The sequence below is a fragment of the Mycobacterium sp. 852002-10029_SCH5224772 genome (genome assembly GCF_001667315.1).
Classification (GTDB): Bacteria; Actinomycetota; Actinomycetes; order Mycobacteriales; family Mycobacteriaceae; genus Mycobacterium.
On the sequence record NZ_LZHT01000014.1, the window covers coordinates 1 to 102826 of the forward strand.

The following is a 102826-nucleotide window of genomic DNA, read 5'->3' on the forward strand; positions in this document are numbered from 1 at the left end:
ACAGCGTTGCCAGCTGGAGGCGGTTGGCCGCGATCTCGGGCGGCGGCACCACCGCCGCAAAAGCCGTCTCGAAGGCGATCGCCGCCACCGAGGCCGAATACGGGGAAATGTGGGCGCAGGACGCCGCCGCGATGTACGCCTACGCCAGCGCGTCCGCGGCCGCCACGCGGCTGGCACCGTTCACCGAGCCGCCCCCGACCACCAATGAAGCCGGGGTCGCCACCCAGGCGGCCGCGCTGGGCGAGGCCACCGGTGTGGCGAGCGCCACCGCCGCGGCTGGGGACGCCGCGGCCCCGCCGTCGGGCATCATCAGCGACTTGCTCGAGGCCATCGGCAACGCGTCCCGCGGTTACATGGAGTTCTGGGACCAGGTGCTCAATACCCTGACCGGGTCCCCCTTGGCGGGCACGACGTGGCAGAACACGTTCGGGATCCTGGCCGACATCGGCCGGTTCAACACGGTAGCCAGCGAAGCCCTGGCCCCGTTCAACCTTGCCATGACCGAGTTCAAATACTTCTACAACCTGCCGGTCGAGGGCCTGGAAATCCCGAAGTCCGCGCTGGGAGCCGGCCTCGGGATGCGGTCGGCCGCCGCGGGCCTGACCAGCGCGGTATCGGCGGACACGGGCACGGCGAACGTGGTGGGCAAGTTGTCGGTGCCACCGGCCTGGGCGTCGGCGACACCGGCGATCAGGTTGGCCAGCGGACTGGTGCCAACGGCCAGTCTGACCGCGGCCCCCGCGGCGGGCATCCCGGCAAGCCTGCTCGGTCACATGGCGTTGGGAAGCCTGACCGGAGGCGCCCTCGGCGCCGTGGCCCCTCAAGTCGTGAGCGGGAGGGGTATTCGGGCCCGCGCCGGCGGGGCGACGAAGACCGTCGCGCCCGTCAAACTCGACGACGTCATCGCGAAGCTGCAAAAGCAGCCCGAATCCGTGCAGCACTGGAATGTCGACAAGGCCGGGCTCGACGCTCTGCTCGACCAGTTGTCGACAAAGCCCGGCATCCACGCGGTGCACGTGTCCAGTGGAGACAAGCCCACGGTGACGTTGCCCGACGTTCGGCTCGGAAAGGCGGGAACGGCATGAAACCTCTCCTTGCGGTGCTCGCAGCCGTCAGCGTGATCAGCTTCGCGGCGTCCGCGCACGCCGAGCCGCAGGGCGACGATGCGGCGTTCCTGGCCAACCTCAGCAATTCCGGCATCACCTACAGCAACCCCAGCCAGGTCATCACGTCCGCCAAAGCCGTGTGCGGGTTGATGGGCAGGGGCGAAACGGGTTTGCAGGTCGTCAGCGACATCAAGAATCAAAACCCCGGCATGACGATGGACGCCGCCGCCAAATTCGCGGCACTCGCATCCAGCGTCTACTGCCCCCACCACATCACACCCAAAGCCGGTTAGCCTGGGTCTCGCCGCGCGCCGGGGGATACGCCCGACGTCAGCGGTTCGGTTGGGCTCCACTTGCGGTTAACCCGGATTTGGTTAGCTCCCTTCGCCGCCTTGCGACCGGGAAGGAGGGTGTCGTGGAAACGTTGAGCGCTGTCGAGTTCGCGCTGCGGTTGGGCGTCGGCGTGGGCTGTGGCGCCCTCATCGGCCTGGAACGGCAGTGGCGGGCCCGCCGCGCCGGGCTGCGCACCAACGCGCTGGTGGCCGGGGGCGCAACGCTGTTCGTCCTGTACGCGGCGGCCACCTCGGATTCCAGCCCCACCCGGGTCGCGTCCTATGTGGTGTCCGGTATCGGCTTCCTGGGCGGTGGGGTGATCCTGCGGGAGGGCGTCAACGTCCGGGGCCTCAACACCGCAGCCACCCTGTGGTGCTCGGCGGCGATCGGCGTGCTGGCCGCTTCCGGGCACCTGCTGTTCGCGTTGATCGGCACCGGCACGGTCATCGGCATCCATGTGCTGGGGCGCCCGCTCGGCCGGTTGATCGACCGCGACAACAGTGCCGACGAGGACGAAAGCCTCCTGCCGTATCTGGTGCAGGTGGTCTGCCGCCCCAAGCACGAGAAGTACGCGCGCGCCCAGATCGTCCAGCATGCCGGCGGCAACGACATCACCCTTCGCGGGATCCACACCGGGCACCCGGCCGACGACGAGATCACCTTGACCGCCCACCTGCTGATGAACGGTGACGCCCCGGCCCGGCTGGAGCGGCTGGTGGCAGAGCTGTCCCTGCTACCCGGAGTCCGCGCCGTCCAGTGGTATGCCGGGGAGGACATGCAGTCCGACGATCGTCGCTGAGCGTCCCAGCGTTCGTCGTAGTCTTACCTGTGTGAGTGCCCTTTCCGGCTTCCTGTCCGCGCTTCCCCCGCAGATGCGGGACCCGGTACTGCTCGCCATTCCGTTCTTCTTGTTGCTGTTGACCCTCGAATGGACAGCGGCGCGCAAGCTGGAACACCTCGCGACCGACGCCGCGCGCCCGGCCGCGGGGGCGCACCGCACCCGCGACTCGCTGACCAGCATCTCGATGGGGCTGGTTTCGGTGGCCACCACCGCCGGCTGGAAGACCCTGGCCCTGCTCGGCTACGCCGCAATCTATGCCTACCTGGCACCGTGGCACCTGTCGGCGACCCGCTGGTACACCTGGGTGATCGCCGTCCTCGGCGTCGACCTGCTGTACTACGCCTACCACCGGATCGCCCACCGAGTGCGGTTGATCTGGGCGACGCACCAGGCCCACCACTCCAGCGAGTACTACAACTTCGCCACCGCGCTGCGCCAGAAATGGAACAACAGCGGCGAGATATTGATGTGGATTCCGTTGCCGCTGTTGGGGATTCCGCCATGGATGGTGTTCTTCAGTTTCTCGGTGAACCTGATCTACCAGTTCTGGATCCACACCGAGCGGGTCGACAAGCTGCCACGGCCCTTCGAGTTCGTCTTCAACACGCCGTCGCACCACCGGGTGCACCACGGAATGGACAAGGTGTACCTCGACAAAAACTACGGCGGCATCTTCATCATCTGGGACCGGCTGTTCGGCACCTTCCAGCCCGAGCTGTTCCGCCCGCACTACGGCCTGACGAAGCAGGTCGACACCTTCAACATCTGGACGCTGCAGACCCGCGAATACCTCGCAATCGCCCGGGACTGGCGTACGGCGACCCGGCTCCGGGACCGGTTGGGCTACGTGTTCGGCCCGCCCGGGTGGGCGCCGCGCACCGCTGGTCAAACCGGCGCCCCCGCCCCGCTCGTGACCTCTCTGTAACATCGGCGCTCCCCGGCGCGAAAAGCTCAACGTGGAGGCCGGTTACGCCGTAACCTCGACCTCCCGTCAGTATCCGCCCGATGGATCGGAGTTGATGGTGCATCGCCTGGCAACGCGCGCCTTCGCCGCGTCGGCTACTGTCGCAGCGCTCACCTCCCCGCTGCCGACCGCGCCGGCAAAAGCCGACGTCATGGTGTATCCGGGCATGGAGATCCGCCAGGACAACCGCGTTTGCACGTTGGGATACGTCGACCCCAGCCTGAAAATCGCGTTCACCGCGGGGCATTGCCGGGGCGGGGGCGGAGTGGTCACGGATCGGGGCGGTACCGTCATCGGCCGCCTGGCGGCCTACCGGGACAACACCCCCAGCGGGACGACCGTGTCCACCAGCCAGGTGATCAGCGACTACGAAGCGATTGTGCTGGACGACGGCGTCACGGCGAACAACATCCTGCCGGGTGGCCGTCCCCTGGTCTCGGACCCCGCCCCGCCGCTCACCCCCGGCCAGCCGATCTGCCATTACGGCGTGATCACCGGGGAAACCTGCGGGACGGTGGAGAGCGTGAACAACGGCTGGTTCACCATGTCGCACGGCGTGCAGAGCCACAACGGGGACTCCGGCGGGCCGGTGTATCTGGCGCCCAGTGGCGGCCCGGGACAGCTCGTCGGCATCTTCAACAGCGTCTGGGGGGACTTTCCGGCGGCGGTGTCGTGGCGGGCCACCTCGGAGGAGGTTCGCCAGGACCTCGGGGCGGGCGACAACGCCCGCTAGCGGGCCCACTAGAGGCCCACTCGGTCCCCGTCAGGCCGTCTTGGTCAAGGCGAACACCGGAATCGTGGGCGCCGCGGCACGAAACTGCTCGTCACTGCTGTCCGGTGTCAGACCCGCAACGTAATCCTTGACCTGCCAGTACCACCGGGCCAGGTAACGCCTCAGCAGATCGGGTTTGGCCGCGTCGTCGACCTCGCTGGCCCGAACGCGTTGCCGGCGCCAACGTGGACCCACCTCCACGACGCCCGCGGCCCGGACGTTGCGCGCCCACTGGGTGTTGCCGCGCGGGGAGACCAGGTAATCCACGCCGTCGACGGTCAGGAGGTTGACCACGACCGCGCGCTGCTGGCCGGTCTTGCGGCCGCGGACGCGCAGCGCGCGGGTCCCGGCGATGCTGATCCCCGCGTCGGCAAGCCAACGGATCACCACGTTGGCGACGCGGGCGGCCCGGTTCGGTTCCTCATAGCGTGTGGACATGCTCGCGTCCTCTCGGCGAATCTAGTCAGAATCGTTGAGAGCGGTGCTCTCACTTTTAAACACGCTGCCACACCCCGGTGCAGAAAACAAGAGCAGTGTTCTCGGTTGTGTCAGACTGACCGCGTGGGCAAACGCCAGGAGTCACGGGAGCAGATCGAGGCGCGAATCGTCGAACTCGGGCGCCGCCAGCTCGCGGAGCGCGGCGCGGCCGGATTGTCGGTCCGGGCGATAGCCCGCGACCTGGGCATGGTGTCCTCCGCGGTGTACCGGTACGTCTCCAGCCGCGACGAGCTGCTGACCCTGCTGCTGGTCGACGCCTACTCCGACCTGGCCGACACGGTGGAGCGCGCCCGCGACACCGTGGGAGAACTGTGGAGTGACGACGTCATCGCCATTGCGCGGGCGACCCGACAGTGGGCCGTCGCGCACCCGGCGTGCTGGGCCCTGCTGTACGGCAGTCCCGTCCCCGGATATCACGCGCCGCCTGAACGCACGGTTGCCGTCGGCACCCGCGTGGTCGCGGCCCTGTTTGATGCCGTCGCGGCCGGAATTACCACCGGAGACATCCGGCTGACCAATGACCTTGCGCCGCAACCGATGTCATCCGACTTCGAACGGATTCGGCACGAATTTGGATTCCCCGGCGATGACCAGGTGCTTGCCAAGTGTTTTCTACTCTGGGCGGGGGTGCTCGGTGCCATCAGCCTCGAGGTGTTCGGGCAATACGGCGCGGAGACCCTCACCGATTCGGAGGCGATCTTCGACACCCAGCTGCGGCTGCTGGTGGACATGCTGAGCCAACATTGATGCCGCGGGCGCCGCGACGAACGCGCGAATTAGAACGTGTTCACCCGGAAGTTTCGGGCGCGGAGCGGGCCGGCATGGCAAAGTTGTGCGGACCCTTTCTGGCGGCCCGGCAACTGGACTATTCTGCGAGACGATGACGCTCCCCGTTGAATCGCCGACGCAGATCGCCTGGGTCACCGCCGACCTGGATGCCACCGAAACGGCTCTCACCGGCCTGTTAGGCGTGCGGAAGTGGGTGCGCATACCCGACGTGCACTTTGCTCCGGATACCTGTAGCTACCACGGCAGGCCCGCCGATTTCGTCGCCAGCATCTCCCTGAGCTACCTCGGCGACATGCAATTGGAGCTGATCCAACCGGTTCGCGGTGAGAACATCTATAGTGACTTTTTGCGGGATTGCGCGGCGGGTTTGCACCACGTCTGCATGGAGGCCGAAAGCCCCGAGCAATTCGACGCGGCGTTGGTGGAGGCCATCGAGCGAGGCGCGGCGGTCGTGCAGCAAGGCGTGATGCCCGGCGGAATCCAATTCGCCTATGTCTCGGCGCCGCAGGCGGGCGTGCCGTTTGTGGAGTTCGCGTACATCGCGCCCGAAATGAGGGCGTTTTACGACTACATCAAGCAGGAGCAACGGTGAGCCGCGCCAGCCACGACGCAGAGCGCAGCGATGAGAAGGAAAGGTGCCAATGAGCACGGAGATACCGGCAACAGTCAGTGCGAACGATGTGACGTCGTGGTCCGACGAGGTCGACGTGTTGGTGATCGGCTTCGGCATCGCCGGCGGCTGCGCCGCGGTCAGCGCGGCTGCCGAGGGGGCGCGGGTGCTGGTGCTCGAACGCGCGGCCGCGGCCGGCGGTACCACTTCGCTTGCCGGGGGCCACTTTTACCTCGGCGGCGGGACCGCGGTGCAGCAGGCGACCGGTCAGGACGACTCGGCGGAGGAGATGTACAAGTACCTCGTCGAGGTCTCGCGGGAGCCCGAACTCGACAAGATCCGGGCCTACTGCGACGGCAGCGTCGAGCATTTCAACTGGCTGGAAGACTTGGGCTTTCAGTTCGAGCGCAGCTACTACCCGGGCAAAGTCGTCGTGCCGCCGGGCACCGAGGGCCTGAGCTACACCGGCAATGAAAAGGTATGGCCCTTCTGTGAGCGGGCCACGCCGGCGCCGCGCGGGCACTCCGTGCCGGTGCCGGGGGAGTTGGGCGGCGCGGCCATGGTCATCGACCTGTTGGTCAAGCGCGCCGACGCCCTGGGTGTGCAGATCCGTTATGAGACAGGGGCAACCAACCTCGTCGTGGACGACGACGGCGCCGTCGTCGGTGTCGCCTGGAAACATTTCACCGACACGGGTGCCATCAAGGCCAGAGCCGTCATCATGGCGGCGGGTGGATTCGCGATGAATCCGGAGATGGTTGCCGAGCACACTCCCGCCTTGGGCCAGCCGCGGCGCACCAAGCATCACGGCCTGGCGGCGCCCTACATCCTGGGCAATCCGAACGACGACGGGCTGGCCATCAGGATGGGCGTCTCGGCGGGCGGGGCCACCAAGCACATGGACGAGTTGTTCATCACCGCGGCGGCCTATCCGCCGGAGGTCCTGCTGACCGGTGTGATCGTCAACAAGGAGGGCAAGCGCTTCGTCGCCGAGGACTCCTACCACTCGCGCACTTCGGCGTTCGTGCTCGAGCAACCGGAGCAGATCGCATATCTGGTCGTCGACGAAGCACACACCGAGATGCCCGCGATGCCACTGATCCGCTTCCTCGATGGTTACGAGTCGATCGCGGAAATGGAAGCCGCGCTTGGCATCCCGGCCGGCAACCTCGCAGCCACACTGGACCGCTACAACCAGTTCGCCGCCGCCGGCGAGGACGCCGATTTCCATAAGCAACCGGAATTCCTTGCGCCGCAAGACAACGGCCCGTGGGCGGTGTTCGATCTGTCGCTCGGGCGAGCGATGTACTCAGGCTTCACGATCGGCGGCCTCGCGGTGACCGTTGACGGCGAGGTGCAGCGGGCCGACGGCACCGTGGTGCCCGGCTTGTACGCCGCCGGTGCCTGCGCGTCCAACCTCGCCCAGGACGGCAAGGGTTACGCCAGCGGGACGCAGCTGGGTGAGGGTTCGTTCTTCGGACGCCGCGCCGGAGCGCACGCGGCCGGACGGGCCGGGGGAGCGTAGGCGCGCTAAGACCCGGCGCCGGAGCGCACGCGGCCGGACGGGCCGGGGGAGCGTAGGCGCTAGACCTGCGCGGGCTCCTTTTCGACCGGGCCCAGCTGCCACGCGCCGCCGCCAAGCAGGTGGAGCTGCTGCTCGTGGTGCTGCTCGACGGCGGGCCGATGGCTCACGCTGACCATGACGCACTCCGGCAGCTCCGCCCGAACCAGTTGGTACAGAGCGAATTCCAGGCCGGCGTCCAGCGCGGAGGTCGCCTCGTCGAGGAAGACCGCCTTCGGTCTGGTGAGCAGGACGCGCGCGAAAGCGACGCGCTGCTGCTCACCGGGGGACAGCACCTTGGCCCAATCCTGGTCCTCGTCCAGCCGATTGATCAGTGGCGCCAGCGCCACCTTGGTGAGCACGTCGCGCAGTTGCTCATCGGCGATGTCGTCCGGTGAATTCGGGTAGCACACGACGGTGCGCAACGTGCCGAGCGGCACGTACGGCAACTGCGACAAGAACATGGTCGCGTTGTCGCCGTCCGGGCGGCACAGCGTCCCCGAGGCGTACGGCCACAATTCGGCCAGACTGCGCAGCAGCGTGGTTTTTCCGGCTCCGGAACGTCCGGTGATCACCAGGGTGTCGCCGAGGTCGAGCTGGATGTCCAGCGAGTCGACCAACTGGTCGCCGTCGGGTGTGCGCACCTCGATGCCACGTAGCTCAACCGCGGTCTCTTCGCTGGGTTTGACGAGAATGGTTGGCAGCGCGCGGCCCTTGTCGTTGGCGTCGACGAGGCCGTGCAACCGGATGATCGCCGCCCGGAAGGCCGCGAACGCGTCATAGTTGTTGCGGAAGAACGACAGTGAGTCGTTGATGTTGCCGAAAGCCTGCGCGGTCTGGGTGACATCGCCGAAGGCGATCTCCCCGGAGAACAGGCGCGGCGCCTGAATCGCCAACGGCAGCGGAATGATGGCCTGCGTCGCCGACCAGTTCCATCCGTTGAAGATGATGGTCCGCCGGACGAACCTGCGGTAGTTGTCGATGATCGGCGTGAAGCGCCGCCACAATTGGGTACGTTCGACGCGCTCGCCCCGGTAGAAGCCCACTGCCTCCGCGGCGTCGCGCAACCGCACCAGGGCGTAACGGAACGCGGCGTTGAGTTTCTCGTTGTTGAAGCTCAGCCAAATCAGCGGGCGCCCAAGCCAAATCGCGACCACCGTCACGATCAAGACATAGATCAGGACGGTCCAGAACATCGCACGCGGCACGTTCACACCGAAGAGATCGAAGTCCCCGGACAAATTCCACAGGATCGCGGCGAACGAGATCACCGATGCCACCGCGTTGACGGCACCGAACAGCAGGGTGCTGGTCGTCCCGTTGGACGGGATGTTCGGGGTGCCGCCCACTCCCGCGGTGAAGATGTCGACATCCTGTTGGATGCGCTGGTCGGGGTTGTCAATGGTGTTGTCGATGAACAGATCCCGGTAATAGGCCCGGCCCGCGAGCCAGTCGTCCGTGAGATGGCCCGTCAGCCACATGCGCCAGGCGATGATGAACCGCTGCGTCAGGTAGATGTCGAGGATCACCCGGGCGATGAAGATGGCCGCCAGTAGGATGAAAATCCCGAGCGAGACCCAAAAGTTGTGGATCCCGGACTGTTTGACCTCGTCGTTACCCGTGGCGAGCCCTTTTAGTGCCACCTGCAAAGCCGTGTACATGTCGTTGCTCTGATAGCTGAACAGCACGTTGAGCCGGACCGAGAAGATCACCAGCAGCAGCAGCACGCCGAGGCCCAGCCACACTTTGACGCTGGCCCGGCCGAGGAAGTAGCCGCGGGTGATCCGCCAGAACTGCCGGCCCCAGGGCGTGAGGTAGCGGAACGCAAGCAGCACGCCGAACAGGCAGACGGCGCTGATCACCCACGCTATGGCGATCCATCGCAACGAATCCATGGGTGCCGCCGACCAGTTGATCGATGGCGTGAACGGCTTGGGGCCCATCGTCGCGTCTCCTTACGGTCGAGGGGACCGGACTCTCCTCAACTTCAAATCCTTCGGCGAAGGTACCCGAAGCATCTGGCTAGGCTGCGGTGATGACTACCGACGCCACCCCCGCACAAACATTGCATGCCGGACGCCTCGTCGCGCGGCGCCTGCGGGCCAGCGGAATCGATACCGTCTTCACGCTGTCGGGCGGTCACCTGTTTTCCATCTACGACGGCTGCCGCGACGAGGGTATCCGGCTGATCGACACCCGCCACGAACAGACCGCGACCTTCGCCGCCGAGGGCTGGTCGAAGGTGACCAGGCGGCCCGGCGTGGCCGCGCTGACCGCGGGGCCGGGCATCACCAATGGGATGAGCGCGATGGCGGCGGCGCAGCAGAACCAGTCGCCCCTGGTGGTGCTGGGCGGACGGGCGCCGGCCCAGCGCTGGGGCATGGGCTCGCTGCAAGAGATCGACCATGTGCCCTTCGTGGCGCCGTTGGCCCGTTTCGCCGCCACCGCGCAGTCGGCGGACGACGCCGCCCGGCTCGTCGATGACGCGTTGCTCGCCGCGGTCGGCGCACCGTCCGGCGTGGGTTTCGTCGACTTCCCGATGGACCACGTGTTCTCCATGTCCGACGATGACGGGCGCCCCGGGGCTCTCGTCGACCTGCCGCCGGGGCGCGCACCCAACGACCAGGCGCTGGCACGTGCCGCCGGTCTGCTGTCCGCGGCGAAGCGCCCGGTGATCATGGCCGGCACCAACGTGTGGTGGGGACACGGTGAGGCGGCCCTGCTGCGTCTTGCCGAGGAACTCCAGATCCCGGTGCTGATGAACGGAATGGCCCGCGGCGCCGTCCCGGCCGACCATCCGTTGGCGTTCTCCCGGGTTCGCGGAAAAGCGTTGGCGGAGGCCGACGTTGCGCTGATCGTCGGCGTGCCCATGGATTTCCGGCTCGGCTTCGGTGCGGTGTTCGGGCAACAAACCCAGCTCGTCGTGGTCGACCGTGTCCAACCCGAGCGCCGTCATCCGCGACCGGTGCAGGCCGAGCTCTACGGCGACCTGCTGACGATCCTGGCGGCGCTGGCCACCTCCGGTGGCGGCGGGCACCGCGACTGGATCGAGGAACTCCGCACGGCCGAGACCGCGGCGCGCGCCAAGGAGAAAACCGAGCTCGCCGACGACCGCGTCCCGCTGCATCCCATGCGGGTGTACGCGGAGCTGGCGCCCATGCTCGATCGCGACGCCATCGTGGTGATCGACGCCGGCGATTTCGGGTCCTACGCCGGCCGGGTGATCGACAGCTATCTGCCGGGGTGCTGGCTGGACAGCGGCCCGTACGGCTGCCTGGGTTCGGGCCCCGGCTACGCGCTGGCCGCCAAGCTGGCCCGGCCGGAGCGTCAGGTGGTGCTGCTGCAGGGCGACGGCGCGTTCGGTTTCAGCGGCATGGAGTGGGACACCCTGGTCCGGCACAACGTGCCCGTCGTGTCCGTGATCGGCAACAACGGCATCTGGGGCCTCGAAAAGCACCCCATGGAAGCGTTGTACGGCTACTCGGTGGTGGCCGAACTGCGCCCGGGAACGCGCTACGACGAGGTGGCGCGCGCGCTGGGCGCCCACGGCGAACTGGTCGCCGCACCCGGCGAGCTGCGGCCCGCCTTGGAACGGGCCTTCGCCAGCGGCCTGCCCGCCGTCGTCAATGTGCTCACCGACCCGAACATCGCCTATCCGCGCCGATCCAACCTCGCCTGACAGCCATCCGGGGCCGCGAGCGGTCGGCGTGTCGCGTACAAACACGCACGCTCGCGCCCGCTAGGGGGTCACGTACCGTTGACCTGTGCCTAAGACCACCCGCGCTCAACCCGGCCGGCTGAGCAGCCGCTTCTGGAAGCTGCTCGGCGCCAGCACCGAAAAGGACCGCAGCCGCTCGCTCACCCAGGTCGACGAGTCGTCGGAATACGACGACGAGGCGGCCGGGCTGACTGACGAGCAGCTGCGCAAAGCGGCCGGGCTGCTCAACCTCGAGGACCTCGCGGACTCCGAGGACATCCCGCAGTTTCTCGCCATCGCCCGGGAGGCGGCCGAGCGGGCGAGTGGGTTGCGGCCCTTTGACGTTCAGCTGCTGGGCGCGCTGCGCATGCTGGCCGGCGACGTGATCGAGATGGCCACCGGTGAGGGCAAAACCCTGGCCGGCGCGATCGCAGCCGCCGGGTACGCACTCGCCGGGCGGCATGTGCACGTCGTGACGATCAACGACTACCTGGCACGTCGTGACGCGGAATGGATGGGTCCGCTGATCGAAGCCATGGGGCTGACGGTCGGCTGGATCACCGCCGAGTCGTCCAGCGAACAGCGCAGGGCCGCCTATGGCTGCGATGTCACCTACGCCTCGGTCAACGAGATCGGCTTCGACGTGCTGCGCGATCAACTGGTGACCGACGTCGACGACCTGGTGTCACCCAACCCCGACGTGGCCCTCATCGACGAGGCCGACTCCGTGCTGGTCGACGAGGCGCTGGTGCCGCTGGTACTGGCGGGAACCACCCATCGGGAGACGCCAAGGCTCGAAATCATCAAGCTGGTCGGCGAACTGAACGCCGACGCCGATTTCGACACGGACTCCGACAGCCGCAACGTCCACCTGACCGAGGCCGGCGCACGCAAGGTCGAAAAGGCGCTCGGCGGCATCGATCTGTACTCCGAGGAGCACGTCGGCACCACGCTGACCGAGGTCAACGTCGCCCTGCACGCGCACGTGCTGCTGCAGCGCGACGTGCACTACATCGTGCGCGACGACGCCGTGCACCTGATCAATTCCTCGCGCGGGCGCATCGCGCAACTGCAGCGCTGGCCCGACGGACTGCAGGCCGCGGTCGAGGCCAAGGAGGGCATCGAGACCACCGAAACCGGCGAGGTGCTCGACACCATCACCGTGCAGGCGCTGATCAACCGCTACGCCACGGTGTGCGGCATGACCGGCACCGCGCTGGCCGCCGGTGAGCAGCTGCGCCAGTTCTACAAGCTCGGTGTGTCGCCAATTCCACCGAACAAGCCCAACATTCGTGAAGACGAGTCCGACCGCGTCTACATCACCGGCGCGGCCAAGAACGACGCGATCGTCACCCACATCGCCGACCTGCACGAGACCGGGCAGCCGGTGCTGGTCGGCACCCGCGATGTCGCCGAATCCGAGGATCTGCACGAACGGCTGCTGCGCCGCGGCGTGCCCGCGGTGGTGCTCAACGCGAAAAACGACGCCGAGGAAGCCCAGGTCATCGCCGAGGCCGGCCAGTTCGGGGTGGTCACCGTGTCGACGCAGATAGCCGGGCGGGGTACCGACATTCGGCTCGGTGGCTCCGACGAAGCCGACCACGACCGGGTCGCCGAATTGGGCGGCCTGCACGTCGTGGGCACCGGCCGCCACCACACCGAGCGGCTGGACAACCAACTGCGGGGGCGCGCCGGCCGGCAGGGCGACCCGGGGTCGTCGGTGTTCTTCTCCAGCTGGGAGGACGACGTCGTGGCGGCCAACCTCGACCAAAACAAGCTGCCGATGGAAACCGATGAGGACGGCAAGATCGTCAGCCCCAAGGCGGCCGGGCTGCTCGACCACGCGCAGCGCGTGGCGGAGGGGCGCATGCTCGACGTGCACGCGAACACCTGGCGCTACAACCAGCTGATCGCGCAGCAGCGCGCCATCATCGTCGATCGACGGGATACGTTGCTGCGCACCGCAACCGCGCGTGAAGAACTCGCCGAGCTAGCGCCGAAACGCTACGAGGAGCTGGCCGAGGAGATCTCCGAAGAACGCCTCGAAACGATCTGCCGGCAGATCATGCTCTATCACCTGGACCGCGGCTGGGCCGACCATCTGGCGTATCTGGCCGACATCCGCGAGAGCATCCACCTGCGGGCGCTGGGCCGGCAGAATCCGCTGGACGAGTTTCACCGCATGGCGGTCGACGCGTTCGCGTCGCTGGCCGCCGACGCGATCGAAGCGGCCCAGCAGACCTTCGAGACCGCGAACGTCCTCGAGGAGGAGCAGGGGCTGGATCTGTCCAAGCTGGCGCGACCGACGTCGACGTGGACGTACATGGTCAACGACAACCCGCTGTCGGATGACACGCTATCCACTCTGAGCCTGCCCGGCGTGTTCCGCTAGCGCGGCGCGTCGCCGAGTGTGCGGGCCGCCGCGCACTCGAGCTCGACAGTGCGGCCAGCCGCGCGTTCGGCGACGGTTTTGCCCGCCTCCCCAACGGTCCGCGCTGCGGACCGCGTCGCTTCCGCGTTAAGGTCACGGCTCATGGAGCCGGTGCTTCCGCCCAACCGGGTGCTGACGGTGCCCAACGCGCTGAGCGCTATCCGCTTGGCGCTCATTCCGGTGTTCGTCTACGTCTTGCTGGTCGCGCACGCCAACGGCTGGGCGGTGGCGATCCTGATGTTCAGCGGCGCCTCGGACTGGGCCGACGGCAAGATCGCCCGGGTGCTCAATCAGTCCTCCCGGCTGGGTGTGCTGCTCGACCCCGCCGTCGACCGCCTCTACATGGTCGCCGTTCCCCTGGTGTTGGCGTTCAGCGGGATCGTGCCGTGGTGGTTCGTCGTCGTCCTGCTCGCGCGGGACGGACTGCTGGCCGTGACGCTGCCGCTGCTGTGGAGCCGCGGGCTGTCGGCGCTGCCGGTGACCTACATCGGCAAGGCCGCCACATTCGCCCTCATGTCGGGCTTTCCGCTGGTGCTGCTGGGCAGCTGGGACGCGCTGTGGAGCCGGGTCGTGGGCGCCTGCGGGTGGGCCTTCCTGATCTGGGGCATGTACGGCTACCTGTGGGCGTTCGTGCAGTACGTGATTCAGATGACGCTGGTCCTGCGTCGCATGCCCAAGGTCGACCGGGGTTCGCGTCCGTCGGCCGCGGCGAAAGTGACTGACCATGGCTGACGCGGACCGCCTGCTCGGCGGCTACGACCCTAACGCCGGTCACAGCGCGCACGTAGCGGCGCGGCCACAACTGATTCCGGTGCCCTCGCTGCTGCGCGCGCTGCTGTCCGAACACCTGGATCCCGGCTATGCCGCGGCGGCGGCCAGGCGCGGCGCCGCCGCGAGCCCGCGGGGCGGACGCCAACGCGCGTTCGGTTGGCTGTGGCAGGCGCTGGCGGCGCTGCTCATCGCCACGGTCTTCGCCGCCGCGGTCGCGCAAGCCCGCTCGGTCGCCCCCGGGGTGCGCGACGCGCAGCAACTGCTGTTGGACAACGTGCGGTCGACGGAAGGCTCCGCGACCAAGTTGGCCCAGCGGCGCAACCAGCTCTCGACACAGGTCGATGACGTACAGCGCCACGCGTTGACGGAAGACGCCGAGGGGCGGCGCCTGCTGAAACGTCTCGACGCGCTCAGCCTGGCGGCGGGCGGCACGGCGATCATCGGGCCCGGACTGAAGATCACCGTGACCGATCCGGGCGCCAGCCCGAACCTTTCCGACGTGTCCAAGCAGCGGGTCAGCGGCAGCAGGCAGATCATCTTGGACCGCGACCTGCAGCTGGTGGTCAACTCCCTGTGGGCCAGCGGCGCCGAGGCCGTCTCGGTCGGCAGCGTGCGGATCGGGCCCAACGTGACCATCCGGCAAGCCGGCGGCGCGATCCTGGTGGACAACAACCCGACCAGCAGTCCGTACACGATTCTTGCGATCGGGCCGCCTCGGTCGATGCGCGATGTCTTCGACAACAGCTCGGGACTGCAGCGCCTGAGGCTGCTGGAGATCTCCTACGGCGTGGCGGTTACGGTGGATGTCGCCGACGGCCTCACGCTCCCTGCCGGATCGATCCGGGATGTCAAGTTCGCCAAGCAGATTGGGCCACAGTGAGAAAAGTCCCGAACGGACAGCGTCGCCTGGGCGAGACGGGAAAGCAAGCATGATCGGTATCGCAGCGCTGGCGATCGGCATCGTGCTGGGCCTGGTTTTTCACCCCGCGGTACCCGAAGTCGTCCAGCCCTATCTGCCGATCGCCGTGGTCGCGGCCCTCGATGCCGTGTTCGGTGGGCTGCGTGCCTATCTGGAACGGATCTTCGACCCCAAGGTCTTCGTGATTTCGTTCGTGTTCAACGTCTTCGTGGCCGCGCTGATCGTCTACGTGGGCGACCAACTGGGGGTGGGCACCCAGTTGTCCACGGCCATCATCGTCGTGCTGGGCATCCGCATCTTCGGCAATGCGGCGGCGTTGCGCCGCCGGCTGTTCGGGGCGTGACGCCATGACCGAATCGAGGTCAACGTGAGCCAGGATTCGACGGATCCCAGCGCCGGCCAAAGCGGTGACGGGCCAACCCGACCCGCTCACCCCGACGCCGAGGCGGCGCCGGATCAGGGTGCGCCGCGCGGGCGCCACGAACTGCCCGGGAAAAATCCCCGTCCCGCGATCGGGCCGGTCCGTCGTACCGGGTTGTCCGGGATGCTGCGCGGCGGTCGCTCCCGCCTGGGTTTCGGGACGCTGGCCGTCCTGTTGTGTCTGCTTCTCGGTATCGCCATCGTCACCCAGGTCCGCCAAACCGAATCGGGCGATTCGCTGGACACGGCGCGCCCCGCTGACCTGTTGGTGTTGCTGGATTCGTTGCGGCAGCGCGAAGGCACGCTCCGCAGCGAGGTGAACGAGCTGGAGAACACGCTGAATTCTTTGCAGGCGTCCGGCAACAACGACCAGGCCGCTATCCAGTCCGCCCAATCCAGGCTGGCGGCGCTGTCCATCCTGGTAGGCGCGGTGGGCGCCACCGGGCCCGGTGTCACCGTCACGATCGAGGACCCCGGGCCGGGGGTTTCCCCCGAGGCGATGCTCGACGTGATCAACGAGTTGCGCGCCGCCGGGGCCGAGGCGATCGAAGTCAACGACGCACACCAGTCCGTCCGGGTGGGTGTCGACACCTGGGTCGCGGGTATGCCCGGGTCGCTGACCGTCGACTCCAAGACGCTGTCGCCCGCGTATTCGATTCTGGCGATTGGTGATCCGCCCACCCTGGCCGCCGCGATGAACATTCCCGGTGGCGCACAGGACACGGTCAAGCGGGTCGGTGCGCGGATGTCGGTCCAGCAGGCCGATCGGGTGGACGTGACCACCTTGCGGCAACCAAAACCGCACCAATACGCTCAGCCCGTCAAGTGAGCAACTTCCGAACAGACAGGATCACTCGTGAGCGACATCCCGCCCGATCTGCACTACACCGCCGAACACGAATGGGTTCGTCGAAGTGGTGATGACACCGTGCGGGTGGGCATCACCGACTTTGCGCAGTCGGCGTTGGGCGATGTCGTGTTCGTTCAGCTGCCCGACGTGGGTGCCGAGCTGAGCGCGGGGGAGTCCTTCGGCGAAGTCGAATCCACGAAATCGGTGTCGGACTTGTACGCCCCGGTGTCGGGCAAGGTGTCGGCCGTCAACACCGATCTGGACGGCAGCCCGCAACTGGTCAACTCCGACCCATACGGGGCCGGATGGTTGCTGGATGTGCAGGTCTCCGACGTCGCCGAACTGGAGTCCGCCATTTCTTCGTTGCTCGACGCGGAGGCCTACCGCGGAACGCTGACCGAATGACGATTGCTAGTGTCCCTGCAGCCCCGCACGGCAAAGCCAGCGGTGCAGCCGGCACACGGGAAATCGAAGTTTCGGATCGTCAGGTGGTGGGCGCATTGCAGGCAGGTGCGCGGTACCGTCGACACATCGACCTTGTGAAGACCGGTATACCGGGCAACAAGACCTGGTGCGGAAGCCGGCCGACCGGCCCGGACAAACAACGCCACAGCGGCCAGTGAGGAGCAGCGCGTGACGGACATGGACTCAGGAAGTCCGCAAGAGCAGAATTCGGACGAAGTGACGGTAGAGACGACGTCTGTCTTCCGTGCCGACTTCCTCAACGAGCTCGACGCACCCGCGCAGGCGGGGACGGAAAGCGCGGTATCCGGGGTCGAAGGACTCCCGGCGGGTTCGGCGTTGCTGGTCGTCAAACGGGGCCCCAACGCGGGATCGCGGTTCCTGCTCGACCAGCCCACCACGTCGGCCGGCCGGCACCCCGACAGCGACATCTTCCTCGACGACGTGACCGTCAGCCGCCGGCACGCCGAATTCAGGTTGGAAAACAACGAATTCAGCGTGGTCGACGTTGGTAGTCTCAACGGCACTTACGTCAACCGGGAGCCCGTGGATTCCGCGGTGCTCGCCAACGGCGACGAAGTGCAGATCGGCAAGTTCCGCTTGGTGTTTCTGACCGGACCCAAGCAGGGTGAGGATGGAGGAGCTTCAGGCTAGTGAGCGCACCCGATAGCTCGGCACTGGCCGGGATGTCGATCGGGGCGGTCCTGGAACTGTTGAGGCCGGACTTCCCCGATGTCACCATCTCCAAGATTCGTTTCTTGGAGGCCGAGGGGCTGGTGACGCCGCAACGGGCCGCGTCGGGCTATCGAAGGTTCACCGCATACGACTGCGCGCGATTGCGATTCATCCTTACCGCGCAGCGCGATCACTACCTGCCGCTGAAGGTCATCCGGGCGCAGCTGGACGCCCAGCCCGACGGTGAGCTACCTCCTTTCACAACCTCCTACGCCGGCCCACGCCTGGTGTCGGTGACGGGAACCGGCGACGCCGGGGATACCGCGGGCGCGGGCTTCGCGACCGGCTCCGACAAATCGGCGGTGGCGCCCACGCACGTCCGGCTGAGCCGCGAAGACCTGCTGGCGCGCGCGGGCGTGGACGACGAGCTACTGACCTCGTTGCTCAAAGCCGGGGTCATCACCACCGGCCCGGCCGGTTTCTTCGACGAGCACGCGGTCGTCATCCTGCAATGCGCGCGGGCGTTGTCGGACTACGGCGTCGAGCCGCGGCATCTGCGCGCATTCCGATCGGCGGCCGACCGCCAGTCCGACCTGATCGCCCAAATCGCCGGGCCGATAGTCAAAGCCGGCAAGGCCGGCGCCCGCGATCGCGCCGACGATCTGGCGCGTGAAGTTGCGGCGCTGGCCATCACGTTGCACACGTCGTTGATCAAATCCGCCGTTCGCGACGTTCTGGATCGCTGAGGACTAGACTTCGGTCGACAACTTGGTTTCGGCGGTAGGGCGGATTTTTGACCTCGCCGTCGCTCCGAGTACCAATCCAACCGGCGCCACGAATGCGGAGGACAGACACAAATGGGTGAGGTTCGTGTTGTCGGCATTCGCGTAGAGCAGCCGCAAAACCAGCCGGTGTTGTTGCTGCGCGAAACCGACGGTGACCGTTACCTGCCAATCTGGATCGGCCAGTCGGAGGCCGCCGCCATCGCCCTAGAGCAGCAAGGCGTTGAACCGCCTCGCCCGTTGACACACGATCTGATCAGGGATGTCATTGCCGCGCTTGGACATTCGCTGAAAGAGGTGCGGATCGTCGATCTGCAGGAGGGGACTTTTTACGCTGACCTGGTGTTCGACCGCAACGTCACCGTGTCGGCTCGTCCCTCGGATTCGGTGGCGATAGCACTGCGCGTCGGCGTTCCCATCTATGTCGAGGAGCCGGTGCTTGCCCAGGCCGGGCTGTTGATCCCCGACGAGACCGACGAAGAGGGCGGCACCGCCGTCCGCGAGGACGAGGTGGAGAAGTTCAAAGAATTTCTCGACAGCGTGTCTCCCGACGATTTCAAAGCCACCTAGCGCCCGCAGCGGCCGGTTGCCGCTGGACTAGCCTGGTGGGGACATCACGGATGCGTCTCAACTGGCAACCTGATCTCGACACGCTGGCGGATAGCCCGCCCAGTTGGCCCCGAGGCGGCCATACTTTGATCACGACTTCAGGCGCGGCGGCTACGGGAAAGCGTAAGCTCACTAGCACTCGGGCCTGAGCAGACGTGGCTGCGATGCAGCCTTCAGACGCAGCTAACGACGAGAGCGCGATCGCGGAGAGGAACCACCGTGAGCGAGCAGCCACGCCAAGACCAGCTCAACCTCGAAGAGCAGGGAAACGCGGCGAGCAGTGACCGCAGCGTCACCGCCGCCAGCGCACCCGTGCAGCCCGGACTTTTCCCGGACGACTCCGTGCCCGACGAACTGGTCGGCTACCGCGGTCCGAGCGCGTGCCAGATCGCCGGCATCACCTACCGGCAACTGGACTACTGGGCCCGTACCTCGCTGGTGGTCCCGTCGATCCGCAGCGCGGCGGGCTCCGGAAGCCAGCGGCTCTACTCGTTCAAAGACATCCTCGTTCTCAAGATCGTCAAGCGGTTGCTCGACACCGGCATCTCGTTGCACAACATCCGCGTCGCGGTCGACCACCTGCGCCAGCGCGGCGTCCAGGATCTCGCCAACATCACCCTGTTCTCCGACGGCACCACCGTTTACGAGTGCACCTCGGCCGAAGAGGTCGTCGACCTGCTGCAGGGTGGACAGGGCGTGTTCGGCATCGCCGTGTCCGGCGCCATGCGCGAGCTGACCGGCGTCATCGCCGACTTCCCGGGCGAACGGGCCGACGGCGGCGAGTCGATCGCCGAGCCCGAGGACGAACTGGCGTCCCGGCGCAAGCACCGCGACCGCAAGATCGGCTAGTTCCTGCGCGCGAGGGTGCGCAAATGCCGCGCATCACGACGCGCCGGCGGACAAACACGCAGGCTCGCGGTGGGTTCAGACGGCCGAGTAAACTAGGCCGCGCATCGTATTCGTGCGGGAGAGTTCCGTGGCTGCCAGTCACGGACGCCGAAGGAGCAACACCTCTCCGTCAACCTCTCAGGCACCCGGACCGCGCGAAACAATGATGCCTCTGGAAAGCGGTGCAGACCTTGCCGGTCGACACCCGCCGATGGGGAAAGGCGTTCGGGAGAAGCATCCGGCGCCGAATCTCTCAGGCGCCCGGTGAATGGGTGAAGACAGAGGGAGAGGGCCGTTCGTCCTCTGCCCCGATATGTCTTTGACCGCCTACTCAGGAGTTTCCAGTGCCCGATCAATCCACGTTCGCCGCTCGGCACATCGGCCCGGACAGCCAGGCCGTCGCGGCCATGCTCGCCGTCATCGGTGTCGACTCCCTCGACGAGCTGGCGTCCAAAGCGGTCCCGGCGGGCATCCTGGACCGGCTCACCGACAGCGGCGCCGCCCCCGGTCTTGACCTGTTGCCGCCGCCCGCCAGCGAAACCGAGGCGCTGACCGAACTGCGCGTTTTGGCCGAGGCCAACACGGTGGCCGTGTCCATGATCGGTCAGGGTTACTACGACACGCTCACACCCCCGGTGTTGCTGCGCAACATCTTGGAAAACCCCGCCTGGTACACCGCTTACACGCCGTATCAGCCGGAGATCAGCCAAGGCCGGCTCGAGGCGCTGCTGAATTTTCAGACGATGGTGGCCGACCTGACCGGCCTCGAGGTCGCCAACGCCTCCATGCTCGACGAGGGCACCGCGGCCGCCGAGGCAATGACGCTGATGCACCGCGCGTCCCGCGGCAAGAGCAACCGGCTGGCCGTCGACGCCGACGTCTTCGTCCAGACCGCGGCCATCGTGGCCACCCGCGCCAAGCCGTTGGGCATCGAGGTCGTCACCGCCGACCTGCGTGACGGACTGCCCGACGGGGAGTTCTTCGGCGTCATCGCCCAGTTGCCCGGCGCCAGCGGCCGGGTCACCGACTGGGCGCCCCTGGTCGAGCAGGCACACGAGCGGGGCGCGCTGATCGCGATCGGTGCCGACCTGCTCGCCATGACCCTGATCACGCCGCCCGGCGAGATCGGCGCCGACGTCGCCTTCGGCAGCACCCAAAGATTCGGTGTGCCAATGGGATTCGGCGGCCCGCATGCCGGATACCTGGCGGTGCACGCCAACCACGCGCGTCAGCTGCCGGGCCGGCTGGTGGGTGTGTCGCTGGACGCCGACGGTTCGCCCGCCTACCGGCTGGCGCTGCAGACTCGCGAGCAGCACATCCGCCGCGACAAGGCGACCAGCAACATCTGCACCGCCCAGGTGCTGCTGGCGGTGATGGCCGCGATGTACGCCAGCTACCACGGCGCCGAGGGGCTGACCGCGATCGCGCGCCGCGTCCACGGTCACGCCGAGGCGATCGCCGCGGGGATCGGCGACGCACTGGTGCACGACAAGTACTTCGACACCATGCTGGCGCGGGTCCCGGGCCGCGCCGACGAGGTGATCGCCACGGCGAAAGCCCATGGCATCAACCTGTGGCGCGTCGACGACGATCACGTGTCGGTGGCGTGCGACGAGGCGACCACCGACGAGCATGTCGCCGCGGTGCTCGGGGCGTTCGGCGTGGCGGCGGCCGAGCCGAAATGTGCGGGCATCGTTACCCGAACCTCGGAGTTCCTGACCCATCCCGCCTTCACCCAGTACCGCACCGAGACGGCGATGATGCGCTACCTGCGCGCGCTGGCGGATAAAGATATCGCCTTGGACCGCAGCATGATTCCGCTCGGCTCGTGCACCATGAAGCTCAACGCCGCCGCCGAGATGGAACCGATCACCTGGCCGGAATTCGCCCGCCAGCATCCGTTCGCGCCGGCGTCCGACTCCCCGGGCCTACGGCGCCTCATCGCCGACCTGGAGACCTGGTTGGTACAGATCACCGGCTACGACGCCGTCTCGCTGCAACCCAACGCGGGGTCGCAAGGCGAGTACGCCGGCCTGCTGGCCATCCACGACTACCACGCCGGACGCGGCGAACCCCACCGCGACATCTGCCTCATTCCGTCCAGCGCGCACGGCACCAACGCCGCGTCGGCGGCACTGGCCGGGATGCGGGTCGTCGTGGTCGCTTGCCACGAGAACGGCGACGTGGACCTCGACGATCTGCGCGCCAAGATCGGCGAGCACGGTGACCGGCTGTCGACGCTGATGATCACCTACCCGTCCACGCACGGCGTCTACGAGCACGACATCGCCGACATCTGTGCAGCAACCCACGATGCGGGGGGCCAGGTGTATGTGGACGGCGCCAACCTCAACGCGCTGGTCGGCCTCGCACGGCCGGGGAAGTTCGGGGGTGACGTCAGCCACCTGAACCTGCACAAGACGTTCTGCATTCCGCACGGGGGCGGAGGACCGGGCGTGGGGCCGGTGGCGGTGCGGTCGCATCTGGCGCCGTTCCTGCCGGGGCACCCGCACGCCCCCGAGCTGCCCCAGGGGCATCCGGTGTCGTCGGCGCCGTACGGGTCCGCCTCGATCCTGCCGATCAGCTGGGCCTACATCCGGATGATGGGGGCCGAAGGCCTGCGCGCGGCGTCGCTGACCGCGATCACCTCGGCCAACTACATCGCCCGCCGCCTCGACGAATACTTCCCGGTGCTCTACACCGGCGAGAACGGCATGGTGGCTCACGAATGCATCCTGGACCTTCGGGGCATCACCAAGTCCACCGGAGTGACCGTGGATGACGTGGCAAAACGCTTGGCGGACTATGGGTTTCACGCGCCCACGATGAGTTTCCCGGTGGCCGGCACGCTGATGGTGGAGCCCACCGAGAGCGAGACCCTGACCGAAGTCGACGCGTTCTGCGACGCCATGATCGCCATCCGCGGCGAGATCGACCGGGTGGGCGCGGGGGAGTGGCCCGTTGATGACAACCCGCTGCGGGGCGCCCCACACACGGCCGAGTGCCTGGTGATCGGCGACTGGGACCACCCGTACACCCGGGAAGAGGCCGCCTACCCGCTGGGCAAGGACTTCCGGCCCAAGGTGTGGCCGCCGGTGCGCCGCATCGACGGCGCCTACGGCGACCGCAATCTGGTCTGCTCGTGCCCGCCGGTGGAGGCGTTTGCCTGACGGATCACCCGGGCGTTTGCGCCGGGGCCTGCAACGCCAGCGGCACCAGATACCGGCGGGCGAAATCGCGGGCCTTGTTCTGGTTGTAGATCGGGATGACGGAGTTGGGCGTCTTGATCAGCGAGATGATCAGCCGACCGATCATCTCGCCGACGACCTCGGTGTCAAGGTCGGCGGCCAGTTCGCCGCGCTCTTGCCATCGGCGCAGCCACGTCGCGATGTAGCTGCGGGATATGGCGATCAGGTTCTCGTCGGTCAGGTAGGCGGACAGTTCCCCGGCGGCGGGCGATTCCCGGATGCTCCGGGTCAGGAGCTTGGGCGCGGAGGCCTCGTGAACGAACGCGGCGAAGACTTCGGCGATGCCCTCTTGCGGTGTTGGGGCGCGGCCGGCGACCTCGGAGACCAGCGTGCTCAGCCGAAGTGATTCGTCCATGATGGTCAGCCGCACCAGGTTTCGCTTGTGCCGGAACCGGCGGTAGACGGTGGCGACGCCGACCCCGGCGGTGTCGGCGATGTCTTGCATGGTGGTGTTGGAGAAGCCGCGCTCGGTGAAGCAGGTGCGTGCCGCGGTGACGATCGTGCGGGCCGTCGGATCGAGGGTGGCCAGACCATCGGGCAGCAAGCCCAGCAGCATCGCGGGGTCTACCATCTGCCCTCCAGCCGATCGGGGTATCACGTCAATTCTGCGCTCCATCAGCGTATTCACCGGCATTAGCGGTGATCCGTTCCGGGTCCGACGTTGCCGGTGACGAAGGGCCGTCCTTGCGCTCGCGGTGCGGTCGCTTCACTGTGGTGCCGAATCAACTTTGGCTTGGCGCCGCGAACGAATCCAGCAATACCGAACGGTAACGGTCGCGGAGCCGCTCGTATTGGTAGCGGTTGTAGGCCAGGGGCTCCAGGGTGAGCCGGCGCGGCAACCATCGCCAGCCCATCTGCAACGCGGCGACGTAGACGGCGTACTCGACCTGCTCACGGGTGCCCCACCGGGCCCTAAGCAGCCGGCGCATCGTGGGGTGGGCGACCGCGGCCGAACACACGACCACCGGACGCGATACCAGCGTGGTCATCACCGGCCAGACCAATTGCAGCACGGGCCGCAGTTGCCGGGAGACCAACAACTTCGGGATTGGCGGGGCGACGAAGCTGCGATTGGCGAATTGCAGAAATTCGTTGTCGGCCAACTCGTTTGACGCGACGGCGTCGTAATACCGGAGCATGTCATGCAGGGTCGCCGGTAGCTTCCCCTGCTTGCTGGGCAGTTCCAGGAATTGCAGTTCCGAGCGTAGCGTCTGATAGACGACTTCCCTTTCGGCTGGGGTGAGATGACGCCCGCACACCCGCAGATAACCCTGATACAAAAGGTTGAGACCGCTGACGGCCACCCAGGTCCACACCTCGGGGTTCAGCGCGCTGTAGCGGGTGTCGCTGAACGAGTCCTTTCCGGTGCCGCGCACGTCGCGGTGCAATCGTTTGAGATCGGCCCGCGACACCTTCGCGTCCGAACTGTCGCCAAAGGCGGCCAGCGCCGTGAACGCGGCGCTGCGGATCCCACGGTCGGTGAAGTTGTCGGCGAAGCGCCCACTGCGATCCACTGCGGCCGCGATTTCCCGATGCGCCACCTGATCCAGGGCCAGGCGACCGAACGCCGCCGCCAGCGGTGACCCCGCGAACCACCTGACGTCGTCGGCCAATGCCCGATGCGCGGAATTCCCTTCCGGTTCGGGGGGCGGGAACGTCGCTCCGGATTTGTTGCCGCGCCGTCCGATTCGGCTTGTCGTCGTCATACCGCTCCTCCTTGCGCGCGTTGTTAGGCCGTCACACGACGGTCGCCCCGATTCGGTGACGCAATCGCATGTCCCACACCACCGCTTGCACACCGAGGCGCGTCAAGAACCGCGGGGTGAACAGGTCCAACACCCCGAAGACGCGCTGCCAGCGGTCGAATCGGCGTTGTTGCGCGTCCGACCAACCGAATCCGAGTTTCTCGCGCAGCTGCGGCGGCAGGTATCCCAGCGTCATGAAGAGATTCCATCCGCCGAACAGCGCCGAAACGGGGGCGGGCAGGAAATCCAGCCGCGCGATTCCGATCAGGTAGCTGCGCATGCGGTCGTCGAAGTCGAGCCGATCGAGTTGCTCCTGCCAGTACCGGTCGGCGGCTTCCCGGTCCGCGGGCCACATTTCGGGTGGCACCTGCAGTGTGGTGGCGAACACCGACGCGGCCTGGTGGACGGTCTCGGGATCGCGCCGGGATCGGCCGCCCCGCAGCCTGCGGGTGTCCTCGAAGACCGCGGCCATGCAGGACGCGACCCAGAGTTGGAGCGCGGGGTCGAACGCGTTGTAGCGCACCGGGCTTTGCGGGCCGGAGCGCACCTGGGCGTGTGCGGCGTTGACGGCTTCCCGGTACACCCGCCGATCCTGCGCGTTGCCGGCGATGGCCACCGCGATGTAGGTGAAGGTGGTGCGGGCCCGTTTGAAGGGATGTTTGTACAGATTGCCGCTGTCGACCTTGCTTTCCATCACGCCATAGGCCACACCTGAATTCGCCAGCTGCATCACGACATTCGCCGCACCATAGGCGGGGGACAGCCAGGGCGATATCTCCTCGGCCAGAAACGATGTGTCGGCCGAATCCGTGTCCGCTCGTTGGGCGTGTCGATCGAGCCGGGGCGGTGCGTCTTCCGGATCGGTGGGCAAGGGTTGGGCCATGGTGTGCCTTCCTGGGTTGGCCGACAGCTCAACGAGATTGGGTGCGATGCGCGGCGGAGTAACGGATCCGGTCTGGCAGTGCCCGATCGAGCGCACGTACCACGGTCACGGTGCGCTCACAGTGTTGCTGCCGTTCGGCCGACCATTCGATGCGAAGCCTGGACGGGACGGTGTCGGGCAGCAACCCCCGCCAGTCGATTCCGCACCGCCAGGTGGCCGACCCGGGGTCGATCGGATGAAACGCCGGCGTCGCTGCGGCATCCAGCTTTGTCGAGGGCATCTTTGCGGTGCGTCTTCCTAGATCAACGCTGATAGAAACAACGGTTCTTTCTATCAGGCAGTGTGGCACAGCCGAACGCGATTGGATAGATAGGGCCCGGAATTTCCGCGATGTTCCCTGGTCGGCACCGGGCATGGGGCGCTCGATAGCGCCGTGGATCGCGGTAGCTGCAGGCGGAGCCACCTATCACCCGGCCGGCCTGTTAGCTCAGGAAGGCGTTGACCGCCGTCGCGAGCTCGGGGGACGCCGATGAAGCGATGTTCTGGTAGCTGCCGCCACTGAGCTGGGCGACCGCTTCCCAGGTCGATCGGTCCGGATCGGCACCGAAATTGATGACGTTCACCGCGATCGGCTTGGCCGGATCAACGCTCTTACGGATGAAGTCCTGCAGCCCGGGGCCGTCCAAGCTCTGGTCGGTGTGCGGCCCGGAAGTGATTACCAACAGCGAATTGGTCTGGCCCGCACGGTAGTTCGCCTGCATGTCCTGGTAGATCATGCGCAAGGTGGTGAACGACACGGCACCGCCGCCCGACGAGTATTGCTTGTCCAGGGCGGCCGACAGTGCCGCCGAGCGCGGCTGACCGCTGACCGGATCGCCCAGCGGCCCGCTCGCCACCTCGGAGCGGCCCTCGTGACCGTCGAAGGTCCACAGGCCGACCACAGCGCTGGGGGGCAACGCTTTGATCCTGTCCTGAAGCGCCGCAACCACGTTGGCCAACCGGGACTTTGCGCCATCTTGGCCCGGCATCGACTGGTCAAGCATGATGGTCGTGGCCTGTCCGGTCGACGGGGCGGCCATGGCCTCGGCGAGGGTGGCGCGCACCGGGTCGTCGCCCACCGACAACGTCGACGGCACCGCCGGGAAGGTGGTCACCGGGCTGCTGGGGTTTTTGACCCCGTTGACCCGGAAGCCCGCCTTCGCCAGCATGGCGAGCTGGTCGGGCTTATGCATGAACCGGGAGAACTCGCTGGCCGCGGAGGCCTGTTCGCGGGTGAGCCACGAACCGCTGAGCAGCACGGTGGGGTAGTCGGCCACCGGCGCAGGACCCGGCGGAAGCCAGGAAGCCAAGGCGCTCTTGGCGTCCGGCAGCGATTGGCCGCGGGCGAACAGCTGCTGTTCGGTGGTGATTACCGCGTGCACCGGTGCGGTCGCCGCGTCACCGGGCTTCAGCAGCGTGTTCATCGCCTCGGTCAGCGAGTTGTCGGCCAGTTTGGGTTGGCCGTTCACCAGGGTGTGTACCGCGCCGGTGCCCTGCGTCACCGGGGCGCCCGGCGGTACCGACGCGGCCGCCACTGCCTCACCGGCCAGAAACGATGCGTCCCCGTTGCCGTTCATCGGTAGCGCCAGTCGCAGCGACCCCCAGGCGGGTAAATTCAGCCCCGCCAACGCATTCGGGTTGGTTTGCAGGCCGGGCAGTGCCGCCCAGTTCTGCTTGGCCAAGGCCGGCGCCAGGTCGGGGCGCACGGCAAGCACCACAGGTGAGCTGACCAGCGAATGGCTCTCGCTGATCGTCTTCTGGGCCGCGGCCCCCGCCAGGCGTGCGGCGGAGATCGAGCTGCCCGGGATCCACAGCGCCGGCTGGCCGCCCAGTTCGGCGGGCCACTTGCCGATGAAACCGTTGAGCACGGCGTCGGAGTCGGCCGGCTTGACGCTGACCACCATGCAGCGATCGCCGACCGGTCCGGCCGATTTGTTGTAGCTTTCCGCGAATTCCTGAACGGAACTGGCGATCGACGGGTCGGCGACGACGGCGACAGTCTCTTGGCCGCCCACGCAGCGGCCGGCCGCCTTGTGCGAGCGCTTGGACAGCGCGTCGCCGAAGAAGCTCCACAGGATCACCGACCCCACCACGACGACCACGGCGACCAGCGCCACGATCACGCCGATGCTGACGCCCCGTCGACCGCCCTCGCTGCGATGACCACCGCGCCAATCGGCGAGCCCCCGATGGCCGCCCCGGAACAGCGACGGTGAGGAGGCCGGTGGCTCCGCACTCGGCGGGCCGCCCTGCCGCGGCGGAAACTCCGGGTAATCGTCGGCAGTGCTGTCGGCGAATGCGTCGCCCGCGGCGTACGGCTCGTCGTCGGCGTAGGGCTCATCGTCGTCGGCGTAGTGACGTTCGTCCGAGTAGTAGTCCTCGTCCACGGAGTCATCGTCCGCGGAGTAATCGGCGTCCGCGGAGTGATCGGCCGCCTCGTCGGCGCCGGGGACCCGCTGCTGATGTCCTGCGTCATCACCCCGGGACGGCTCGTCGACCACGTCGTCGCGAGAGGGCTCGTCGAGGGAGTCGTCAGGGTCGGGCGCACTGTGCCTACCCATAGCAGTGCCCGCGGCCTTTCCGTCGATCCATCCGAATGAACTCGCCGCCGATTTTAGTCATCCGCGGCACTATTACACGTGCGAACCCGAATTGAGCGCAGGCTCAATTGGACTGCGCGGCGCGTGCCTTGAGCTCGCGCCGACGGCGATGCAGGATCGGCTCGGTGTAGCCGTTGGGCTGCTGCGTTCCGGTCAGGATCAGGTCCTGCGCCGCCAGGAAGGCCAGGTTGTCGTCGAAGTTGGGCGCCATCGGCAAATACGCCGCATCCTTGGCGTTCTGCTCGTCCACCAGCGGCGCCATCCGCTCCAGGCTTGCCCGCACGTCCTCCTCGGTGATCACACCGTGGCGCAGCCAGTTGGCCAGCAGCTGGCTCGAAATCCTCAGCGTCGCACGGTCTTCCATGAGCGCCACGTCGTGGATGTCGGGCACCTTCGAGCAGCCGACGCCTTGGGCGACCCAGCGCACCACGTAACCGAGGATGGACTGGCAGTTGTTGTCCACCTCCTCGCGGATCTCCTCGGAAGCCCAGGCCAGTTCCTTGGCCAACGGGATGGTCAGCAACTCGTCGATGTTGGTGCGCGTCTTGCCCGCCAGCTCCTCCTGCACGGCGCCCACGTCGACGTAGTGGTAGTGCATCGCGTGCAGGGTGGCCGCCGTCGGCGACGGCACCCACGCAGTCGTCGCGCCGGCCTTCGGCTGGCCGATCTTCTGCTCGACCATGTCGGCCATCAGTTCGGTCATCGCCCACATGCCCTTGCCGATCTGCGCCTTGCCCTTGAAGCCGGCGGCCAGGCCGATGTCGACATTGGCGTCCTCGTAGGCCTTGATCCACGTAGTGCCCTTCATCGCACCCTTGCGGATCATCGGGCCCGCCTCCATCGACGTGTGGATCTCATCGCCGGTGCGGTCCAGGAAGCCGGTGTTGATGAACACCACCCGGTCGGCCGCGGCCTTGATGCAGGCCTTGAGGTTGACGGTGGTGCGGCGCTCCTCGTCCATGATGCCGACCTTGAGGGTGCCCTGCGGCAGGCCGAGGACGTCTTCGACGCGGCTGAACAGCTCGCACGTGAACGCGACCTCGTCGGGCCCGTGCATCTTGGGCTTGACGATGTAGATGGACCCGGTACGGCTGTTGGCCAACGGCCCGTTCGCGTCGGTGGTCTTGAGCCCGTGGATCGCGGTGAGCCCGGTGAACAGCGCATCCATGATGCCCTCGAACACCTCTTTTTCTTCGTCACCCTCAGCAACGGTGACGATGGCGTCGTTGGTCATCAGGTGACCCACGTTGCGGACGAACATCAGGCTGCGCCCGGGCAGGGTCAGCTCGCCCTCGCCGTCCGGCGTCGTGTAGGTGCGGTCCTCGTTGAGCACCCGGCTGAACGTCTTGCCGTCCTTCTTCACGTCTTCGGACAGATCGCCCCTGTTCAGCCCGAGCCAGTTGCGGTAGCCGAGCACCTTGTCGTCGGCGTCGACGGCGGCCACCGAGTCCTCGAAGTCCATGATCGTGGTGATGGCCGATTCCAGGACCACGTCCTTGATGCCCGCGGAGTCGGTCTTGCCGACCGGCGATTCCGGATCGATGAGGACCTCGATGTGCAGGCCGTGATTGACCAGCAACACCGACCAGTTGGGAGAGCCGAGCTCGCCGGTGTAGCCGGCAAACTTCTCCGGGTCGGCCAGGCCGGCGGAGCCGTCGGCGGTCGCGACCTTCAGGTGGCCGTCCTCGACGGACAAGCCGGTCGCGTCGGCCCACGAGCCGGACTCCAGCGGCACGGCCTCGTCCAGGAACTTGCGCGCGTAGGCGATCACCTTGTCGCCACGAACCTTGTTGTAGCTCGACCCTTTCTCGGCGCCGTCGTCTTCCGGGATGACATCGGTGCCGTACAGGGCGTCGTAGAGGGAACCCCACCGGGCATTGGCGGCGTTCAGCGCGAACCGGGCGTTGAGCACGGGCACCACCAGCTGCGGGCCCGCGGTCGTGGTGATCTCGTCGTCGACCCCGGAGGTGGTGATCGTGAAATCCGCGGGTTCGGGCAGCAGGTAACCGATTTCGGTGAGGAACTCGCGGTACGCGTCGATGTCGAGCGGCTCGATCACGCGTTGTCGGTGCCACTTGTCGATCTGGGCCTGCAGCTCGTCGCGCCGGCGCAGCAGATCCTGGTTCTTGGGGGTGAGGTCGGTGACGACTTTGTCGACGCCCGCCCAAAAGCTGTCCGGGTCGATATCGGTGCCGGGCAGAGCCTCTTCGTTCACGAAGTCGTACAGCACCCGGGCGACGCGCAAATTCCCCGCCGACACGCGATCAGTCATGATTCTCCTCCGTCATAAGCCGCCCTGAACCACCCGTGGGCCGTCTATGGGCCAAAAAGGCCCCAATAAGCAATGCCATCAGCCTACCGAGCTCAGCCTGGCGAGCGTGATCCGCCGAACCGCCGCAGCAGGTCAAGGCGCACTGAGAGCCCCGAGAACGACGCTTGCGGCGGGCACCGGGATCGATTTCCAGCAACGCACATTTCGCGCGCAAGCCGTGCGGTGCGCTCTAGTGCCCTCTGATGCCCTCCAGCACTTTCTTAACTGGTAGCCGTGAAAGATCATACGGGCTGCCCGCGGTACGGCCCGCCGGCCAGTATCGCTAGGCGTCGCGCATCGTCCCGACGAAGTCTTCGACAAGGTCTTCCATCGCCACCATGGCCACCACGGCGCCGTTCTCGTCGGTCACCAATGCCAGGTGGCTGTTGTTGCGGCGCAGCCGCGACAGGGCATCGGCCAGCGGCAGCGTCCGCGGTAGCCCCGGCAGGGGCCGCACCTTCGCCAGATCGATCACCGTCTGCGGATCGTCATCGAGCGTCAGCACGTCCTTGATATGCAGATAACCGAGGAAGCTGCCGTCGACGTTTGCCACGGGGAATCGGGAGTAACCACTCTGGGCCAAGGCTTCCTCGACGGCGCCGATCGTCGGGCCCTTGCCCGCGGCGGCCACCGGCACCGCGTGCACCCCGGAGAGGGGCACCGCCACATCGCCGACCACCCGGTGGCGAATCTGCAGCGCGCGGGCCAGCCGGGTGCCTTCCTCCTGATCCAGCAACCCTTCCGATGCGGACTCGGCGATCATCTCGCTCAGCTCGACGGGGGAGACCGTGATCTCCAGCTCCTCCTTGCGTTCGACGCCGAGCGCGCGCACCACCACGCTGGCGCACTTGTCGTAGAACACGATGAACGGCCGGGCCACCCGCACGTAGGCCAGATACGCCGGGACGAGCAGCATCGCCGTGCGCTCGGGACCGGCCAGCGCGATGTTCTTGGGCACCATCTCGCCCAACAGCACGTGCAGCGTCACCACGATGGCCAGCGCGATCGCCAGCGACAACGTGTGCAGCAGCGCCGGGTGAATGGCGGTCAGCCCGAGCGCCGTGTGCAGCAGTTCGGAGACCGCCGACTCGCCGATCCGGCCGAGCAGCAGCGACGCGGCGGTCACGCCCAACTGCGCGCCGGCCAGCATGGACGGCAGCTGCTCCCCGGCGCGGATGACCGTGACGGCGGCGGCTTTGCCCTGCTCGGCCAGCGCTTCGAGGCGGTCCCGGCGCGCCGAGATCAGGGAGAACTCCGCCCCGACGAAGAACGCGTTCACGGCGATCAGCAGGAAGGCCAGCAGCACGCCCAAGGTGTCGCTCATCGGGGTCTGCCCGCCGCGGGGATTTCGCCGTGCCCACTGAGTTCGGTCAATTCGAGCAGGTCGATCCGGCGGCCATCCATCCGGATGATCCGGGCCTGCCAGCGCGTCACCGCGTCCAGCAGGCCGTCCGCGTCCAGGCCGGGCAGTTTCACCGTTTCCCCGGCCGCCGGGATGTGACCGATCTCGCGCAACACCAGCCCGCCGATCGTCTCGTAGGGGCCCTCGGGGGCGCGGAAGCCGGTGGCGGTGGCCACCTCGTCGATGCGTAACAGGCCCGACACCCGCCAGCCGGTGCCGGCGGGCACCACATCCGGGGTCGCGTCGTCGTGCTCGTCGCGGACATCACCCACGATCTCTTCGATCAAGTCCTCGAGGGTCACCATGCCCGCGGTGCCTCCGTATTCGTCGACGACCAGCGCGGTTTGCAGGCTGTTGGACCGGATCTCGGCCATCACCGCGTCACCGTCCAGCGTCGACGGCACCACCGCTACGGGTTGGGCCACCGTGGTCAGCAGCGTGCGGGCGCGCTCGGTCCGCGGAATCGCGAACACCTGTTTGACGTGCACGATCCCGACGGTCTCGTCGAGGTCGCCGTCGACGATGGGGAATCGGGAGAACCCGGACTCGGCGGCCGCTCTCACCAGATCGGCGACCGTGTCGTCGGTCTGCAGCGCCACGATCTTGGACCGGGGCGTCATCAGTTCCTCGGCGCTCAGGGTTCCGAACTGCAGCGACCGCCGCACCAGGCCCGCCGTCGCGGCGTCCAGGGCGCCGCTGCGCGCCGACGAACGCACCAGTGACAACAGCTCTTGCGGTGACCGGGCGGACCGCAGCTCCTCGGCCGGTTCGATGCCCAGCCGGCGCACGATCCAGTTCGCCGCGCCGTTGGTCAATCGGATCGCCGGCGTCAGCAGCAGCGAGAACAACAGCTGGGCAGGAACGACGGCGCGGGCGGTCGACAGAGGTCGCGCCACCGCCAGGTATTTGGGGACGAGCTCGCCGAACACCATCGACACCGACGTCACGATCACCAGCACCAGGACGGCCATGATCGCGTCGCCGACCTTGTCCGGGATGTCGAGCGCGTCCAGCCACGGGTGCGGCAGGTCCTCCACCATCGGATCGGTCAGGTAACCCGCCGCCAGCGTGGTGACCGAGATCCCGAGCTGGGCGCCCGACAATTGAAACGACAGCCGGTGGTGTGCGCGGCGGATCCAGCGGTCGCGGCGGGCACCGCCGCGGGCGTTTGCCTCGACGGCGCTGCGGTCCAGCGTGGTCAGCGAGAATTCGGCGGCGACGAACACGGCGTTGCCGAAGATCAGCACCGCGATCGCCCCAATGCTGATCACGGCGACGGTGACATTCATGAATTACGCCGCCCGCGGGTCGAAGGTGGCGGCCCGGCGACCGTGGAAGGCGCCGGGGGAGGCTCCGCATCGGGCGGCTCGTCCGACGGCCCGTGCGCCGGCAAGCCGATGGCCTGCGCGGGTGCCTGCGGCACGTCGATCCTTTCGCTGCCTGGTGGCCGAGCGGACGCGGTTGCTTCCGTCTTTGCTGCCTTATGCTAGCCCGGGTTGGGGCACTGCGGCGCCGACCATTCGGGGCCGCGCCGCCGCCGCGCGGGGACGACCGCCGGCCGGGGCCAACTACGGTATGCCTACCCTTACCCAGGTACGCTCTGCGCACTATGCCCGATGCCCCAACGGAAACGCCGTCAGTTCAGATCCTGCCGCGCGAACGGTTCGACATCGCCGACGAGGTCGCACAGATTCCCCGGCCACCCACGCCCTCCCTGGATCCGCCCTTCGGGCTGCGGGTCGCCCAGCTCGCGGATGCGGACATGGTGGCCGAGTGGATGAACCGTCCGCATCTGGCCGAGTCGTGGGAGTACGACTGGCCGACACCGCGCTGGCGGCAGCACCTGGGCGCCCAGCTCGAGGGCATCTACTCCCTGCCTCTGATCGGGAGCATTCGCGGTACAGATTGCGCCTACCTCGAACTGTATTGGGGCGCAAAGGATGTGATTTCACGCCATTATGACGCCCAGCCCTACGATCTGGGGCTGCACGCCGCCATCGCGGATGTGAAACTGGTGAACCGGGGATTGGGCCCGATGCTGTTGCCGCGGATAGTGGCCAGCGTCTTTTCGGTGGAACCGCGGTGCCGCCGGATCATGTTCGATCCCGACCACCGCAACACGGCCGCCCGAAGACTGGTCGAGTACGCCGGATGCACGTTCCTGGGCGAGCACGACACCGCGAATCGGCGGATGTCGCTCTACGCGCTGGAGGCCCCGACTACGGACGCATAACCGTGGCGGCGCCGATGTCGAACCCGAAGGGACGGCCAGCCTTACCCGCGCGTGTCACCAACCCAGCGGTAGCGGATGCCCCTCGGCGAACCCCGCTGTCGACTGCACCCCGACCACCACCCGCTCATACAGCTCCGCCAGGCTCGCGGCACCGACATAGGTGCAGGTGCTGCGCACCCCAGAGGTGATGTGATCCAGCAGATCCTCGACACCGCCGCGGACGGGGTCCAGCCCCATCCGGGACGTCGAAATGCCTTCCTCGAACAGCGCTTTGCGAGCGCGGTCGAACGCGGTGCCGGCGCCGCTGCGGGCGGCCACGGCCCGCTTGGACGCCATGCCGTAGCTCTCTTTGTATGGCTGGTCCTCGCGGTCGCGCATCAGGTCGCCGGGCGACTCGTAGGTGCCGGCGAACCACGACCCGATCATCACGTTCGACGCGCCGGCGGCCAGCGCCAGTGCCACGTCGCGCGGATGGCGAATGCCACCGTCGGCCCACACATGACCACCTAATTCCCTTGCCGCCGAAGCACATTCGACGACCGCGGAGAATTGCGGGCGCCCGACTCCGGTCATCATCCGGGTGGTGCACATCGCGCCCGGGCCGACGCCGACCTTGACGATGCTCGCCCCGGCGCCGAGCAGGTCGCGGGTGCCGTCGGCCGAGACCACGTTGCCCGCCGCCAGCGGCACGCCGAGACCGAGCGTTGCCACCGTCCGGATCGCCTCCAGCGTCTTGACCTGATGCCCATGGGCCGTGTCGATGACCAGGAGGTCGATCCCGGCCTCGACCAGGGACCGCGCCTTGGCCCCCACATCGCCGTTGATACCGACGGCCGCACCCACCCGCAGCCGGCCACGCGCGTCGACGGCCGGGGTGTACAGACCGGCGCGGATGGCGCCGGTGCGGGTCAGCACCCCGGCCAGCGTGCCGTCGGCATTCGTCACGACCGCGACGGCGACGGGCGACTGCTCGAGCAGGTCGAAGATCTTGCGCGGTTCGGTGCCCACCGGGGCGGTGACGAAGTCGGTCATCGCGACGTCGCGCACCCGGGTGAAGCGGTCCACGCCCAGGCAGCACGATTCGCTCACCAATCCCAGGGGCCGGCCCTCGAAGGTCACGACGGCGACACCGTGCGCCCGCTTGTGGATCAGCGCCGTCGCGTCGGACACCGAGTCGTCGGGCTCGAGCACCACCGGGGTGTCGAGAACCAGGTCGCGACCCTTGACGAACTCCACCGTCTGCTCGACCGCGGTGATCGGCAGATCCTGCGGCAGGATCACGAGGCCGCCGCGGCGCGCCACCGTCTCGGCCATCCGCTTGCCGGCCACCGCGGTCATGTTGGCGACGACAACGGGAATCGTGGTGCCCGAGCCGTCGCCGGTGGACAGGTCGACGTCAAACCGCGACGGAACCTCCGAGCGGTTCGGCATGATGAAGACGTCGTTGTAGGTCAGGTCGTATCCGGGTCGGTGCCCGTCGAGAAACCTCATCGCAGCTCAAGCCCCCTTACGCCCTCGAGTGTGGCCCGGCTACGCGGGCACTTCGGTGTGATCGCCGCTCCACAGCGTGTGGAAGCGCTTGTCGGGGTCGTCATCGATGCGGCCGTAGGTGTGTGCGCCGAAGAAGTCCCGCAACCCCTGGGTCAGCGCGGCCGGCAGCCGCTCGGTGCGCAGCGCGTCGTAGTAGGACAACGCCGAGGCGAAGCCGGGGATCGGGATGCCCAGCTGGGTGGCGGTGACCACGACCCGGCGCCAGCCGTCGATGGCGGCCTCGATCGCGCTGCGGAAGTAGGGCGCGACGATCAGCGTCGGCAGGTCGGCGTCTTCGTCGAACGCGTCCTTGATCCGGTTGAGGAATTTCGCGCGGATGATGCAGCCGCCGCGCCAGATGGTGGCCAGGTCGCCGGGGGTGATGCCCCAGTCGTGTTCGGCGCTGCCGGCCTGAATCTGGTTGAAGCCCTGCGCGTAGGCGATGATCTTCGATGCGTACAGCGCGCGGCGCACATCCTCGGTGAACTGTGTTGCGTCGGAAGGCTTTTCGCCGAGGTCGCCGGAGGCCAGCCCGGTGGTGGCCTTGCGCTGGGCCACCGACCCCGACAAGGCGCGCGCGAACACCGCCTCGGCGATGCCGGTGACCGGCACACCGAGGTCGAGGGCGGATTTCACCGTCCAGCGGCCGGTGCCCTTCTGCTCGGCCTCGTCGAGGATCAGGTCGACGAGCGGCTTGCCGGTCTTGGCGTCGGTCTGCTTGAGCACCTCGGCGGTGATCTCGATGAGGTAGCTGTCCAGGTCGCCGGAGTTCCACTCGGCGAACACGTCGGCGATCTCACCGGCGGTCTTGCCCAGGCCGTCGCGCAGCAGCTGGTAGGCCTCGCCGATCAGCTGCATGTCGGAGTACTCGATGCCGTTGTGCACCATCTTGACAAAGTGCCCGGCACCGTCGGGACCGATGTGGGTGCAGCACGGCACCCCGTCGACGTGCGCGGAGATCTCCTCGAGGAGGGGGCCGAGCGACTTGTAGGACTCGGCCGGGCCGCCGGGCATGATCGACGGGCCGTTGAGCGCGCCCTCCTCACCGCCGGAGATGCCGGCGCCGACGAAGTGCAGGCCGCGCTCCCGCATCGCCTTTTCCCGGCGGATGGTGTCGGTGTAGAGGGCGTTGCCGCCGTCGATGATGATGTCGCCGTCTTCCATGGCGTCGGCGAGCTCGTTGATCACCGCGTCCGTCGGGTCGCCGGCCTTGACCATGATCAGCACCCGGCGCGGCTTTTCCAGCGCGTTGAGGAATTCGGCGATGGTCTCCGAGCGCACGAACGTGCCGTCATCGCCGTGCTCTTTGAGCAGCGAGTCGGTTTTGGCGATCGACCGGTTGTGCAGCGCCACGGTGTAGCCGTGCCGGGCGAAGTTGCGGGCGATGTTCGACCCCATCACGGCCAGGCCCGTGACGCCGATCTGCGCGGTGCCTGTCTTGGAACCCGCCTGGGTGTCCGACGAACTCATGTCTTCGCCTCTCAATCGGGAGAACTATTCCGAAAAGCTTTCGGTGACACTGTGGCACAGCGCATAGATGCGCGCCCGGGGTGATCGGCCCGCCGCGGGCTCAGAGGTTGAACAGGCGTTCCAGCTCGGTGAGCCACGGCACGGCGAGCGCGACGGTGGGCACCACGAATACCGCGGCCGCGGCGAGGTACGCGGCCGCCGACAGCATGGCGCTGTTGCCGCGCCCGCCCAGCCGGCGCACGCGCAGCACGGTGCTGGGACCGCTCGCCGCGAGCGCGCCCGACGGCGCCCGCCCCGACGCGCAGGCGACCAGCGCCCGGGCCAGGGGAGCGCGACCGGCGGCGCGCACCGCGGCGTCGTCGGCGAGCAACTCGACCAGAAGCTGGACGGCGCCCAGCGCGTTGGCGCTGCGTACCAGCCGCGGGAAGGCCGCGTGCACGGCGGTGAACGCCTCCAGCACCAGGTCGTGGCGGGCCCGAAGGTGAGCCCGCTCGTGGGTGAGGATGGCCGCCACTTCGGCGTCGGCAAGCGTGCTCAGCGTTCCTTCGCTGACCACCACCCGGCTGCGCACACCGGGCAGGCAGTAGGCAAGCGGTTGCGGGACATCCAGGACGCGAAGGTCGCGCGTGCGGGCGTACGACGGGCAAAACGCTGCGCCGTGGCCGATCCCGACCAGGTCGACGACCATGCGGTGATGGGCCCGCCGCTTCCGGTTGGCGATCCCCACCCGCGCGATGGCGATCATCAATCGGGTGCCGACCAGCACGGTTAACCCGAAGACACCGATGTATGCCGTCCACAGCGGCCAGCCGAGCCGGTCGGCGGCGCCGATGATGCCGGTGGTGGGGTGCCCGTCGGGACCGGGCATGAGCAGCCGGGTGGCGATCGCGATCCCGGCGCTGAACGCCGACAACACCGCCGCCAGTGCGACGGCTTGCCACAACACCATCGCGGCGCGGGGAGCGCGCAGCGGCCAGCGCGCGCGTGCCAACATGGCCGGCACCGGACCGGTCAGTAGCACCGCGAGAATGGTGAAAGCCAGCGCGGACACACTGCTAGTGTCCCTCAGCCCTCCGGGCCGGCGCCAGCAGATGGCGAGTTATTGCGTTGATTGGCTTCCAGTTCGGCGAGCGCGCGCCGAAGCGCCTCCGCCTCGTCGGCGCCGACCCGCTCGACGAAGTGCACCAGCGCGGCCTGTCGGCCCCCCGAATCTTCGGCTTGGGCCAGTGCGTCCACCATCAGGCCGGCGACCAGTTCGTCGCGGCCGTGTACGGGGGCGTACCGGTGTGCCCGGTCATCGCGGATCTGGGAGACCAGGTTCTTCTTGGCCAGCCGTTGCAGCACGGTCATGATCGTGGTGTAGGCAAGGTCGCGCTGCGCCGACAACGCCTCATGGACCTGGCGAACAGTCTGAGGATCGGGCGTCGACCACAAATGGTCCATGACGGCCCGTTCCAGATCCCCCAGCCGTGTCAATTTGGCCATAGTTCGTTCATCTCCTGAGCGTCGGAACCAGACTACTCCCGGTTACTACCGACGGTCGTACCGAAAGCTGGCAAATCACTGTGCCGGCCACCGCGCGCACCCCGCCGCGAACAAATCGAACAATACCCCTTGCGAGTTAGGGCAGCCTTGCCTATGCTAACCGAGTCGAGCGATAACGGACCGTGTGAGAGTCCTGAGGGCTGCAGTGACCCCCGGTCTACTCGATCGGCGAGCCCCGTGCCTTGTGCACGGGGCTCAGCCGTTTGTTGGGGGTCGTTTGTTGGGTTGTCGTCCGGGTTGTCGTCCGGGACAGCGTTCTGCTGCGGGAGTGTTGCCGCAAGCGATGGTGTAGACACAGGGGCGTGCCAGAGCCGCAGGAAACGATCATTCCTCCCCATTTCTCCGCGCCCTTCGACCGTGAGATCGGCTTGCAGTTCACCGAACTCAGCCCGGACGGCGCCCGCGCCCAACTCGAGGTGACCCCGAAGCTTTTGCAGCCGATGGGACTCGTGCACGGCGGCGTTTACTGTTCGATGATCGAAAGCATGGCCAGCGTGGCCGCCTACACGTGGCTGGCCACCCGCGGTGGCGGGAATGTCGTGGGGGTCAACAACAACACCGATTTCCTGCGCTCCATCGGCTCGGGCATGGTCTACGGCACCGTCGAACCGATACACCGCGGCCGCAGCCAGCAATTGTGGTTGGTCACCATCACCGACGACGACGATCGGGTGGTTGCCCGGGGCCAGGTGCGACTGCAGAATCTCGAGCTCCGCGAAGGCTGATCCGAGGGCGCCGATTTGAGGCTCGGCTCGTCGAATGCCCAAGTCCGGGAACAGGACTCGCTAGCTGGCCCGTCTGGCGACGGGGCGCTTGGTCTCCGCGGCGACCACCGCCAGCTGTTCGAGCCGGGTGCGGGCGAACGCCTGCTGCTCGGTGATGGTGAGTTGACCCCGTCGGGTGCTCAGGAACGTCACCGTCCACGACAGCAGCGTGCTGATCTTGGTCTTGAACCCGACCAGGTAGACCAGGTGCAGGACCAGCCACGCGAACCAGGCGAACAGGCCACTGAATTCGACCGGGCCGATCTTGGCCACTGCGGAAAATCGCGACACCGTCGCCATCGATCCCTTGTCGAAGTACTGGAACGGTTCCCGTTCGGCCGGGTTCGCTCCGTCGAGTTCAGCCTTGATCGTGTTCGCGACGTACTTGGCGCCCTGGATGGCACCCTGGGCGACTCCCGGCACGCCTTCGACGGCGGCCAGGTCGCCAATGACGAACACGTCGGGGTGGCCCGGGACGGACAGGTCGGGCAACACCTTGACCCGCCCCGCCCGGTCGAGTTCGACCGTCGATTGGTCGGCGAGGTCGCGGCCCAGCGGGCTGGCCGAAACGCCGGCGGACCATACCTTGCAAGCGGATTCGATGCGCCGCACGGTGCCGTCGGAGTCCTTGACCGTGATGCCGTTGCGGTCCACATCGGTGACCATGGCGCCCAGCTGAATCTCCACACCCATTTTCTCCAGCCGGTCGGCGGCCCGCTGACCCAGCTTGTCGCCGAAGGGTGGCAGCACGGCGGGCGCGGCATCGAGCAGGATCACCCGCGCCTTGGTGGAGTCGATGTGACGGAACGAGCCTTTCAGCGTGTACGTCGCCAATTCCGCGATCTGCCCGGCCATTTCGACGCCTGTCGGGCCGGCGCCGATCACGGTGAATGTCAGCAGCTTGGCCCGTCGTTCCGGATCACGCGACCGCTCGGCCTGTTCGAACGCGCTCAGGATCCGCCCACGCACCTCGAGCGCGTCATCGATCGACTTCATGCCCGGGGCGAATTCGGCGAAATGGTCGTTCCCGAAATACGACTGGCCCGCGCCGGCGGCGACAATCAAGCTGTCGTAAGGGGTTTCGTAGGAGTGGCCGAGCAGATCCGATACGACGAACTTGCCGGCCAAGTCGACGTGGGTGACGTCGCCGAGCAAGACCTGGACGTTGCGCTGCCGGCGCAGGACGACCCGAGTGGGCGGGGCGATGTCGCCCTCGGACACGATGCCCGTCGCCACTTGGTAGAGCAGCGGCTGGAAGAGGTGGTGCGTGGTACGGGCGATCAGTTTGATATCGACATTGGCGTGCTTGAGTTTCTTTGCAGCGTTGAGCCCGCCGAAGCCCGAGCCGATGATGACGACTTGATGACGACGCTCCGGTCCAGCTGTGGTACCTGGCTGGGGGCTCATGTTTCCGCTGCTCCTGACGGGGGCTTTTGGACGCGACTGCGACTAGCAACCACGCTAGTCAGGCGGATACCCAGAACCCAACTCACAGCATGTGTAATCAACCACACCGTGCGCATCACTCCTGGTCGCCGGCGGTCGCTGTGGTGAAGTTATCAGTCCCGCAGGGATATCAGAGCCGCAGATCGCGTAGCCGTCATTGGGCGGCACCTTCTCCCGCGCAGTGGTCGTGGCCGGCCTGGATCATTCCGCCGGGTGCGCGCGCCAGCGCCGCCGCTTCCGCTTCCTCGCGCGTCGGACCCCAGCCCCCGAAGTACCTGGATTTGGCCCCGTTCAAGGCGAGCGCCATGCAGCCTCCCTGGCCGCTGGCCAGCAGACGACAGTCGCTGATGCTCTTGCGGCACGTATCCATGGCCGCCTTTTCGGCCGCGCCCTGGCTGGCCGCGCCATCGGCGATGCTGATGTGCCCGGTCGAATCCGATATCGCCATGGCGATCCAGTTGTCGTCGGCATGCGCGACGGGGTTCGGGGCGAACGCCACGCCCACGGCGATCGCGGCCCATGCTCGCTTCTTCATGGCCTTCCCGGCTTTTCTTCTGCGCTGCGCGACTGTGGCGCAGGTGAACGCTGCTACACGGGAAGTATTACCGGGCCACGACGAATCCGCGACCGGGGTAAGGCCTACAGCCCGACGAGCGGACGCAGCGCTGCGCCGGCCGCCTCGACGATGCCCGGTGTGTAGAACGGCAGGTTGATGATCACGCCGTCGATTCCCGCGTCGAGCACCTTGGTCTTGATCTGATCGGCGATCGAGTCCGGGGTGCCGACCACCATCCGCTGTTTCATCTCGGCGGGAATCTGGTCGAGGCTCGCGTTTTCATCGATCAGCACCGTGGTCAGCGTGCTGGTCTCCAGGGCGGCGGGGTCGCGGCCCACCTCTTCGCAGGATCGCCGCACCACCTCCAACTTGCCGGGTAACTCGTCGAATCCCGCGATCACGTTGAGGTGGTCGAAATGCCTTGCGGCGCGCGGGATTGTCTTCTTTTCGCCGCTGCCGCCGATCATCAGCGGGATGTGGTCGCGGAAGCGGGGATTGGCGAACGCCTCGCTGGTGCGATACCACTTGCCCGAGAAGGTGGCCTGCTCACCCTTGATCATCGGCAGGATGATTTCCAAGGCTTCGTCGAGCCGGTTGAACCTGTCGGTGAAAGTGCCGAACTCGAAACCCAACTGGTCATGCTCGAGCTCAAACCATCCGGTGCCGATTCCCAGAATCGCGCGGCCCTGGCTCACCACGTCCAGCGTGGTGATGATTTTCGCCAGCAGCGTCGGATTGCGATACGAATTGCCGGTCACCAGGGTGCCGAGTTGCACCCGCTCGGTGGCCGTGGCCAGCGCCCCCAGCGCGGTGTACGCCTCCAGCATCGGCTGATCGGGCGATCCCAACATCGGCAGTTGGTAGAAGTGGTCCATCACGAAAACCGAGTCGAATCCAGCGGATTCGGCCTCACGGGCTTGGGCGATGACGGTGGGGAAGAGTTGTTCTACGCCGGTGCCATAGGAAAAGTTGGGGATCTGCAGACCAAGTCGAATAGCCACGCTGATCACCGTAGCGACCGGCCCGCCCCGGGAGAAGGGTTTGCGACGGGTGAGCGTTACGCCTCAGGCGAACTGGGCCAGCGCGCCGTGGCTCACGTGCAACGTCTGACCGGTGATGTGCCGCGCGGCCGACGTGGTCAAGAACAGCGCCAAGCGCGCGACCTCCGCGGCGACCGGCGCGGGCGTGCGCGAGAGCCCGTCGTAGCCGGCCGCAGCGCTGCGCCCGCTGGCGACGGCGTTGACCGTGATTCCGCGCGTGCCGAAAACGCCTGCCTGTCCCGCGGTCCAATTGGCTAGCGTCGCTTTGATTGCGGCGTCGGCGCTGCCCGCCGGCGGGTTCTCGGGCACCACGCTGATGATCGACCCGCCCGAGCGAAGATGATCGCCCACGGTCTGGACCGTCAGCACCGCCGAAAGCACGGTCGCGTCAAGGGCATTGCGCCACGCGTTGGCCGTGTCGGCGATCGAGTAGGTGCGCGGGTCACCGGCCTCCCAGGCGGGGGCCGGCACGTTGACAATGGTGTCCAGGTGATGGGGGAACAGCGGGCGAGCCTCTTCGAGGCTGGCCGGGTCGGTGGTGTCGCAGACGATCGCGTCGACCTCGAGTTCCTTGGCGGCGATTTCCAGATCGCTCTTGCGCGCGCCCACGAGGGTCACTTTGTGGCCGTCGTCGCGGAAGCCCTCGGCCACCGTGCGCCCCAGCTCCGTATCTCCGCCGGTAACCAGTACCTCCACTGCCACGACCTCCTCTGCCTGGGACTCAGCGCGTTATGGCGTCAATCCCCGTATATGTTACTGGACAGTAGCTACCTGGCGAAATTTTTGCCGCCGCGACGCGCGGCTCATTTGGGTAACTATTCGAACGCCACGTGCTTGCGGCGATTCAGCCCCCAGAGGGGCCGCATCGTCGGCGGGTTAGGGTGTATCCATGCGTCGGATCGGAATCCTGGCCGGTGTGGTTTCGACAATGCTGGTCGCGGGGCTGGTCGGGTGCGGTGCCAAACCGCCGTCGGCGCAGTCCGGCCAGGGGCCCGGCAGCGTGATGGTGTTTGCCGCCGCGTCGCTCAAACCGGCGTTCACTCAGATCAGGCAGCAGTTCAAGGCCGAAAACCCGGGCACCGGCGTCGAATTCGAGTTCGCGGGCTCATCCGAGCTGGCCACCCAGTTGACGCAGGGCGCCACCGCCGACGTCTTCGCGTCGGCTGACACCGCGCAAATGGACACGGTCAGCAAGGCGGGCCTGCTGAGCGGCGACCCGAAGAATTTCGCGTCGAACACGCTGGTCATCGTCACCGCGCCGGGCAACCCGAAGAAGATCGGATCCTTCGCCGACTTGGCCAAGCCCGGTCTCAACGTGGTGACCTGCCAGCAGCCGGTGCCGTGCGGGGCGGCCACGCATCGCCTCGAAGCCGGCACCGGGGCGCGCCTCAACCCGGTCAGCGAGGAACCCAGCGTGACGGACGCCCTTAACAAGGTCACCAGTGGCCAGGCCGACGCCGCGCTGGTCTACGTCACCGACGCCAAGACGGCCGGAAGCAAGGTCGCGACCGTGACCTTCCCCGAGGCCACCGGCGCGGTGAACGTGTACCCCGTCGGCGTGCTGAAAAAGGCGCCACTTCCCACGCAGGCGCAGAAGTTCGTCGACCTGGTGACCTCCCCGGCCGGGCAGCAGATCCTGGCGCAGGCCGGATTCGCCAAGCCCTGATCGCCGGCGAACCCCAGGCTAGGGCTGAAACGCGGGAAGGACAGAGCCGGAATCGCGAATCTCCCAGATGCTGTTCTTGGTCACGCCGTCGAAGTTGATCTTGTTCAACGTCGCCCGCGAGTAGGTGAGGTCGATGGCGACCTGAGTCGAGGTATTGCCGTACGGGTCGGTCATTGGGAACGTGCCCTGAACGTTCACCGCCGAAGCCTCGGGATAGGTCGCTCGGGCGTACCTGAGAATGTCGATGGTGTCCAACCGCGCACCGTCTTTGATCAGCAGCTCGGTGTAGTTGTCTCGGATGGCGAATCGGGCGTCGACGATGTCGCCGTCCGGGCCCTGAGCAGTCGTGAAGGTGACGCCGTCGGGCTTCTTGGGACCGGCCGGCGTCGAGGGCGCCGCCTCGGTCGGTGTCGACGGCCCCGCCGCGGTCGCATTGCCAGAGGAGGCCGATTGGCCTTCGTTTCTTTCGTCGAAACCCCAGCTTTTGCCAACGATGACGAGGAGAACCAGCACGATGAGTATCGACAGCGCCAGGGCCGCCTTCCCGGAAATGCCCTTCTTGAGCGGCTCGGTGGCGAAAGCCCATTCGCTGGTCCAATTAGTGCCGTCGAAATACCGTTGCAGCCCATGGCCTATCCCCGCGGGATCGGGGTACCAGCCCGGCGCCGATTTGGGCGGGGGAGGCGCCGGTTCAGATGGCATCCATGCACCTTCGTCGTGACAGTGAGCGTCCGGCTATTCACGGCGATAGCCGCTCAACACCATTCTCCTCCATCGGCTGACCATCACTCACGGGCCACCACTTGCCGGCGGCAACAGTGAGCATCGGCCCCACCAGGTCGGTGTAGTACGAAGAGTGAGTGAGCAGGTCACGCATGAGCTTCCGAAGGGACTGCCGGCAGGAGGGTATGTATCAGCGTGCATAGCACGGATCTGCCCCGCTGGGTGTATCTCCCCGCGGCCGTCGGGACGATCTTCGTGGTGCTGCCCTTGCTGGCCATCGCGGTCAAGGTCGATTGGCCGCATTTCTGGTCGCTGATCACGAGCCCGTCGTCGCGGACGGCGCTGGTGCTCAGCCTTCAGACGGCCACTGCCAGCACAGTGCTGTGCGTGGCGCTGGGTGTGCCGATGGCGTTGGTGCTGGCCCGCAGCACGGCGCGGCTGGTGCGGTTGTTGCGGCCACTGATGCTGCTGCCGCTGGTGCTGCCGCCGGTGGTGGGCGGGATCGCGCTGTTGTATGCGTTCGGGCGGCTCGGATTGATCGGCCAGTACCTGGAGGCTGCCGGTATCAGCATCGCCTTCAGCACCACCGCCGTAGTGCTGGCGCAGACGTTCGTTTCGCTGCCGTTCCTGGTGATTTCCCTCGAGGGTGCCGCGCGTACGGCCGGCGCCGATTTCGAGGTGGTGGCAGCGACGCTGGGGGCGCGGCCCAGCGCGGTCTGGTGGCGGGTCACCCTGCCGCTGCTGGTACCCGGCGTCGTTTCGGGCGCGGTGCTGGCGTTCGCCCGCTCGCTGGGGGAGTTCGGCGCCACCCTGACCTTCGCCGGGTCGCGGCAAGGGGTGACCCGCACGCTGCCGCTGGAGATCTATTTGCAGCGGGTGACCGACGCCGACGCCGCCGTCGCGTTGTCGATCCTGCTGGTGGTGGTGGCGGCCCTGGTGGTGCTGGGTGTGGGCACGCGGCGGCTGACCGGCGCCGACGTCAGGTAGGGCCGGACCATGAGCGAATTGCAGCTGCGCGCGGCCGTTTCCGAACGTCATGTGGACGTGGAGTTCTCGGTGGCCGCGGGCGAGGTGCTCGCGGTGCTCGGCCCCAACGGCGCGGGCAAATCGACTGTCCTGCATGTCATCGCGGGCCTGCTACGACCCGATCACGGGGTGGTGCGGCTGGGGGACCGGGTCTTGACCGACACCGCGGCCGGAATCAACGTCCCGACGCACGACCGCCGGGTAGGGCTGCTGCTGCAAGACGCATTGTTGTTCCCGCACATGAGTGTTGCCGCCAACGTCGCGTTCGGGCCGCACAGTCGTCGCGGGAGGTCGCGGTCGGCCCGTACGGCCGAGAACGCGACGGCGGTGCGCTGGCTGCGCGAGGTGGACGCCGAGGATCTCGCCGAGCGAAAGCCGCGACAGCTCTCCGGCGGACAAGCCCAGCGGGTCGCGATCGCGCGAGCACTGGCGGCCGAACCCGACGTGTTGCTGCTCGATGAACCCCTGGCCGGGCTCGACGTCGCCGCGGCCGCCGCGATCCGGGCGGTGCTGCGCAGGGTCGTCACCCGCATCGGCTGCGCGGCGATCCTGGTCACCCACGACCTGCTGGACGTGTTCACGTTGGCCGATCGAGTGCTGGTGCTCGAGTGCGGCAAGATCGCCGAAATCGGCCCGGTCCCCAAGGTGCTCACCACGCCCCGCAGTCATTTCGCGGCCCGCATCGCCGGTGTCAACCTGGTCAACGGGACGGTCGACCGCGACGGCTCGCTGGTCGCGCACTCCGGTGGGCGCTGGTATGCAGCCCCGCACGAGCGAGGCGATCTGGTCTCGCCCGAGCAGGATGCGATCGCGGTTTTCCCGCCGACAGTGGTGGCCGTCTATCGCGAACAGCCGCACGGCAGCCCCCGCAACGCCTTTGAGGTCACCGTGGCCGAGATGGACATTCGCGGGTCGGCGGTGTTGGTACGTGGCGCTCAGCAACCGGATGGGGCCCCCGGCCTGGCCGCGGAGATCACCGCGGACGCCGCTGCGGAGTTGCGATTGACGCCGGGAGACCGGGTGTGGTTCTCCGTGAAAGCCCATGAGGTGACGCTGTATCCGGCCGCGCGCTGAGCGCAGGCGCCGGAGTCGTCGGGCCCCGCGACGGCGCCCGCCAGGTTGCACATTGGCAACATCGGCACAACTGCGCAGCATTAGTCCGCAAAGCTCCTTGCGTCACAGCGGTAACACGGTAGGTTCGTCGCCATGGAGCAGGTGGAACCGACCTCGACACGCCGCAAAGGACTGTGGACGACGCTGGCGATCACCACGGTGAGTGGTGCCAGTGCACTCGCCATCGCGTTGCCGGCGACCTCGAATGCCGATCCCGAGGTCCCGACCCCCGTCCCACCGAGCACGGCCACGGCCCCGCCCGCGCCCGTGGCGCCTGGCGCGCCGGCGCCGAATGGGCAACCGGCACCGGGTGATCCCAACGCGGTTCCGCCGCCCCTCGCCCCGAACGGGGCACCGCCACCGCCCGTCGACCCCAACGCGCCCCCGCCGCCACCCGTCGACCCGAACGCGCCTCCGCCACCGCCGGTCGACCCCAACGCCGGGCGGGTCAACAACGCCGTCGGGGGCTTCAGCTATGTCCTACCCGCGGGTTGGGTGGAATCGGACGCTTCCCATCTGGACTACGGCTCGGCGCTGCTGAGCAAGGTGACGGGCCCGCCGCCGATGCCCGACCAGCCGCCACTGGTTGCCAACGACACGCGCATCGTGATGGGCCGCCTCGACCAAAAGCTGTACGCCAGTGCGGAAGCCGACAATGCCAAGGCCGCGGTGCGGCTGGGTTCGGACATGGGTGAGTTTTTCATGCCCTACCCCGGTACTCGCATCAATCAGGACAGCACCCCGCTCAACGGCGCCAACGGAAGCACCGGCAGCGGGTCGTACTACGAAGTCAAATTCAGCGATGCCTCCAAGCCGAACGGCCAGATCTGGACGGGCGTCATCGGCTCCGCCAACGGCGGGAACGCGCAACGCTGGTTCGTGGTGTGGCTGGGAACCTCGAACAACCCGGTGGATCGGGGCGCGGCCAAGGCGCTCACCGAGTCGATCCAGGCTTGGACACCGCCGGCAGCCCCGCCTCCGGCTCCCGGTGCGCCGGGAGCACCTGCACCCGCGCCCGCACCAGCAGCGCCGGGTGCTCCCGCACCAGCACCCGCAGCGCCGGGAGCACCTGCACCCGCGCCCGCAGCGCCGGCGGCTCCGGGAGCACCGGCTCCCGCGCCGGTCCCGGGCCAGGCGCCGGCCGTAGAGGTCAGCCCCACCCCCACACCGGCACCGCAGCAGACCCTTTCGGCCTGACCTTCTGGATCGATCGCACCGGCGCGACCAAAACGATGGGTTAACCGTCTCCAATTCGGCCCTCGTTTCGTGACCCAAACTGGGTATACCGAAATGACGGCCCAGCAAAGTGCTGGGCTTTGCCAGCGATTGCAAGGAGACCGCAATGGACATCATGGCAGCTACCGAATACCTCGCTCGATCAAGCACACTCACCAGCGTCGGCTGGATCGGCTACATCATCATCGGTGGTATCGCCGGTGCGATTGCCAGCAAGATCATCCGCGGTAGCGGAGCAGGCATCCTGATGGACATCGTGATCGGCATTGTGGGCGCATTGATCGGCGGTTTCGTCTTGAGCTTCTTCGTCGACACCGCGAGTGGCGGCTACTTCTTCACCTTCTTCACCGCGCTGCTCGGCTCGTTGATCCTGCTCTGGATCGTCGGCATGGTGCGCAGAACATAGCAACTTAACCCGTTGCGGCCGTGGTGGTTAGCGGCATGATGGTGTGATGGCTTCACCGGTGACCACCACGGCAATGCGTGCCTGGCGCGTGCGTCGGCCGGGGCCGATGGACACCGACCCGCTCGAACAGGTCACCACCGAGGTGCCGCGGCCCGGGCCGTCCGAACTGCTGGTGGCCGTGCGCGCGTGCGGGGTGTGTCGCACCGACCTGCACGTCACCGAAGGCGACCTTCCCGTCCACCGCGACCGGGTCACGCCCGGACATGAAGTGGTGGGCGAGGTCGTCGAAATCGGGTCCGAGGCCGATGCCGAGTTTCGGGTGGGGGACCGGGTCGGCATCGCGTGGCTGCGTCACACCTGCGGCGAGTGCAGATACTGCCGTCGCGGCGACGAGAACCTGTGCCCGAAGTCCCGCTACACCGGCTGGGACGCCGACGGCGGGTACGCCGAATTCGCCACCGTCCCAGCAGCGTTCGCACATCCCCTGCCCAGCGGTTACAGCGACAGCGAACTCGCCCCCTTGTTGTGTGCGGGCATCATCGGTTACCGCTCACTAGTACGCGCCGAGCTGCCACCCGGCGGGCGGCTGGGTCTCTACGGTTTTGGCGGCAGCGCGCACATCACCGCGCAGGTCGCCCTGGCGCAAGGCGCCGAGGTGCACGTGATGACCCGCGGATCCCGGGCCCGCGAGCTGGCAGTGGAACTCGGGGCGGCATCCGCACAGGGTGCGGCGGATCCGCCGCCCGTGCCACTGGACGCCGCGATCCTGTTTGCCCCGGTCGGTGATCTGGTGCTGCCCGCGCTGGAAGCGTTGGATCGCGGCGGCACGCTGGCGATCGCCGGGATCCACCTATCGGATATCCCGACCCTGAACTACCAGCGTCACCTGTTCCAGGAACGCCAGGTCCGATCGGTCACGTCGAACACCCGGGCCGACGCGCGGGCCTTCCTCGACTTCGCGGGCAGGCACCACATCCAGGTCACCACGCCGGAATATCCTCTCGGGCAAGCCGATCGGGCGCTGGCGGATCTGAGCGCCGGACGCATCGCGGGTGCGGCGGTGCTGCTGGTGTGATCGGCGTCAGGTGGACAAATGCCACACGAACGCGGCCGCGAGCGCACCGAGCCCATTCAGTGACCAGTGCAGGGCGATCGGCGCGATCAGGCTGCCGCTGCGCCGGCGCAGCCAGCTGAAGACGAAGCCCGCGGCTCCAGTCGCCAACACGGCGCCGGCCACCCCCGTCAGCATTCCCACGATGCCACCGCCGAACAGCCGGGTGAAGCCCACATTGCTGCTGGTCAGCCCGAACGACGTGGCCACATGCCACAGCCCGAACAGCAGCGAGCCCGCCAGCGCGACCCCGCGAAAGCCCCAGGCCCGGTTGAGCGCACCGTGCAGGACGCCCCGAAAAGCCAGTTCCTCGGGGATGACGGTCTGCAGCGGGATGATGACCATCGAGGCGACCATCGCCCCCGACATCGTGGCGTAGCGGTTGTTCATGAACATCGGCCGGGTCGCCGGCAGCAGCACGCCGACCGCGATCACCGATGCCACCACGGCCACGGCCGCCAGCGCGTAACCCAGGCCTGGCTTCCAATGCTCTCGGCCCAGGCCGAGGTCCACCCAACCCAGACCGCGGCACCGCATCAAGATGACCAGCCCGACGGCCGCGGCGGGAACGGTGGCGATGCTCGCCCACGGCGTGGTGAAGTGCGCGATCAGGTCCGTCAGCACGAGAACCACGACGACGACGGCGATGTCCAGATGGATCCGGAACCGGTGCAGCGCCGGAGGCTGGGCCACCTGTGGGTGAACGTCAGCTGTCCCGGTGGCCGCATGCATTCGGCCAGTCTAGCGGCGGGCGCCGCCACCGCAGGCCAACGAGATTGCCGTCAGGTAAATCTCATTCGCTCTTTCTGCCGGTCAGACCGGTCGCGCCGCCTCCCAGGTCGGATGGGTCGCCTCGCTCGCATCACTCACGACGCTCGTTCTGCTCGCTCGCCTCCCAGGTCAGATGGGTCGCCTCGCTCGCATCACTCACGACGCTCGTTCTGCTCGCTCGCCTCCCAGGTCCACCCCGAAATCTTCGGGTCGTCCTCGCCGTGCTCGCGCGTGTACAACCGCGCGGCCAGGCGGGCGTCGACCATGCGCTGCCGCAGCATGGCGGCGCGACTCGCCAATCCGTCGACCCGGTCGATGACATCCATGACCAGATGGAAGCGGTCCAGGTCATTGAGCATCACCATGTCGAAGGGCGTCGTCGTGGTGCCGCGTTCCTTGAAGCCGCGCACGTGCATATGCGCGTGGTTGGTGCGGCTGTAGGTGAGCCGGTGGATCAGCCACGGATAGCCGTGGTAGGCGAAAATGACCGGTCTGTCCGGGGTGAACAGCGCGTCGAACTCGCGGTCCGGCAAGCCATGCGGGTGCTCGGTATCGGGCTGCAACCGCATCAGGTCGACGACGTTGACCACCCGGACGGCCAGCTCCGGCAGTTCGGAGCGCAGGATGTCGGCGGCGCCCAGCGTCTCGAGCGTCGGGATGTCCCCGGCGCACGCCAGCACCACGTCGGGTTTGTCGGTGGCCGTGCTCGCCCACTCCCAGATGCCCAGGCCGCGGGTGCAGTGCGAGATGGCTTCGTCCATGTCGAGGTACGCCAGCGCGGGCTGCTTGCCGGCGACGATGACGTTGATGTAGTCGCGGCTGCGCAGGCAGTGATCGGCCACCGAGAGCAGCGTGTTGCCGTCCGGCGGCAGGTACACCCGGGTCAACTCGGGTCGCTTGTTGGCGACGAGATCGATGAAGCCCGGGTCCTGGTGGGACGCGCCGTTGTGGTCCTGTCGCCACACGTGCGAGCTCAGCAGGTAATTCAGCGATGCGATCGGCCGCCGCCACGGCAATTCCCGGCTGGTTGCAAGCCATTTCGCGTGCTGATTCATCATCGAGTCGACGATGTGCACAAACGCTTCGTAGCAGTTGAACAGGCCGTGCCGCCCGGTCAACACGTAGCCTTCCAGCCAGCCTTGGCACAGGTGCTCGGACAGCACCTCCATCACCCGGCCGTCGGGCGCCAGATGCTCGTCGTCGGGCTCGACCTCGGACAGCCACACCTTGTCGGTCGATCCGTAGACGGCGTCGAGCCGATTGGACGCCGTTTCGTCGGGCCCCATGAGCCGAAATCGGTCCCGGTTGCGGGCGATCACGTCGCGCAGGAACGCGCCTAACACCCGGGTGGCCTCGTGCGTGATGGCCGCCGGCCGCTCGACCGGCACCGCGTAGTCGCGAAAATCCGGCAGGGCGAGATCGTGCAGCAACAACCCGCCGTTGGCGTGCGGGTTGGCGCTCATCCGCCGATCCCCGGCGGGTGCCAGCGCCCGCAGCTCCGACCGCAGCCGGCCGGTGTCGTCGAAAAGTTGCTCGGGTCGATAGCTGCGCAGCCACTGCTCGAGCTGGGCGCGGTGTTCGGGATTGTCGTGTGTCTCGGCGAGCGGGACCTGGTGTGAGCGCCAGGTGCCCTCAACCTTCTTGCCGTCCACCATCTTTGGCCCGGTCCAGCCCTTCGGTGTGCGCAGCACGATCATCGGCCACACCGGCCGCTTCACCTCGTTGCCGCCACGCGCCGCGCTCTGGATGGCCGCGATGTCGTCGAAGGCGTCGTCGAGGGCGGCGGCCAACTGCTGGTGCACGGCGGCCGGATCGTCACCGGCGACGGTGATCGGCCGGTACCCGTAGCCGCGCAGCAGCGATTCCAGTTCCGCGTGCGGGATGCGGGCCAGCACGGTCGGATTGGCGATCTTGTAGCCGTTGAGCGCCAGGATGGGCAGCACGGCACCGTCGGTGACCGGGTTGAGGAACTTGTTGGAGTGCCAGCTGGCGGCCAGGGGCCCGGTCTCGGCCTCACCGTCGCCGACGACGCAGGCCACCACCAGATACGGGTTGTCCAGGGCGGCGCCGTAGGCGTGCACCAACGCGTAACCGAGCTCACCGCCTTCGTGAATGGATCCCGGCGTCTGGGCCGCGACGTGGCTGGGGATGCCGCCGGGGAAGGAGAACTGCCGGAACAGCTTGCGCAGGCCTTCGGTGTCCTCTTCGATGCCGGTGTACACCTCGCTGTAGGTGCCTTCGAGGTAGGCGTTGGCGACCAGCCCGGGGCCGCCATGACCCGGGCCGGTCACGTAGATGACGTCGGCGTCGCGGTTGCGGATGACCCGGTTCAGGTGCGCGTAGACGAGGTTGAGCCCGGGCGTGGTGCCCCAGTGCCCCAGCAATCGCGGTTTGACGTGATCGGTGGTCAGCGGCTCGGTGAGCAGCGGGTTGTCCAGCAGGTAGATCTGGCCGACCGACAAATAATTGGCGGCGCGCCAGTACTTGTCGATCAGGTCCAATTCGTCGTCGGAGAGCGGAGATCCAGCGGGCGCGGAGGTTCGGGTTTCTAAGCTCACTCGGCCGATTGTCCGCGCCTTCGGTGAAGAATGCTCGTGCGCGCGATTACTCTTCGCCGCGGGCGCGGGCTTCGTACGCCTGTCGTTTTTCGACGTCGACGTCGTCGGTGAATACGTGGTCGCCACCGAGCATCCGGTTGAGGCCCTCGGCGATCCGGCGCGGCCAGAATTTCTGGGACACCACCATCGCGCCCGCCGCCTTGGTGATGCGCACCCGCGGCTTCGGGTGGGCCACCAGCCTGACGATCGCGTCGGCGATCTCGGCGGGCTCGGCGTTGCGGAACCCCTTCATCCCGGGTGTCCCGGCGACCAGCTCGGTGTTGACGAACGTCGGCAACACCGTGGAGAACTTCACCCCGGCCGAGCGGTACTCCAGCCGGGCCGAGTCGGTAAACGCGACCACCGCGTGCTTGCTGGCGCAGTAGGTCGCCAAGCCGACGATGTAGAGCTCCCCGGCCAGCGAGGCGACGTTGATGACGTGGCCCTTGCCGCGGGGCACCATGCGCTGGGCCGCCAGCTTGCTGCCCAGCATCACGCCGTAGACGTTGATGTCCAGAATCCGCCGGGTGACCGCGTCCGGCTCGTCGACGATGCGGCCGACGGGCATGATGCCGGCGTTGTTGATCAGCACATCGATCGGGCCGAGCTGGCGTTCGACCTCGTCGAGGAAGTCCGAGAACGAATGCGGGTCGGTGACGTCGAGTTTCCCGTAGACGTCCAGGCCCAGGTCGGCGCCCGACTCCTTCACCCGCACCTCGTCGACATCGCCGATGGCGACCCTGGCGCCCAGATTGTGCAGCGCGGTCGCGGTGGCCAGCCCGATTCCCCGGGCGCCGCCGGTGATCACAATGACCTTTCCGCGGACCTTGAGGCCGATGGAAGCCGTGTCAGCCATGTTCGGTGCCCTCCGATTCTTGACGGGTGTCAACTAAACAATCCGGTAAGCACAGCACTCGGAGTCCGACCGCGCAACAACCGATGGGGTCCCACCCGAGGCGACGACGGGTCAGCGCACGGCCAGCCACACCAGGCTGGCGGCGCCGGCCAGGGCGCAGTAGATCGCGAACGGGGTCAGGGTCCGGGTCTGGAAGTACCGGGTCAGGAAGCGCACGGCAAGGTAGGCGCAGACGAACGAGGCGACGCTGCCGGCCAGCACCTGGCCACCGATGCCGGCGCCCAGCGGCCCGAAGAGTTCGGGGATCTTGTACACCCCGGCGGCCAGGATGATCGGCGTCGCGAGCAGGAAGGAGAAACGGGCGGCGTCCTCATGCGAGAGGCCGCGCCACAGGCCCGCGACGATGGTGATCCCCGAGCGGCTGATTCCGGGGAACAGGGCCAGGATCTGCGCGGCGCCGATCAGCGTTCCGCGGGGCAGCGAGAGCTGGGCGAGCCGATGATCCGAGGCCTCGTCGCCGTGCTCGAGCTCGGCGTCGCCCGCCGCGGGTTGGCCCGGCCCCGGCGTGGGCGCGATGCGGCGGCGCAACACCTCGCCCACGTACAGGGCGATGCCGTTGAGCAACAGGAACGTCGCCGCCGGGACGGGCTTGCCCAGCGTAGTGCGGAACAGCTGCTCCAGCGCGAGGCCGGCCAGACCGACCGGGATGGTGCCTGCCACGATCAGCCAGGCCAGCCGCTCGTCGGGCGTCTGGATGCGGCGATGCCGCAGCGAGGAGAAGAATCCGCCCAGGACGCGCACCCAGTCGCGCCAGAAGAACAGCAGCAGGGCGGCGGCGGTGGCCACATGAAGGCCCACGATGAAGGCCAGGTAGGGCGAGTGGGGAGCCGAGACGCTGAGATCCTGGGCCCATCGCCCGCCGACGAGCGCCGGCACCAAGATCGCGTGCCCCAGGCTCGAGACCGGGAACAGCTCGGTGACGCCTTGGAACGCGCCGACCACCACGGCCTCGACGTAGCTCAGGTGGGCGGTCATAGTGGATGCCTCCATCGGACGACAGTCGGGCCTCGCGGTCGGCCTGTGACGATAGCCCACGCCGCGCCGGGGCGGGTCCCCGACTGAGCGTTCGGTCCGGGCCGAGCGGGAGGGCGCCGAATCCGCTTGCCCACCCGGCCATTTGGCGATCGCCCGCCCGGTCAGATGGGTCAGCGCCCGCCGTGCAGCGCCCTGACCAGGCAGGTACGGTGTGCAGATGGTCGACGGGTTGCTCGATGCCGTGCGCGTCCTCGGCTTGTCGAGCGGTGTCGCCGAGGCGGTGACCCGCCTGTTCGCCGACCTGGGCGCCGACGTCCTGAAGGTGGAACCGCCGGGCGGCTGCCTGGGACGTGACGGGCTGCCGACGCTGCGCGGCGCCAGCATCCCGTTCGCCGTGCACAACGCCAACAAACGCAGTGCGGTGCTCGACCCGTTCGACGACGAGGACTGCGCCCGTTTCCTCGACCTTGCCGCCGACGCCGACATCGTCGTGGACACCGGCTTCGACGAACGCGGCGCCATGTTCGGAACCTCCGGCGAGGAGCTGGCGACTCGCTACCCCCATCTGGTGGTGCTGTCGATCACCGACTTCGGCGCGACGGGCCCGCGGTCCTCGTGGCGCGCCACGGATCCGGTGCTCTACGCGATGTGTGGCGCGCTATCGCGGTCTGGCCCCACCACCGGCAGCCCGGTGTTGCCGCCGGACGGCATCGCTTCGGCCACCGCGGCGGTCCAGGCGGCGTGGGCCGCGCTCGCGGCGTACTACAACCGACTTCGTTGTGGCACAGGAGATTACATCGACTTCTCGTGGTTTGATGCCGTCGTTATGGCCCTCGACCCGGCCTTCGGCGCGCACGGGCAGGCCGCCGCCGGCATCCGGCGCATCGGGCGGTGGCGGGGTCGCCCGAGGAACCAGGATGCCTACCCGATCTATCCCTGCCGGGACGGCTACGTCCGGCTGTGCGTGATGGCCCCGCGGCAGTGGCGCGGCCTGCGGCGCTGGCTCGGGGAGCCGGATGACTTCCAAGACCCCAAATACGACGTGATCGGCGCGCGGTTCGCGGTCTGGCCGCAGATCAGCGAGCTGCTGCAGAAGTTGTTCGCCGAACAGACCATGAAGGATCTGGTGGCCGCCGGCCAGGCGCATTGGGTGCCCATCGCCGCGGTGCTGACGCCGTCGCGGATCCTGGGGTCGGACCATTTCCAGGCGGTGGGTGCGATCACCGACGCCGAGCTCGTCCCCGGTGTGCGCGCGGGCGTGCCGACCGGATATTTCGTGGTCGACGGCCGGCGCGCGGGTTTTCGCACGCCGGTGCCCGCCGCGGGGCACGACGAACCGTGCTGGCGCGGCAATCCGTCGGTGGTGCCGTCGGCCTCGGGCCGGCTCGGCGACTATCCGTTTGCGGGACTGCGGATTTTGGACCTGGGCATCATCGTGGCCGGTGGCGAGCTGAGCCGGCTGTTCGGCGACCTGGGTGCCGACGTGATCAAGGTCGAAAGTGCCGAGTATCCCGACGGATTGCGGCAGGCCCGGGTCGGCGAGGCCATGAGTGAATCCTTCGCCTGGACCCACCGCAACAATCGGGGCTTGGGGCTGGACCTGCGCAGCGAACAGGGCAAGACGGTCTTCCGCCGGCTGGTCGCCGAGGCCGACGCGGTCTTCGCCAACTTCAAGCCGGGAACCCTTGCCGCACTGGGGTTTTCCTACGAGGAGCTACGCGGCATCAACCCGCGGATCGTGCTGGCCGAAAGCAGCGCGTTCGGGGACACGGGGCCGTGGAGCGCGCGGTTGGGGTACGGCCCGCTGGTGCGCGCCACGACCGGCGTCACCCGGCTCTGGACGGCCGACGGCCCGGCGGACGATACCGACGCGGCCCGGCATGCCTTTTACGACGCGACGACGGTGTTCCCCGACCACGTGGTCGGCCGGGTCACCGCGATCGCGGCGCTGGCCGCGCTGATCCACCGCAACCGGGCCGGCAGCGGAGCCCACGTCCACATCTCACAGGCCGAAGTCGTGGTCAACCAGCTCGACACCCTCTACGTCACGCAAGCCGCGTTGGCCGCGGGGATCCCCCAGATCCACCAAGACACCAGCCTGCACGCCGTCTATCCCTGCGCCGGTGACGACGAATGGTGCGTCATCTCGATCCGGTCCGACGACGACTGGCGGCGCGCCGCTTCGGTTTTCGACCACCCCGACTGGGCCGACGACCCACGGTTCGCCACCGGCGACGCGCGCTTGGCCAATCGGCGCGAGCTGGTGGAACTGGTCTCCGCCTGGACGCGCACCCGCACCCCGGCGCGGGCCGCCGAACTGTTGCAGTCGGCCGGGGTTGCGGCCGGGCCGATGAACCGTCCGCCGGACATCCTCGAAGACCCGCAGCTGATCGCGCGCAACGTCTACTGCCCGATGACCCATCCGCTGATCGAGAATCCGTTGCCGGCCGAGACGGGACCGGCGCCCTACCGCCACATTCCGTCGGCCCGGCAGGCCCCGGCGCCTCAGCCCGGGCAGGACACCGTCGAGATCTGCCGAAACGTGCTGGGAATGAACAGCGCCGACATTCAGCGGCTGATCGACGATCGCGTCCTGTTCGCCCCGACCGACAACGCCTGAGCCACCGCCGATCGCCCGAGCGTGCGGCCCGCCGCACGCTCGCGCCCCAATGTGCGGCGAGCCGCACATTGGGGGTCCGATAAATTCGTCGTATGACCGTTGACCCCAGAACCCCGGTTTTGATCGGCTACGGCCAGGTCAACCATCGCGACGAGATCGATCCGACCAAGCGGTCCATCGAGCCCGTGGACCTGATGGCGGCCGCCGTCGAGCAAGCCGCCGGCGCCGCGGTGATCGAGGCGGTCGACTCGATCCGCGTGGTCAACATCCTGTCGGCCCAATATCGGGACCCCGGCCTGTTGCTCGGCCAGCGAATCGGAGCCTCCGACTTCACCACGCTGTATAGCCCGGTCGGCGGCAACGTGCCGCAATCGCTGCTCAACCAGGCATGCCTGGACATCCAGCGGGGCCGCGCGGGCGTCGTGCTGCTGGCCGGCGCCGAAACCTGGCGCACCAGACGGGGGCTGCGGGCCCAGGGCGGCAAGCTGGTGTGGACCGAGCAGGACCGCTCCGTCCCGATGGCCGAGGTCAGCGGTGACGACGTCCCGATGGCCGGCGACGCGGAGATCAGGATCTCCCTCGACCGGCCGGCCTACGTCTACCCGCTCTTCGAGCAGGCGCTGCGGGTGGCGAACGGCGAGTCGATCGACGATCACCTCAAGCGCATCGGGGAGTTGTGGGCACGGTTCAACGCCGTGGCGGTGGACAACCCGCACGCATGGATTCGCAAGCCGTCGTCCGCCGACGACATCCGCCACGCGAGCCCGCAGAACCGGATGATCAGCTGGCCCTACACGAAGTTGATGAACTCCAACAACATGGTTGACCAGGGCGCGGCGCTCGTTTTGACCTCGGTCGAGCAGGCCAACCGGCTGAAGATCCCGGCCGAGCGGTGGGTGTATCCACACGCGGGCACCGACGCGCACGACACACCGTCGATCGCCGAGCGTCACGAACTGCACCGGTCCACCGCCATCCGGATCGCCGGCGCGCGGGTCCTCGAGCTGGCGGGCGTGGGCATCGACGACGTCGATTACGTCGACCTGTACTCGTGCTTTCCCTCCGCGGTGCAAGTGGCGGCGGGCGAACTCGGGTTGAGCCTCGACGACCCCGCCCGGCCGCTCACCGTGACCGGCGGGTTGACGTTCGCTGGTGGCCCGTGGAGCAACTACGTGATGCATTCGATTGCCACCATGGCGGAGTTGCTGGTGGCCAATCCGGGTCGGCGCGGTCTGATCACCGCCAACGGCGGCTACCTGACCAAACACAGTTTCGGCGTCTACAGCACCGAACCGCCGGCCGAATTTCGTTGGGAGGATACGCAACCGGACGTCGATCAGGAGCCGACGACGGACGCGGTGGTCGAGTGGGAAGGCGTCGGCACGGTTGAAGCGTGGACGACGCCGTATGACCGTGAGGGACAGCCGGAGAAGGCCTTTCTGGCCGTGCGCACGCCCGACGGGTCGCGTGCCCTGGCCGTGGTCACCGATGGCGCCGCGGCGCGGGCATCGGTGCGCGAAGATATCGGTGGCGTCAAGGTTGCCGTCGCCGCGGATGGCAGCGCGACGCTGCAGTAGCCCCGTCCGAGGGCACGGCGCCAGGTCGGTGCGCCATTCGTGGGTAACGGTCGCGTAGCCCGTGCCGACTTGCCTATTGTTGAGGGCTGAGGGTTGGGGGAGGTGAGCCCAGGTGCACATCCTGGTTACCGACGCCACCGGCGCTCTCGGGCGGCTGGTCGCTGGGCAGCTCATCGCTGCCGGGCACACGGTCACCGGCATTGCTGAGCTCCCGCATCCGTGCCTGGACGGCAACGTCGAATTTGTTTGCGCATCGCTGCGCGACCGCGTCTTGCGGGAGCTCACCGACGAGGCCGACGCGGTCATTCACCTGGCCCCCATCGATCCCGTCGCGCCCGGCAGCGCGGGCATGGACGGGCTGGCGCGGGTGACCGACGCGGCCGCCCGCACCGGCTCCCGCCTGCTGTTCGTGTCGCAGGCCGCCGGACGGCCCGAGGTGTATCGGCCGGCCGAGGACCTGGTGTCCTCGAGTTGGGGGCCCACCGCGGTCGTCCGGATCGCACCGCCGGTCGGACGCCAACTCGACTGGATGGTGTGCCGCACCGTGGCCACGCTGTTGCGCACCAAGGTCTCGGCGCAACCCATGCGCGTGCTGCATCTCGACGACCTGATGCGGTTTTTGGTCCTGGCGCTCAACACCGATCGCACCGGGGTGGTGGACCTCGCCAGCCCGGACACCATCAACATGGTCACCGCCTGGCGGGTGCTGCGGGCCGCCGACCCGCGTTCCCGGCTGCACCGGGTCCGCAGTTGGTCGCAGCTGATGCCGGAGTTCGATGTTGCTGCAGCACAAGAGGATTGGATGTTCGAGTACGGCTGGCACGCGCTTGACGCGGTCGCCGACACCGCGCGTGGACTGGTCGGCCGCCGGCTCGACGCCGCCGGCGCGATCAACCACGGGGGACAGCTTGCGCTGCCCGTCGAGGTGCTGCCGCACTCCAGGCGCCCGGCCGACCAGGTGCACACCGCCGCACCGGAAGGCCTGGAAGGCGAATTCGACGACCACATCGATTCGCGGTTCCCGGTCTTCAGCGGTACCGCCCTGGCCGAGGCGCTGCCCGGACCGCTCACCCCGATCACGCTGGACGTCCAACTGGGCGGACTGCGCACCGCGAGCCGGGTGCTGGGACAGGTCCTCGCGCTCGGCGGCGTGGCCGCCGCCGAATGGGGCAGCAGAGCCATCGCCGTGTTCGGCCACCGCGCCTACGTCGGGGTATCGGTCAACATGATCGTCGCCAGCCAACTGCCCGGTTGGGACCAGGACGCCGTCGTCCGCGACGCCCTCGTCGGCCAGCCCCAGGTCGGGGACCCCCTGCCGTTCGGCGATCCGCCGTTGACGGCCGGAGCGCTTGGCTCGCTCGCCAAGGCCGTCGCCGCGGGACGATCGGTTGCCCTGCTGCGGCACCTGCGGGCGGACACCCGGGCCTATCGCGCCGCCGCGGACGCCGAACACCTCGATGCCGGCCAACTGGCGTTGCTGCCCGAAGCCGCGCTGGAAGTGCGGCTTCGGCTGTTGCGCGACCGCATTCACCAAGGCTGGGTCCTCAATGCGCTGTGGTTGATCGACACCGGTGTCACCGCCGCGGCGCTGGTGCGCAGCCCGGCGGGACGCAGCGTGGCCGGGCTGGGCATGATCACCGACAGCGGCCTCGTCGCGGCGGAGACCGCCGAGTTGGCGTCGGCGCTACGCGCCGACCCGCCGTTGTGCGCACTGGCCGCCGAAGGCAACCTCGCGAGCATTCGTGCGCTGTCACCGGAGACCGCCGCCACCCTGGACGCCGTCGTCGCACGGATCGGACACCGCGGCCCGGGCGAGGCGGAGCTGGCCGGCACGACCTTCGCCGACGACCCGACGATGCTGCTGACCGCCGCCGCCGCGGCCGCGCCGCCCGAGCCCGCGCCGGTCACGTTGGCCGAGCGGCTGGCCGCCAACGCCCGCGGCTCGCGGGAGCTGGCCCACGACACCACGATGCGGTTCACCCACGAGCTGCGGATGACGTTGCGCGCGTTGGGAGCTCTACGGGTCGAGGCGGACGCGATCGACGCCGTCGACGACATGTACTACCTGACCTGCAACGAGCTGGTCACCATGCCGGGCGATGCGCGGCTGCGGATCAAACGCCGCCGCACCGAACGCGAACGGCTGCAGGCGCAATGTCCGCCGGACGTCATCGACGGGACCTGGGCGCCCAGCCAGCACAGCGCTGACGCCTCAGGCGCCGAGCCCGCCGGTGCGGAAGGCTCAGCCGAGCAGCTCGCGCAGGGGTGAGTGCGGGTCGGCCAGTTTGTCGGCGTCGACGGAAGTCCTGGACCGGATCAGCGCCTTGACGTCATCGAGCACGTCCCAGATGTTGACGTTCATCCCGGCCAGCACCCGGTTGTCGCCGTCCAGCCAGAAGGCGACGAACTCGCGGCCGGCGACGTCGCCGCGAAACACCACTCGCTCGAAGCTGGGGGCGTGGCCGGCGTATTCCATGCCGAGGTCGTATTGGTCGGTGAAGAAATAGGGCAGCTCCGCATATTCGCCTGGCGCGCCCAGCATTCCGGCCACCGCCACGGCGGGCTGTTTGAGCGCGTTGGCCCAGTGCTCGGTGCGGATGCGTGCGCCGAACAGCGGGTGTTGGGCGGCGGCGATGTCGCCGACGGCATAGATGTCGGGATCGCTGGTGCGCAACGACGCGTCGACCAGCACCCCGCCGTCACCCAGGGACAACCCGGCCTCATCGGCGAGTTCGACGTTGGGCTTGGCGCCGACGCACACCAGCACGGCGTCGGCGCTGATCGTCGCCCCGTCCCGCGTCCGCAGGCCGGTCGCCGATCCGTCGGCCTGGGTGATCTCCTCGACCTGCATCTCGAGCCGAAGATCCACCCCGTGCTCGCGATGCAGGGTGGCGAACACCTCGCCGACGGTCTCACCCAGCGCGGCCATCAACGGTTGTTTGGCGGCTTCCACCACGGTGACGTCCACGCCCCGCTGACGCGCACTTGCGGCCACTTCCAGCCCGATCCACCCGGCGCCCACGATCGCGAGCGAAGCCCCTTCGGTCAGAACAGCATTCAATGCCGCGGCGTCCTCATAGGTGCGCAGGTAATGCACACCGCCGGAATCCGATCCCGGTATCGGTGGGCGCCGCGAGGCCGATCCCGTCGCCAGCAGCAGCTTGTCGTAGCCGACGGTGGTGCCATCGGCCAGCCCCACGGTGTGGCCGTTGGCATCCAGGGAGGCCACCCGCGTGCTAAGGCGGAGGTCGACGTTGTTGTCGCGGTACCAGTCGGAGTTCTGCACGGTGAAATCTGTCAGCGACTTTTTGCCGGCCAGATAGTCCTTCGATAACGGGGGCCGCTCGTAGGGCAGATGCTCCTCGTCGGCGAACACAATGATGTGCCCATCAAAGTGATTGTCGCGCAATGCTTCTACGGCTTTGGCGGCCGCGAGTCCGCCGCCGATGATGACGAAGCTGGTCGGGTTGGCCATGGGGGTGCTCCGTTCTGTGGAAATTTCAGCCTACTCGTGGACGCTCAGCGCAACAGCTCGCGCAGGTCGAGCGCGTTGCGCACCGCGTGGCCGCCCAGGTCGTTGTTGAAATACATCCACACGTCCTTTCCTGCACCGTCCCACTGGGCGATCGGGTCGGCCCAGCGCCGCAAGTCGTCGTCGGTGTAGGAGCCGGCATAGTTCGCCTCCGGATCCGGGCCGTGCATCCGGATGTACACGAAATCGGTCGTCGCGCGGGGGACGCAGTGCAGCCCGAGGCCACTCATCACCACATATGCGGCGCGGCGGCGTTCCAATAACTCGAACACCGCGGGGTCGTTCCACGACGGATGACGCAATTCGATGGCGACGCGGATCGACGCGGGCATGCGCTGCAGGAACGAATCCAGGCGCGCGTCGTCGCGCTGCTGTTCGGGGTGCAGCTGCACCAGCAGCACCCCGTGGCGGTCGCCCAGGAGGTACCAACAACGTTCGAACCGTTCGACCCACGGTTCGGGCGAGGCAAGCCGACGGTAGTGCGTCAATCCGCGATGCGCCTTGACCGACATGGTGAAACCGTCCGGCAGTTGAGCGCGCCAGCCCTCGAACGTCGAATCCTTGGGCCACCGGTAGAAACTGGCGTTCAGTTCGACCGTGTCGAACACCTCGATGTAGCGGGCGAGCCGTTTCGCCGACGGGGTTCCCGGCGGATACAGCACATTGACCCAGTGGTTGTAGGACCAACCCGAGGTACCGATTCGAATGGCCACGGTGCGCTCAGCCGGTCACCTGCTGACGCACATCGTCATTCAACGACGCCCTGACCAGTGCGGCGGCCAGCCGCGCATTGGCCCGCGGCGCAAGCATTCCCAGCTTCTTCGGCTCGGCGGGCAGACCCAATTGCTTGGCGGTGGCGGTGGCCCGGTCATCGAAGTACGGCCGCACCCAGGTCCACACGTCCTGAACCTCGCGGAGGTAGATGTCGGCGCCGGTGTCGCCGATTCCCTTGAATGTCTTGAGCATTCGTTTGGCCGCGGCCACATCATGCCCGCTACGATCGGCCAACTCACGCAGATCACCGGCGTAGTCGTCACGAAGGCGTTCGGCCATATCGGTGAGCCGGGTCGCCGAGCTCTCGTCGTAGCGCACGTAGTGCGCGCGCCCGAAGGCGTCGATCATGGTTTGTCGATCCGAGGCCAGGACGGCTTTGGGCGTCCGCAAGCCCGCCCTGAAGAGTTCGCGCGCGGCACCCATGGCGATGGCCGCATCGATTGGCTTGCTGGCCAGCATGCACAGCACCAGCAGCTGGAACAGCGGCATCGGCTTGTCGCCCATCGTGATCCGCGCCTGCGCCGCATAGGTTGTGCCGGCAACATCGAGCAGTCGTCGCACCCGCTTGTCCATGCCGCACCGCGTACCCCGACGATGCTGGGGCAAACCGGACGCGCTATTTGGGCGGCAGGCTGCGGGCGTGGTCGAGCCCCCGGGTCACCCAACTGTGCAGCTGGCGTTTGGTTTGCACCCCGGCAGCCTCGACGCGCAACCAGCCTCTGGCCTCGCGCCCGGCCATCACCATGGGGCTGACGTGCGCACGCCCGGCGAGTTTGTCGGCGTCCGTGCGCGGCACCCGCACCAACAGCCCGCCCTGGCCGCTCACGGCCACCGACATGTTGCCATTGACCAGGAACGCCAAACCGCCGAACATGCGCTTCTCGTCGATGCCCGGCTGGCACCCGAGGAGTTCGCGGACCCGGTTGGCCAGGTCTTCGTCGTAGGCCATGCGCCGACCTTAAGCCCGTCCGCCGACACGCGCGGCGGTGTCAGTCCAGATCCACTCGGATGGTCAGCAGGTCGCTACCCATCAGGCGCACCACCGCGCTATTGAGCTTGGGCAGGTTGCCGAGTCGCTGCAGTGGGTCGTCGTCGGGCATCAGGTGGGCGGTTCCGGTTGCCCACCGACCGCCCACGCGCACCCGGACGGCGGGGTTGGCCTTGATGTTGCGGACGTAATCGGACCGTTCGCCGTGTTCGGAGACCATCCAGAACTGGTTGTTCACGACGCGCCCGCCCACCGCGGTGCGCCGCGGCTGTCCCGACTTTCGGCCGATGGTCTCGAGCATGGTCACGGGCAGTTGCCGGCCCACGGGGTTCACCACCATCCGTTGAACTCGATGGACCACTTGCCGTTTCAGATCCCGGATGTCAGTCATACGTTGCGATTCTGCCGCACGAGAACAGCCGCCGCAGGTGCGGCGGCTGTCCCCTCGTGCCGGTTTAGGTCGCGTATGCGACGAATTGACCGCCGGGCAGGAAAACACCCCACTGATTTACGGCCGGGTTAAATACGACTGGATAGTCGCCCGGTTGACCCGGCGGCATCCAGCGGGCCGGAAGCCCGTAGCCGATCGGGTCGTTGTACTGGCCCGGTGGCGGGAATCCGTTCTGCCCGGGCGGAAGCGGGGTGCCCGGACCATTGCAGTTGACGCCAGGTCCGGCGTTACAAATCGGCATCCCCTGCCCCGGCAGCGGTCCCGGTGCGTTCTGGCCTGGTACGGGATCCGGCCCCGGCACATTCGGGCCAGGCACCGGCCCCGGCACATTCGGGCCAATCGGGTCGGCTTGCGCCAAGCCGGCACCAATTCCGAGCGCACCGGACGTCAGTGCACCTGCAACTACGGCGCCAGCAGCGATTCTGTTCAACCTCATGATGAACTCCTTATCGAGCCGCTCGGCTGCCATCGGGCAGCCTCACTGCAATGATGTGTTGTCCGTCATCCGCGCCGTTTGACGTCGGATAGAGGTCATCCCCCCTCGGCCGGTCTTCCCTCTGCGCTTACACGTACCCGTCCCCGGGGCCGGCCAAAACTTCTGGCCGGCCCCGGGGAATCGCGTCAGGAGTGACCCAACGGGGGTTCACCAGCGCTCGCGATCAGTTGCGCACCGGGATCAGGCCGCCACCGTGGCGGTCTCGGCGGCCGGCGCCAGCGCCTCGGCGACGATCTCGGCGACGTCGGTCATGGGCCGCACGTCCAGCGCCTCGAGCACCTCCGCGGGCACGTCATCAAGATCCGGCTCGTTGCGCTGCGGAATGAAAACCGTTGACAGACCGGCACGCTGGGCGGCCAACAGCTTCTGCTTCACACCGCCGATGGGCAACACGCGGCCGTTCAGCGTGACCTCGCCGGTCATGCCGACGTCGGAGCGGACCTGGCGTCCGGTCGCCATGGACACCAGGGCGGTCACCATGGTGACACCGGCCGACGGGCCGTCCTTGGGCACCGCGCCCGCGGGCACGTGCACGTGGATCCGCCGGTCCAACGCCGCGAGGTCGACGCCGAGCTCCGAAGCGTGCGAGCGCACGTAGGACAGCGCGATCTGCGCCGACTCCTTCATCACATCGCCCAGTTGACCGGTCAGTTGCAGACCCGACTCACCGTCGGTAGCGCCGGCCTCGATGTACAGGACGTCACCACCGAGCCCCGTCACGGCAAGGCCGGTGGCCACACCGGGCACCGCCGTGCGTTCGGCCGATTCCGGCATGAACCGCGGACGGCCCAGGTAGTCAACCAGATCCGGCTCGTCGATCCTCAGCGCTTCGGGAGCCCCGTTCGTTTCAGCGGCCAGCTTGGTGGTCGCCTTGCGCAGCGCCTTGGCCAACAGCCGTTCGAACTGTCGCACACCGGGCTCGCGGGTGTAGTCGGCGGCGATCTTGCGCAACGCCGCGTCGGTGACCGCGACCTCGTCCTCGGTCAGCGCCGCCCGCTCCCGCTGCCGGGGCAGCAGGTAGTCCCGCGCGATGGCGACCTTGTCGTCCTCGGTGTAACCGTCGATCGCCACCAGCTCCATGCGGTCCAGCAGGGCCGACGGAATGTTCTCGATCACGTTGGCCGTCGCCAGGAACACCACATCGGACAGATCCAGGTCCAGATCCAGGTAGTGGTCGCGGAAGGTGTGGTTCTGCGCCGGGTCGAGCACCTCGAGCAGCGCCGCACTCGGGTCGCCGCGGTAGTCGGAACCGACCTTGTCGATTTCGTCCAGCAGCACAACGGGATTCATCGTTCCCGCCTCGCCGATCGCGCGCACGATCCGGCCCGGCAACGCGCCCACATAGGTCCGACGGTGCCCGCGGATCTCGGCCTCGTCGCGCACACCGCCCAGGGCGACGCGCACGAACTTGCGGCCCAACGCGCGGGCCACGCTTTCACCCAGCGACGTCTTTCCCACGCCGGGGGGACCGGCCAGCACCATCACCGCGCCGGAGCCGCGGCCGCCGACCACCTGCAGCCCGCGCTGGGCGCGACGCGCCCGCACGGCCAGGTACTCGACGATGCGGTCCTTGACGTCCTCTAGGCCGTGGTGATCGACGTCCAAGACCTCCCGCGCCGCCTTCAGGTCGGTGGAGTCCTCGGTCTTGATGTTCCACGGCAGGTCGAGCACGGTGTCCAGCCAGGTGCGAATCCAGCCGCTTTCCGGGCTCTGGTCGCTGGAGCGTTCCAGCTTGCCGACCTCGCGCAGCGCCGCCTCACGCACCTTCTCGGGCAGATCGGCCTCCTCGACGCGGGCCCGGTAATCGTCGGAACCATCGGGTTCGCCCTCGCCCAATTCCTTGCGGATGGCGGCCAGTTGCTGGCGCAGCAGGAACTCCTTCTGCGTCTTCTCCATGCCCTCGCGCACGTCTTCGGCGATCTTGTCGCTCACCTCGACTTCGGCGAGATGGTCGCTGGTCCAGTCGATCAGCAATCGGAGGCGATGGCTCACCTCTGTGGCCTCCAGCAGCTGCCGCTTCTGCGCGTTGGTCAGGTAGGACGCGTACCCGGAGGTGTCGGCCAGCGCCGACGGATCGGTCAGCTTGTTGACGTAATCGATGATCTCCCAGGCCTCGCGGCGTTGCAGCATGGCCAGCAGCAGCTTCTTGTACTCCGCTGTGAGTGTCTTGATCTCGTCGGTCGCCTCGGTCTCGGGGACCTCGGTCACCTCGACCCACAGCGCCGCTCCGGGACCGGATGCACCGGCTCCGATCTGGGCCCTACGCTCGCCGCGCACCACCGCGGCGGTGCCGCCACCGGCGATCCGCCCGACCTGCAGGACCTTCGCGATCACGCCGTGCGAGGGATAGCGGTCCTCGAGCCGTGGGGCGATCAGCAGCTGTCCCGATTCGCCGGCCTGGGCGGCATCGATCGCCGCGCGGGCGGCGTCGTCCAGCGCGATCGGCACCACCATTCCGGGCAGCACGATGGTGTCAGTGACAAACAGCACCGGCATCGACTTGGCTTCAGCCATCAAATCCTCCAAAAGTTGAGTCTGATGCGCTTAACCCAGCCGGGCACCGGTTTGTTCCCGCGGGCCCGGCTACCGCGAGTGTGCGGCCAGCCTCACACGGGCCCGCGAGTGTGCGGTCAGCGTCACACCGGCGGCACGGGGCCCAGTCGCTTCATTTGCGTGACGTGCTGGGGCGAGAGCTCCTCGAGGCATGTGACGCCGAGCAGGCGCATCGTGCGGGTCACGCCCTCGCGCAGGATGTCGATCGCGCGGCTCACCCCGGCCTCGCCGCCGGCCATCAGGCCGTACAGATAGGCCCGCCCGACCAGCGTGCACCGGGCCCCGAGCGCGATCGCCGCGACGATGTCGGCGCCCGACATGATCCCGGTGTCCACCAGGATCTCGGTGTGCTGACCCAGCTCGCGTGCCACCGTGGGCAACAGGTGGAAGGGCACCGGGGCCCGGTCCAGCTGGCGCCCGCCGTGATTGGACAACACGATGCCGTCGACGCCGCGGTCGACGACCGCGCGGGCATCCTCAAGCGTCTGAATCCCTTTCACGACGAGCTTGCCGGGCCACTGCTCCTTGATCCACTCCAAGTCATCGAAGGTCAGGCTCGGGTCGAACATCGTGCTCAGATACTCGGCGACCGTGCCGGGCCAGCGGTCCAGCGACGCAAACGCCAATGGCTCGGTGGTCAACAGATCGAACCACCACTTCGGGTGCGGCACGGCGTCCAGAACGGTGCGTAGCGTCAGCGTGGGCGGGATGGTCATGCCGTTGCGGTTATCGCGCAGCCGCGCGCCGGAGACGGGAACGTCGACGGTGGCCAGCAGCGTGTCGAAGCCGGCGTCGGCGGCGCGTTTCACCAGCTCCATCGAACGCTCGCGGTCGCGCCACATGTAGAGCTGAAACCACTTGCGGCCCTGCGGGACGGCGGTGACCAGATCCTCGATCGCGCAGGTGCCCAGCGTGGACAGGGAGAACGGGATCCCCGCGCGGGCCGCCGCGTGCGCGCCGGCGATTTCGCCCTCGGTGTGCATCAACCGGGTGAAACCGGTGGGCGCGATCGCGAACGGCAACACGACCGGCTGGCCCAGCACGTTCCAGCCGGCGGTGACGTTGCTGACGTCACGCAGGATCATCGGATGAAATTCGATGTCGCGGAAGGCTTGTCGAGCGCGCTCGAGGGACAGCTCGTCTTCGGCCGCGCCGTCGGTGTAGTCGAACGCCGCCTTGGGAGTGCGCCGCTTCGCGATGCGCCGCAAGTCCTCGATGGTGTAGGCCGCGGCGAGGCGCCGCTTGGTCGTGTTGAGCTCGGGCCGTTTGAATTGCATTAGCGGCGCGAGGTCGCGCACTTTGGGCACTCGTCGGTGGACTGCCTTTCGCCTTTCGAGTTCCATAATGTGCAACCGTAGTCACGTGACATCGGCAGGCGACCCCTTCGATCTCCAGCGTTTTGTGGACGCCCAGGCTCCGGTCTACGGCAACGTCGTCGCCGAACTGCGCGACGGACGCAAGCGCAGTCACTGGATGTGGTTTGTCTTCCCGCAGCTGCGCGGGCTGGGCGGCAGCCCGACCGCGGTCCACTACGGCATCTCCTCGCTGGACGAAGCTCGCGCGTACCTGCGCCACGAGCTGCTGGGGCCGCGGCTGCGCGAATGCGCCCGGCTGGTCACCGCGGTGCAAGGGCGATCGGTCGGGCAGATTTTCGGTTCGCCGGACGATCTCAAGCTGTGCTCGTCGATGACGCTGTTCGCCCGCGCCACCGAGGCCAACGACGACTTTGTCGCGGTCCTCGAGAAGTATTACGACGGCCGCCAGGACCGGCTGACGGTGGCGCGGCTACCCGCGCCGTAGGCGGCGCCCTGAAACCGGGTCTAGACCGGACTCAGGATCCGCCAGCCCCGAGCCTCGACGACGACGGTGTCCAGCACCTCCGGCGGCGGGGCCGCCGACCCGCCGATCACCTGCGCGAGTCCCGTGCCCAGCTCTGACAACGAAACCTGCAGCGGGGCGTCGTCGATGTTGAGCACCACCAGCAAGGCGTCCTCGCCGTTGCGTGTCTCGTAGACGTAGTGCCGGTTTTCCAACCGCAGCGCGGTGGTGGATGCCGCGTGCAGCCAGGGGTGGCGCCGGCGCAGCCCGACCAGGTACTGGTGCAGCCCCCAGATCTCGACGCCGAAGTCATCGAGTTGCAGTGGCGGAGAGCCGAATTCGGGACGAACCGCATCGTCACCGCCGAACCGTTCTTCCTTGACGCCGCGGAACCCGAGCTCGTCGCCGGCGTAGACGCTGGGCACCCCGCCGATGGTGAGCAGCAGCACCAGCGCATGGGCGACGTGCGCGGGGTTTTCGAGCCGGCTGGCGATGCGGGTGACGTCGTGATTGCCGATGAACGTCAGCGGCGCGTAGCGGCTCAGAAAGTCGTTGTGGCGCTGCAGCGCCCAGTCCAATTCGAAGAAGTTGGCGTCGTTGAGGCTGCTCCAGATCGCCTTCCACAACTCGTATTGGGTGGCCGAGTCGAACGTGGCGGCCTCGACGACCGCTGCATAGTCGCCGTGGATGAGCTCGCCGACGAACCAGGCGTCCGGATACCGCTCGCGCACCCGTGGCAATGTCGAGGCCCAGAAGTGTTGTGGTACGGCGTAAGCCGCGTCGAGGCGCCAGCCGTCGGCGCCACGCCCCAACCAGTGCGCCATCACCTCGACGGTGTAGTCGACGACGTCGGGGGTGTCGTGGTTGAGGGTGATCAGCCCGTCGTGCCCCTCGAACGTGTGGAAGCGTCCGGGGCGCCCGCGAAACCAGCGCGCGGCGGCGGCGTCATCGGCCGCCTGGCGGTGGCGCGGGAAATCCACCCCGACGTGGTTGAACACGCCGTCGAGCAGGACCCGCAGGCCGCGACGGTGCGCTTCGGCGACGAGATGGTCGAAATCGGCGTCGTCACCGAGTCGCGGATCGATGCGGTAGTGGTCGGTGGTGTCGTAACCGTGTGTGCGCGAGGCGAAGATCGGGCCCAGTGCAATACCGGATGCCCCGAGTTCGATCGCGTGCTCCAACCAGTCGACGAGCCGCCGCAGCCGGTGTTCCTCCGGTTGCGGCGGCTCGTGTGACTGCGGTACGGGGTAGGCGCCCACGAACCCCAGGGGATAGACCTGCCACCAGATCACGTGCTGAACCCAGTCGGGTCCCGACACGGCGCTGGTCACGACGGCACGATCAGCCGACCGCCGCCAGCGTCTGGGACGCGACAATCGCTTGGGCCACGCCCGAAACGATCGCCGCGGCCTTCAGCGCCTCCTGGATGGTTTCCCGGCTGACACCGGCCTCGCGCAGCGTGTGCTCGTGGGAGGCCACGCAGTCCGGGCATCCGTTGATCGACGACACCGCGAAGCACCAGAGCTCGAAGTTCGCCTTCTCCACGCCGGGATTGGCGATGATGTTCATCCGCAATCCCGCGCGCAGGTCGTCGTACTTGCCGTCGAGGAAGCCCCGGCCACGGTAGAACACGTTGTTCATTGCCATGACCGATGCGGCTCCCAGCGCCGCATTGTAGGCCTCGGCGGACAGGGTGTCGGCCGCCTCGGCGCCAATCTCGCTGAGCACCTGCGTATTCCGGGTCGCAGCGGCGCTCGCCAACAGCGTGCCCCACAGCTGCTCCTCGTTGAGCTCGGTCGTACGAGTGATCGAGCCCAGGTTGAGCTTGAGGTCCTTGGCGTACTCCGGCAACGCTTCTTTGAGATTCTCGACGCTCATTTCGCCTCCTAATCAAACCCTAGGGGATCGGCGCGTGGATCAGGCCGACTGCCTGAGCAGCTCGCCGGCGTCCAGCGTCGGGTCGCCCTTGCGCCAGTTGCACGCGCACAGCTCGTCGGACTGCAATGCGTCCAGAACGCGCAGCACCTCTTCGACGTTGCGGCCCACCGAGCCGGCGGTGACCGAAACGAACTGGATCTCGTTGTTGGGGTCGACGAGGAAGGTCGCCCGGTCGGCAACACCGTCGGCGTTGAGCACGCCGGTGGCCAGGCTCAGCTCACGCTTGATGTCCGAGAGCATCGGGAAGGGCAACTTCTTGAGGTCCTCGTGCTGCGCACGCCAATTGAAGTGCACGAACTCGCTGTCGATCGACACGCCCAGAACCTGCGCGTCGCGGTCGGCGAATTCGTCGTTGAGCTTGCCGAAGGCGGCAATCTCGGTGGGGCACACGAAGGTGAAGTCTTTCGGCCAGAAGAACACCACGCGCCACTTGCCGGCGTGGTCCTCGTCGGTGATGGTGGTGAAGTAGTCGTCGGGCTGTTTGGCGTCGACTTTGGACAGATCGCCCGCGATCAACGCGGTGAGCTCATACTCGGGGAACTGGTCGCCGATGGTCAGCAGAGGCATGTCCGCTCCTTTTTTGGATTTACTCAAGATTAGTGTTCTTCCACCATGTTCCCGCGTAGTCTTGTTGAAGTAAAGGTGATATTTCCCACTACACTTATAAGTATGTCCGATAAGACTTATCAGCCAACGATCGCCGGTCTTCGCGCGTTTGTCGCGGTGGCCGAGAAGCGTCAATTCAGCAGCGCCGCAACAGCTCTCGGCGTCAGCCAGTCGACCTTGTCGCAGGCCCTCTCGGCGCTGGAGGCGGGCCTGGGCGCCCAGCTCGTCGAGCGCTCGACACGGCGTGTCTTCTTGACGCCCCAGGGCACGGAATTGTTGCCGCGCGCCCAGGCCGTCGTCGAGGCGGCCGACGCGTTCAGCGCCGCCGCGGTGGGCGCGTCCGATCCGTTGCGGGCCGACCTGCGACTGGGGCTGATTCCCACCGTGGCGCCCTACGTGCTGCCGACCGTGCTGGCCGGGATCGCCGAGCAACTACCGGGGCTGACGCTGCGGGTGACGGAAGACCAGACCGAGCGGCTGTTGGCGGTCTTGCGCGCGGGGGCGTTGGATGCGGCGTTGATCGCCCTGCCCGCCGAGACCGCCGGAATCAGCGCAATCCCCATCTATGACGAAGATTTCGTTCTCGCCTTGCCCCCCGGCCATCCGCTGGCGGGCAAGCGCCGCGTTCCGGCGACCGCGCTGGCCGATCTGCCGTTGCTGCTGCTGGACGAGGGGCACTGCCTGCGCGATCAAGCGCTGGACGTCTGCAACAAGGCAGGGGTGCGGGTGGACCTGGCCGACACCCGGGCCGCGTCGCTGGCGACCGCGGTGCAATGCGTGACCGGCGGTTTGGGTGTGACGTTGATTCCGCAGAGCGCGGTGCCCGTCGAGGCGTCCAGGAGCCGCCTGGGCCTGGCGCAGTTCGCGGCACCGCGCCCGGGTCGGCGGATAGGGTTGGTGTACCGCTCGTCGAGCGGTCGCGACGAGTCCTACCGTGAGCTGGCCGGGCTCATCGGGAAATTGATCAGCAGCCAGCACCCGGTCCGGCTGGTGAAGTAGACCTACCCGGCGGGCGCCCAACGGTAGGTTCAGCCTATGGAAAAGGTAATCGCCGTGCTCATGCGCGCCGACTCTGACGACGATTGGTGCGCCCGCCAGCGGGGGCCGGTTGCCGATGCGCTGCTGGAGTTGGGTGTGCCCGGACTGTCGGTCAATGTCCGTGATGACGCGGTGCGCCCGTCGTTGATGACTCTCACGACGCTGGACCCACCAGTCGCCGCGGTGGTGAGCATGTGGACCCAGCAGTGCTACGGCGCGCAAATGACGGCCGCGCTCGGGCTGCTCGCCCGGGAGTGTGAGCGGCTGGCCGCCTACCTGGTGACCGAATCGGTCCCACTGAGCGCCCCTACCGTCGAATCCGGTTCCCGCACACCGGGGTTGGCCAACATTGCGTTGCTGCGCCGGCCCGCGGGCATGGACCAGGCGACGTGGCTGACCCGTTGGCAGCGCGACCACACGCCGGTAGCCATCGAGACGCAGTCGACGTTCGGCTACACCCAGAATTGGGTGGTGCGCACGCTCACCCCGGACGCGCCGGGTATCGCCGGCATCGTCGAGGAGTTGTTCCCGGCGGAGGCGATCACCGACCTGCAGGCGTTCTTCGGAGCCGCCGACCACGACGATCTGCAACATCGGTTAGGGCGAATGGTGGCCAGCACGACGGCATTCGGCGCCAACGAGAACATCGACACCGTGCCGACGAGCCGCTACGTCATCAGCACGCCGTTCAGGGAGTGAGGACTTCGGATGACAACATTGCACGAGGCCGTGGGATTGGCCGCGGCGGAAACCGGGCTGGCGGTGGTGTCCACGGTGCGCGGCGACGCGACAGTGCAGGCATCGCTGGTCAACGTGGGGCTGCTGTCGCACCCGGCGAATGGACAACCGGTGCTGGGGTTTACCACTTACGGCAGGGTCAAACTGGCCAACCTGCGGGCCCGGCCACAAGTGGCCATCACCTTTCGCGACGGCTGGCAGTGGGCGACCGTCGAGGGCCGCGCGGAGCTGATCGGTCCCGACGACACCCAGCCCTGGCTGACGGATCCCGATCGGTTGCGATTGCTGCTGCGCGACGTGTTCACCGCCGCGGGCGGCACCCACGACAACTGGGACGAGTACGACCGGGTGATGGCTTCCGAGGGGCGCGCCGTGGTGCTGATCGCCCCAACCCGTGTCTACAGCAACGGCTAGCCTCGCTAGGCTGCTGGCGTGACGCTGCAGATCGACGACGACAACCGGGTACGCACCCTCACGCTGAACCGGCCGGAGGCGCTCAACGCCTTCAACGAGGCCCTCTACGACGCCACAGCCGAGGCGCTGCTGGCCGCCGCCGACGATCCCGAGGTGGCCGTCGTCCTGCTGACCGGTGCCGGTCGCGGGTTCAGCGCCGGTACCGATCTGGGCGAGATGCAAGCCCGCATCACCGACCCGGACTTCACTCCGGGCAAGCATGGCTTCATCGGACTCATCAACGCGCTCAGCGCGTTTCCCAAGCCGCTGATCTGCGCGGTGAACGGTGTGGGGGTGGGGATTGGTGCCACGATTCTCGGCTATGCCGACCTGACCTTCATGTCGTCCACGGCCCGCTTGAAGTGCCCGTTCACCAGCCTTGGCGTCGCGCCAGAGGCGGCGTCGTCCTATCTGCTGCCGCAGCTGGTGGGTCGGCAGAACGCCGCCTGGCTGCTGATGTCGTCCGAATGGGTCGAGGCCGGTGAGGCGTTGCGGATGGGTCTGGTCTGGCGGGTGTGCGAGCCGGACGAGCTGCTGCCCCAGGCCCGCCACCATGCCGAAATCCTTGCCTCCCGGCCGATCTCGAGCTTGATGGCCGTCAAACACACGATGATGGAACCGGTCCGCCCCGAGATCGCGGCGGCCACTGCGCGAGAAAACGCGCACTTCGCCGAGCTCATGGGCGCGCAAGCGAACGCGGCCGCGCTGGCCGATTTCAATAAGGGCTGAGGCGGCGCGCCGGCGTCAGGCCGACGGCGCCGTCTCCAACTTCGCCGAGTCGGCGAGGATCGCCCGCAGTGTGCGCCGGCAGCGACCGCAGTCGCCGCCCGCCCCGCACGCGGCGGCGATTTCTTTGGAGGTCGATGCACCCTGCGCGACGACGTCGCACACGGTCTGGCTGGTCGCCCCGACGCACAGGCACACGTACATCAGCGCACCCCCTGCATGTAGGCGTTCCCTTCGTCGAAGCCATGCGACCCGATGTCAGCCCCGCGCCTGCTCTCCCGGGTACCGGAGCGCCCGGACGGAAGTGCTGAACAAACATGCCGCATATTAGTGGAGTCTAACCTAACTTGATTAGTGAAGTCTAACCTAACAACGGGGTGATTAGACTATCTCCGCAACGCACTGAGTGCAGCCAAACCTTGCTAGAACATTTGCGGCGGCCGTGGCAAAGTGCTGCTACAGCCCAGGTTTGTGCGCTCCAGCCCAGCGCACCAGCCGCGGCCGAACATGACAGCCGCAGACACCGTAGGAGTGAAAATGCAAGGGGATCCGGAAGTTTTGCGTCTACTCAACGAACAGTTGACCAGCGAGCTCACCGCGATCAACCAATACTTCCTGCATTCCAAGATGCAGGACAACTGGGGTTTCACCGAGTTAGCTGAGCACACCCGTGCCGAGTCCTTCGACGAGATGCGGCACGCCGAGGCGATCACCGACCGCATCCTGCTGCTCGACGGGCTGCCGAACTACCAGCGCCTCTTCTCGCTGCGTATCGGCCAGACCTTGCGTGAGCAGTTCGAGGCCGACCTGGCCATCGAATACGAGGTGATGGACCGGCTCAAGCCGGCCATCGTCCTATGCCGCGACAAGCAGGACTCCACCACCGCCACCCTTTTCGAAGACATCGTGGCCGACGAGGAAAAGCACATCGACTACCTCGAGACGCAGCTGGAGTTGATGGACAAGCTGGGCGTAGAGCTGTACTCGGCGCAGTGTGTCGCGCGGCCACCCAGCTGACCCGACCAGCGGCGACGTAGGTAACCTCGGGCTGGCATGACGAGCCCGAGAGCAGCGGTTACCCAGGCGACCCCGGCCGCGAGTTCCGCGGCCAGCGGCGAGCTGATCAGTCCGCAACGGCGCAATCTGATCTTCGTCGCGATCGTGCTCGGCATGCTGCTCGCCGCGCTGGACCAGACGATCGTCGCGACGGCCCTGCCGACGATCGTGGCCGACTTGGGCGACGCCGGACATCAGTCCTGGGTCGTCACCAGCTATCTGCTCGCATCGACCGTCGTCACTGCGCTGGCCGGCAAGCTGGGGGACCTGTACGGCCGCAAGCGGGTGTTCCAGGCGGCCATCGTTTTCTTCGTCATCGGATCGGTGTTGTGCGGGCTGTCCCAATCGATGGCCATGCTGGTGGGATCGCGTGCCCTGCAAGGGATCGGCGGCGGCGCCATCACCGTCACCGCCAGCGCGCTGATCGGCGAGGTCGTTCCGCTGCGGGAGCGGGGGCGATACCAGGGCATCCTCGGAGCGGTCTTCGGCGTCACGACCGTCATCGGTCCCTTGCTCGGCGGCTACTTCACCGACTACCTCACCTGGCGGTGGGCGTTCTGGGTCAACGTGCCGATCTCGGTGGTCGTGATTTTCGTTGCCGCCGCGGCGATTCCGGCGCTGGCCGCATCCACCAGGCCGATCATTGACTACGCCGGAATAACGTTCGTCGGCCTCGGCGCGGCGGGCCTGACGCTGGCGACCAGCTGGGGCGGCACGCTGTATCCGTGGGGGTCGCCGGCGATCATCGGCCTGTTCGTCGGCGCCGCGGTGGCGCTGGGCGTTTTCGTGGTGGTGGAACGGCGCGCCACCGAGCCGATCTTGCCGATCCGGCTGTTCTCCAGCCCAGTGTTCACCGTATGCTGCGTGCTGTCCTTCGTCGTGGGCTTTGCGATGCTGGGCGCGCTGACGTTCCTGCCCACCTATATGCAGTACGTCAACGGCGTTTCGGCGACCACCTCGGGACTGCGCACGCTGCCCATGGTGGCGGGGATGCTGGTCACCTCGACCGGCAGCGGCACCCTGGTCGGCCGCACCGGCCGCTACAAGATCTTTCCGGTGGCCGGCACCGCGCTGATGGCGCTGGCGTTTCTGCTGATGGCTCGGATGGAGCCGTCCACGTCCGCCCTGATCCAGTCGCTGTACCTGCTCATCCTGGGTGCCGGCATCGGATTGTCCATGCAGGTGCTGGTTCTCATCGTGCAAAACACGTCGGACTTCGAAGACCTCGGTGTCGCCACGTCGGGGGTGACGTTCTTCCGCACCATCGGAAGTTCGTTCGGCGCGGCGATATTCGGCTCGCTGTTCGTGAACTTCCTCGACCGCCGCATCGGTGCGGCCCTGGCGGCCGGCGGCATCCCACCCAGCGCGGTCAGTTCGCCGGGAGCCCTACACCGGCAGCCCCATGACGTGGCCGCGCCCATCGTGGCGGCCTACGCCGAATCGCTCACCGAGGTTTTCCTCTGGGCCGCCCCGGTCGCCGTGGTCGGCTTCGTGCTGGCGCTGTTCCTGCGTGAGGTTCCGCTGCGGGATATCCACGACAGCACAGTCGATCTCGGCGACGCGTTTGGCATGCCCACGACCGAGACACCGGAACAGATGCTGGAGAACGCGATCGCGCGGATGTTGCGCGGCGAAACCGGCATGCGGTTGCGCAGCATCGCGATGCGACCCGATTGCCGGCTCGACGTCGCCGCGCTGTGGGGAGTTTTGCGCATCAATCGCTACACGCAGATGTACGGAGCCGCTCGTCTCACCGACATGGCCGACTATCACCGGATACCGTTCGAGGTTCTCGAGCCCACCTTCTCGCGCCTGACGGCCAGCGGTTACGCGCGAAGCGACGGCGAACAAATGTGGCTCACACCGGCCGGCGCCCAGCAAGTCGGCTATGTGCACTCGCTGCTGGTCGCCTGGCTCGTCGACAAGCTCGCCCGCTCGCCGGGCTTCGAGGGCCGGCCGGACCGGCGCGCGGTGCAGGCCGCGCTCGAACGCGTCGCGCATCGGGTTCTCGCCCAACGCGATTGGCATGACGAAACGCCGGCCGTGGCTAGCGACTCGACCGGTCGCTAACCGGTGGCGCCCCCCGTTTCCCGGCAACCGCGACCCAGGCCGTTAGGCGGGCGTACCATCACGCCATGAGCCGAATCGGAACATTTGCTGACGACGACCTGGCCGGCTGGTTCGCGAAGTCTCCGCACATCGGCGGCGCGCTCGGCGCCGTCAGCCAGGCGGTGTACACCAAGAACCGGTTACCGTTGCGCACTCGCGAATTGGCGCGCGCCGTGATCGCCCACCGCAACCAATGCGTCGTCTGCGTCAACACCCGCGACGAAGACGGACCCGCCGCGGGCGTCGATGAAGAGTTGTACGACCACGTCCAAGACTGGCGCACCTGGCCCGGCTACAGCGACCAGGAGCGACTCGCGGCCGAGTTCGCCGACCGTTTCGCCACCGATCACACCGCCCTGCGTGACGACGAAGACTTCTGGAGCCGCTGCGCCGTGCACTTCTCCGATGAATTGCTGGCCGACCTCGCGCTGTCCTGCGCGTTGTGGGTGGGCATGGGTCGGGTGTTGCGGACCCTCGACATCGGCCAGGCCTGCAAGCTGACCATTCCAAGCCGCGTATAGCGGTTTCCCGCGCTTCGACGTCCGGGCAGCCGGCGATGACACGCGCTGCGGGCACAAACGGCGCCAGCGCGGTGTTGCGCAACGGGTGAGGCAACGCAGAGGGAGACGCCGGTGAAAGTTCGCTTCGGCGTCGGGCTGGGTGCGGACACCGCCCCGGATCAGCTGGCCGCCGTCGTCGATCATCTCGAGGCCAACGGCGTGGACTCACTGTGGTTTTCCGAGCTGGTGTACTCCCCGGCGGTCGATCCGATGGTCGGGATGGCCTACGCACTGGCCCGGACGACCCGGTTGAAGGTGGGCACCTCGGTGGCCGTGCTGCCGGGGCGTCATCCGGTGCTGGTCGCCAAGCAATTGGCGTCGTTGGCGGCCCTCGCCCCGAAGCGGGTCCTTCCGGTGTTCGGTCTGCGTTCGGCGATTCCGGCCGAGCGCGAGGTGTTCGTGGTTCCCGACGGCCAGCGGGCGGCGGTCTTCGACGAGTCGCTGCGGGTGCTGCGCTCGGCGTTGGACGAGGATTCGGCCACGTTCACGGGCCACTACTTCACCGTCACCGGTGCGGCGGTCGCGCCGAGGCCGGCACCGCCGCTGGACATCTGGTTGGGCGGGTCGGCGCCGGCGGCGTTTCGGCGCATCGGCGCGCTGGGCGACGGCTGGCTGGGTAGCTTCCTCACCCCGGCGGAGGCCAGGGCCGGGCGTGAGGCGATCGAGCGGGCCGCGGCGCGGGCCGGCCGGCACATCGAACCCGACCACTTCGGGATCTCGTTGGCCGTCGCCGACGGCGACCTGCCCGCGGAATTGGCCGCAGCGGCCCGCAAGCGCCGCCCGGACCTCGACCCCGGTGAGCTGATCGCCGCCGGGTGGGATCGGCTGCACCGCCAACTGGACGCGTACCTCGAGGCCGGGTTGACGAAATTCGTCATCCGGCCGGCCGGTAGGGCACCAATGGGCGGGTTCCTCGATCGGTTCGTCGCCGAACTCGTCGGCCGCCAGAACTGATCGATCACGCGGGCAGCGGCACGGTTTGCCCTACCCGGGCACCGCGAGGCTGCAGAATGACTGCCATGACCGGCACACCGCTTGCCGCCGCGGCGATTGCCCAACTGGAGGCCGAGGGCGTCGACACGGTCATCGGAACCGTCGTCAATCCCGCCGGCCTCACCCTGGCCAAGGCGGTTCCGATCCGGCAGACCGCCACGTTCGCGGATCCCGGTCTGGGCGCCAGCCCTTCCTGGCACGCGTTCGCCATCGACCAGACCGGGATCGCGTTCACCGCCGATGTGGGTGTGGTGGGGGACCAACGTCTTCGTATCGACCTGTCGGCGTTGCGCGTCGTCGGCGACGGCCTGGCATGGGCGCCTGCCGCGTTTTTCGAACAAGACGGCACACCCGTATCCACCTGCGGCCGGGGAACGCTGCGACGAGTCGAGACCGCGCTCGCCGAAGCCGGCATCGATGCGGCCGTAGGCCACGAAATCGAGTTCCTGCTGGTCGCCCCCGACGGTGGGAGGCTGCCGTCGACGCTGTGGGCGCCGTACGGCGTGGCCGGTCTGCTGGAGCACGAAGCGTTCGTCCGGGATGTGATCGGTTCGGCGACGGAGGCCGGCATCGCGCTCGAACAGTTCCATGCCGAGTACGGCGCCAACCAGTTCGAGATCTCGCTGCCGCCGCAACCCGCGGTGGCCGGCGCCGATCAGCTGATACTGATGCGGCTCATCGTCGGCCGCGCGGCGCGCCGCCACGGCCTTCGCATCAGCTTGTCGCCCGCACCGTTTGCCGGCAGCGTCGGATCCGGTGCCCACCAACATTTTTCGCTGACCACACCGGGCGGTCCACTGTTCTCGGGCGGCACCGGCGCCGGCGGCATGACGCCGACGGGGGAGAGCGCGGTGGCGGGGGTGGTTCGCGGCCTGCCGGAAGCCCAGGGCGTGCTGTGCGGATCGATTGTGTCGGGCCTGCGGATGCGCCCCGGTAACTGGGCCGGCGCTTACACGTGCTGGGGTACCGAAAACCGCGAGGCCGCAGTGCGATTCGTCACCGGCGGACCCGCGAGCCCGCGCGGCGGGAATGTCGAGGTCAAGGTCGTCGACCCCTCGGCCAACCCGTACCTGGCATCAGCGGCCATCCTGGGGCTCGCGCTGGATGGAATCACATCCCAGGCCACGCTGCCGCCCGAGGTCACGGTCGACCCGGCGGTGCTGTCCGATGCCGACCGTGAGCGCGACGGCATTGTGCGGCTGACCGATTCGCAGGCCGAGGCGATTGCTGCGCTCGATGCTTCACAGCGGATGCGGTGCATCCTGGGCGATCAGGCGGTCGACATGGTGGTCGCTGTTCGCCGACTCGAACACGAGGGCTACGGCGATGTGGACCCCGAGCAACTGGCGGACCAGTTCCGCATGGCCTGGAGCCTGTGACGGGGCCGAAGATGAGCGCCGATACCCGCGACCTGGCCGAGCACATCGGCGAGGTGTCGCTGATCGATCAACACGTCCACGGTTGTTGGTTGACGCCCGGCGAACGGCAACGCTTCGAGAACGCACTCAACGAGGCCAACACCGAGCCCCTCACCGGTTCGGGATTCGACTCACAACTCGGGTTCGCCGTGCGCGCTCACTGCGCCGCCGTCCTGGGACTGCCCAAACACGTCGATCCGCAGGCGTATTGGGAGCGTCGTCGCCAATTCGGCGAAGACGAATTGGCCCGCTTGTTCCTCTCGGCCGCCGGCGTCGGCGACTGGTTGGTGGACACCGGGATCGGAAGCGGCGGCGTCGCCGGGGTTGCGGGGATGGCTCGGTTATCCGGTGGCCGTGCGCACGAAATCGTGCGCCTCGAGGAGGTGGCCGAGCAGGCCGCGCACGCGCCGGGTGACTATGCGACGGCGTTCGAGGAGATCCTGCGCGGGCGCGCGGCCGACGCCGTTGGCACCAAATCGATCCTGGCCTACCGGGGCGGTTTCGAAGGCGACCTCAGTGAGCCCTCGACGACGGAGGTTGCCGAAGCGGCCGCCCGGTGGCGCGGCCTCGGCGGGACGCGGTTGCAGGATCGGGTCCTGCTGCGGTTCGGGTTGCACCAGGCGCTGCGACTCGGCAAGCCATTGCAGTTCCATGTCGGGTACGGCGATCGTGATTGCGACCTGCACAAGGCCAATCCGCTCCTGCTGCTTGACTTTCTGCGCCAGTCGGCCGACGTCCCGATCGTGCTGTTGCACTGTTATCCCTACGAGCGGGAGGCCGGCTATCTGGCCCAGGCGTTCAACAACGTCTATCTCGACGGCGGACTGAGCGTGAACCACCTGGGGGCGCGGTCGCCGGCGTTCCTCGCGCGACTGCTGGAGCTGGCGCCCTTTTCCAAGATCCTTTACTCGTCAGACGGATTCGGTCCCGCGGAACTGCATTTTCTCGGCGCGGTTCTGTGGCGGCGGGGCCTGCACCGAGTGCTATGCGAATTCGTCGATGTCGGTGACTGGAGCGAGGCCGACGCCATCCGGGTGGTCGATCTGATCGCCCGCGAGAACGCCGAGCGCATCTACAACCTCACGCCGCCCGGTTGACCAGCCATGAGATCCGATCCGGTACCAAGAATTTTCACAATTCCGATGTAACGAACCCTGTGGGCGCATAGGCTTGCAGAGACGGAATCGGGCAACGTCACCAAACTGAGGCAACAAGGAGGTTTGGGCACATGTTGTCCCGCGCTGCGGTCACCGCGACCGTCGTCACCGTCTCCGCAGTCTTGGTGCCTCCGGCCTACGCGTCACCCAGTGGGGGTCGTCATACCCCCAGTTCTGGTGACTGCCTGCCACATCCCCAACAGGGCGGCTTGTAGCCAAGCCCTACCGCAGTTTGTGCCGAGGGAATGCCGGAATGGTCTATGAGGGGTGGCCATGCCGGCATTCCACGGCGCCGCGTATCGAGTCGACGCATTGCGTTGCGCAGCAAGTCCAATCCGCGAGGGTTCCCCTGAAAGGGAAACGTCAGACGAGCGCCGACGCGTCGAACACCCAACTTGTATCGCCGGTCGCCAAAGCCTCGAAGTGGTTCGGGGGAGCGAAGGCCACCAGGCTGTTCATGTCCCAGTAGTCTTTCCAGACCGTGATCTTGCCGTCGACGACTTTGTGGACCGTCACGAACCGCAGCACACCCTGTTCCCCGGTCGCGAATGTCCATGTCTCAGAGTGCTCGTAGAGCACGTCGGAACCGTTGGACACCAGCACGCCGGGGTGGTTCTCGTAGCCCGCCAAGTGCTCGAGACCCATCTTGAGACGTTTGACGGTGTCCACCGGACCGCGGGCCGACAAGGCCGGAACCGGCATGTCGACGTAGAGGCAGTCGTCGGACAAAAATGTCGGGATCGCCTCCCAATCACGCCGCGAAAGGGCCTGCCACAGGCCATGGACGACATCCTCGACCGCGATCATAGATACCTCTGTCATACCGGCAAATAAACTCGGTTGCCGCGCCGGTGTCAACCATTGGGGCTCGACTCGCTCCTGAATCGCGATCGGTCAGCTTTCCGCGGCGGCCATCGACCGGGCCGGTCCCAGCGCCACCGGCAGTGACGACCATCCCCGCAGCACGCGGGTCTCGCGCCGGCTGCCGGCACCTGCGGCGCGCACCTCGGGGAAGCGGTCGAAGAAGGTCCGCAGACCCACTTCGCCTTCGGCGCGGGCCAGGGCCGCGCCGAGACAAAAATGCCGCCCGCCGGAGAAGGCGAGATGCCGTCCGGCGTTTGACCTTTCGATGTCGAAACGGTGCGGGGCATCGAACACGGCCGGATCCCGGTTCGCCGCAGCCAGATACACCAGCACCAGGTCGCCACGCGTGAGCTGTCGTCCCGCGATCTCGACGTCGCCCCGCGCGACCCGCGCGGTCAATTGCACCGGCGATTCCAGCCGCAGGATCTCTTCGACGGCATTGGGCCACAACTCAGGGCGTCGCCGTAGCGCCTCGAGGTGCTCGGGCGCGTCCAACAACATGCGAATCCCGTTGCCGAGCAGGTTCACCGTGGTCTCGAAGCCCGCCGCCAGCACCAGCCCGGCGATCGCCTGAAGCTCGTTCTCATTGAGATAGGTCTCCGCAGAGCCACTTTCGGCTGTCTGGATCATCTGGCTCATCAAATTGTCGCTGGGGTCCAGGCGCAGCCGGTGCAGATGTCCGGCGAGCCAGGCACTGAACCCGGCGATGCCTTCCTGCACGCTGCGGTACTGCCGCCACGGCAGTCCGATGTCAAGGCTCGGGGCGGCCAATTCGCCGAAGTTCAGGACGAGTGGCCGGTCCGACTCGGGCACGCCGAGGATCTCGCTGATGATCGAGACCGGAAGCTGTGAGCAATAGCGTCCGACGATGTCGACCACACCGGACTCGCCGGTCAACTGATCCAGCAGTTCGGCGGCGGTCTGCTCGACCCGGTCCCGCAGCGCGGCGACCGCCCTGGGCGTGAATACCGCCGACACGGCCTTGCGGTAGCGGGTGTGGTCGGGGGGCTCGACGGCCAGCAAGGACGGTGCGCGCAGCGGATGCAGCAGGTCGTCGCGGGTGCGGCGCTCCAGCCAGCGCAGCGGGGTGGGCAGATTCGATCCGAAGATCAGCACCCGGAAGTCGTCGGACCGCAGCAGCTCGTGGGCGAGCGCATGGTCGGCCGTCAGGTAGGCGACGCGGCCCTTCACCAGCTTGCCCCTGGCCCGGACCTCGTCGTAGAAGCGCACCGGATCGGCGGCTACCGCCGGGTCGGCGATCAACCGGGCCTGGACGTCGCCTCGGCGGGCGCCGAACGCCGCGGCGCCGCGGATGAAGCCGTGCATCGCGAACCAGTGCAGTCGTTGTTTCACTGGCCCTCCCTCGCTCAGGTGTCGGTACGAGCGTAGGCGTCGCGCATCGCGAGAGTCAGCACTGCGCGACGATTTTGAAGTCGGTGGTGACCACCTTGTTGGGGTTGCTGCTGTCGATGCCGTACGCGCTGCCGGTGATGGTGTACGCGTCATTGGTGAGGTCGACGTGCGCGTCTCCCACGCCGCCTTGCCAGAAGCTGCCCGTGAAGCCGTCGACGTTGCGAATCTTCACCCACTGCGGCATGACTCGGTACCCGCTGAGCAGCACCACCGCTTCGACGCCGCCGTCGTGGTCCGGAATTTTGATGGTCCGATACATCTGGTCTTGCCGGCAGGCCGGGGGACGTGTCGTGTGCGTGGCGCCGTCGATCGTCACACGGGCGGCCCGGCGAGGTGTCGTCTGCGCAGAGCTGCATCCCGCGACGCTGACGACGATCGCCGCCAGGACCAAAGCGACTGTGCCCACACGGTTTTGCACCAGCCGATCTCCTTACCGCCGCTTCGGCGTTAGCGCGGGTAGGGCCTTGACGATACTGCGTCGCACGAATTCCGGGCTCAGCCCCTTGAAAAAGTCAATCAAGCGAATACTCCTTGGCACATACCAATGCAGCCGCTTCTGATGGTGGTAGGCCCGCCACGCCGTTTCGGCCACGCTGCTGGCCGGCATCAACCGCAGCATGCCTTTTTTGGGCGCGGTGGCGCGCAGCTCCTCGGCCGTTCGCGGCGCGCCGCCGTCGTCGGAGTGGTTGGTCGTCGTGGTGAGGATGGCGGTGTCGATCAGACCGGGTAGCACGTCGGCGACGCGCACCCCGTGGCGCTGCCATTCCACGCTCAGCGCCTCGGTCAGCCCTTTGACCGCGTGCTTGGTCGACGAGTAGACAGCGAGGCGGGGCATTCCGTATGTCCCCGAGGAGGACGACGTCGAAAACATCATGCTGCCGGGGGTCTTCTTGAGGTACGGCAGCGCGCCGTAGGCGCCGGTCAGCACCGCTTTGTAGTTCACATCGACGAGGCGCATCGCGGCGTCATACGGCACGTCCTCGAACCACCCGGATTCGCCGATGCCGGCGTTGTTCCACATCATGTCGAGGCCACCACCGGTATTGCCGGCGCAGAAGTCGGCCAGGGCACCGTCCAGGGCCGCCTTGTCCGTCACGTCGACGGCCCGGGTCCACAACTGATCGCTACCCAGTTCTTCGTTGAGCGTGGCCAGGCCGTCCTCGTTGCGGTCCACCGCGCCCACTCGCCAACCCTTGGCGTGGAACAGCTTTGCGCCTTCGCGACCCATGCCGCTGCCCGCGCCGGTGATGAAGACCGATTTCACGACGCGTCAGCCTCGACCACATCTTTGATGCGATTCAGCGTCTTGGTCATATCGCGAACGTTGCGACGCTTGCGCAGAAAGCCACCGAACAACCAGTACACGCTGAGCCATGGCGCCGGGTTGAGCCGAAACGACTCGGTGACGTCCGTCCCGCCGCCGCTGGGCGCCAATCGGTAATGCCAGTTGTTGACCTCCCGGTCACCGAGCAGAACCGTAAAGCCGAATTCGCGACCCGGTTCGCACGCGGTGACCTTGCAGGTCGTCCAATACACCGGTCCCATCTCATTACGCCGGACGTGACCGCGGAATTTCGCGCCGAGCGCCGGGCCGGTCGCGTCGCCCAGCCACTCGGCTTCGAAAACTTCCGGGGAAAACCGTCCGGTGTTGCGCACGTCCGCGATGAGATCCCAGATCTTGGCCGCAGGCGCCGCCATGTGAACAGTCGCCGAACCTTCCATGGGCTGATCCAAACACAGCTTCGTGCTGGGTCATAGACCACACGGGCGTTTCATCAGCGCGGGATGGCCGCCTGGATCAGCCCGTTGAGGATCTGCTTGATGCCCTGGGCCGGGTGCGAGTACCAACCGATCGGCAGCCCGGACTGCGCGCCGCACTTCGGCCAGGGCTCCACGCCCTCTTGAGCGAAAACCCGGTTGGCCACGGCGATTTGCTGCTCCCTGGATGCGGTCGCCGGGTTGCCGACGCCGCCGTAGCGAGCCCAGGTGCCTGGTTTGAATTGCAGTCCACCGTAATTGCCGTTTCCGGTGTTGGCGTGCCAGTTGCCGCCAGATTCGCATTGAGCGATCGCGTCCCAGTTGGGAGCGGCATCCGCGCTCACCACACCCGTGGACGAAGCCATCGACGCTGCAACGAACCCGCCGACCGCTACGGACTTGACGAGAAGCCTGCAGAGACTCTTCATGTCAAGCTTTTCGGCGCGTGTGGCCAAAGCGTTACCTATTCGAAAATGGCGCGAGATATGCCTTCTATCTGCGGAAATCGCCTTATCGCCAGGCCAAATTAGCCGGTTAGAAAATGGTGAGGAAAAATTAAATTATTGCTGGCAATACGATTGAGTCGCTGACCACAGGGCGCGTTGGTAAAGGGCATCGAGCTGACGGCTTCCGATGACGTCGCTCCTCGCGGCATCGAGTTGCGGCCCGCACGCCGGCGAGTGCAGCACGTCCCAGTGGTCCGATATCTGAGTCAGCATCGCCTGGTTGAGGCCGTCGATCGCCGACCGCGACGCCGACAGGTCCGGCGAGTCGCCCGGGGCTTCTCCCGGATCCAGCTTCCAGTCCGCGAACCGGCTGTATTCGATGCCCTCCGTCGCGCCGATCTGGTCGCCGAAAACCCGGATGACGTAGGTGCGGTCGATGTGTGCGGCGACGGCCTCGTCGCCCAGCTTTGCCAACTCCTGACGAACGCGTATCGGGTCCTCAACGGCCCCATGCTTATTCCATTTATAAGCGGCCACCGGCTCGGCAACCTGTAACCGTTGCGCGGCGGTGTCGACCAACTGGGTCAGGGGGCTCACGCTGTCGGCGCGAGCCGGCACCGGCAACGCCACCAGGCCGGCGGCCACCACACCACAAAGCGGAACCAGGAACGGGCGGCTGCGGGGCATAACGACGATTCTGACGTGATCGCCGCCCCTTAACGCACTACTGCGCCTGACGGTGTTGTCGTCAAGCGCAGTAGTGGCCGTCGGGTGAGGGTTATCCGCCGCCGCCCGAGGAAGCGCCCAGAGCGCTCTGCAGGTCGGGCTTCATGGCGTTGAGCTGGGCTCCCCAGTACTCCCAGCTGTGTGTTCCGTTGGCGTTGAAGTTGAACACGGCGTTGTGGCCGCCGGCCGCGTTGTACGCGTCCTGGAACTTCAGGTTGCTGCTACGCACGAAGTTCTCCAGGAACTCGGCCGGCATGTTCGCCCCGCCCAGCTCCGACGGTGTGCCGTTACCGCAGTACACCCAGAGCCGGGTGTTGTTACCGACCAGCTGCGGGATTTGCAGGCTGGGGTCGTTGCGCTGCCAGGCCGGGTCGCTCGACGGGCCCCACATGGCGTCGGCCTTGTAACCGCCGGCATCTCCCATGGCCAAACCGATCAGCGACGGGCCCATGCCCTGGGACGGATCCAGCAGAGCCGACAGCGATCCGGCGTAGACGAACTGGTTGGGGTGGTTCACCGCCAGGATCATCGCCGAGGAGCCCGACATCGAGATACCGATCGCGGCGCTCCCGGTGGACTTGACACTCTTGTTGGAGGCCAGGTACTGCGGCAGTTCGCTGGTGAGGAACGTCTCCCACTTATAGGTCGAGCAGCCGGCCTTCCCACACGCCGGCTGGTACCAGTCGGCGTAAAAGCTGGACTGACCGCCGACCGGCATGATGACCGACAGGCCCGACTGGTAGTACCACTCGAACGCCGGGGTGTTGATGTCCCAGCCGTTGTAGTCGTCTTGAGCCCGCAGCCCGTCCAGCAGATAGACCGCGGGGGAGCCGTTGCCGCCGCTTTGGAACTGGACCTTGATGTCCTTGCCCATGCCCGCGGACGGCACCTGCAGGTATTCGACGGGCAGACCCGGACGCGAAAATGCGTTCGCGGTCGCCGCGCCGCCGGCAATACCGATCAGGCCCGGCAGGGTTACAGCCGTTGCTGCACCGACCAAAAGCCGGCGCCCCCAGGCCCGGACCTTATCGCTCAGATCTGTCATACCTGCCCCTTGTCGGATGTGGTCGATGTGATCACGGTCTCACGAGAATTTACCGTGTAAGTCCGTCAAATGTCGATTGGGACGCGAACGCGTCTCGCTTTTGTATCGCTTTAACCTCGCAATTTCGCCACCCGGGCATCCGAGCGGCGACGATCCGCGAGTACCCGCTCGACGCCCGCCTAACCCACCCTCTGCGGAAACTGCCAGGCAGCAGCCCCACGACCCGGTGGAGGGGACGCCGGAAGCCCGCGTGATCCGGCACGATTGAGAAAGCGCCGCAAATGAACCCGGACCGGTTTCGGCGTGACGCTCAGCGATCAACAACGTGTCGCGTCTTTGACCGTTTGACGGTGTGCCGTCGCTGCGCCGCGACACCGGAAATTATTCGCATCACCGAGAAAACGACGCCGTGTCCCGTGCCGTTCAACGACAAACCGGTTCGCCCGCGTGTCACGGGGCCAAGGACCGACCGGGGCAACCCGACTTGCGCCGAGCGCGTAGGCTCTGTCGAAGCAAGCCGATGAAGACCACGCTATCCCGGGTCGGTTCCGGCTCTCACGAACCTCCGCACCAGCGGTTTCATGGTGCGTGTCGGTGTGTTTGAGAGCCGAGGCGCGGGACCGATTGGGGCATAAATTTGGACACGGTACTTGGCCTGTCAGTGACGCCGACCGCCGTTGGGTGGGTCCTCGCTGAAGGACACGGCGCAGACGGGACCATCCTGGATCACCAGGAGTTGGCGCTGCGCGCCGGCCACGGCGTGCGCGCCGTAAGCACCGCGGAGCAAGTCGTCAGCGAGGTGTTGCGGGTCGACACCGCGGCGGCCGCGAGCGATCACCGCGTGCGTGTCATCGGAGTGACCTGGAACGACGAAGCATCCGCACAGGCCGCGCTGGTATTGGAGGCGTTGACCGACGCTGGTTTCGACAACGTCGTGACGGTCCGATTCCTCGAGGCCATCGAGACTTTGGCGCAGGCCATCGCGCCCGTGATCGGCTACGAACAAACAGCGGTCTGCATCCTCGACCAAGACATCACGACCGTCGTCATGGTCGACACCCACGACGGGGAAACCCAGACGGCGACCAAGCACGTGCGCGGCGGACTGGACGGCTTGACCCGGTGGCTGACCGGCATGTTCGACCGCACCGGATGGCAACCGGGCGGCGTTGTCGTCGTCGGCGCACACGACGACATCGACGGGTTTTCGTGGCAACTCGAAAAGGCCTTGCCCGTGCCCGTTTTCGTGCAATCAATGGCCCAGGTGACGATCGCGCGGGGCGCGGCGCTGTCCGCCGCTCGCAGCACCGAGTTCACCGACGAACAGCTGGTGGCGCACCGCAGCGAACCCGTCTCCTCAGCGCCCGCTCGGCAGCGACACTTGTCGTACGCCGGAGCCCTCACCGCGTTGGCCGCCGGTGCGGTCACCTTCGTCGGCTCGGTGTCACTCGCGGTGGGTATTCACGTGGGTCCGGCCAGCGCGCCCGCGCCAAAGCACACCACCCATTCGCCCACGCCGCAGGCGGCCGAGGCCGTCAAGGTACTCACGCCGCTTCCGGCGGTGCCGCCGGTCCAGCGGCCGCCCGCACCAGCCAAGCCGCCGGGCGGCGAGCCCGCCGCCGAGCAGGCCGCGCCGGAGGAGCAACCGGCCGCCGGCGACGAACGGCAACTGGATTCCGGTAACCAACAGCCCTACTTGACGCGGGTCCTCGAGCACATACCCGGCGACACCGCGGCCGATTCCGCGCCGCACCCGGCGACCGAGCCGCAGCCCTGATTTCAACCGCGCCGGGACTCAACCGTCCTTGACCTGAAGCGCGGTAAAAGACAACGAAACGTCGTCTGCGACCTGGACCGAGCCCATCAGCAGCGAGTAGGGCTTGATGCCGTAATCGGTTTGACGGACCGTAGTTTCACCAGACATCCGCCACGAGTCTCCGAGATCTTCTGTGCGCAAGTCGATTACGTGCTCTCGCGTGGCGCCCCGGATCTCGAGTGTGCCGGTGAGACGGTACCCGTCGTCGGCCTGCCCGATGACGTCTGCGGTGTAGCGAATCTCGGGAAATCGGCTGGCGTTCAACGACTTCAAAGCGTTGGACCGGACCTGGGCCTTTTCGGCGCCGGAGAGCCCTTTGACGCCGCCCTCACCGCGCAGCACGCCGAACGAATCGACCTCGACCGCAAGCTGCGCAGAGACGGGTCGGGAGCCGGCCCAGCTCACTGTGGCACGCCAGCGCGACATCGCGATGGTGAGACGATGGCCCATTCGTGCCGCTCGGCCGACAACACCGGTGTGGAGCAACAATTCACCGTCGGACGCGCCGATCGTCCACACCGTGCCTTGGTCAGAACTCACGAACCGAGGGTGTCACATGGTCAAGACGGTGCGGTAATGCGCCCGCCCCTGCTCCAACGCCGCATAGCCTTCGGCGGCCTGCGCCAACGGCAACTCCTCGACCCACGCCCGAACACCGGACAGGACCGCGAAAGCCATGGTGTCTTCGACGTCTTTGGCCGTCCCGGAGGGATGACCGACGATGCTGACTCCGGGGATTATCAGCTGTACGGGGCTGATCGGCAGCGGCTCGGGTGTGACGCCGATGGTGACCAGCTCACCCTGGGGGAGTATGCCGCCGACCGTGGCGGCCATCGCCTTCGAATTGCCCGCGGTGGCCAGGACGACGGTCGCTCCGCCCAAGTCCTTCAACGCGTCGGCGGGATCGTCGGCTGTGGAATCGATGTAGTGATGGGCACCCAGTTTCCGGGCATCATCGGCCTTGCCGGTACCGCGGTTGATCGCGATGGTCTCGAAGCCCATCGCCCGGGCGAACTGCACGCCGAGGTGCCCCAGGCCGCCGACACCGAGTATCGCCACCCGATCGCCGGGCAACGCCTTGGTGTGACGCAAGGCGTTGTAGGTGGTGACGCCCGCACACCCGAGGGGGGCGGCTTCGGTGTCGGAGAGCTCGGCCGGTATCCGGGCCAGTGCGCTCACCGGCACCGTCACCGACTGCGCGTATCCGCCGGGGTAGTGCCAGCTCGGTACCTTCGCGTTCTCGCAGTGAATGAACAGGCCTTTGCGGCATTGATCGCAGCGATAGCAGCACCCGCCGAACCAGCCGACCGCAACACGATCGCCGATCGCGAAATCCTCGACGCCCTCGCCGAGTTCGGTGACTTTGCCTGCGATTTCATGCCCCGGAGTCAGGGGCCACGACATCCCCGGGAACCCCCCGTTGACGAATTGCTCGTCAGTGCCGCAGATGCCGCACGCGGCGACCGTCAGCCGTACCTCATCGCGACGGGGTGATTGGGTTTCGACCTCAGCCAGCTCTAACGGGCCGCCTGCGGACTGGATCCGGACAGCTTGATGCGTGGGCATCGGCTTAGCTTAAGGCGTGACAGGGGATTTCGCTGTTCCGTCGGTGTGATAGTCCACCTGCCAATGCTTGATCCCGTTGAGCCAGCCCGACCGGAGGCGTTCGGGCTTGTTGATCGATTCGAGGTCCGGGATGCCATCGGCGATCGCGTTGAACATCAGGTCGATCGTCATGCGCGCCAGGTTGGTTCCGATGCAGTAGTGCGCGCCGGTGCCGCCAAATCCCACATGTGGGTTGGGATCGCGCAGGATGTTGAAGGTGAACGGGTCGTCGAACACGTCCTCGTCGAAATTGGCCGAGCGATAGATCATCACGACGCGCTGGCCCTTTTTGATCTGCACGCCGGACAGCTCGTAGTCCTCCAGCGCGGTCCGCTGGAACGACGTGACCGGGGTGGCCCACCGAACGATCTCGTCGGCCGCCGTGCCGGGACGCTCCCGCTTGAACAGCTCCCACTGATCCGGAAAGTCGGCGAAGGCCATCATGCCCTGGGTGATGGAGTTGCGGGTGGTCTCGTTGCCGGCCACCGCCAACAGGATCACGAAAAAGCCGAACTCGTCGTCGGAAAGCTTGTGGCCGTCGATATCGGCCTGGACCAGCTTGGTGACCAGATCGTCCCCCGGATTCTTCGTCCGCTCGGCGGCCATCTGCATGCCATACATGATCAGTTCGACCGAAGCCGTGATCGCGTCATTGCTGGCGAACTCGGGGTCCTGGTCTCCGACCATCTCGTTGGACCAGTGGAAGAGTTTCTTGCGGTCTTCCTGCGGCACGCCCATCAGTCCGGCGATGGCCTGCAGCGGCAGCTCGCACGACACCTGCTCGACGAAGTCGCCGCGCCCCTCGGCGGCCGCCTCTTCGACGATCCGCCGCGCGCGTTCGGCGAGATCGCCGCGCAGGCGTTCGACGGCGCGGGGCGTGAAGGCCCGCGAGATGATCTTGCGCAGCCGGGTGTGTTGCGGCGCATCCATGTTGAGCAGGACGAACTTGCCGCGCTCGATCTGCTCACCGACCGTGCCGTCCTTGTAGCGCGGCAGGGCCGTCTTCTGCAGGCTGGAGAACACGTCGCTGCGCAGGGAGATCTCTTTGACGTCCTTGTGCTTGGTCACCACCCAGAACCCACCGTCGTCGAACCCGCCGACGCCGATCGGTTGCTCGTTCCACCAGATCGGTGCGATCCGGCGCATTTCGGCCAGCTCTTCCACGGGCAGCCGCTCGGCATAGATGTCCGGATCGGTGAAGTCGAAGCCGGGAGGCAGATTGGGAACCGGCTTGGTGCTGGGCTCGACGGTTGACATGGCGCACTCCTCGATACGAAGTCGTCTAGGCGTCCTTGTGCAAGGAAACCATTGCTGGACCACGGTTGGGAAGCATTGACGCAAGATCGCCGGGGACAAATTGGAACGTGTTCTTCAGGTGTGCTTACTCCGCCGCGGCAAGCCGTCAGCGGGCATTGGGGCCGCACGCCGAAACCGTCTTGTGGCGAGCGGCCCGACCGATATGCTTTGGTGCAGGTCACCGGCGACGACAGGCGGGGTGGAACATGATTCGGGAATTGCTGAGCGCCGCTTCGATAGCGGGCATCACGATCGGCATGGCGCCGTGCGCGGCCGCCGACCAGCATTACGACGGCGACGTTCCGGGCATGAATTATCAAGCTTCGCTGGGCGCCCCGTGCGACAACTACGAGCGCTTCATCTTCGGCCGAGGGCCTAGCGGCCAGGCCGAGGCCTGTCACTTCCCGCCGCCAAACCAGTTCCCCGCGGCCACCGTCGGCTACTGGGTCATCTCCTATCCGCTGTACGGCGTGCAGCAAGCCGGTGCGAAATGCCCGGGGTCCCAGGCCGCCGCGCAGTCGGACGCCGGGCTTCCGATGCTCTGCCTGGGAGATCGAGGGTGGCAAGAGGGATGGTTCACCGGTGCGGGGTTCTTCCCTCCGGAGGGGTAACGGCATGAGCGCAGTCCAGCCCGCGCAAGCGCAGGTCCCGCGCTGGCTGCGCTACGTCCTGGCGTCGGATCGCGCCGGGTCGGCGTGGTACATCGGCACCGGCTTCTTCTTCGCGCCGGTACTGGCCGTGTTCTCGCCGTGGCCCGCCGTCACCGAAGTGCTGTGGGGCATCATCGCGGTGGCCGGGCTCTGGCTGGGGCTGCTCGGCATCGCGATGGCCATCGGGCTGGCCCGAATATTGCGCTCGGGGGCCGAAGTTCCCGAAGACTACTGGCGCTCGCTGGTGCACTACTAGGGCCCAGGCCCCACGGTCGACGCAGCCCTGCCGGCCTCACAACGCCAAACCACACCGGTTGCGCACTTCTGACTCGGGACACTGGTAGGCCTCGCCGCCGGCGAGAAACGGTGCCGTACCGCGTCTAGAGTTCAGGGCAACGACCCGGCAACAAAAGGAGATTCGAGATGGCCTTCAATCCCAAAGATGCGGTCGACGCGGCGAGGGACATCGCGACCAACGCCGTCGAAAAAGCTTCCGACATCGTCGAACACGCCGGCGACATCATCCGGGGTGACCTCGCCGGCGGCGCCAGCGGCATCGTTGCGAACTCCATCGACATCGGTACCTATGCGCTGGACCGGACGAAGGAAGTGTTCACCGGCCGGGAAGACGTCGACGACGTCTAGGCCCGCTGGCAGGCAAGCCTCCGTCGTCAGACGGAGGCGGCCTCGTTGAGCTCGTCCAGCCTGTTGGTCGCTTCCAAGTACTCCTGCACCCAGCGTTCGATGACCGTCGACGTCTTCTCCACCTTGGTGAACTGACCGACAACCTGACCGACCGGGTTGAACGCGACGTCGACCGATTCGTTCGGGTACCTATTGGTAGCCCGCACCGCCATGCCGGACACCATGTACTGCAACGGCATCCCGAGCGGCTTGGGGTTGTCCGGCGCCTCCCATGCCTCGGTCCAGTCGTTGCGCAGCATGCGGGCCGGCTTGCCGGTGAACGACCGGCTGCGGACGGTGTCGCGGCTGCCCGCCTTGACGTAGGCCTCCTGCTGGACGGGGGTGTTCGAGGATTCCTCGACCATCAACCACTGCGATCCGGTCCACGCGCCCTGCGCGCCCAGAGCCAGCGCGGCCGCGATCTGCTCACCGCTGCCGATGCCGCCGGCGGCCAGCACCGGAACCGGGGCGACCTCCTTGACGACCTGGGGCCACAGCACGATCGAGCCGACCTCGCCGCAGTGGCCGCCGGCCTCGCCGCCCTGCGCGATGATGATGTCGACGCCCGCGTCGGCGTGCTTGCGAGCCTGCGAGGGGGAGCCGCACAGCGCGGCGACCTTGAGACCGGCGTCGTGAATGTGCTTGATCATGTCGGCCGGCGGGGTGCCGAGCGCGTTGGCGATCATCTTCACCTTCGGGTGCTTGAGCGCCACCTCGACCTGGGGCGTGGCCGTAGCCTCCGTCCAGCCGAGGAGCTGCAGGCTGTCGCCGTCGCTGTCCTCGACCGGCACACCGTGATCGGCGAGGATCTTCTTTCCGAAGTCAAGGTGCTCCTGCGGCACCATCTTGCGCAGGGTCTCGGCCAGCTCCTCCGCGGACAGGTGTGAGTCCATGCCCTCGTACTTGTTCGGGATGACGATGTCGACGCCGTAGGGGTGGTCGCCGATGTTCTCGTCAATCCAGTTGAGCTCGATCTCGAGCTGCTCGGGCGTGAAGCCGACGGCCCCGAGCACGCCGAACCCCCCGGCCTTGCTGACCGCCACGACGACATCGCGGCAGTGGGTGAAGGCGAAGATCGGGAACTCGATGCCGAGTTCGTCGCAAATAGGGGTGTGCATTACAACTCCTGGGATGCTCGCCGAATTGGAACGTGTTCTAGTTTAGTACGGAGCTCACTGACGTGGCCAGCGGGCCCGGCCCTGCGCCCTGTTACTACGACCCGTCGCTGAATCGTGGTGCGATGCGGTTCACCGCCCATCAGCGGCTCCCGACCAGCACTTTCCGGCACCCCCGCAAAGCCCCTGGCGGACGAGGACGGCGCGCCGATATGCGGTGGTTGCCGATGCTTGATCCCGCGCCGAGCGAGCGGGTAGCGTAGTGCTGCAATTACGAAACCATGCGTAGCGTAATTGGCCACCACACCACGCGAGAGGATCTCCCTTGATGCGCAGCCGCTACGCCGGCGATCCCTTCACCACAGCCACACCCGAGATCGCCGCCGCGCTAGAAGATGTCAGCGTCCCCACGCTGTTGCTCTCGCTCGTCCACATCACCGGCGACCCCCGATTCATCCGCGACTTCAAGCAGATGGGCATCTTCCTCAACGAGGTCCAGGGCTTCATGTCGGAAGAGGACAAGGCGCGCGCCCGCGCCGAGGCGCTGTCGGTGATCACCGAGTATCGGGACCGCGGCTGCCCCGAACCCGAGCCGCTGAGCCCGGAACTCATCAGGGAAATGATGGACTGGGCGGCCTGTGAGCACGTGCCCGACGACTATCTCTGCCTGGTCTCCGAAGAGCTGGACCTCGACGGCGTCGACCCCCGGCGCCCCGCCGCGTTGCCGGCCGAGAGCGCGGCGCAGCTTCCCGTACTGGTCATCGGGTGCGGCGAATCCGGCATCCTGGCCGGCGTGCGCCTCAAGCAAGCCAACATTCCGTTCACCATCGTCGAGAAGAACGCCGGCCCCGGCGGAACATGGTGGGAGAACAGCTATCCCGGCGCCCGGGTCGATGTGGCGAACCATTTCTATTGCTACAGCTTCGAACCCAACAACGACTGGACCCATTTCTTCGCCGAGCAATACGAGCTGCGGGACTATTTCACAAAGGTCATCAACGAACACGACCTGGCCGACCAGATACGTTGGCAGACCGAGGTTCTCGCAGCCGAATGGAACGACGACGAAGGCACGTGGAACGTTTCGCTGCGATCGGCCGACGGGAAGACGACCATCGTGCACGCGCGTGCGCTCATCACCGCGGTGGGCCAACTGAACCGTCCCAACATTCCCGCGTTGGATGGAGCCGACACCTTCGAAGGACCATCGTTTCACTCGGCGGCCTGGGATCACTCGGTCGATCTGGCAGGCAAGCGGGTCGCGCTCGTCGGAGCCGGCGCCAGTGGTTTCCAGATCGCGCCAGCCATCGCGGAGGACGTCGAGCGCCTGACGGTGTTTCAGCGGACCGCGCAGTGGATGTTCCCGAACCCGATGTATCACGACGAGGTCGGCGACGGTGTGCGCTGGGCGATGCGACACCTGCCGTTCTACGGGAGGTGGTACCGGTTCCTGGTGCTGTGGCCCGGCTCGGACAAGGGCCTGGACGCCGCCGAGGGTGACCCGAACTACGCCGATCAGGATCACGCCGTCAGCGACATCAATGCCGGCGCGCACATGATGTTCTCTCAGTGGATCAGCAGCCAGGTCGGCGAAGATCCGGAGTTGTTGGCCAAGGTGATGCCGGACTATCCCGCCTGCGGCAAACGCACGCTGCAGGACAACGGCAGCTGGTTGCGCACGCTGCAGCGCGACAACGTCGAATTGGTGCGCACATCCATCGAGCGGATCACGCCGCGCGGCATCGTCACCGAGGACGGTGTGGCGCACGACGTCGATGTCATCGTCTACGCCACCGGGTTCCGGCACACCGATGTGCTGTGGCCGCTGAAGGTCACCGGCCGCAACGGAGTCGACCTGCACGCGATGTGGGGGAGCAGGCCGTATGCCTACCTCGGGATCACCGTCCCGGAGTTCCCGAACTTCTTCATCGTCTACGGGCCCGGAACCCACCTCGCCCACGGGGGAAGCCTGATCTTCCAGTCCGAACTGCAGATGCGCTACATCGACCAGTGCCTGGCGCGCCTGGCCGAGACCGGCGTGCATTCGGTGGAGCCGAAACCCGAGGCCGCCACGGACTGGCACCGCCGGACACAGGCCCAGATCAAGAAGATGGTGTGGTCGCACCCAGCGGTCAAGCACTCGTATTTCAAGAACGCCGACGGCGAGATTCACACCGTTAGCCCGTGGCGTCTCAACGAGTACTGGTCCGCGGTGCGCGAACCCGACTGGTCACAATTCGTAGTGCGCCAGAAAGAGCAAGCGCGACAGGGAAAGTGAGCACACCGATATGCGCACGGTAGTCGTCGATGGGCCTCGCAGCATCCGGGTCGAAACCCGCCCGGACCCAACGCTCCCGGGTCCCGACGGAGCGATCGTGGAGGTAACCGCCGCCGGAATCTGCGGATCCGATCTGCACTTCTACGAGGCCGACTTTCCGATGCCCGACCCGATCGCGCTCGGCCACGAAGCCATCGGCACGGTCGTGGAAGCCGGGCCGCAGGTGCGCAACGTCAGGGTCGGCGATCAGGTCATGGTGTCGTCGGTGGCGGGCTGCGGCGCCTGCGCGGGGTGCGCCACCCACGACCCGGTCATGTGCCACTCCGGCTTTCAGATCTTCGGCGGGGGTGTGCTCGGTGGCGCGCAGGCCGATCTGCTCGCGGTGCCGGCCGCCGATTTCCAGCTGCTGAAGATGCCCGAGGGTATCAGCACCGAACAGGCTTTGTTGCTCACCGACAATCTCGCCACCGGGTGGGCGGCGGCACAACGGGCCGACATTCCCTTCGGGGGTACCGTGGCGGTCATCGGGCTGGGGGCCGTCGGGCTGTGCTCGCTGCGCAGCGCCCTTTTTCAGGGCGCTGCAACGGTTTTCGCGGTTGATCAGGTTGACGGCCGGCTCCAGCGTGCCGCACAGTGGGGGGCGACCCCCCTCAAGGCGCCGGCGCTCGCGACCATCCTCGAGGCCACCGGCGGCCGCGGCGCCGACGCGGTGATCGACGCCGTCGCCACGGACGCGTCCCTGACCGAGGCGCTCAACGCCGTGCGGCCGGGCGGCACCGTCTCGGTGGTCGGTGTGCACGACATGAATCCGTTTCCCCTCAACGCCCTGGGCTGCCTGATCCGCAGCATCACGCTGCGGATGACCACCGCGCCGGTGCAGCGGACCTGGCCGGAATTGATCCCGCTGCTGCAGTCCGGTCGCCTCGATGTCGACGGCATATTCACCACGACAATGCCTTTGGACGACGCGGCCAAGGGCTACGCGACCGCGGAGTCGCGATCGGGTGATGATGTGAAGATCCTGTTGAAGCCGTAGCTTTTTGTGGCAGCATGAGCATCATGCGCTGTGCCGCAATTCAGCTCGAAGCCGTGCCCGCCGACGTCGACGCCAACCTCGCCAGCACCGAACGCCTCGTCGAACGGGCAGTTGCCGCGGGTGCGGACACCATCGCGTTGCCGGAGTTCTTCACCACCGGAGTCGGCTTCTGGCCCGAACTCGCCGACGCCGCACTACCGCCCGACGGCAAAGCCACCGATCTTCTGCTGAGCCTTGCGCGGCAGCACGGCGTGATGATCGGTGGTTCGTTGCTGATCCGAGATACAGACCGAAACGTGCGCAACGCTTACCTTCTCGTCACCGCGGAGGGCGTTGCCGGGCGTCACGACAAAGACCTGCCGACGATGTGGGAGAACGCGTTTTATGTCGGTGGCCACGACGACGGCGTGATCGAGACGGGTACCGTGACCGTGGGTGCGGCGGTCTGCTGGGAGTTGATGCGCACCCAAACGGTGCACCGGCTGCGTGGACGTATCGATCTGGCCATGACCGGTTCGGGCTGGTGGTCGATCCCCGACTGGTGGCCCAAGGCGAGCTTCCGCCGGATGGAGGCGCGCAACGCGGCCACCGCCATGCGAGCAGCGGCCTCATTCGCGGGCTACGTGGGGGCCCCGGTCCTGCACGCGGCGCACGCGGGTGGGCTGCACTGCCGCATGCCGTGGCTACCGTTGGACTACGCCGGCCGGTTCGAGGGCGGCACCATGATCGTCGCCGCCGACGGCACGGTCTTGGCCTGCCGAGACCAGACCGAGGGCGAAGGGGTCGTCGTCGCCGACGTCGAGGTTGGACGCCGCACCCCGATCATCCAGGCGCCCAAGGGTTTCTGGCTGCACCAACGTGGCGCGCTGGCCACCATCACCTGGCACTACCAACGCCTGCACGGCAGGCGCTACTACCGCCGCCACGTCGCGCGAGCCGCGTCCTGATCCTCACCGGCTGGCAGTGATGTATTGGGACCGCATGAATCCGTCGATCTTCACGTCGACCTCCGGCGGGGTCATTCCGTAACCGGCTTGCAAGTCGAGCGTGTTGCGAACGGGTTCGACGGCCCACCCGTGCGCGGTCAGCCACTCCGCAGGGTCGGACTGTGGTTCGTACGTCAGCGCCGAAAAGTCAACGTTGCCCGACACATTGACCCCCGGGTGGTTCGCCTCCAACGCATGGAGCTGATCGTGATCCAAGCGCGAGCCCAACGCGCCGATGGCGATCCGGCTTCCCGGCGCGCTGAGCCCGCTGATCCGGGTGAACAGCGCGTGTTGCGCCTCGTCGGTCAGGTAGGGCAGCAACCCCTCCACCGACCAGGCGCTCGGGCTCTCCACGTCAAACCCGGCCGCCTCCAGCGGCCGCGACCAGTCGGTGCGCAGATCGGCGGCGACCTCGAGCCTGTGCGCCTTGGGCGCGGCACCCTGCTCGCCGAGCACCTGCGCCTTGAATTCGAGTACCTTCGGCAAATCGACTTCGAAGACCCTTGTGCCGTCCGGCCATTCAAGGCGGAACGCGCGCGAATCCAGCCCAGCGGCAACGATGACGGCCTGCCGGATGCCCACCTCCCCGGCGGCGAGGAAGAAGTCGTCGAAGAAGCGGGTCTGCACGCCGTACAGGCGCGGGAAGGCCAACTCGTCCTCGGAGCTACCCGGGTTGGCTAGCACCCCCGCCAAATACGGGTCCCGCGAGGCGGCGATGAAGACTTTGGCGTATTCGTCGCGCACCAACGGATGTGGGCTCATGGCATGCAGCGCACGCCATCCCGCCACGAGCAGCGCGGTGTAGCCGACGCTGCTGACGATGTCCCAGTTGTCATCGTCGGAGCGGAGCGATCCAAATCCCGGTGTCGTGCCCATGGCCGCCCTCCCGTCACCTCGGCCAAACGCCGATTTTTCCCAACGTACCTGCGGGGCGGCGTCAGAGTTCCAAGAACACCGTCACCGGACCGTCGTTCACCAACTCGACCTGCATGTTCGCGCCGAACACCCCGGTCTGTACGTCGGCGCCCAAGGCCTGCAGCGCCGCCGCGAACTCCGCCACCAGCGGTTCGGCGATGGCCCGCGGCGCTGCCGCATTCCATGACGGGCGGCGGCCCTTGGCGGTGTCGGCGTAGAGGGTGAACTGGCTGACGACCAGGATGGGAGCGTCGACATCGGCCGCGGACCGCTCCTCGGCGAGAATCCTTAGGTTCCATAGCTTCTCAGCGAGCCGCCGCGCGGTGTCGCGATCATCGGTATGGGTGACGCCGACGAATGCCAGCAGGCCCTGGCCGTCCGGCCGGATGGCGCCCGCCACCGCGCCGCCGACCGACACCGCTGCTGAGGAGACCCGTTGCACCAACACCCGCATGGGTCTCGATGCTGCCAGACCGGCCGGGACGCGGGTGGGTACGCTCGAAAGGGTGTCCGTGCTGGTCGCGTTTTCCGTCACCCCCATCGGAGTCGGCGAGGCTGTCGGCGAGATCGTCGCCGATGCGGTTCGGGTGGTGCGCGAGTCCGGCCTGCCCAACAAGACCGACGCGATGTTCACGGTGATCGAGGGCGAAACGTGGGAGGACGTCATGGCCGTGGTGCAGCGCGCGGTCGAGGCGGTGGCCGCCCGCGCGCCGAGGGTCAGCACGGTGATCAAGGCCGACTGGCGCACCGGGGTCAGCGACGCGATGACGCAGAAGGTCGCCTCGGTCGAGCGTCACCTCACCGAAGGCTAGGCCCGCACCGCCGCCCGAAACGCTTGCTCGGCCGCGTCACCGTGGACGGCGAAGACCACCTTCTGTAGCGAACCCGGCTGGTGGTGCCGCACGGCGTCGACCATCAGCCGGGCCGCCTCGTTGAGCGGGAAGCCGCCGACGCCGGTACCGAACGCCACCAACCCCAGCGTGCGGCATCCAAGTTCGTCGGCCTTGCGCAATGTCGAAGCCGTGGCGGCGCCGATGATCTCGGCGGAGGTCGGGCCCCCGAGCTCCATCGTCGCCGCGTGGATGACGTAACGCGCGCGGGCGGGCCCGAAGTGCAGCGCGAATCGACCCAGAAGGCGCCGATCGGGCTCGGCGAAGCGATCGAGACCACGGCCGGCGACATGCCCGCGCGTTACGTCATCCACGCGGCGACGATGGAGCTCGGGGGCCCGACCTCCGCCGAGATCATCGGCGCCGCCACGG

The 102826-nt window shown here is 67.3% G+C and carries 99 protein-coding genes, 2 pseudogenes and 1 riboswitch; of the genes and pseudogenes, 51 read left to right on the forward strand and 50 right to left on the reverse strand.

Features of this window, described 5'->3' with window-relative positions:
- A partial coding sequence (locus A5775_RS25830; protein ID WP_369827770.1) for a PPE domain-containing protein occupies positions 1 to 88 on the reverse strand: 88 nt, incomplete at its 3' end.
- On the opposite strand from A5775_RS25830, the pseudogene A5775_RS04165 reads away from it, so the two are divergent.
- The 5 genes and pseudogenes from A5775_RS04165 to A5775_RS04185 all read left to right on the forward strand — a co-directional run.
- Positions 72 to 1085 (forward strand): annotated as a pseudogene (locus tag A5775_RS04165) (PPE domain-containing protein); the annotation flags it as partial. The gene A5775_RS25830 and the pseudogene A5775_RS04165 sit on opposite strands and share 17 nt — an antisense overlap.
- Positions 1082 to 1399, forward strand: coding sequence for a DUF732 domain-containing protein (locus tag A5775_RS04170; RefSeq protein ID WP_067248010.1), 318 nt, complete (start codon positions 1082 to 1084; stop codon positions 1397 to 1399). The pseudogene A5775_RS04165 and the gene A5775_RS04170, both read left to right, overlap by 4 nt.
- Positions 1400 to 1521: 122 nt before the next feature.
- Positions 1522 to 2238, forward strand: coding sequence for an MgtC/SapB family protein (locus tag A5775_RS04175; RefSeq protein WP_067248014.1), 717 nt, complete (start codon positions 1522 to 1524; stop codon positions 2236 to 2238).
- A gap of 31 nt (positions 2239 to 2269) precedes the next feature.
- A complete protein-coding gene (locus A5775_RS04180) occupies positions 2270 to 3205 on the forward strand; it encodes a sterol desaturase family protein (RefSeq protein WP_067248017.1) in 936 nt (311 codons plus the stop codon).
- 94 nt (positions 3206 to 3299) lie between these two features.
- Positions 3300 to 3977 carry a hypothetical protein gene (locus tag A5775_RS04185; protein WP_067248300.1) on the forward strand — a complete coding sequence of 226 codons (678 nt, stop codon included), beginning with the start codon at positions 3300 to 3302 and terminating at the stop codon, positions 3975 to 3977.
- Between the two features lie 30 nt (positions 3978 to 4007).
- On the opposite strand, the gene A5775_RS04190 is transcribed toward A5775_RS04185, so the two are convergent.
- The gene (locus A5775_RS04190; RefSeq protein ID WP_067248020.1) at positions 4008 to 4454 is read right to left on the reverse strand and encodes a nitroreductase/quinone reductase family protein; all 447 of its coding nucleotides are present in this window, start codon (positions 4452 to 4454) and stop codon (positions 4008 to 4010) included.
- Positions 4455 to 4577: 123 nt separating this feature from the next.
- Here A5775_RS04190 and A5775_RS04195 point away from each other — a divergent pair, with 123 nt between their 5' ends.
- The 3 genes from A5775_RS04195 (at position 4578) to A5775_RS04205 (ending at position 7438) form a co-directional block, all read left to right on the forward strand.
- Positions 4578 to 5261 carry a TetR/AcrR family transcriptional regulator gene (locus A5775_RS04195; RefSeq protein WP_197512344.1) on the forward strand — a complete coding sequence of 228 codons (684 nt, stop codon included), beginning with the start codon at positions 4578 to 4580 and terminating at the stop codon, positions 5259 to 5261.
- A gap of 133 nt (positions 5262 to 5394) precedes the next feature.
- Positions 5395 to 5895: a VOC family protein gene (locus tag A5775_RS04200; protein WP_067248026.1), complete on the forward strand. Its 501-nt coding sequence runs from the start codon at positions 5395 to 5397 to the stop codon at positions 5893 to 5895.
- A 49-nt stretch (positions 5896 to 5944) separates the two neighbouring features.
- Positions 5945 to 7438, forward strand: coding sequence for an FAD-binding protein (locus A5775_RS04205; protein WP_067248030.1), 1494 nt, complete (start codon positions 5945 to 5947; stop codon positions 7436 to 7438).
- 59 nt (positions 7439 to 7497) lie between these two features.
- Here A5775_RS04205 and A5775_RS04210 read toward each other — a convergent pair whose 3' ends face one another.
- On the reverse strand, positions 7498 to 9417 hold the full coding sequence (locus tag A5775_RS04210; protein ID WP_067248033.1) for an ABC transporter ATP-binding protein/permease: 1920 nt from the start codon (positions 9415 to 9417) through the stop codon (positions 7498 to 7500).
- Positions 9418 to 9509: 92 nt separating this feature from the next.
- On the opposite strand from A5775_RS04210, the gene A5775_RS04215 reads away from it, so the two are divergent.
- The 12 genes from A5775_RS04215 (at position 9510) to gcvP (ending at position 23148) form a co-directional block, all read left to right on the forward strand.
- Positions 9510 to 11153, forward strand: coding sequence for an acetolactate synthase (locus A5775_RS04215; protein ID WP_067248036.1), 1644 nt, complete (start codon positions 9510 to 9512; stop codon positions 11151 to 11153).
- A gap of 85 nt (positions 11154 to 11238) precedes the next feature.
- Positions 11239 to 13563, forward strand: coding sequence for an accessory Sec system translocase SecA2 (gene secA2 / locus A5775_RS04220; RefSeq protein WP_067248040.1), 2325 nt, complete (start codon positions 11239 to 11241; stop codon positions 13561 to 13563).
- A 141-nt stretch (positions 13564 to 13704) separates the two neighbouring features.
- Positions 13705 to 14334: a CDP-alcohol phosphatidyltransferase family protein gene (locus A5775_RS04225; protein ID WP_067248043.1), complete on the forward strand. Its 630-nt coding sequence runs from the start codon at positions 13705 to 13707 to the stop codon at positions 14332 to 14334.
- Positions 14327 to 15253, forward strand: coding sequence for a DUF881 domain-containing protein (locus tag A5775_RS04230; protein WP_067248046.1), 927 nt, complete (start codon positions 14327 to 14329; stop codon positions 15251 to 15253). Before A5775_RS04225 ends, A5775_RS04230 begins: the two co-directional genes overlap by 8 nt.
- Before the next feature lie 49 nt (positions 15254 to 15302).
- A complete protein-coding gene (locus A5775_RS04235) occupies positions 15303 to 15635 on the forward strand; it encodes a small basic family protein (RefSeq protein ID WP_007170008.1) in 333 nt (110 codons plus the stop codon).
- Positions 15636 to 15776: 141 nt separating this feature from the next.
- Positions 15777 to 16541: a DUF881 domain-containing protein gene (locus tag A5775_RS04240; protein ID WP_197512350.1), complete on the forward strand. Its 765-nt coding sequence runs from the start codon at positions 15777 to 15779 to the stop codon at positions 16539 to 16541.
- 27 nt (positions 16542 to 16568) lie between these two features.
- Complete coding sequence (gene gcvH / locus A5775_RS04245; protein WP_067248052.1) at positions 16569 to 16967, forward strand: glycine cleavage system protein GcvH; 399 nt, start codon at positions 16569 to 16571, stop codon at positions 16965 to 16967.
- 237 nt (positions 16968 to 17204) lie between these two features.
- Positions 17205 to 17678, forward strand: coding sequence for a glycogen accumulation regulator GarA (gene garA, locus A5775_RS04250; protein ID WP_369827771.1), 474 nt, complete (start codon positions 17205 to 17207; stop codon positions 17676 to 17678).
- The gene (locus tag A5775_RS04255) at positions 17678 to 18445 is read left to right on the forward strand and encodes a MerR family transcriptional regulator (protein WP_067248059.1); all 768 of its coding nucleotides are present in this window, start codon (positions 17678 to 17680) and stop codon (positions 18443 to 18445) included. The genes garA and A5775_RS04255 overlap by 1 nt, the downstream gene beginning before the upstream one ends.
- Positions 18446 to 18556: 111 nt before the next feature.
- Complete coding sequence (locus tag A5775_RS04260; protein ID WP_067248062.1) at positions 18557 to 19051, forward strand: bifunctional nuclease family protein; 495 nt, start codon at positions 18557 to 18559, stop codon at positions 19049 to 19051.
- A gap of 258 nt (positions 19052 to 19309) precedes the next feature.
- Positions 19310 to 19939 (forward strand): MerR family transcriptional regulator, encoded by a 630-nt coding sequence (locus tag A5775_RS04265; RefSeq protein ID WP_067248065.1) that lies wholly within the window; start codon positions 19310 to 19312, stop codon positions 19937 to 19939.
- A 105-nt stretch (positions 19940 to 20044) separates the two neighbouring features.
- A riboswitch (glycine riboswitch) is annotated at positions 20045 to 20142 on the forward strand.
- A 180-nt stretch (positions 20143 to 20322) separates the two neighbouring features.
- Entirely contained in the window at positions 20323 to 23148 is a 2826-nt protein-coding gene (gene gcvP, locus A5775_RS04270) for an aminomethyl-transferring glycine dehydrogenase (RefSeq protein WP_067248069.1), read from the forward strand.
- Positions 23149 to 23152: 4 nt separating this feature from the next.
- On the opposite strand, the gene A5775_RS04275 is transcribed toward gcvP, so the two are convergent.
- From A5775_RS04275 to A5775_RS04310, 8 genes are all read right to left on the reverse strand, one after another.
- Positions 23153 to 23797 carry a TetR/AcrR family transcriptional regulator gene (locus A5775_RS04275; RefSeq protein ID WP_067248073.1) on the reverse strand — a complete coding sequence of 215 codons (645 nt, stop codon included), beginning with the start codon at positions 23795 to 23797 and terminating at the stop codon, positions 23153 to 23155.
- Positions 23798 to 23948: 151 nt separating this feature from the next.
- The gene (locus tag A5775_RS04280) at positions 23949 to 24932 is read right to left on the reverse strand and encodes an oxygenase MpaB family protein (RefSeq protein WP_067248076.1); all 984 of its coding nucleotides are present in this window, start codon (positions 24930 to 24932) and stop codon (positions 23949 to 23951) included.
- Positions 24933 to 24963: 31 nt separating this feature from the next.
- Entirely contained in the window at positions 24964 to 25854 is an 891-nt protein-coding gene (locus A5775_RS04285; RefSeq protein WP_067248079.1) for an oxygenase MpaB family protein, read from the reverse strand.
- Positions 25855 to 25882: 28 nt separating this feature from the next.
- Positions 25883 to 26134 (reverse strand): hypothetical protein, encoded by a 252-nt coding sequence (locus A5775_RS04290; protein ID WP_067248082.1) that lies wholly within the window; start codon positions 26132 to 26134, stop codon positions 25883 to 25885.
- A gap of 202 nt (positions 26135 to 26336) precedes the next feature.
- On the reverse strand, positions 26337 to 28454 hold the full coding sequence (locus A5775_RS04295; RefSeq protein ID WP_067248085.1) for a substrate-binding domain-containing protein: 2118 nt from the start codon (positions 28452 to 28454) through the stop codon (positions 26337 to 26339).
- Positions 28455 to 28557: 103 nt separating this feature from the next.
- The gene (locus A5775_RS04300; RefSeq protein ID WP_067248087.1) at positions 28558 to 30765 is read right to left on the reverse strand and encodes a malate synthase G; all 2208 of its coding nucleotides are present in this window, start codon (positions 30763 to 30765) and stop codon (positions 28558 to 28560) included.
- A gap of 322 nt (positions 30766 to 31087) precedes the next feature.
- Positions 31088 to 32128, reverse strand: a complete 1041-nt coding sequence (locus A5775_RS04305) for a hemolysin family protein (protein ID WP_067248090.1) — start codon at positions 32126 to 32128, stop codon at positions 31088 to 31090.
- Positions 32125 to 33495 carry a hemolysin family protein gene (locus A5775_RS04310; protein WP_067248094.1) on the reverse strand — a complete coding sequence of 457 codons (1371 nt, stop codon included), beginning with the start codon at positions 33493 to 33495 and terminating at the stop codon, positions 32125 to 32127. Before A5775_RS04310 ends, A5775_RS04305 begins: the two co-directional genes overlap by 4 nt.
- A gap of 320 nt (positions 33496 to 33815) precedes the next feature.
- Here A5775_RS04310 and A5775_RS04315 point away from each other — a divergent pair, with 320 nt between their 5' ends.
- A complete protein-coding gene (locus tag A5775_RS04315; protein WP_067248097.1) occupies positions 33816 to 34439 on the forward strand; it encodes a GNAT family N-acetyltransferase in 624 nt (207 codons plus the stop codon).
- Positions 34440 to 34493: 54 nt separating this feature from the next.
- Here the strand turns inward: A5775_RS04315 and A5775_RS04320 are convergent, their stop codons facing one another.
- The 4 genes from A5775_RS04320 to A5775_RS04335 all read right to left on the reverse strand — a co-directional run bounded on the left by A5775_RS04320 (position 34494) and on the right by A5775_RS04335 (position 38924).
- Entirely contained in the window at positions 34494 to 35930 is a 1437-nt protein-coding gene (locus A5775_RS04320) for a GuaB1 family IMP dehydrogenase-related protein (RefSeq protein ID WP_067248100.1), read from the reverse strand.
- A gap of 39 nt (positions 35931 to 35969) precedes the next feature.
- Positions 35970 to 37439, reverse strand: coding sequence for an NADP-dependent phosphogluconate dehydrogenase (gene gndA / locus A5775_RS04325; protein WP_067248104.1), 1470 nt, complete (start codon positions 37437 to 37439; stop codon positions 35970 to 35972).
- Between the two features lie 100 nt (positions 37440 to 37539).
- Entirely contained in the window at positions 37540 to 38490 is a 951-nt protein-coding gene (locus A5775_RS04330) for a M56 family metallopeptidase (RefSeq protein WP_067248107.1), read from the reverse strand.
- Positions 38491 to 38504: 14 nt separating this feature from the next.
- Entirely contained in the window at positions 38505 to 38924 is a 420-nt protein-coding gene (locus tag A5775_RS04335) for a BlaI/MecI/CopY family transcriptional regulator (protein WP_067248110.1), read from the reverse strand.
- 362 nt (positions 38925 to 39286) lie between these two features.
- Here A5775_RS04335 and A5775_RS04340 point away from each other — a divergent pair, with 362 nt between their 5' ends.
- Positions 39287 to 39709, forward strand: a complete 423-nt coding sequence (locus A5775_RS04340; protein WP_067248114.1) for a PaaI family thioesterase — start codon at positions 39287 to 39289, stop codon at positions 39707 to 39709.
- 60 nt (positions 39710 to 39769) lie between these two features.
- Here A5775_RS04340 and A5775_RS04345 read toward each other — a convergent pair whose 3' ends face one another.
- From A5775_RS04345 to A5775_RS04360, 4 genes are all read right to left on the reverse strand, one after another.
- A complete protein-coding gene (locus A5775_RS04345; protein ID WP_067248117.1) occupies positions 39770 to 41155 on the reverse strand; it encodes an NAD(P)/FAD-dependent oxidoreductase in 1386 nt (461 codons plus the stop codon).
- 193 nt (positions 41156 to 41348) lie between these two features.
- Positions 41349 to 41729: a DUF4189 domain-containing protein gene (locus A5775_RS04350; protein ID WP_067248121.1), complete on the reverse strand. Its 381-nt coding sequence runs from the start codon at positions 41727 to 41729 to the stop codon at positions 41349 to 41351.
- Between the two features lie 104 nt (positions 41730 to 41833).
- On the reverse strand, positions 41834 to 42751 hold the full coding sequence (locus A5775_RS04355) for an LLM class F420-dependent oxidoreductase (RefSeq protein WP_067248304.1): 918 nt from the start codon (positions 42749 to 42751) through the stop codon (positions 41834 to 41836).
- Positions 42752 to 42814: 63 nt separating this feature from the next.
- Entirely contained in the window at positions 42815 to 43492 is a 678-nt protein-coding gene (locus A5775_RS04360; RefSeq protein WP_067248124.1) for an SDR family oxidoreductase, read from the reverse strand.
- A 187-nt stretch (positions 43493 to 43679) separates the two neighbouring features.
- Between A5775_RS04360 and modA the strand changes: the two genes are divergently transcribed.
- A complete protein-coding gene (gene modA, locus A5775_RS04365; RefSeq protein ID WP_067248127.1) occupies positions 43680 to 44456 on the forward strand; it encodes a molybdate ABC transporter substrate-binding protein in 777 nt (258 codons plus the stop codon).
- A gap of 18 nt (positions 44457 to 44474) precedes the next feature.
- Here the strand turns inward: modA and A5775_RS04370 are convergent, their stop codons facing one another.
- Complete coding sequence (locus A5775_RS04370) at positions 44475 to 45158, reverse strand: DUF2510 domain-containing protein (RefSeq protein ID WP_067248133.1); 684 nt, start codon at positions 45156 to 45158, stop codon at positions 44475 to 44477.
- A 216-nt stretch (positions 45159 to 45374) separates the two neighbouring features.
- On the opposite strand from A5775_RS04370, the gene A5775_RS04375 reads away from it, so the two are divergent.
- The 5 genes from A5775_RS04375 to A5775_RS04395 all read left to right on the forward strand — a co-directional run bounded on the left by A5775_RS04375 (position 45375) and on the right by A5775_RS04395 (position 50035).
- Entirely contained in the window at positions 45375 to 46166 is a 792-nt protein-coding gene (locus A5775_RS04375; protein WP_156660568.1) for an ABC transporter permease, read from the forward strand.
- 9 nt (positions 46167 to 46175) lie between these two features.
- Positions 46176 to 47279, forward strand: a complete 1104-nt coding sequence (locus A5775_RS04380) for a sulfate/molybdate ABC transporter ATP-binding protein (protein ID WP_067248139.1) — start codon at positions 46176 to 46178, stop codon at positions 47277 to 47279.
- A gap of 132 nt (positions 47280 to 47411) precedes the next feature.
- Positions 47412 to 48515, forward strand: a complete 1104-nt coding sequence (locus A5775_RS04385; RefSeq protein ID WP_067248143.1) for an alanine and proline-rich secreted protein Apa — start codon at positions 47412 to 47414, stop codon at positions 48513 to 48515.
- 145 nt (positions 48516 to 48660) lie between these two features.
- Entirely contained in the window at positions 48661 to 48960 is a 300-nt protein-coding gene (locus A5775_RS04390) for a GlsB/YeaQ/YmgE family stress response membrane protein (protein WP_067248145.1), read from the forward strand.
- 46 nt (positions 48961 to 49006) lie between these two features.
- Positions 49007 to 50035 carry a zinc-binding alcohol dehydrogenase family protein gene (locus A5775_RS04395; RefSeq protein ID WP_067248148.1) on the forward strand — a complete coding sequence of 343 codons (1029 nt, stop codon included), beginning with the start codon at positions 49007 to 49009 and terminating at the stop codon, positions 50033 to 50035.
- A gap of 6 nt (positions 50036 to 50041) precedes the next feature.
- Here A5775_RS04395 and A5775_RS04400 read toward each other — a convergent pair whose 3' ends face one another.
- The 4 genes from A5775_RS04400 to A5775_RS04415 form a co-directional block, all read right to left on the reverse strand.
- On the reverse strand, positions 50042 to 50803 hold the full coding sequence (locus A5775_RS04400) for a CPBP family intramembrane glutamic endopeptidase (RefSeq protein ID WP_067248151.1): 762 nt from the start codon (positions 50801 to 50803) through the stop codon (positions 50042 to 50044).
- Positions 50804 to 50994: 191 nt separating this feature from the next.
- Positions 50995 to 53400: a phosphoketolase gene (locus A5775_RS04405; protein WP_067248154.1), complete on the reverse strand. Its 2406-nt coding sequence runs from the start codon at positions 53398 to 53400 to the stop codon at positions 50995 to 50997.
- A gap of 46 nt (positions 53401 to 53446) precedes the next feature.
- Positions 53447 to 54295 (reverse strand): SDR family oxidoreductase, encoded by an 849-nt coding sequence (locus tag A5775_RS04410; RefSeq protein ID WP_067248157.1) that lies wholly within the window; start codon positions 54293 to 54295, stop codon positions 53447 to 53449.
- Positions 54296 to 54406: 111 nt separating this feature from the next.
- Positions 54407 to 55330 carry an undecaprenyl-diphosphate phosphatase gene (locus tag A5775_RS04415; RefSeq protein WP_067248160.1) on the reverse strand — a complete coding sequence of 308 codons (924 nt, stop codon included), beginning with the start codon at positions 55328 to 55330 and terminating at the stop codon, positions 54407 to 54409.
- 211 nt (positions 55331 to 55541) lie between these two features.
- On the opposite strand from A5775_RS04415, the gene A5775_RS04420 reads away from it, so the two are divergent.
- From A5775_RS04420 to A5775_RS04430, 3 genes are all read left to right on the forward strand, one after another.
- The gene (locus A5775_RS04420) at positions 55542 to 57950 is read left to right on the forward strand and encodes a CoA transferase (protein WP_067248163.1); all 2409 of its coding nucleotides are present in this window, start codon (positions 55542 to 55544) and stop codon (positions 57948 to 57950) included.
- Positions 57951 to 58042: 92 nt separating this feature from the next.
- Complete coding sequence (locus tag A5775_RS04425) at positions 58043 to 59527, forward strand: acetyl-CoA acetyltransferase (RefSeq protein WP_067248166.1); 1485 nt, start codon at positions 58043 to 58045, stop codon at positions 59525 to 59527.
- Positions 59528 to 59639: 112 nt separating this feature from the next.
- Positions 59640 to 61796 carry an NAD-dependent epimerase/dehydratase family protein gene (locus A5775_RS04430; RefSeq protein WP_067248169.1) on the forward strand — a complete coding sequence of 719 codons (2157 nt, stop codon included), beginning with the start codon at positions 59640 to 59642 and terminating at the stop codon, positions 61794 to 61796.
- Here the strand turns inward: A5775_RS04430 and A5775_RS04435 are convergent.
- From A5775_RS04435 to A5775_RS04465, 7 genes are all read right to left on the reverse strand, one after another.
- Positions 61770 to 63002, reverse strand: coding sequence for an NAD(P)/FAD-dependent oxidoreductase (locus tag A5775_RS04435; RefSeq protein ID WP_067248172.1), 1233 nt, complete (start codon positions 63000 to 63002; stop codon positions 61770 to 61772). The genes A5775_RS04430 and A5775_RS04435 overlap by 27 nt on opposite strands.
- Positions 63003 to 63046: 44 nt before the next feature.
- Positions 63047 to 63772: a DUF72 domain-containing protein gene (locus A5775_RS04440; protein WP_067248174.1), complete on the reverse strand. Its 726-nt coding sequence runs from the start codon at positions 63770 to 63772 to the stop codon at positions 63047 to 63049.
- A gap of 7 nt (positions 63773 to 63779) precedes the next feature.
- Positions 63780 to 64406 (reverse strand): endonuclease, encoded by a 627-nt coding sequence (locus tag A5775_RS04445; protein ID WP_067248176.1) that lies wholly within the window; start codon positions 64404 to 64406, stop codon positions 63780 to 63782.
- A gap of 43 nt (positions 64407 to 64449) precedes the next feature.
- Positions 64450 to 64782: a TfoX/Sxy family protein gene (locus A5775_RS04450; RefSeq protein ID WP_067248179.1), complete on the reverse strand. Its 333-nt coding sequence runs from the start codon at positions 64780 to 64782 to the stop codon at positions 64450 to 64452.
- A 40-nt stretch (positions 64783 to 64822) separates the two neighbouring features.
- On the reverse strand, positions 64823 to 65212 hold the full coding sequence (locus A5775_RS04455) for a nitroreductase family deazaflavin-dependent oxidoreductase (RefSeq protein ID WP_067248182.1): 390 nt from the start codon (positions 65210 to 65212) through the stop codon (positions 64823 to 64825).
- A gap of 736 nt (positions 65213 to 65948) precedes the next feature.
- Positions 65949 to 68282: an endopeptidase La gene (lon, locus tag A5775_RS04460; protein ID WP_197512346.1), complete on the reverse strand. Its 2334-nt coding sequence runs from the start codon at positions 68280 to 68282 to the stop codon at positions 65949 to 65951.
- Between the two features lie 122 nt (positions 68283 to 68404).
- Complete coding sequence (locus A5775_RS04465; protein ID WP_067248189.1) at positions 68405 to 69664, reverse strand: alpha-hydroxy acid oxidase; 1260 nt, start codon at positions 69662 to 69664, stop codon at positions 68405 to 68407.
- A gap of 19 nt (positions 69665 to 69683) precedes the next feature.
- On the opposite strand from A5775_RS04465, the gene A5775_RS04470 reads away from it, so the two are divergent.
- Positions 69684 to 70121, forward strand: a complete 438-nt coding sequence (locus A5775_RS04470) for a DUF1810 domain-containing protein (protein WP_067248192.1) — start codon at positions 69684 to 69686, stop codon at positions 70119 to 70121.
- Positions 70122 to 70141: 20 nt separating this feature from the next.
- On the opposite strand, the gene A5775_RS04475 is transcribed toward A5775_RS04470, so the two are convergent.
- From A5775_RS04475 to A5775_RS04485, 3 genes are read right to left on the reverse strand one after another with little or no spacing between them, the layout of a single operon-like run.
- A complete protein-coding gene (locus A5775_RS04475) occupies positions 70142 to 71470 on the reverse strand; it encodes an alpha-amylase family glycosyl hydrolase (protein ID WP_067248195.1) in 1329 nt (442 codons plus the stop codon).
- A 10-nt stretch (positions 71471 to 71480) separates the two neighbouring features.
- On the reverse strand, positions 71481 to 72017 hold the full coding sequence (locus tag A5775_RS04480) for an alkyl hydroperoxide reductase (protein WP_067248198.1): 537 nt from the start codon (positions 72015 to 72017) through the stop codon (positions 71481 to 71483).
- 39 nt (positions 72018 to 72056) lie between these two features.
- Positions 72057 to 72644: a peroxiredoxin gene (locus A5775_RS04485; protein WP_067248201.1), complete on the reverse strand. Its 588-nt coding sequence runs from the start codon at positions 72642 to 72644 to the stop codon at positions 72057 to 72059.
- 102 nt (positions 72645 to 72746) lie between these two features.
- Here A5775_RS04485 and A5775_RS04490 point away from each other — a divergent pair, with 102 nt between their 5' ends.
- The 4 genes from A5775_RS04490 to A5775_RS04505 are packed head-to-tail and all read left to right on the forward strand — an operon-like array spanning position 72747 to position 75641.
- Positions 72747 to 73682 carry a hydrogen peroxide-inducible genes activator gene (locus A5775_RS04490; protein ID WP_067248204.1) on the forward strand — a complete coding sequence of 312 codons (936 nt, stop codon included), beginning with the start codon at positions 72747 to 72749 and terminating at the stop codon, positions 73680 to 73682.
- A 36-nt stretch (positions 73683 to 73718) separates the two neighbouring features.
- A complete protein-coding gene (locus A5775_RS04495; protein ID WP_067248208.1) occupies positions 73719 to 74420 on the forward strand; it encodes an EthD domain-containing protein in 702 nt (233 codons plus the stop codon).
- Positions 74421 to 74429: 9 nt separating this feature from the next.
- Positions 74430 to 74873, forward strand: coding sequence for a PPOX class F420-dependent oxidoreductase (locus tag A5775_RS04500; protein ID WP_067248211.1), 444 nt, complete (start codon positions 74430 to 74432; stop codon positions 74871 to 74873).
- 18 nt (positions 74874 to 74891) lie between these two features.
- Positions 74892 to 75641: an enoyl-CoA hydratase/isomerase family protein gene (locus A5775_RS04505; protein ID WP_067248215.1), complete on the forward strand. Its 750-nt coding sequence runs from the start codon at positions 74892 to 74894 to the stop codon at positions 75639 to 75641.
- A gap of 15 nt (positions 75642 to 75656) precedes the next feature.
- Here A5775_RS04505 and A5775_RS04510 read toward each other — a convergent pair whose 3' ends face one another.
- Positions 75657 to 75842: a bacterioferritin-associated ferredoxin gene (locus A5775_RS04510; protein WP_064934839.1), complete on the reverse strand. Its 186-nt coding sequence runs from the start codon at positions 75840 to 75842 to the stop codon at positions 75657 to 75659.
- 333 nt (positions 75843 to 76175) lie between these two features.
- On the opposite strand from A5775_RS04510, the gene bfr reads away from it, so the two are divergent.
- The 6 genes from bfr to A5775_RS04540 all read left to right on the forward strand — a co-directional run bounded on the left by bfr (position 76176) and on the right by A5775_RS04540 (position 82871).
- Positions 76176 to 76655: a bacterioferritin gene (gene bfr / locus A5775_RS04515; protein ID WP_067248307.1), complete on the forward strand. Its 480-nt coding sequence runs from the start codon at positions 76176 to 76178 to the stop codon at positions 76653 to 76655.
- A gap of 36 nt (positions 76656 to 76691) precedes the next feature.
- Positions 76692 to 78764, forward strand: coding sequence for an MDR family MFS transporter (locus A5775_RS04520; RefSeq protein ID WP_067248219.1), 2073 nt, complete (start codon positions 76692 to 76694; stop codon positions 78762 to 78764).
- 65 nt (positions 78765 to 78829) lie between these two features.
- Positions 78830 to 79324: a carboxymuconolactone decarboxylase family protein gene (locus A5775_RS04525; RefSeq protein ID WP_067248223.1), complete on the forward strand. Its 495-nt coding sequence runs from the start codon at positions 78830 to 78832 to the stop codon at positions 79322 to 79324.
- 111 nt (positions 79325 to 79435) lie between these two features.
- Positions 79436 to 80317, forward strand: a complete 882-nt coding sequence (locus A5775_RS04530) for a TIGR03854 family LLM class F420-dependent oxidoreductase (protein WP_067248227.1) — start codon at positions 79436 to 79438, stop codon at positions 80315 to 80317.
- A 65-nt stretch (positions 80318 to 80382) separates the two neighbouring features.
- Entirely contained in the window at positions 80383 to 81735 is a 1353-nt protein-coding gene (locus A5775_RS04535) for a glutamine synthetase family protein (protein WP_067248311.1), read from the forward strand.
- Between the two features lie 11 nt (positions 81736 to 81746).
- A complete protein-coding gene (locus tag A5775_RS04540; RefSeq protein ID WP_067248315.1) occupies positions 81747 to 82871 on the forward strand; it encodes an amidohydrolase family protein in 1125 nt (374 codons plus the stop codon).
- Positions 82872 to 83294: 423 nt separating this feature from the next.
- On the opposite strand, the gene A5775_RS04545 is transcribed toward A5775_RS04540, so the two are convergent.
- The 8 genes from A5775_RS04545 to ag85B all read right to left on the reverse strand — a co-directional run bounded on the left by A5775_RS04545 (position 83295) and on the right by ag85B (position 89183).
- On the reverse strand, positions 83295 to 83738 hold the full coding sequence (locus A5775_RS04545) for a limonene-1,2-epoxide hydrolase family protein (protein ID WP_067248230.1): 444 nt from the start codon (positions 83736 to 83738) through the stop codon (positions 83295 to 83297).
- A gap of 87 nt (positions 83739 to 83825) precedes the next feature.
- A complete protein-coding gene (locus A5775_RS04550) occupies positions 83826 to 85148 on the reverse strand; it encodes a cytochrome P450 (RefSeq protein ID WP_067248233.1) in 1323 nt (440 codons plus the stop codon).
- 55 nt (positions 85149 to 85203) lie between these two features.
- Positions 85204 to 85626 carry a lipoprotein LpqH gene (locus tag A5775_RS04555; protein WP_067248236.1) on the reverse strand — a complete coding sequence of 141 codons (423 nt, stop codon included), beginning with the start codon at positions 85624 to 85626 and terminating at the stop codon, positions 85204 to 85206.
- Positions 85627 to 85638: 12 nt separating this feature from the next.
- Complete coding sequence (locus tag A5775_RS04560; protein WP_067248239.1) at positions 85639 to 86472, reverse strand: SDR family oxidoreductase; 834 nt, start codon at positions 86470 to 86472, stop codon at positions 85639 to 85641.
- Positions 86469 to 86948 (reverse strand): SRPBCC family protein, encoded by a 480-nt coding sequence (locus A5775_RS04565; RefSeq protein WP_197512352.1) that lies wholly within the window; start codon positions 86946 to 86948, stop codon positions 86469 to 86471. The genes A5775_RS04560 and A5775_RS04565 overlap by 4 nt, the downstream gene beginning before the upstream one ends.
- Positions 86949 to 86983: 35 nt before the next feature.
- Positions 86984 to 87421 (reverse strand): resuscitation-promoting factor RpfC, encoded by a 438-nt coding sequence (gene rpfC / locus A5775_RS04570; RefSeq protein ID WP_067248246.1) that lies wholly within the window; start codon positions 87419 to 87421, stop codon positions 86984 to 86986.
- Between the two features lie 105 nt (positions 87422 to 87526).
- On the reverse strand, positions 87527 to 88099 hold the full coding sequence (locus A5775_RS04575) for a chorismate mutase (protein ID WP_067248250.1): 573 nt from the start codon (positions 88097 to 88099) through the stop codon (positions 87527 to 87529).
- A 91-nt stretch (positions 88100 to 88190) separates the two neighbouring features.
- Positions 88191 to 89183 carry a diacylglycerol acyltransferase/mycolyltransferase Ag85B gene (ag85B, locus tag A5775_RS04580; RefSeq protein ID WP_067248254.1) on the reverse strand — a complete coding sequence of 331 codons (993 nt, stop codon included), beginning with the start codon at positions 89181 to 89183 and terminating at the stop codon, positions 88191 to 88193.
- Between the two features lie 637 nt (positions 89184 to 89820).
- Between ag85B and A5775_RS04585 the strand changes: the two genes are divergently transcribed.
- The gene (locus A5775_RS04585; RefSeq protein WP_067248257.1) at positions 89821 to 90960 is read left to right on the forward strand and encodes a hypothetical protein; all 1140 of its coding nucleotides are present in this window, start codon (positions 89821 to 89823) and stop codon (positions 90958 to 90960) included.
- Between the two features lie 18 nt (positions 90961 to 90978).
- Here the strand turns inward: A5775_RS04585 and A5775_RS04590 are convergent, their stop codons facing one another.
- Genes A5775_RS04590 through A5775_RS04600 form a run of 3 tightly spaced genes read right to left on the reverse strand, consistent with a single transcriptional unit; the run spans position 90979 to position 93861 of the window.
- On the reverse strand, positions 90979 to 91539 hold the full coding sequence (locus A5775_RS04590) for a YceI family protein (protein WP_067248260.1): 561 nt from the start codon (positions 91537 to 91539) through the stop codon (positions 90979 to 90981).
- Positions 91540 to 91551: 12 nt separating this feature from the next.
- Positions 91552 to 92565 carry an alcohol dehydrogenase gene (locus A5775_RS04595; RefSeq protein ID WP_067248264.1) on the reverse strand — a complete coding sequence of 338 codons (1014 nt, stop codon included), beginning with the start codon at positions 92563 to 92565 and terminating at the stop codon, positions 91552 to 91554.
- Between the two features lie 9 nt (positions 92566 to 92574).
- Positions 92575 to 93861 (reverse strand): cytochrome P450, encoded by a 1287-nt coding sequence (locus A5775_RS04600; protein WP_067248267.1) that lies wholly within the window; start codon positions 93859 to 93861, stop codon positions 92575 to 92577.
- 245 nt (positions 93862 to 94106) lie between these two features.
- Here A5775_RS04600 and A5775_RS04605 point away from each other — a divergent pair, with 245 nt between their 5' ends.
- The 3 genes from A5775_RS04605 to A5775_RS04615 all read left to right on the forward strand — a co-directional run bounded on the left by A5775_RS04605 (position 94107) and on the right by A5775_RS04615 (position 95195).
- Positions 94107 to 94511 (forward strand): hypothetical protein, encoded by a 405-nt coding sequence (locus A5775_RS04605; RefSeq protein WP_067248270.1) that lies wholly within the window; start codon positions 94107 to 94109, stop codon positions 94509 to 94511.
- Positions 94512 to 94515: 4 nt separating this feature from the next.
- Positions 94516 to 94806, forward strand: a complete 291-nt coding sequence (locus tag A5775_RS04610; protein WP_067248274.1) for a hypothetical protein — start codon at positions 94516 to 94518, stop codon at positions 94804 to 94806.
- A 167-nt stretch (positions 94807 to 94973) separates the two neighbouring features.
- The gene (locus A5775_RS04615; protein WP_067248277.1) at positions 94974 to 95195 is read left to right on the forward strand and encodes a hypothetical protein; all 222 of its coding nucleotides are present in this window, start codon (positions 94974 to 94976) and stop codon (positions 95193 to 95195) included.
- A gap of 26 nt (positions 95196 to 95221) precedes the next feature.
- Here A5775_RS04615 and A5775_RS04620 read toward each other — a convergent pair whose 3' ends face one another.
- Positions 95222 to 96352 carry a nitronate monooxygenase gene (locus A5775_RS04620; RefSeq protein WP_067248280.1) on the reverse strand — a complete coding sequence of 377 codons (1131 nt, stop codon included), beginning with the start codon at positions 96350 to 96352 and terminating at the stop codon, positions 95222 to 95224.
- 325 nt (positions 96353 to 96677) lie between these two features.
- On the opposite strand from A5775_RS04620, the gene A5775_RS04625 reads away from it, so the two are divergent.
- The 3 genes from A5775_RS04625 to A5775_RS04635 are packed head-to-tail and all read left to right on the forward strand — an operon-like array spanning position 96678 to position 100610.
- Positions 96678 to 98627 carry an NAD(P)/FAD-dependent oxidoreductase gene (locus tag A5775_RS04625; protein WP_067248284.1) on the forward strand — a complete coding sequence of 650 codons (1950 nt, stop codon included), beginning with the start codon at positions 96678 to 96680 and terminating at the stop codon, positions 98625 to 98627.
- 10 nt (positions 98628 to 98637) lie between these two features.
- Positions 98638 to 99663, forward strand: coding sequence for an alcohol dehydrogenase catalytic domain-containing protein (locus A5775_RS04630; RefSeq protein ID WP_067248287.1), 1026 nt, complete (start codon positions 98638 to 98640; stop codon positions 99661 to 99663).
- 20 nt (positions 99664 to 99683) lie between these two features.
- Entirely contained in the window at positions 99684 to 100610 is a 927-nt protein-coding gene (locus tag A5775_RS04635; RefSeq protein WP_067248318.1) for a carbon-nitrogen hydrolase family protein, read from the forward strand.
- Between the two features lie 3 nt (positions 100611 to 100613).
- On the opposite strand, the gene A5775_RS04640 is transcribed toward A5775_RS04635, so the two are convergent.
- Together A5775_RS04640 and dtd are read right to left on the reverse strand one after the other, a co-directional pair.
- On the reverse strand, positions 100614 to 101525 hold the full coding sequence (locus A5775_RS04640; protein ID WP_067248291.1) for a class I SAM-dependent methyltransferase: 912 nt from the start codon (positions 101523 to 101525) through the stop codon (positions 100614 to 100616).
- Between the two features lie 61 nt (positions 101526 to 101586).
- Complete coding sequence (gene dtd / locus A5775_RS04645; RefSeq protein ID WP_067248294.1) at positions 101587 to 102018, reverse strand: D-aminoacyl-tRNA deacylase; 432 nt, start codon at positions 102016 to 102018, stop codon at positions 101587 to 101589.
- Positions 102019 to 102070: 52 nt separating this feature from the next.
- Between dtd and A5775_RS04650 the strand changes: the two genes are divergently transcribed.
- Positions 102071 to 102376, forward strand: a complete 306-nt coding sequence (locus A5775_RS04650; RefSeq protein ID WP_067248322.1) for an MTH1187 family thiamine-binding protein — start codon at positions 102071 to 102073, stop codon at positions 102374 to 102376.
- Here the strand turns inward: A5775_RS04650 and A5775_RS04655 are convergent.
- Positions 102373 to 102672: pseudogene (locus A5775_RS04655) on the reverse strand (macro domain-containing protein); the annotation flags it as partial. The gene A5775_RS04650 and the pseudogene A5775_RS04655 sit on opposite strands and share 4 nt — an antisense overlap.
- A gap of 3 nt (positions 102673 to 102675) precedes the next feature.
- Between A5775_RS04655 and A5775_RS24620 the strand changes: the two are divergent.
- A partial coding sequence (locus A5775_RS24620) for a macro domain-containing protein (RefSeq protein WP_369827772.1) occupies positions 102676 to 102826 on the forward strand: 151 nt, incomplete at its 3' end.

Excerpts from the sequence above, each read along its gene's own strand:
- A5775_RS04525 (WP_067248223.1), top strand. The coding sequence starts at position 78,830 with ATGAGCCGAATCGGAACATTTGCTGACGACGACCTGGCCGGCTGGTTC.
- A5775_RS04370 (WP_067248133.1), bottom strand. The coding sequence starts at position 45,158 with ATGCCATCTGAACCGGCGCCTCCCCCGCCCAAATCGGCGCCGGGCTGG.
- A5775_RS04630 (WP_067248287.1), top strand. The coding sequence starts at position 98,638 with ATGCGCACGGTAGTCGTCGATGGGCCTCGCAGCATCCGGGTCGAAACC.
- A5775_RS04170 (WP_067248010.1), top strand. The coding sequence starts at position 1,082 with ATGAAACCTCTCCTTGCGGTGCTCGCAGCCGTCAGCGTGATCAGCTTC.
- A5775_RS04275 (WP_067248073.1), bottom strand. The coding sequence starts at position 23,797 with ATGGTAGACCCCGCGATGCTGCTGGGCTTGCTGCCCGATGGTCTGGCC.
- A5775_RS04285 (WP_067248079.1), bottom strand. The coding sequence starts at position 25,854 with ATGGCCCAACCCTTGCCCACCGATCCGGAAGACGCACCGCCCCGGCTC.
- A5775_RS04625 (WP_067248284.1), top strand. The coding sequence starts at position 96,678 with ATGCGCAGCCGCTACGCCGGCGATCCCTTCACCACAGCCACACCCGAG.
- A5775_RS04185 (WP_067248300.1), top strand. The coding sequence starts at position 3,300 with ATGGTGCATCGCCTGGCAACGCGCGCCTTCGCCGCGTCGGCTACTGTC.
- A5775_RS04205 (WP_067248030.1), top strand. The coding sequence starts at position 5,945 with ATGAGCACGGAGATACCGGCAACAGTCAGTGCGAACGATGTGACGTCG.
- A5775_RS04545 (WP_067248230.1), bottom strand. The coding sequence starts at position 83,738 with ATGATCGCGGTCGAGGATGTCGTCCATGGCCTGTGGCAGGCCCTTTCG.
- gndA (WP_067248104.1), bottom strand. The coding sequence starts at position 37,439 with ATGAGTTCGTCGGACACCCAGGCGGGTTCCAAGACAGGCACCGCGCAG.
- dtd (WP_067248294.1), bottom strand. The coding sequence starts at position 102,018 with ATGCGGGTGTTGGTGCAACGGGTCTCCTCAGCAGCGGTGTCGGTCGGC.
- A5775_RS04230 (WP_067248046.1), top strand. The coding sequence starts at position 14,327 with ATGGCTGACGCGGACCGCCTGCTCGGCGGCTACGACCCTAACGCCGGT.
- A5775_RS04380 (WP_067248139.1), top strand. The coding sequence starts at position 46,176 with ATGAGCGAATTGCAGCTGCGCGCGGCCGTTTCCGAACGTCATGTGGAC.
- A5775_RS04425 (WP_067248166.1), top strand. The coding sequence starts at position 58,043 with ATGACCGTTGACCCCAGAACCCCGGTTTTGATCGGCTACGGCCAGGTC.
- A5775_RS04615 (WP_067248277.1), top strand. The coding sequence starts at position 94,974 with ATGGCCTTCAATCCCAAAGATGCGGTCGACGCGGCGAGGGACATCGCG.
- A5775_RS04295 (WP_067248085.1), bottom strand. The coding sequence starts at position 28,454 with ATGGGTAGGCACAGTGCGCCCGACCCTGACGACTCCCTCGACGAGCCC.
- A5775_RS04280 (WP_067248076.1), bottom strand. The coding sequence starts at position 24,932 with ATGACGACGACAAGCCGAATCGGACGGCGCGGCAACAAATCCGGAGCG.
- A5775_RS04305 (WP_067248090.1), bottom strand. The coding sequence starts at position 32,128 with ATGAGCGACACCTTGGGCGTGCTGCTGGCCTTCCTGCTGATCGCCGTG.
- A5775_RS04335 (WP_067248110.1), bottom strand. The coding sequence starts at position 38,924 with ATGGCCAAATTGACACGGCTGGGGGATCTGGAACGGGCCGTCATGGAC.
- A5775_RS04520 (WP_067248219.1), top strand. The coding sequence starts at position 76,692 with ATGACGAGCCCGAGAGCAGCGGTTACCCAGGCGACCCCGGCCGCGAGT.
- A5775_RS04435 (WP_067248172.1), bottom strand. The coding sequence starts at position 63,002 with ATGGCCAACCCGACCAGCTTCGTCATCATCGGCGGCGGACTCGCGGCC.
- A5775_RS04620 (WP_067248280.1), bottom strand. The coding sequence starts at position 96,352 with ATGCACACCCCTATTTGCGACGAACTCGGCATCGAGTTCCCGATCTTC.
- A5775_RS04410 (WP_067248157.1), bottom strand. The coding sequence starts at position 54,295 with ATGGCTGACACGGCTTCCATCGGCCTCAAGGTCCGCGGAAAGGTCATT.
- A5775_RS04415 (WP_067248160.1), bottom strand. The coding sequence starts at position 55,330 with ATGACCGCCCACCTGAGCTACGTCGAGGCCGTGGTGGTCGGCGCGTTC.
- A5775_RS04535 (WP_067248311.1), top strand. The coding sequence starts at position 80,383 with ATGACCGGCACACCGCTTGCCGCCGCGGCGATTGCCCAACTGGAGGCC.
- garA (WP_369827771.1), top strand. The coding sequence starts at position 17,205 with ATGGACTCAGGAAGTCCGCAAGAGCAGAATTCGGACGAAGTGACGGTA.
- ag85B (WP_067248254.1), bottom strand. The coding sequence starts at position 89,183 with ATGACAGATCTGAGCGATAAGGTCCGGGCCTGGGGGCGCCGGCTTTTG.
- A5775_RS04485 (WP_067248201.1), bottom strand. The coding sequence starts at position 72,644 with ATGCCTCTGCTGACCATCGGCGACCAGTTCCCCGAGTATGAGCTCACC.
- A5775_RS04225 (WP_067248043.1), top strand. The coding sequence starts at position 13,705 with ATGGAGCCGGTGCTTCCGCCCAACCGGGTGCTGACGGTGCCCAACGCG.
- A5775_RS04210 (WP_067248033.1), bottom strand. The coding sequence starts at position 9,417 with ATGGGCCCCAAGCCGTTCACGCCATCGATCAACTGGTCGGCGGCACCC.
- A5775_RS04600 (WP_067248267.1), bottom strand. The coding sequence starts at position 93,861 with ATGTCAACCGTCGAGCCCAGCACCAAGCCGGTTCCCAATCTGCCTCCC.
- A5775_RS04235 (WP_007170008.1), top strand. The coding sequence starts at position 15,303 with ATGATCGGTATCGCAGCGCTGGCGATCGGCATCGTGCTGGGCCTGGTT.
- modA (WP_067248127.1), top strand. The coding sequence starts at position 43,680 with ATGCGTCGGATCGGAATCCTGGCCGGTGTGGTTTCGACAATGCTGGTC.
- A5775_RS04315 (WP_067248097.1), top strand. The coding sequence starts at position 33,816 with ATGCCCGATGCCCCAACGGAAACGCCGTCAGTTCAGATCCTGCCGCGC.
- A5775_RS04290 (WP_067248082.1), bottom strand. The coding sequence starts at position 26,134 with ATGCCCTCGACAAAGCTGGATGCCGCAGCGACGCCGGCGTTTCATCCG.
- A5775_RS04610 (WP_067248274.1), top strand. The coding sequence starts at position 94,516 with ATGAGCGCAGTCCAGCCCGCGCAAGCGCAGGTCCCGCGCTGGCTGCGC.
- A5775_RS04510 (WP_064934839.1), bottom strand. The coding sequence starts at position 75,842 with ATGTACGTGTGCCTGTGCGTCGGGGCGACCAGCCAGACCGTGTGCGAC.
- A5775_RS04200 (WP_067248026.1), top strand. The coding sequence starts at position 5,395 with ATGACGCTCCCCGTTGAATCGCCGACGCAGATCGCCTGGGTCACCGCC.
- A5775_RS04575 (WP_067248250.1), bottom strand. The coding sequence starts at position 88,099 with ATGCCCCGCAGCCGCCCGTTCCTGGTTCCGCTTTGTGGTGTGGTGGCC.
- A5775_RS04190 (WP_067248020.1), bottom strand. The coding sequence starts at position 4,454 with ATGTCCACACGCTATGAGGAACCGAACCGGGCCGCCCGCGTCGCCAAC.
- A5775_RS04495 (WP_067248208.1), top strand. The coding sequence starts at position 73,719 with ATGGAAAAGGTAATCGCCGTGCTCATGCGCGCCGACTCTGACGACGAT.
- A5775_RS04445 (WP_067248176.1), bottom strand. The coding sequence starts at position 64,406 with ATGGACAAGCGGGTGCGACGACTGCTCGATGTTGCCGGCACAACCTAT.
- A5775_RS04400 (WP_067248151.1), bottom strand. The coding sequence starts at position 50,803 with ATGCATGCGGCCACCGGGACAGCTGACGTTCACCCACAGGTGGCCCAG.
- A5775_RS04540 (WP_067248315.1), top strand. The coding sequence starts at position 81,747 with ATGAGCGCCGATACCCGCGACCTGGCCGAGCACATCGGCGAGGTGTCG.
- A5775_RS04595 (WP_067248264.1), bottom strand. The coding sequence starts at position 92,565 with ATGCCCACGCATCAAGCTGTCCGGATCCAGTCCGCAGGCGGCCCGTTA.
- lon (WP_197512346.1), bottom strand. The coding sequence starts at position 68,282 with ATGGCTGAAGCCAAGTCGATGCCGGTGCTGTTTGTCACTGACACCATC.
- A5775_RS04605 (WP_067248270.1), top strand. The coding sequence starts at position 94,107 with ATGATTCGGGAATTGCTGAGCGCCGCTTCGATAGCGGGCATCACGATC.
- A5775_RS04345 (WP_067248117.1), bottom strand. The coding sequence starts at position 41,155 with ATGAGCCCCCAGCCAGGTACCACAGCTGGACCGGAGCGTCGTCATCAA.
- bfr (WP_067248307.1), top strand. The coding sequence starts at position 76,176 with ATGCAAGGGGATCCGGAAGTTTTGCGTCTACTCAACGAACAGTTGACC.
- A5775_RS04500 (WP_067248211.1), top strand. The coding sequence starts at position 74,430 with ATGACAACATTGCACGAGGCCGTGGGATTGGCCGCGGCGGAAACCGGG.
- A5775_RS04465 (WP_067248189.1), bottom strand. The coding sequence starts at position 69,664 with ATGGAACTCGAAAGGCGAAAGGCAGTCCACCGACGAGTGCCCAAAGTG.
- A5775_RS04450 (WP_067248179.1), bottom strand. The coding sequence starts at position 64,782 with ATGGCCTACGACGAAGACCTGGCCAACCGGGTCCGCGAACTCCTCGGG.
- A5775_RS04490 (WP_067248204.1), top strand. The coding sequence starts at position 72,747 with ATGTCCGATAAGACTTATCAGCCAACGATCGCCGGTCTTCGCGCGTTT.
- A5775_RS04480 (WP_067248198.1), bottom strand. The coding sequence starts at position 72,017 with ATGAGCGTCGAGAATCTCAAAGAAGCGTTGCCGGAGTACGCCAAGGAC.
- A5775_RS04455 (WP_067248182.1), bottom strand. The coding sequence starts at position 65,212 with ATGACTGACATCCGGGATCTGAAACGGCAAGTGGTCCATCGAGTTCAA.
- A5775_RS04260 (WP_067248062.1), top strand. The coding sequence starts at position 18,557 with ATGGGTGAGGTTCGTGTTGTCGGCATTCGCGTAGAGCAGCCGCAAAAC.
- A5775_RS04390 (WP_067248145.1), top strand. The coding sequence starts at position 48,661 with ATGGACATCATGGCAGCTACCGAATACCTCGCTCGATCAAGCACACTC.
- A5775_RS04310 (WP_067248094.1), bottom strand. The coding sequence starts at position 33,495 with ATGAATGTCACCGTCGCCGTGATCAGCATTGGGGCGATCGCGGTGCTG.
- A5775_RS04350 (WP_067248121.1), bottom strand. The coding sequence starts at position 41,729 with ATGAAGAAGCGAGCATGGGCCGCGATCGCCGTGGGCGTGGCGTTCGCC.
- A5775_RS04320 (WP_067248100.1), bottom strand. The coding sequence starts at position 35,930 with ATGAGGTTTCTCGACGGGCACCGACCCGGATACGACCTGACCTACAAC.
- A5775_RS04395 (WP_067248148.1), top strand. The coding sequence starts at position 49,007 with ATGGCTTCACCGGTGACCACCACGGCAATGCGTGCCTGGCGCGTGCGT.
- A5775_RS04385 (WP_067248143.1), top strand. The coding sequence starts at position 47,412 with ATGGAGCAGGTGGAACCGACCTCGACACGCCGCAAAGGACTGTGGACG.
- A5775_RS04640 (WP_067248291.1), bottom strand. The coding sequence starts at position 101,525 with ATGGGCACGACACCGGGATTTGGATCGCTCCGCTCCGACGATGACAAC.
- A5775_RS04215 (WP_067248036.1), top strand. The coding sequence starts at position 9,510 with ATGACTACCGACGCCACCCCCGCACAAACATTGCATGCCGGACGCCTC.
- A5775_RS04300 (WP_067248087.1), bottom strand. The coding sequence starts at position 30,765 with ATGACTGATCGCGTGTCGGCGGGGAATTTGCGCGTCGCCCGGGTGCTG.